General features: G+C 44.5%; 111 protein-coding genes and 1 riboswitch (1 of these 112 only partly in view). Of the genes, 38 read left to right on the top strand and 73 right to left on the bottom strand.

Annotation, left to right across the window (positions count from 1 at the left end):
- From LOR49_RS11580 to LOR49_RS11555, 6 genes are all read left to right on the top strand, one after another.
- Positions 1–397, top strand: partial view of an iron-containing alcohol dehydrogenase gene (locus LOR49_RS11580; RefSeq protein ID WP_240376860.1) — the final stretch only. The gene continues 806 nt to the left of window position 1, outside the view; only the last 397 of its 1,203 coding nucleotides appear in the window; its start codon lies off the left edge, out of view; the stop codon is at positions 395–397.
- An 11-nt stretch (positions 398–408) separates the two neighbouring features.
- The gene (locus LOR49_RS11575) at positions 409–1,746 is read left to right on the top strand and encodes a GntP family permease (RefSeq protein ID WP_240376859.1); all 1,338 of its coding nucleotides are present in this window, start codon (positions 409–411) and stop codon (positions 1,744–1,746) included.
- A 62-nt stretch (positions 1,747–1,808) separates the two neighbouring features.
- Positions 1,809–2,708, top strand: coding sequence for an NAD(P)-dependent oxidoreductase (locus tag LOR49_RS11570; RefSeq protein WP_240376858.1), 900 nt, complete (start codon positions 1,809–1,811; stop codon positions 2,706–2,708).
- Between the two features lie 65 nt (positions 2,709–2,773).
- Positions 2,774–4,255, top strand: a complete 1,482-nt coding sequence (locus LOR49_RS11565) for an aldehyde dehydrogenase family protein (RefSeq protein WP_240376857.1) — start codon at positions 2,774–2,776, stop codon at positions 4,253–4,255.
- Positions 4,256–4,490: 235 nt separating this feature from the next.
- The gene (gene ald, locus LOR49_RS11560) at positions 4,491–5,612 is read left to right on the top strand and encodes an alanine dehydrogenase (RefSeq protein WP_240376856.1); all 1,122 of its coding nucleotides are present in this window, start codon (positions 4,491–4,493) and stop codon (positions 5,610–5,612) included.
- A gap of 82 nt (positions 5,613–5,694) precedes the next feature.
- Positions 5,695–6,483 (top strand): ABC transporter ATP-binding protein, encoded by a 789-nt coding sequence (locus LOR49_RS11555; RefSeq protein ID WP_240376855.1) that lies wholly within the window; start codon positions 5,695–5,697, stop codon positions 6,481–6,483.
- 63 nt (positions 6,484–6,546) lie between these two features.
- Here the strand turns inward: LOR49_RS11555 and LOR49_RS11550 are convergent, their stop codons facing one another.
- From LOR49_RS11550 to LOR49_RS11505, 10 genes are all read right to left on the bottom strand, one after another.
- Complete coding sequence (locus tag LOR49_RS11550; protein ID WP_240376854.1) at positions 6,547–7,125, bottom strand: hypothetical protein; 579 nt, start codon at positions 7,123–7,125, stop codon at positions 6,547–6,549.
- Positions 7,126–7,310: 185 nt separating this feature from the next.
- Positions 7,311–8,366, bottom strand: a complete 1,056-nt coding sequence (locus LOR49_RS11545; RefSeq protein WP_240376853.1) for an Mrp/NBP35 family ATP-binding protein — start codon at positions 8,364–8,366, stop codon at positions 7,311–7,313.
- An 82-nt stretch (positions 8,367–8,448) separates the two neighbouring features.
- Positions 8,449–9,801, bottom strand: a complete 1,353-nt coding sequence (locus LOR49_RS11540; protein ID WP_240376852.1) for an aminotransferase — start codon at positions 9,799–9,801, stop codon at positions 8,449–8,451.
- 35 nt (positions 9,802–9,836) lie between these two features.
- Positions 9,837–11,045: an NADP-dependent malic enzyme gene (gene ystJ / locus LOR49_RS11535; RefSeq protein ID WP_240376851.1), complete on the bottom strand. Its 1,209-nt coding sequence runs from the start codon at positions 11,043–11,045 to the stop codon at positions 9,837–9,839.
- A gap of 34 nt (positions 11,046–11,079) precedes the next feature.
- A complete protein-coding gene (locus LOR49_RS11530) occupies positions 11,080–11,355 on the bottom strand; it encodes a hypothetical protein (protein WP_420830436.1) in 276 nt (91 codons plus the stop codon).
- Entirely contained in the window at positions 11,336–12,808 is a 1,473-nt protein-coding gene (locus LOR49_RS11525; protein WP_240376850.1) for an NCS1 family transporter, read from the bottom strand. Before LOR49_RS11525 ends, LOR49_RS11530 begins: the two co-directional genes overlap by 20 nt.
- A 106-nt stretch (positions 12,809–12,914) precedes the next feature.
- Positions 12,915–14,324, bottom strand: coding sequence for a dihydropyrimidinase (gene hydA / locus LOR49_RS11520; protein WP_240376849.1), 1,410 nt, complete (start codon positions 14,322–14,324; stop codon positions 12,915–12,917).
- A 34-nt stretch (positions 14,325–14,358) separates the two neighbouring features.
- Positions 14,359–15,642 (bottom strand): NAD-dependent dihydropyrimidine dehydrogenase subunit PreA, encoded by a 1,284-nt coding sequence (preA, locus tag LOR49_RS11515; RefSeq protein ID WP_240376848.1) that lies wholly within the window; start codon positions 15,640–15,642, stop codon positions 14,359–14,361.
- Between the two features lie 34 nt (positions 15,643–15,676).
- Complete coding sequence (locus LOR49_RS11510; protein ID WP_240376875.1) at positions 15,677–17,053, bottom strand: NAD(P)-dependent oxidoreductase; 1,377 nt, start codon at positions 17,051–17,053, stop codon at positions 15,677–15,679.
- 19 nt (positions 17,054–17,072) lie between these two features.
- Positions 17,073–18,554, bottom strand: a complete 1,482-nt coding sequence (locus tag LOR49_RS11505) for an aldehyde dehydrogenase family protein (RefSeq protein ID WP_240376847.1) — start codon at positions 18,552–18,554, stop codon at positions 17,073–17,075.
- Positions 18,555–19,039: 485 nt separating this feature from the next.
- Here LOR49_RS11505 and LOR49_RS11500 point away from each other — a divergent pair, with 485 nt between their 5' ends.
- Both LOR49_RS11500 and LOR49_RS11495 read left to right on the top strand, forming a co-directional pair.
- Entirely contained in the window at positions 19,040–19,564 is a 525-nt protein-coding gene (locus tag LOR49_RS11500; RefSeq protein ID WP_240376846.1) for a hypothetical protein, read from the top strand.
- A gap of 12 nt (positions 19,565–19,576) precedes the next feature.
- Entirely contained in the window at positions 19,577–19,969 is a 393-nt protein-coding gene (locus LOR49_RS11495; protein ID WP_240376845.1) for a hypothetical protein, read from the top strand.
- Between the two features lie 196 nt (positions 19,970–20,165).
- Here LOR49_RS11495 and LOR49_RS11490 read toward each other — a convergent pair whose 3' ends face one another.
- From LOR49_RS11490 to LOR49_RS11480, 3 genes are all read right to left on the bottom strand, one after another.
- Complete coding sequence (locus LOR49_RS11490) at positions 20,166–21,347, bottom strand: CaiB/BaiF CoA transferase family protein (protein ID WP_240376844.1); 1,182 nt, start codon at positions 21,345–21,347, stop codon at positions 20,166–20,168.
- A gap of 100 nt (positions 21,348–21,447) precedes the next feature.
- Positions 21,448–22,242: an enoyl-CoA hydratase/isomerase family protein gene (locus LOR49_RS11485; RefSeq protein ID WP_240376843.1), complete on the bottom strand. Its 795-nt coding sequence runs from the start codon at positions 22,240–22,242 to the stop codon at positions 21,448–21,450.
- 25 nt (positions 22,243–22,267) lie between these two features.
- On the bottom strand, positions 22,268–22,930 hold the full coding sequence (locus LOR49_RS11480; RefSeq protein ID WP_240376842.1) for a GntR family transcriptional regulator: 663 nt from the start codon (positions 22,928–22,930) through the stop codon (positions 22,268–22,270).
- Between the two features lie 412 nt (positions 22,931–23,342).
- Here LOR49_RS11480 and dctP point away from each other — a divergent pair, with 412 nt between their 5' ends.
- The 3 genes from dctP (at position 23,343) to LOR49_RS11465 (ending at position 26,577) form a co-directional block, all read left to right on the top strand.
- Positions 23,343–24,425, top strand: coding sequence for a TRAP transporter substrate-binding protein DctP (dctP, locus tag LOR49_RS11475; RefSeq protein WP_240376841.1), 1,083 nt, complete (start codon positions 23,343–23,345; stop codon positions 24,423–24,425).
- A gap of 240 nt (positions 24,426–24,665) precedes the next feature.
- Positions 24,666–25,190: a TRAP transporter small permease gene (locus LOR49_RS11470; RefSeq protein WP_240376840.1), complete on the top strand. Its 525-nt coding sequence runs from the start codon at positions 24,666–24,668 to the stop codon at positions 25,188–25,190.
- A 34-nt stretch (positions 25,191–25,224) separates the two neighbouring features.
- Entirely contained in the window at positions 25,225–26,577 is a 1,353-nt protein-coding gene (locus LOR49_RS11465; RefSeq protein WP_240376839.1) for a TRAP transporter large permease, read from the top strand.
- 427 nt (positions 26,578–27,004) lie between these two features.
- Here LOR49_RS11465 and LOR49_RS11460 read toward each other — a convergent pair whose 3' ends face one another.
- Both LOR49_RS11460 and LOR49_RS11455 read right to left on the bottom strand, forming a co-directional pair.
- Entirely contained in the window at positions 27,005–27,214 is a 210-nt protein-coding gene (locus tag LOR49_RS11460) for a hypothetical protein (protein WP_240376838.1), read from the bottom strand.
- Positions 27,215–27,696: 482 nt separating this feature from the next.
- Positions 27,697–29,877 (bottom strand): malate synthase G, encoded by a 2,181-nt coding sequence (locus tag LOR49_RS11455; protein WP_240376837.1) that lies wholly within the window; start codon positions 29,875–29,877, stop codon positions 27,697–27,699.
- Between the two features lie 204 nt (positions 29,878–30,081).
- Here LOR49_RS11455 and LOR49_RS11450 point away from each other — a divergent pair, with 204 nt between their 5' ends.
- The 3 genes from LOR49_RS11450 to LOR49_RS11440 all read left to right on the top strand — a co-directional run bounded on the left by LOR49_RS11450 (position 30,082) and on the right by LOR49_RS11440 (position 31,822).
- Positions 30,082–30,225, top strand: a complete 144-nt coding sequence (locus tag LOR49_RS11450; protein WP_240376836.1) for a hypothetical protein — start codon at positions 30,082–30,084, stop codon at positions 30,223–30,225.
- 5 nt (positions 30,226–30,230) lie between these two features.
- Positions 30,231–30,536 carry a hypothetical protein gene (locus LOR49_RS11445; RefSeq protein WP_240376835.1) on the top strand — a complete coding sequence of 102 codons (306 nt, stop codon included), beginning with the start codon at positions 30,231–30,233 and terminating at the stop codon, positions 30,534–30,536.
- A gap of 119 nt (positions 30,537–30,655) precedes the next feature.
- Positions 30,656–31,822 (top strand): DUF4317 domain-containing protein, encoded by a 1,167-nt coding sequence (locus LOR49_RS11440; RefSeq protein ID WP_240376834.1) that lies wholly within the window; start codon positions 30,656–30,658, stop codon positions 31,820–31,822.
- A gap of 98 nt (positions 31,823–31,920) precedes the next feature.
- On the opposite strand, the gene LOR49_RS11435 is transcribed toward LOR49_RS11440, so the two are convergent.
- From LOR49_RS11435 to LOR49_RS11410, 6 genes are all read right to left on the bottom strand, one after another.
- Positions 31,921–32,151, bottom strand: coding sequence for a DUF6429 family protein (locus tag LOR49_RS11435; RefSeq protein ID WP_240376833.1), 231 nt, complete (start codon positions 32,149–32,151; stop codon positions 31,921–31,923).
- A 70-nt stretch (positions 32,152–32,221) separates the two neighbouring features.
- The gene (locus LOR49_RS11430; RefSeq protein WP_240376832.1) at positions 32,222–32,971 is read right to left on the bottom strand and encodes a DUF6904 family protein; all 750 of its coding nucleotides are present in this window, start codon (positions 32,969–32,971) and stop codon (positions 32,222–32,224) included.
- A 202-nt stretch (positions 32,972–33,173) separates the two neighbouring features.
- Positions 33,174–34,196 carry an aliphatic sulfonate ABC transporter substrate-binding protein gene (locus LOR49_RS11425; RefSeq protein WP_240376831.1) on the bottom strand — a complete coding sequence of 341 codons (1,023 nt, stop codon included), beginning with the start codon at positions 34,194–34,196 and terminating at the stop codon, positions 33,174–33,176.
- An 18-nt stretch (positions 34,197–34,214) separates the two neighbouring features.
- A complete protein-coding gene (locus tag LOR49_RS11420; protein WP_240376830.1) occupies positions 34,215–34,979 on the bottom strand; it encodes an ABC transporter permease in 765 nt (254 codons plus the stop codon).
- A complete protein-coding gene (locus LOR49_RS11415) occupies positions 34,912–35,757 on the bottom strand; it encodes an ABC transporter ATP-binding protein (RefSeq protein ID WP_240376874.1) in 846 nt (281 codons plus the stop codon). Before LOR49_RS11415 ends, LOR49_RS11420 begins: the two co-directional genes overlap by 68 nt.
- Positions 35,758–35,916: 159 nt before the next feature.
- The gene (locus tag LOR49_RS11410) at positions 35,917–36,684 is read right to left on the bottom strand and encodes an IclR family transcriptional regulator (RefSeq protein WP_240376829.1); all 768 of its coding nucleotides are present in this window, start codon (positions 36,682–36,684) and stop codon (positions 35,917–35,919) included.
- A gap of 257 nt (positions 36,685–36,941) precedes the next feature.
- Between LOR49_RS11410 and trhO the strand changes: the two genes are divergently transcribed.
- Positions 36,942–37,916, top strand: coding sequence for an oxygen-dependent tRNA uridine(34) hydroxylase TrhO (trhO, locus tag LOR49_RS11405; protein ID WP_240376828.1), 975 nt, complete (start codon positions 36,942–36,944; stop codon positions 37,914–37,916).
- A gap of 53 nt (positions 37,917–37,969) precedes the next feature.
- Here trhO and nhaC read toward each other — a convergent pair whose 3' ends face one another.
- Positions 37,970–39,415, bottom strand: coding sequence for a Na+/H+ antiporter NhaC (gene nhaC / locus LOR49_RS11400; protein ID WP_240376827.1), 1,446 nt, complete (start codon positions 39,413–39,415; stop codon positions 37,970–37,972).
- A gap of 244 nt (positions 39,416–39,659) precedes the next feature.
- Here nhaC and hisC point away from each other — a divergent pair, with 244 nt between their 5' ends.
- The 6 genes from hisC to LOR49_RS11370 all read left to right on the top strand — a co-directional run bounded on the left by hisC (position 39,660) and on the right by LOR49_RS11370 (position 46,541).
- The gene (gene hisC, locus LOR49_RS11395; RefSeq protein WP_240376826.1) at positions 39,660–40,775 is read left to right on the top strand and encodes a histidinol-phosphate transaminase; all 1,116 of its coding nucleotides are present in this window, start codon (positions 39,660–39,662) and stop codon (positions 40,773–40,775) included.
- 4 nt (positions 40,776–40,779) lie between these two features.
- Positions 40,780–41,850 carry a pyruvate dehydrogenase (acetyl-transferring) E1 component subunit alpha gene (gene pdhA / locus LOR49_RS11390; RefSeq protein WP_240376825.1) on the top strand — a complete coding sequence of 357 codons (1,071 nt, stop codon included), beginning with the start codon at positions 40,780–40,782 and terminating at the stop codon, positions 41,848–41,850.
- Positions 41,847–42,848 (top strand): alpha-ketoacid dehydrogenase subunit beta, encoded by a 1,002-nt coding sequence (locus LOR49_RS11385; protein ID WP_240376824.1) that lies wholly within the window; start codon positions 41,847–41,849, stop codon positions 42,846–42,848. The genes pdhA and LOR49_RS11385 overlap by 4 nt, the downstream gene beginning before the upstream one ends.
- A 150-nt stretch (positions 42,849–42,998) precedes the next feature.
- Positions 42,999–44,201 carry a biotin/lipoyl-containing protein gene (locus LOR49_RS11380; protein ID WP_240376823.1) on the top strand — a complete coding sequence of 401 codons (1,203 nt, stop codon included), beginning with the start codon at positions 42,999–43,001 and terminating at the stop codon, positions 44,199–44,201.
- Complete coding sequence (locus LOR49_RS11375) at positions 44,202–45,602, top strand: dihydrolipoyl dehydrogenase family protein (RefSeq protein WP_240376822.1); 1,401 nt, start codon at positions 44,202–44,204, stop codon at positions 45,600–45,602.
- 45 nt (positions 45,603–45,647) lie between these two features.
- Positions 45,648–46,541 (top strand): CE1 family esterase, encoded by an 894-nt coding sequence (locus LOR49_RS11370; RefSeq protein WP_240376821.1) that lies wholly within the window; start codon positions 45,648–45,650, stop codon positions 46,539–46,541.
- A 409-nt stretch (positions 46,542–46,950) separates the two neighbouring features.
- On the opposite strand, the gene LOR49_RS11365 is transcribed toward LOR49_RS11370, so the two are convergent.
- From LOR49_RS11365 to hpaI, 4 genes are all read right to left on the bottom strand, one after another.
- Positions 46,951–48,255, bottom strand: coding sequence for a TRAP transporter large permease (locus tag LOR49_RS11365; protein ID WP_240376820.1), 1,305 nt, complete (start codon positions 48,253–48,255; stop codon positions 46,951–46,953).
- Entirely contained in the window at positions 48,252–48,755 is a 504-nt protein-coding gene (locus LOR49_RS11360; protein ID WP_240376819.1) for a TRAP transporter small permease, read from the bottom strand. Before LOR49_RS11360 ends, LOR49_RS11365 begins: the two co-directional genes overlap by 4 nt.
- 16 nt (positions 48,756–48,771) lie before the next feature.
- Complete coding sequence (locus tag LOR49_RS11355; protein WP_240376818.1) at positions 48,772–49,833, bottom strand: TRAP transporter substrate-binding protein; 1,062 nt, start codon at positions 49,831–49,833, stop codon at positions 48,772–48,774.
- A gap of 91 nt (positions 49,834–49,924) precedes the next feature.
- The gene (hpaI, locus tag LOR49_RS11350; protein ID WP_240376817.1) at positions 49,925–50,848 is read right to left on the bottom strand and encodes a 2,4-dihydroxyhept-2-ene-1,7-dioic acid aldolase; all 924 of its coding nucleotides are present in this window, start codon (positions 50,846–50,848) and stop codon (positions 49,925–49,927) included.
- Positions 50,849–51,063: 215 nt separating this feature from the next.
- On the opposite strand from hpaI, the gene LOR49_RS11345 reads away from it, so the two are divergent.
- Together LOR49_RS11345 and LOR49_RS11340 are read left to right on the top strand one after the other, a co-directional pair.
- A complete protein-coding gene (locus LOR49_RS11345) occupies positions 51,064–51,693 on the top strand; it encodes a GntR family transcriptional regulator (protein WP_240376816.1) in 630 nt (209 codons plus the stop codon).
- A gap of 243 nt (positions 51,694–51,936) precedes the next feature.
- A complete protein-coding gene (locus LOR49_RS11340; protein WP_240376815.1) occupies positions 51,937–53,001 on the top strand; it encodes a TRAP transporter substrate-binding protein in 1,065 nt (354 codons plus the stop codon).
- 85 nt (positions 53,002–53,086) lie between these two features.
- Here the strand turns inward: LOR49_RS11340 and LOR49_RS11335 are convergent, their stop codons facing one another.
- The 7 genes from LOR49_RS11335 to hpaE form a co-directional block, all read right to left on the bottom strand.
- Complete coding sequence (locus LOR49_RS11335) at positions 53,087–53,239, bottom strand: hypothetical protein (protein ID WP_240376814.1); 153 nt, start codon at positions 53,237–53,239, stop codon at positions 53,087–53,089.
- Between the two features lie 27 nt (positions 53,240–53,266).
- On the bottom strand, positions 53,267–54,142 hold the full coding sequence (locus LOR49_RS11330) for an FAD synthetase family protein (RefSeq protein ID WP_240376813.1): 876 nt from the start codon (positions 54,140–54,142) through the stop codon (positions 53,267–53,269).
- 26 nt (positions 54,143–54,168) lie between these two features.
- Positions 54,169–54,627, bottom strand: a complete 459-nt coding sequence (locus tag LOR49_RS11325) for a flavin reductase family protein (RefSeq protein ID WP_240376812.1) — start codon at positions 54,625–54,627, stop codon at positions 54,169–54,171.
- A 112-nt stretch (positions 54,628–54,739) separates the two neighbouring features.
- Positions 54,740–56,185, bottom strand: coding sequence for an aldehyde dehydrogenase family protein (locus LOR49_RS11320; protein WP_240376811.1), 1,446 nt, complete (start codon positions 56,183–56,185; stop codon positions 54,740–54,742).
- 28 nt (positions 56,186–56,213) lie between these two features.
- The gene (hpaD, locus tag LOR49_RS11315) at positions 56,214–57,194 is read right to left on the bottom strand and encodes a 3,4-dihydroxyphenylacetate 2,3-dioxygenase (RefSeq protein WP_240376810.1); all 981 of its coding nucleotides are present in this window, start codon (positions 57,192–57,194) and stop codon (positions 56,214–56,216) included.
- 27 nt (positions 57,195–57,221) lie between these two features.
- The gene (hpaB, locus tag LOR49_RS11310; protein WP_240376809.1) at positions 57,222–58,697 is read right to left on the bottom strand and encodes a 4-hydroxyphenylacetate 3-monooxygenase, oxygenase component; all 1,476 of its coding nucleotides are present in this window, start codon (positions 58,695–58,697) and stop codon (positions 57,222–57,224) included.
- 29 nt (positions 58,698–58,726) lie between these two features.
- On the bottom strand, positions 58,727–60,250 hold the full coding sequence (gene hpaE, locus LOR49_RS11305; protein ID WP_240376808.1) for a 5-carboxymethyl-2-hydroxymuconate semialdehyde dehydrogenase: 1,524 nt from the start codon (positions 60,248–60,250) through the stop codon (positions 58,727–58,729).
- Between the two features lie 189 nt (positions 60,251–60,439).
- Between hpaE and LOR49_RS11300 the strand changes: the two genes are divergently transcribed.
- The 8 genes from LOR49_RS11300 (at position 60,440) to LOR49_RS11265 (ending at position 66,776) form a co-directional block, all read left to right on the top strand.
- Entirely contained in the window at positions 60,440–61,339 is a 900-nt protein-coding gene (locus LOR49_RS11300) for a LysR family transcriptional regulator (RefSeq protein ID WP_240376807.1), read from the top strand.
- Positions 61,340–61,384: 45 nt separating this feature from the next.
- A complete protein-coding gene (locus LOR49_RS11295; protein ID WP_240376806.1) occupies positions 61,385–62,032 on the top strand; it encodes a GntR family transcriptional regulator in 648 nt (215 codons plus the stop codon).
- A gap of 152 nt (positions 62,033–62,184) precedes the next feature.
- The gene (locus LOR49_RS11290; RefSeq protein ID WP_240376805.1) at positions 62,185–62,958 is read left to right on the top strand and encodes a fumarylacetoacetate hydrolase family protein; all 774 of its coding nucleotides are present in this window, start codon (positions 62,185–62,187) and stop codon (positions 62,956–62,958) included.
- A 47-nt stretch (positions 62,959–63,005) separates the two neighbouring features.
- Positions 63,006–63,764, top strand: coding sequence for a fumarylacetoacetate hydrolase family protein (locus LOR49_RS11285; RefSeq protein ID WP_240376804.1), 759 nt, complete (start codon positions 63,006–63,008; stop codon positions 63,762–63,764).
- 32 nt (positions 63,765–63,796) lie between these two features.
- Positions 63,797–64,177, top strand: coding sequence for a 5-carboxymethyl-2-hydroxymuconate Delta-isomerase (locus tag LOR49_RS11280; RefSeq protein WP_240376803.1), 381 nt, complete (start codon positions 63,797–63,799; stop codon positions 64,175–64,177).
- A gap of 194 nt (positions 64,178–64,371) precedes the next feature.
- A complete protein-coding gene (locus tag LOR49_RS11275; RefSeq protein ID WP_240376802.1) occupies positions 64,372–65,178 on the top strand; it encodes a sulfite exporter TauE/SafE family protein in 807 nt (268 codons plus the stop codon).
- Between the two features lie 15 nt (positions 65,179–65,193).
- On the top strand, positions 65,194–66,099 hold the full coding sequence (locus LOR49_RS11270) for a LysR family transcriptional regulator (protein WP_240376801.1): 906 nt from the start codon (positions 65,194–65,196) through the stop codon (positions 66,097–66,099).
- 50 nt (positions 66,100–66,149) lie between these two features.
- Positions 66,150–66,776: a LysE family translocator gene (locus LOR49_RS11265; RefSeq protein WP_240376800.1), complete on the top strand. Its 627-nt coding sequence runs from the start codon at positions 66,150–66,152 to the stop codon at positions 66,774–66,776.
- Positions 66,777–66,820: 44 nt separating this feature from the next.
- Here LOR49_RS11265 and LOR49_RS11260 read toward each other — a convergent pair whose 3' ends face one another.
- On the bottom strand, positions 66,821–68,434 hold the full coding sequence (locus LOR49_RS11260; protein ID WP_240376799.1) for a sodium:solute symporter family protein: 1,614 nt from the start codon (positions 68,432–68,434) through the stop codon (positions 66,821–66,823).
- 222 nt (positions 68,435–68,656) lie between these two features.
- A riboswitch (SAM riboswitch) is annotated at positions 68,657–68,765 on the bottom strand.
- An 86-nt stretch (positions 68,766–68,851) separates the two neighbouring features.
- Positions 68,852–69,601 carry an SIMPL domain-containing protein gene (locus LOR49_RS11255; RefSeq protein WP_240376798.1) on the bottom strand — a complete coding sequence of 250 codons (750 nt, stop codon included), beginning with the start codon at positions 69,599–69,601 and terminating at the stop codon, positions 68,852–68,854.
- A 161-nt stretch (positions 69,602–69,762) separates the two neighbouring features.
- On the opposite strand from LOR49_RS11255, the gene LOR49_RS11250 reads away from it, so the two are divergent.
- From LOR49_RS11250 to LOR49_RS11235, 4 genes are all read left to right on the top strand, one after another.
- The gene (locus LOR49_RS11250; RefSeq protein ID WP_240376797.1) at positions 69,763–70,737 is read left to right on the top strand and encodes a cation diffusion facilitator family transporter; all 975 of its coding nucleotides are present in this window, start codon (positions 69,763–69,765) and stop codon (positions 70,735–70,737) included.
- Positions 70,738–70,925: 188 nt separating this feature from the next.
- The gene (locus tag LOR49_RS11245; protein WP_240376796.1) at positions 70,926–71,045 is read left to right on the top strand and encodes a YjcZ family sporulation protein; all 120 of its coding nucleotides are present in this window, start codon (positions 70,926–70,928) and stop codon (positions 71,043–71,045) included.
- A gap of 119 nt (positions 71,046–71,164) precedes the next feature.
- Entirely contained in the window at positions 71,165–72,262 is a 1,098-nt protein-coding gene (locus LOR49_RS11240) for a TDT family transporter (RefSeq protein WP_240376795.1), read from the top strand.
- 156 nt (positions 72,263–72,418) lie between these two features.
- Positions 72,419–72,601, top strand: coding sequence for a YjzC family protein (locus LOR49_RS11235; protein WP_240376794.1), 183 nt, complete (start codon positions 72,419–72,421; stop codon positions 72,599–72,601).
- 128 nt (positions 72,602–72,729) lie between these two features.
- Here LOR49_RS11235 and LOR49_RS11230 read toward each other — a convergent pair whose 3' ends face one another.
- The 13 genes from LOR49_RS11230 to rfbA form a co-directional block, all read right to left on the bottom strand.
- Positions 72,730–73,836 carry a M20 family metallopeptidase gene (locus LOR49_RS11230; RefSeq protein WP_240376793.1) on the bottom strand — a complete coding sequence of 369 codons (1,107 nt, stop codon included), beginning with the start codon at positions 73,834–73,836 and terminating at the stop codon, positions 72,730–72,732.
- A gap of 80 nt (positions 73,837–73,916) precedes the next feature.
- Entirely contained in the window at positions 73,917–74,981 is a 1,065-nt protein-coding gene (locus LOR49_RS11225; RefSeq protein ID WP_240376792.1) for an ATP-grasp domain-containing protein, read from the bottom strand.
- Positions 74,982–75,234: 253 nt separating this feature from the next.
- Positions 75,235–76,083, bottom strand: a complete 849-nt coding sequence (locus tag LOR49_RS11220; RefSeq protein WP_240376791.1) for an aldo/keto reductase — start codon at positions 76,081–76,083, stop codon at positions 75,235–75,237.
- A gap of 187 nt (positions 76,084–76,270) precedes the next feature.
- On the bottom strand, positions 76,271–77,845 hold the full coding sequence (locus tag LOR49_RS11215) for an FAD-dependent oxidoreductase (RefSeq protein WP_240376790.1): 1,575 nt from the start codon (positions 77,843–77,845) through the stop codon (positions 76,271–76,273).
- Between the two features lie 429 nt (positions 77,846–78,274).
- Complete coding sequence (locus LOR49_RS11210; RefSeq protein ID WP_240376789.1) at positions 78,275–81,367, bottom strand: AAA family ATPase; 3,093 nt, start codon at positions 81,365–81,367, stop codon at positions 78,275–78,277.
- A gap of 25 nt (positions 81,368–81,392) precedes the next feature.
- Positions 81,393–82,589, bottom strand: coding sequence for an exonuclease SbcCD subunit D (locus LOR49_RS11205; RefSeq protein WP_240376788.1), 1,197 nt, complete (start codon positions 82,587–82,589; stop codon positions 81,393–81,395).
- Between the two features lie 116 nt (positions 82,590–82,705).
- Positions 82,706–84,418, bottom strand: a complete 1,713-nt coding sequence (locus LOR49_RS11200) for a DUF6044 family protein (RefSeq protein ID WP_240376787.1) — start codon at positions 84,416–84,418, stop codon at positions 82,706–82,708.
- Positions 84,415–85,545 carry a dTDP-4-amino-4,6-dideoxygalactose transaminase gene (gene rffA / locus LOR49_RS11195; RefSeq protein WP_240376786.1) on the bottom strand — a complete coding sequence of 377 codons (1,131 nt, stop codon included), beginning with the start codon at positions 85,543–85,545 and terminating at the stop codon, positions 84,415–84,417. The genes LOR49_RS11200 and rffA overlap by 4 nt, the downstream gene beginning before the upstream one ends.
- 15 nt (positions 85,546–85,560) lie before the next feature.
- Complete coding sequence (locus LOR49_RS11190; protein ID WP_240376785.1) at positions 85,561–85,926, bottom strand: EamA family transporter; 366 nt, start codon at positions 85,924–85,926, stop codon at positions 85,561–85,563.
- A gap of 16 nt (positions 85,927–85,942) precedes the next feature.
- Positions 85,943–86,614, bottom strand: a complete 672-nt coding sequence (locus tag LOR49_RS11185) for a GNAT family N-acetyltransferase (protein WP_240376784.1) — start codon at positions 86,612–86,614, stop codon at positions 85,943–85,945.
- Positions 86,615–86,629: 15 nt separating this feature from the next.
- Complete coding sequence (locus LOR49_RS11180) at positions 86,630–87,613, bottom strand: glycosyltransferase family 2 protein (RefSeq protein WP_240376783.1); 984 nt, start codon at positions 87,611–87,613, stop codon at positions 86,630–86,632.
- On the bottom strand, positions 87,600–88,643 hold the full coding sequence (rfbB, locus tag LOR49_RS11175) for a dTDP-glucose 4,6-dehydratase (RefSeq protein ID WP_240376782.1): 1,044 nt from the start codon (positions 88,641–88,643) through the stop codon (positions 87,600–87,602). The genes LOR49_RS11180 and rfbB overlap by 14 nt, the downstream gene beginning before the upstream one ends.
- Entirely contained in the window at positions 88,640–89,566 is a 927-nt protein-coding gene (gene rfbA / locus LOR49_RS11170) for a glucose-1-phosphate thymidylyltransferase RfbA (protein WP_240376781.1), read from the bottom strand. Before rfbA ends, rfbB begins: the two co-directional genes overlap by 4 nt.
- 454 nt (positions 89,567–90,020) lie before the next feature.
- Here rfbA and LOR49_RS11165 point away from each other — a divergent pair, with 454 nt between their 5' ends.
- The 3 genes from LOR49_RS11165 to LOR49_RS11155 all read left to right on the top strand — a co-directional run bounded on the left by LOR49_RS11165 (position 90,021) and on the right by LOR49_RS11155 (position 92,039).
- Entirely contained in the window at positions 90,021–90,608 is a 588-nt protein-coding gene (locus LOR49_RS11165; protein WP_240376780.1) for an MFS transporter, read from the top strand.
- 187 nt (positions 90,609–90,795) lie between these two features.
- The gene (locus LOR49_RS11160) at positions 90,796–91,599 is read left to right on the top strand and encodes a TIGR00266 family protein (protein WP_240376779.1); all 804 of its coding nucleotides are present in this window, start codon (positions 90,796–90,798) and stop codon (positions 91,597–91,599) included.
- Positions 91,600–91,667: 68 nt separating this feature from the next.
- Positions 91,668–92,039, top strand: coding sequence for a DUF488 domain-containing protein (locus LOR49_RS11155; protein ID WP_240376778.1), 372 nt, complete (start codon positions 91,668–91,670; stop codon positions 92,037–92,039).
- Between the two features lie 37 nt (positions 92,040–92,076).
- Here the strand turns inward: LOR49_RS11155 and LOR49_RS11150 are convergent, their stop codons facing one another.
- The 25 genes from LOR49_RS11150 to LOR49_RS11030 all read right to left on the bottom strand — a co-directional run bounded on the left by LOR49_RS11150 (position 92,077) and on the right by LOR49_RS11030 (position 115,268).
- Positions 92,077–92,799 (bottom strand): YqcI/YcgG family protein, encoded by a 723-nt coding sequence (locus LOR49_RS11150; protein ID WP_240376873.1) that lies wholly within the window; start codon positions 92,797–92,799, stop codon positions 92,077–92,079.
- 170 nt (positions 92,800–92,969) lie between these two features.
- Complete coding sequence (gene mdh / locus LOR49_RS11145; RefSeq protein WP_240376777.1) at positions 92,970–93,908, bottom strand: malate dehydrogenase; 939 nt, start codon at positions 93,906–93,908, stop codon at positions 92,970–92,972.
- A gap of 35 nt (positions 93,909–93,943) precedes the next feature.
- Positions 93,944–94,387 carry a BMC domain-containing protein gene (locus LOR49_RS11140; protein ID WP_240376776.1) on the bottom strand — a complete coding sequence of 148 codons (444 nt, stop codon included), beginning with the start codon at positions 94,385–94,387 and terminating at the stop codon, positions 93,944–93,946.
- Complete coding sequence (locus LOR49_RS11135) at positions 94,380–94,667, bottom strand: EutN/CcmL family microcompartment protein (protein WP_240376775.1); 288 nt, start codon at positions 94,665–94,667, stop codon at positions 94,380–94,382. Before LOR49_RS11135 ends, LOR49_RS11140 begins: the two co-directional genes overlap by 8 nt.
- Positions 94,668–94,680: 13 nt before the next feature.
- Positions 94,681–95,331 (bottom strand): hypothetical protein, encoded by a 651-nt coding sequence (locus LOR49_RS11130; RefSeq protein WP_240376774.1) that lies wholly within the window; start codon positions 95,329–95,331, stop codon positions 94,681–94,683.
- Between the two features lies 1 nt (position 95,332).
- Positions 95,333–95,986, bottom strand: a complete 654-nt coding sequence (locus tag LOR49_RS11125) for a phosphate propanoyltransferase (RefSeq protein ID WP_240376773.1) — start codon at positions 95,984–95,986, stop codon at positions 95,333–95,335.
- A gap of 59 nt (positions 95,987–96,045) precedes the next feature.
- Entirely contained in the window at positions 96,046–96,342 is a 297-nt protein-coding gene (locus LOR49_RS11120; RefSeq protein ID WP_240376772.1) for a BMC domain-containing protein, read from the bottom strand.
- A 17-nt stretch (positions 96,343–96,359) separates the two neighbouring features.
- Positions 96,360–97,895 carry an aldehyde dehydrogenase family protein gene (locus tag LOR49_RS11115; RefSeq protein ID WP_240376771.1) on the bottom strand — a complete coding sequence of 512 codons (1,536 nt, stop codon included), beginning with the start codon at positions 97,893–97,895 and terminating at the stop codon, positions 96,360–96,362.
- A gap of 15 nt (positions 97,896–97,910) precedes the next feature.
- On the bottom strand, positions 97,911–98,564 hold the full coding sequence (eutL, locus tag LOR49_RS11110) for an ethanolamine utilization microcompartment protein EutL (protein WP_240376770.1): 654 nt from the start codon (positions 98,562–98,564) through the stop codon (positions 97,911–97,913).
- A gap of 12 nt (positions 98,565–98,576) precedes the next feature.
- On the bottom strand, positions 98,577–99,578 hold the full coding sequence (gene eutC / locus LOR49_RS11105) for an ethanolamine ammonia-lyase subunit EutC (RefSeq protein WP_240376872.1): 1,002 nt from the start codon (positions 99,576–99,578) through the stop codon (positions 98,577–98,579).
- Between the two features lie 18 nt (positions 99,579–99,596).
- Entirely contained in the window at positions 99,597–100,964 is a 1,368-nt protein-coding gene (locus LOR49_RS11100; RefSeq protein ID WP_240376769.1) for an ethanolamine ammonia-lyase subunit EutB, read from the bottom strand.
- Positions 100,965–100,986: 22 nt separating this feature from the next.
- Positions 100,987–102,429, bottom strand: a complete 1,443-nt coding sequence (locus LOR49_RS11095; RefSeq protein WP_240376768.1) for an ethanolamine ammonia-lyase reactivating factor EutA — start codon at positions 102,427–102,429, stop codon at positions 100,987–100,989.
- A 153-nt stretch (positions 102,430–102,582) separates the two neighbouring features.
- Positions 102,583–103,092, bottom strand: a complete 510-nt coding sequence (locus LOR49_RS11090; RefSeq protein WP_240376767.1) for a EutP/PduV family microcompartment system protein — start codon at positions 103,090–103,092, stop codon at positions 102,583–102,585.
- 21 nt (positions 103,093–103,113) lie between these two features.
- On the bottom strand, positions 103,114–103,455 hold the full coding sequence (gene eutS, locus LOR49_RS11085) for an ethanolamine utilization microcompartment protein EutS (protein ID WP_240376766.1): 342 nt from the start codon (positions 103,453–103,455) through the stop codon (positions 103,114–103,116).
- Between the two features lie 35 nt (positions 103,456–103,490).
- Positions 103,491–104,759 (bottom strand): ethanolamine utilization protein EutH, encoded by a 1,269-nt coding sequence (gene eutH, locus LOR49_RS11080; RefSeq protein ID WP_240376765.1) that lies wholly within the window; start codon positions 104,757–104,759, stop codon positions 103,491–103,493.
- Between the two features lie 161 nt (positions 104,760–104,920).
- Positions 104,921–105,514 (bottom strand): ANTAR domain-containing response regulator, encoded by a 594-nt coding sequence (locus LOR49_RS11075; RefSeq protein ID WP_240376764.1) that lies wholly within the window; start codon positions 105,512–105,514, stop codon positions 104,921–104,923.
- Positions 105,504–106,940 (bottom strand): sensor histidine kinase, encoded by a 1,437-nt coding sequence (locus LOR49_RS11070; protein WP_240376763.1) that lies wholly within the window; start codon positions 106,938–106,940, stop codon positions 105,504–105,506. Before LOR49_RS11070 ends, LOR49_RS11075 begins: the two co-directional genes overlap by 11 nt.
- Before the next feature lie 107 nt (positions 106,941–107,047).
- Positions 107,048–107,905 (bottom strand): ethanolamine ammonia-lyase subunit EutC, encoded by an 858-nt coding sequence (gene eutC, locus LOR49_RS11065; protein ID WP_240376762.1) that lies wholly within the window; start codon positions 107,903–107,905, stop codon positions 107,048–107,050.
- Positions 107,906–107,925: 20 nt separating this feature from the next.
- On the bottom strand, positions 107,926–109,290 hold the full coding sequence (locus LOR49_RS11060; protein ID WP_240376761.1) for an ethanolamine ammonia-lyase subunit EutB: 1,365 nt from the start codon (positions 109,288–109,290) through the stop codon (positions 107,926–107,928).
- 202 nt (positions 109,291–109,492) lie between these two features.
- Positions 109,493–110,314, bottom strand: a complete 822-nt coding sequence (locus LOR49_RS11055; protein WP_240376760.1) for a squalene/phytoene synthase family protein — start codon at positions 110,312–110,314, stop codon at positions 109,493–109,495.
- A 113-nt stretch (positions 110,315–110,427) separates the two neighbouring features.
- Entirely contained in the window at positions 110,428–111,195 is a 768-nt protein-coding gene (locus LOR49_RS11050) for a CheR family methyltransferase (RefSeq protein WP_338021143.1), read from the bottom strand.
- A gap of 58 nt (positions 111,196–111,253) precedes the next feature.
- Positions 111,254–113,290 carry a chemotaxis protein CheA gene (locus LOR49_RS11045; RefSeq protein ID WP_240376758.1) on the bottom strand — a complete coding sequence of 679 codons (2,037 nt, stop codon included), beginning with the start codon at positions 113,288–113,290 and terminating at the stop codon, positions 111,254–111,256.
- Positions 113,291–113,366: 76 nt separating this feature from the next.
- The gene (locus LOR49_RS11040) at positions 113,367–113,825 is read right to left on the bottom strand and encodes a chemotaxis protein CheW (RefSeq protein ID WP_240376757.1); all 459 of its coding nucleotides are present in this window, start codon (positions 113,823–113,825) and stop codon (positions 113,367–113,369) included.
- 127 nt (positions 113,826–113,952) lie between these two features.
- Entirely contained in the window at positions 113,953–114,801 is an 849-nt protein-coding gene (locus tag LOR49_RS11035) for a fructosamine kinase family protein (protein ID WP_240376756.1), read from the bottom strand.
- Complete coding sequence (locus LOR49_RS11030; RefSeq protein ID WP_240376871.1) at positions 114,798–115,268, bottom strand: low molecular weight protein-tyrosine-phosphatase; 471 nt, start codon at positions 115,266–115,268, stop codon at positions 114,798–114,800. The genes LOR49_RS11035 and LOR49_RS11030 overlap by 4 nt, the downstream gene beginning before the upstream one ends.
- Positions 115,269–115,343 lie beyond the last annotated feature (75 nt).

Genomic DNA, 115,343 nt, shown 5'->3' with positions numbered 1-115,343 from the left:
AGGCGCGCTATACCACGTTCCGCACGGAATCTCGAACGCGATGCTACTAACAGCAGTATTGGAATTCAGTCGCCGCGACTGCGAGGAAAGGCTCGCTGATATCGGCCGCGTTGTGCTCAGTGACACAGTTGGCTTATCTACACGTGCCATTTGCGAAGAATTGATCTCATTTATTAAACAATTATGCGTTGATTTGGACATCCCCAACTTGCACACATGGGGAATCGAGGCCGATTCATTTGAACGTTCTTTAGAGAAAATGGCAGATGATGCACTGGCAAGCGGCAGTCCTGCTAATAACCCGCGCGTTCCAACGAAAGAAGAAGTTATCGATTTATATCGCATTTGTTATACGTACGATTTTGCAAAGGAAAACTATCCAGAAACCACTGAATAGGAGGAAATATTATGGTACTTAGTTATATTGGTCTAATCGTCGGGCTAGGTCTGTTAATGTTCTTAACGATGCGAGGAATTAACATTATTATCGCAGCGGTGATCAGTTCCATCATCGTAGCACTTACCGGCGGACTTAATCTTATTGAGGCACTGACCGGTCCGTACATGGAAAGCTTTACAGGATTTTTTGCTTCTTGGTTTTTAGTCTTTCTACTTGGGGCTATTTTCGGAAAAGTCATGGAAGACACCCGGGCAGCTGATTCCATTGCCGAATTTGTTAAAAATAAGTTCGGGGCTCAGCGAGCTGTTTTTGCGGTTGTAGCTGCTTGCGCGATCATGACGTACGGAGGGGTTAGTGTATTTATCGTCGGCTTTTCTGTGTATCCGATTGCAGCTGCCCTCTTTAAAACCGCAAACCTGCCACACCGATTTATTCCGGCGTGTCTAGTATTTGGCTCCATTTCATTTACAATGACAGCACCAGGATCTCCAGAAATCCAAAACTTGATCCCGACAGAGCATTTTGGGACAACCCCGACTGCCGGGGGAATTATCGGCTTTCTCGCCGCCTTTGCGATTATGGTAGTGGGTGGTCTAGCGTTAGGTCGCATGGTTAACAAGGCAAAAGCAAACGGAGAAACTTTTGCTCTCCCTATCGCTGCCGGAGCTGGTGCCGATGAAGCAGCAGGGACAGAAGAAACAAGTACACAAGAAAAAGAGTTGCCGCATGCGATCCTTGCAATTCTTCCTTTAGTAATCGTTGTCGGTGTTCTGAACTTGTTGGCGAATGGCTTCTCGGTTCCAACGGACGATGCCGTCTTATTCGCATTATTTGCTGGGATCATATCCGGATGGCTACTCATGTATAAATTTACACCTCATTATTGGAAAGCGCTTGCGCAAGGAACTGATAATGCCTTGGTTGCAATTACGAACACATGTGGTGTCGTTGGTTTTGGAGGCGTTGCGTCTAATGTACCGTCTTTCCAATCGATCGTCGACACCCTTACCGGCATGCCTGGTCTCGAATATGCAGGGTTAGCCGTTGCAGTCACTGTTATCGCTGGTATTTCCGGTTCTGCTTCTGGAGGGCTTGGTATCGCGCTTCCAATTCTTGCGCCAATTTACCAAACACAAGGTCTCGATCCAGGAGCCATGCACCGTATTTCAGCACTAGCTTCCGGCGGTCTTGATTCCCTTCCACACAATGGTTATGTGGTTACGACCGTACGGGCAATTTCGAATGAGACCCACCAGCGAGCTTACAAGCCAATTGTCGTGATCAGCATTATTATCCCAACAATTGTGTTAATACTCGCAGTCATTGGCTACACAATCTTTTACTAAAAACTATTTTCTAGACATTTATGACGAACATTCCCAAAACCTACACAACAGGAGTGAACAAAATGAACAACAATGCGAAGATCGGTTTTATCGGACTTGGGAACATGGGCTTCCCTATGGCTGAGAATTTAATTAAAAATAACTTCACGGTGTATGGATATGACATCAATGAAACAGCGCGCCAAGCGTTTGCTGAAAAAGGCGGAGAAGCATGTTCCAAGATGAGCAACGCCGTTGAACAGGCGGATGTTCTATTTGTCAGCCTGCCAACCCCTGCTGTTGTTAAGAGTGTATATTTCGACAAAGGAGGAATTATAGACAGCGCACCGGCTAACCTGCTTATTGTTGACACAAGCACGGTCGCGCCAGAACTAAACCGAGAACTAGGGGAAGCGTGCCAAAAACAAGGACTCCGCTATTTAGGTTCCCCGGTTAGCGGTGGTGTTATCGGGTCCGTCAACGCGACATTAACGTTTATGGTTGGTGGTCCTAAAGAATATTTCGATGAAGTTTACCCACTTCTTGATATCTTAGGTGGTAACTTGTTTCACCTCGGAGAAAGCTACGACAACGGTACTGTCATTAAGCTTATCAACAACTTGATGATCGGCTTCTACACCGAAGCAGTCGGAGAAGCATTAACACTCGGAGAAAACATGGGACTTGATCGTGAGAAAATGTATGAGATCCTTAACGCCAGCTACGGACAGAGTAAAATCTATGACCGTAACTATAAAGAGTATATTAAAGAAAATGACATGGAGCCCGGCTTCTCGACAGACCTTCTTTTAAAAGACTTAAAACTTGCAAAAGAGATGGCGGAAGAATCCGGCACCGAGCTTCCCATTGGTGATAAGCTCATCGACTGGTACGAGAGTGTTTCTAAAGCAGGCTACGGGCCAAAGGATATGTCAACCGTCTACTTCCACCTCAAAAAACTAGCAAAACAAGTGGAACTGTAATAGAATAGGACTTGTAAAAAAGTAGGATTTCGACTAAATAATTAAAATTATGGAGGTATATACACATGACACAGACGTCAAGCTTAACCACATATTATAACTATATTGATGGACAAGAAGTGGCATCAAGCTCCAATGAAACATTCAAGGTAGAGAACCCAGCGAACAAGTCCGAAATACTGGGTGAATTTCAAAAATCAACAGAAGCCGAACTGAACCAAGCGGTTGAAGCAGCAAAAGCAGCCCTCCCTTCATGGAAAAAGACTGCTGCGCCAGCACGCGGAGAATATATTCAAAAAGCAGCCCGCTATATTGAAGAGCATGCGGAAGAATACAAGCTCCAACTCGTTCGTGAAGTTGGTAAGTCCTATAAAGATGCGGACGCAGAAGTAATCCGCACCATCCGTGCGATGCGCTATTTAAGCGGAGAATCAGAAAGACTGACAGGGGAGACAATTCCATCCTGGGATTCGCAGGTGCGCGGCTATACGAAGCGTGAACCTATCGGTGTTGTTGGTGTGATCACACCGTGGAACGTGCCATTAGCAATCGCTGCATGGAAAATTGCGACAGCCTTCGCTTGCGGATGCACCGTTGTCTTTAAACCGTCCAGTCAAACACCACTAATCAGCCAGTGGTTAGTCGAAGCGTATAAAGCAGTAGATTTGCCAGCCGGTGTTCTCAATTTCGTTACAGGCTCCGGTTCTGTCATCGGAAACGGTATTGCAAAGCACAAAGATATTAAAGCCGTCTCCTTTACAGGCTCTAATCCAGTCGGAAACACGATTAATAAGCTAATCGCTGAGCGCGGCGCACGTTTCCAAGCCGAAATGGGCGGAAAAAACCCATTTGTTGTCCTCGAGGACGCGGATTTGGAATTAGCGACAAGTAACGTTATCGATGGTGGTTTCGGTGAAAGCGGCCAGCGTTGCACGGCTACTAGTCGGGTGATCTTAATGAAAGACATTGCCGATGAATTTATCGAAAAGCTAATCCCGAAGGTTGAAAAATTAAAAGTCGGTAACCCAATGAACAACGATACCCAAATGGGACCGGTTGTCGATGAGGGCTCTATGAAGTCTATTCTCGAATATATTGAAACTGGTAAAAAAGAAGGCGCTGAACTTCTTGCCGGTGGAAAGCAGCTTACCGACGATGAGTGCAGCAACGGATATTTCGTAGCACCGACTGTCTTCGGCGGTGTGACTCCCGATATGACGATTGCACAGGAAGAAATTTTTGGCCCTGTCATCAGCATCATGGTGGCAGACTCGTATGAACAGGCACTCGATTGGGCCAACGACATTGATTACGGCCTCTCCTCAACTATTTATACGAACAACATGGACAAAGCGATGCACTTCATGGATAACATCGAAGCAGGCTTTACCCACGTCAACATGATGACGATGCACAGCGAGCCTCAATTTCCATTCGGTGGTATTAAAGGAACTGGACTCGGCGGCTTCCGCGAACAAGGCAGCGTCGGCATCGACTTTTATACTGAGTGGAAAACGGGCTACATCAAGACCCACGACAACAACTAAACATTTTCACAAACCCGGCATTCTATTCGATGCCGGGTTCTTCCTATTATGGAGGGATAAGCATAAGACTAGGTACCTTTTCCGGCTACTTGTGAGTAAAATATGGACATTTCACAGAAAACCTATATTTCAATTGTTTTTTTTAAAATAGTATAATACTATGGAAGATAGATGATTCTTGTATTGTATAAGAACCATACATATTAGCTCAGTGGAGTCAGAAGGAGGATTTTTTATGATTATTGGTATTCCTAAGGAAATTAAAAACAACGAAAATCGCGTCTCGTTAACGCCGGCAGGGGTTGTTGCGTTTACAAAAGCCGGCCATGAGGTCATCGTGGAAACAAACGCCGGAACTGGCAGCGGATACACAGACGAAGACTACCGCAATGAAGGCGCTACGATCATTGATAATGCTGCAGATGTTTGGGCAAAAGCAAATATGATCATGAAAGTCAAAGAGCCTCTTGAGTCTGAATTTCAATACTTACGCTCTGATCTAATCGTGTTTACTTATTTACATCTAGCGGCTGAGCCTGCTCTGACGAAAGCACTTGCAGACAGCGGTTGTACAGCGCTTGCATACGAAACTGTCACGGTGAACGGTACGCTTCCTCTCTTAACACCAATGAGTGAAGTAGCTGGTCGGATGGCAGCACAAATCGGTGCACAGTTCCTTGAGAAATCAAAAGGCGGCAAAGGTGTGCTTCTTTCGGGCATCCCAGGCGTGCAGCGCGGAAAAGTTACCGTTGTCGGAGGCGGTATTGTGGGGATGAATGCAGCAAAGATCGCAGTTGGTCTTGGCGCAGACGTAACAATCATTGACTTGAATCCTGAGCGTCTTCGCGAACTGGAAGACATTTTTGGCAAGAGTGTCCAAACACTTATGTCTTCTCCAGTAAACATCGCAGAATCTGTTGCTGAATCTGACCTTGTTATTGGAGCTGTTCTGATCCCAGGATCAAAGGCACCAAAGCTTGTCAGCGAAGACATGGTGAAGAACATGAAAGAAGGCTCTGTCGTAGTAGACGTTGCGATTGACCAAGGCGGTATCTTCGAAACTGCTGACCGCGTGACAACTCACGACAACCCAACTTACACGAAGCATGGTGTTCTCCACTATGCTGTAGCGAATATGCCAGGAGCAGTTCCGCGTACTTCAACACAGGGACTTACAAACGTAACTGTTCCTTACGCACTTCAGATTGCGAACAAAGGTGTCAAGAAAGCAATCCAAGACAACAAAGCACTTGAGCCAGGATTGAACGCAGCCGGCGGAAAGATCACTCACCAAAAAGTAGCAGAAGATCTCGGCTATGAATACACTTCTGTGCAAGAAGCAATTGAATCCTTATAATGTAGAGTAACACTATATGTATTCCCTCAAGATCTTGGTCTTGAGGGAATTTCTGTTATTATTTCGGGAAAGGAGCCAGGATATGAGCATCCTCGAACTTAACCAAGTCGGCTGGAGGCAGCAAGGAAAGCAGATATTGGACAATATTTCGTGGGAAGTAAAGAAAGGGCAACACTGGGCAATCCTTGGGCTAAACGGCTCCGGAAAAACGTCGCTTTTGAAGATAATAACCGGCTATCAATGGCCAAGCTGCGGGGAAGTTGACGTCTTGGGTCAACGCTTTGGTAAGACAAACATCCATGAGTTACGTAAAGCTATCGGCTGGGTCAGTGCATCGATTGAGGAACGGTTCCAAACTCGTCCAAGTGATAGTGCCCTCTCTATCGTGCTAAGCGGAAAACATGCGTCAGTTGGTGTGTATGAAGACATTATTGAACAAGATGTGAGGAAAGCTGAGGAATTACTATGTCGCTTTCATATACATGGATTAGCCGATCAACGCTTTACGTCCCTCTCACAAGGCGAGAAGAAAAAGGTAATACTCGCCCGTGCCTTAATGGCTTCACCTGAACTTCTTATTTTAGACGAGCCTTGTAGCGGCCTTGACATTTATTCACAAGAAGAACTGCTTACTGCTATCGAGGAGATGAATAACGACCCTGAAGGTCCCACTTTACTGTTGGTGACCCATCACATCGAAGAGATCGTTCCGTCTATTACACATACATTACTTATACAATCAGGGACTGTAGTCGCAAGTGGAGAAAAGCAGGTTGTTTTAACAGAATCGCTACTCGAACATACCTTTCGTCTCCCTGTTTCCATACAATGGGAAGATGAACGGCCTTGGGTTCGGGTGAAACGGCTATGATAAAAACAGAGTAGGAAGGCCATTCCTTCTTTTGTCTCGTTGCAAAGGAAGGAATCAGCTTGCTTATTTTGCTTGTTTGTAACTGCGACGTAAGGAGGATGCACTATATTTTTTTAAATCTTCTACTCTAAAAAAGAAGTCAGGCTCAATATTTGTAATCTGCTCGTCTTGGTTATACGCCACGTAATAAATAATTTCATCATTAATATGGTAAATAATTCCATCATAATGATGGGCTAGAAGGTACTCTTTGATGACGCTTCCTACTTGTTTCATCACTTCTACACTATCAACACTGCTGGTCCCCCCCATGAAAGGGCTCTCTTCTTTTCCATACTTCCAGTTCAGTGCTTTTTTTCGCAGTTTTTCTTCCGTATATTTATAGTTGAGAATAAAAGGATTCTGCAAAGTAAGCTCCTGCTTAAGAACCATGGCCAATGGATCCCCTTCCACCTCAGCGTGACAAAAAGCGTAAGAGGCTACCGTTTCAATGTCATTAATCAAATAAATACCGGAACCGAAAACAGAGCGAGCCTTAATGCCATTCTGGAAATCTCTCGGTTCATCGCGCGTATATCGTTGGTCTACAATCACTTCTTGTGCCTCATTAAAGCTGATTCCACGATATGCAAGCCTTTTCATTTTCTTATACCCCCTAAGTGCCTTCTAAAACGAAAAAGGGACGCTACTATTAAATTAGTAATCTTCATTTTACCATAAAACAATGGCTTTTTCTATTCTTTTCATTCTTCTTTATTTTTAGACATGCCAAAAACTGCCTAAATGTAAAGAAGTAGGCAGTTTTTCTCTGTGTCTGTGTCTCACTTCTAATGCGTGTAAACACGTTCCAGTTTATTGATTACTTGACCGGCAATTGTTTTATAGATGCCACCTATCGGATGATCCTCGGTAAAGATCGAAGAAGATCCACTTTCCCCGTTTTCATTCGGCTGGGCAAGAGGTATTCTCCCAAGCAATGGAACAGTGAATTTGTCTGCAATAGCATCACCGCCACCTCGTCCGAAAACATATTCTCGCTTCCCTGTCTCTTTGCTTTCATAATATGCCATATTCTCAATAACACCTATCATTTCATGCTCTGCTTTCTCAGCCATTTTTCCAGCACGCTCTGCAACGTAAGCGGCTGTCGGGTGCGGCGTCGTAACCATGATTTCTTTTGAAGTTGGGAGAAGCCGGTGCACATCAAGTGCAATGTCGCCAGTTCCAGGCGGTAGATCCAGGACTAGATAGTCAAGCTCCCCCCACACTACTTCTGTGAAGAAGTTATTAAGCATCTTTCCAAGCATCGGGCCTCTCCACAGAACTGGAGAATTATCCTCAGAGAAAAAGGCCATGGACATGATCTTTACCCCATTTTTTTCGGGTGGGATAATCTTATCATTTTTCACTTCCGGTCTTCGTTCTAATTCAAAGATTGCCGGTATGCTGAAGCCGTAGATGTCAGCATCAATGAGTCCAACACGCTTCCCTTGTCGGGCGAGAGCGGCGGATAAATTAGCAGAAACCGTTGATTTTCCCACGCCGCCTTTCCCACTCGCGACAGCGATAAAGTGTGTGTCATTTCCCTCAGACAATAGTGGAGGCGTTCCTGGGTTAATCTTTTCTTTATCGGCTGGAGACAATTCATCGTCGGCAAGCTCTTCAAAGCGTAGCCCTACCGAGTCCGCACCTGCCTCTTTTAACTTATTGACCGCTTCTTGTTGCACGTCCATTTGCTCCGCAGAAGCCGTTTTCGCAAGGGCTGCTTTAACACTTATATGTTTATCTGATATTTTCACATCACGAATTACGATACTTCTTTTTAAGAGGGGGTCGTTTACTGACTGTAGTAGTTCCCGCACTTGCTGCTCTGATAAACTCATGACGCTCTTCACTCCCTCATATAATATGTATGTTAAGGAACAAAAACGATAGGGTTTTTGTTCCTGATGTTATTTAGTTCTTCTATTGATTGTCTTCCACAGCCGTCTTAACCGTGTCAAGTAAGAAACGAAGATCTTCATCGGTTGACGTGAGCGGCGGTGCAATAATGAGCACGTTTTGATGACGGGGAACGGTGTCGCCGTTGCGCCCGATAATCAAACCCTTTTCTTTACACGCGGCAATGACCTTAACCGTTAGCTCTTCATTTGGGGTCTTGGATTCTTTGTCAGTAACTAATTCAATACCAAACAAGAAACCAGCGCCTCTTACTTCCCCAACTGTGTCGAACTGTTCTAGTTCACGTAGCTCGCTTAGAATATCCTTTCCTTTGCTGGCTACTCTTGCGGTTACATTCTCTCTTTCTAGAATGTCGATGGACTTAAGCCCGACCGCACATGCTGCCGGATGGCCGCCGAATGTGGAAACATGACGGAAATGCTCACTATCACCTTGTTTTTTAAACTCATCATAAATGGCCGTGGATACAGCTGTTGCACCAAGCGGGAAGTAACCTGCTGTCAGTCCTTTTGCCATTGTTACAATGTCGGGCTGGACACCCTCGGAGTGCATGAAACCAAACATTTCACCAGTGCGGCCAAACCCGGAAACTACTTCGTCAGCGATGAGAAGTACGTCGTATTTCTTACAAATCTCTTGAACTCTTGTTAAGTATCCAGGAGACGGTACTAGGACACCACCGCCTGAGATGAATGGTTCTAAAACGACAGCAGCTACCGTCTCCGGTCCTTCAAAATTAATAACATCTTCTAAATAGTCAGCCGCTGCCAAGTCACTGTCAGCGCCTTCCCCGAAACGGCTGCGGTAGCTGTACGGAGGCGGGACCTGAAGAAACCCAGGGGCACTTGGACCGTATTTCGACTTACGATTCGCTTGGGCAGTCGCACTAAGTGCCCCTAATGTAGAACCATGATAAGCACGGTAGCGGGAAATTATTTTATATTTTTCAGGATGACCGCTTTGTGAGTGATACTGCCGGGCAATTTTAAATGCCACTTCATTTGCTTCCGATCCACTGTTGGAGAAAAATGTCGTATACGATCCTTTTAGAAGTTCACTTAACTTCGCCGACAATTCAATCGCTGGTACATGGCTCATCGTGAGCGGGAAGTAGGAGACATTCACCATTTGCTCATAAGCTGCTTTCGCTATTTCTTCCCGTCCGTAGCCGAGGTTTAAGCACCAGAGGCCGGATACTCCGTCTAAAAATTTATTACCGTCAATATCAGTAAACCAAGAGCCTTCACCTTGTTTGGCTACGGTTGGTACCGCTTTCTCATTGTACTTGGACATGGAGTGCCACAAATGTTCTTTATCTTTTTGAACAAGGTTTTTGGTGTTTACTTCCGTTGTCATGCAAAACCCTCCACTCTGAAGATCACTGATTTAATTTATACATCTGCTGTAATTGTTTGTGCCTTTGGTTTACTCTTTGCCACTCCACTTTTAATGGCGGCGTTTGCGACGGCTTCTGCAACACGAGTGGCTACTTGCTCATTGAATGGTGACGGGATCACGTAATCCTCATGAAGTTCACCGTCTTCAATCAGGTCGGCAATGGCATAAACAGCAGCCACTTTCATGTCTTCATTGATAGCCGAAGCGCGCACGTCAAGCGCTCCACGAAAAATCCCAGGAAATGCCAGAACATTATTAATTTGGTTCGGAAAATCCGATCTCCCCGTTCCGATCACTCTGGCACCAGCAGCTTTAGCGGTTTCCGGTAAAATTTCCGGATCAGGATTCGCCATTGCAAAGATAATCGCATCTTCATTCATCGATTGCACCATTTCAGCAGTCAGCGCTCCGGCCACCGAGACTCCGATGAATACGTCGCTCCCTTTGACTGCCTCTTCCAATGATCCATCCATATTACCCAAATTTGTCTGGCAAGCAATTTCTTCTTTAATTTCATTCATTCCATAAGGACGCCCTGCATAGATAGGTCCTTTTGAATCACACAATACAATATCCCGCACACCCATTGATAACAGTAGTTTCACAACAGCAATTCCAGCAGACCCGGCACCATTGACGACGACCTTAATGTCAGCTAGGCGCTTATCCGTTAATTTCAAAGCGTTTATAAGACCCGCAGCTGTAACAATAGCTGTCCCGTGCTGGTCATCGTGAAATACAGGGATATTCATTTCTTGTTTTAATCGTTCTTCGATAACAAAACAATTTGGAGCAGAAATGTCTTCTAAGTTCACGCCGCCGAATGTTGGTTCTAAGAGCTTAACCGTTTCGACAATTTGGTCCACATCATTAGTATTTAAACAGAGGGGAATGGCATCGATTCCCCCGAATAATTTGAAGAGCGCTCCTTTTCCTTCCATGACAGGCATAGCCGCTCCAGCACCAATGTTACCAAGGCCAAGAACAGCTGAACCGTCTGTCACAACGGCTACACTATTTCCTTTGATTGTGTAGTTATACATCTCGTCTTCATTTTCAGCTATCGCCTTACAAGGTTCAGCTACCCCAGGAGAATAGATTAAACTTAAATCTTCTGCTCCTTCCACTGGAGTTTTTACTTCGACAGATAATTTGCCCTTATATTGTCGGTGAACGGCTAAAGCTTTTTCTTTTAAACTCAAGAAGCGTTCCTCCCTTATTTTCAACAGTATTCGCTTATTGCTGTTTCTGCTGTTTAATTAACAGGTTAGAGAAATAGATTCTAGCATCTGCATTCAAAATATGAAGCTGTTTCTTTTCTACTTGTTTTTTCTCATTCGGCTTTTCAAAATCGACAAATGCACCACTTAAATTTTCCTCAACTTTCGCAATACGGAAACCGTTTTCAACTAATTTATCAATTTTTTCCTTTTCTTCTAAAAATTCTTTGTGTGATGACATTGTTTCATCTCCCTTTTCTATTCCATAATATTCAGTCTCTTGTTGCAGCAACGTAATCTCGCGATGATTCATTCTCGTTGCTTTCAATCTCCCAGTCTCTGCCGACTGTAATGCCTAAATATTGCTCATCATCCGGTTCATCGAGTTCAGCTTGCGGGTACTTCTTAAACCACCAATATTTAGCAAGTACGTAGTAAACAACTGCCCCAAAGACGAACCCTACGAAAAAGGAATAAGTTGAAAATACAGTAGCAAAAACCCCGCTGACAGCCCAAGCAATGATCCCAGCCCAGTTAAATCCGTAATGGAACTGGAACTGTCCGTGCTTTTCATACAGATCGGGCACGTTCACTCGCCTTTTGCGGATTAAGTAGTAGTCCGCAAATAAGACCCCGATAATACCTGCGAGGATTCCGGCGGCGACAGTGAGAAACGGCATGAGTACATCAAATAAATTCCATGGCTGAGTCACCATACCGATAATGCCTGCGAGGATAACCCCGGAGTAAAATGGCACTCTAGGTCCGCCAATGTTTGAAAATATTGTGGCTGCCGGTACTAGATTCGCGGTCGTGTTTGTTGACCACTGTGCCAGTACGATCATAAGTAAAAGAATCGCCAACACAATCCCCGTAGAAGACTCCTGTAGCGCTACAATCGGGTCGTAGTTTCCAACGGCAATATACGCAACGCCCCCGATCGCTACGACAAATGTCTGTGTAAGCGGGAGAGCCACAAGTGTTCCAACCCATACACTTTTGTTACGTTTAAACCAGTTTCTTTCATTTTGAGGCGCTTTAATAAAACGGGATAAGGAAGAAATGTCAGCAGCTAATGTAGCCCAATATCCCATATTACCAATAATGACCATCATAACGGCACTAAACAAGAGTCCGCCTGAAACAGGGCTTTCAACCCAGCTCCATACATCACGATCAATTGCAGCTGCTTGACTGCTAAGACTGCTATACATCCAGATGGAAATAATAATTATTGTCGGTGCAGCCAAATTTGCAAATTTTTCAATCGCTTTAATGCCGATTGATGTATTAATAACCTGTGCTACAACAAACAAAACAAAGCAGACAAACCAGTTATCAAACCCAAAAGCAATATTAAGAATGCCATTTATTGCTGCTGCTCCAAAGTACGTGTTAATACCAAACCAAATTGATGCAGCAAGACCACGTAACCCCGCAGGAAGATGCGTTCCCACCACTCCGAACGGAGCTCGTAAGTAGACCGGAAAAGATATGCCGTGTTCAACCCCTATGTCTGCAATTAAACAAATGAATCCCCCAATAATAAGACAACCTGCAAACGATGCAACTAACACCCAAATAAGGGGCATTTCTTGAACGCCTGCACCACCAACAGCAAAAGCTGCTAATACAACAGCCATTCCAATCCACAATATAAAGAAACCAAGCGTATTAATTTCTCTCTTGTTGTGAGGAATAGGAAGCAGGTCAGGGGACTTTAGATAGCTATTATCGGATTTCATAAACTGTACTCCTTCCGTGTTTGCCCCATGAAGTTTTAGGATAAAGAGGAGGCCCTCCTCTTTATCCCGCTCAGTTCGCTTTCTGCCTTCCTACCAGCAGATCAATTTATTTCGCAGTAGCTGTTTCAATTACTGCATCTTCATTAAAACGTTTACGTTTCATAAATTGACCGCGTCCTGGCTTACCGACAAATTCTTTTTCACGGATGACAAACTCGCCTCTGGATAGTACAGAAATCGGTTCACCTGTTACCTTCATGCCCTCGAATGGATTATAGTCTACGTTCATGTGATGTGTTTCCGCGGAAATCGTTCTTTCTGCGTTCGGGTCAAAAATAACAATATCAGCGTCACTGCCCACAGCAATTGTTCCTTTTTTCGGGAACATACCGAACAGTTTGGCAGTACGTGTCGAAACTAGATCGACAAATTGGTTGATTGAGATGCGGCCTTTTCTCACACCTTCTGAGAACATAATGCTGAAACGATCCTCAATAAGTGGGCCTCCGTTTGGAATCTTCGTGAAGTCGTCAATACCAAGGTCTTTCTGGCCTTTGAAATTAAATGAGCACTGGTCAGACCCTATCGTTTGCAAGGTGCCGTTTTGAATTGCTTTCCAAATCAGCTCGTGGTTTTTCTTATCACGTAATGGTGGTGACCAAACGTACTTTGCCCCTTCAAAGTTCGGCTGATCTAAATGTGAGACGTCTAGCGTTACATATTGATGACAAGTCTCACCATATACACGGAAACCTTTCTCTCTTGCTTCCGCGATTTTTTCAATCGCTTCCTGGCAGCTGACGTGAACGACATACAGCTGGGAATCAGCAAGCCCTGTAAGCTGGGCGGCTCTTCCTGTTGCTTCTCCCTCTACTTCCGGCGGTCTTGTCAGCGCATGATAAATTGGATCTGTATTGCCGTTTGCTAATGCTTCTTTTACCAAGTGATCGATGACGTCACCATTCTCCGCATGGACCATGACGAGTGCGCCTTCTTCTTTTGCCGTAAGAAGTGCTTTGTAAAGTGTTTCATCGTCTGCCTGGAAGACATTTTTATAAGCCATAAATACTTTAAAAGAAGTAATCCCGTCTTTTACGATAGCTGGAAGTTCCTTTAAGGTATTTTCCGTTGCTTCTAAAAGCTGCAAGTGGAATCCATAATCGATAACTGCTTTCCCGTTAGCCTTTTCATGCCACTTGTCAATTGATTTTTGCAGTGGCTGTCCTTTTTCTGTTAAACAGAAGTCAACAATGGAAGTAGTACCACCGTGTGCTGCCGCAATCGTGCCTGTTTCATAATCATCAGCTGTCATCGTGCCCCCGAAAGGCATATCCAAATGTGTGTGTGGGTCGATACCGCCTGGGAAAATATACGCTCCTTGGGCATCTATAACTTCGTCGGCCTGCTCATTCAAATTAACACCAATTGCTGCTACTTTCTCATCTTCGATTAGAATATCAGCTTCGTATTGGTCAGTTGCAGTGACAATTGTGCCGTTTTTAATTAACTTCTTCATGCGTATCAGCCCCTATCTGTTGATTTAGAAAAGATTAGATTAACTCTTTTGCACTAGTTGCAGATTGCTTAATTGCCGCTTGACGCTCGTTCCAAGTCATTGGTTCTTTACTAGGAATATCAATCATGTCAATAGCTCCGTCAACCGGGCAGACAATAGAACACAAGTTACAGCCAACACAGTCTTCTTCACGTACTTCCAAATACTCTGTACCGTCGTTTGCAGTCAGCATATCGATACACTGGTGAGAAGTGTCCTCACAAGCGATGTGACACTTGTTACAGTTAATACATACATCGTTATTGATGCGTGCTACGGTTTTAAAGTTCAAGTCCAAGTTACCCCAGTCGGAATACTTAGGAACAGACTTTCCTACAATGTCATCAAGAGATTGGAGACCTTTTTCTTCCATATAGTTAGACAACCCGTCAACCATATCTTCGACGATACTGAAACCGTGGTGCATTGCTGCTGTACAAACTTGTACGCTTCCTGCTCCCATCAGCATGTACTCAACTGCATCCTGCCAAGTAGAGATACCGCCCATTCCGGAGATTGGGATGTTGTTTAATTCTGGATCACGCGCACATTCAGCTACCATGTTCAACGCGATTGGCTTAACAGCAGGTCCACAGTAACCACCGTGTGCACCTTTGCCCGCTACGTTCGGAATCGTATTCCAGCTGTCTAAGTCTACTCCGGCGAGACTGTTAATCGTGTTGATCATGCTGATCGCGTCTGCCCCGCCCTGAACTGCTGCATAAGCAGTCGCTGTAATATCTGTGATGTTCGGAGTAAGTTTAACAATAACCGGCACTTCTGCCGCTTCTTTCGCCCACGTAGTTTGCTTTTGTACAAGCTCCGGCACCTGCCCGGAAGCAGCACCCATTCCACGTTCTGCCATACCATGCGGACAGCCAAAGTTAAGTTCAAAGCCGTCAACACCGACTGCTTGTGTTTTCTTTACGATTTCATGCCACTTTTCTTGTGTCGGTTCTACCATTAGAGACGCGATTACGGCATGGTTCGGGTACTTCTTTTTTGTTTCATAGATTTCTTGTAGGTTCACTTCAAGTGGACGGTCTGAAATTAATTCAATGTTGTTAAAGCCTGCAACTTGCTGACCGTTAAAGCTTGTTCCGGCAAAGCGGGAAGATACGTTCAAGATCGGATCCCCTAATGTTTTCCAAACAGCTCCGCCCCATCCTGCTTCAAAAGCTCTTTGCACTTGATACCCTGTATTTGTCGGCGGCGCCGAAGCCAGCCAAAATGGGTTAGGTGCTTTAATACCAGCAAAATTTGTACGCAAGTCTACCATATATAAATACCTCCTGACTTTATAGTAAATTCATTTAAACAGCTGCAGTCTCGGTTTCACCAATCAATTCTTTATGAATCGCATAAGCTGCCTGTTTACCCTGTTCCGCTGCCGTAACAACCATTGCTTCCCCTTGTCCGTCACCGAAGATCACGTCACCTGCTGAGTAAACCTTTGGATTCGAAGTCTGGAAGGTATCTTGGTTAATCTGTACAATGCCCCACTTATGTTCTAGACCGAACTCTTCGATCAGATCCACATAACGGGATTGGCCAATCGCTTTAATGACGGCATCCACTTCCATTACAAACTCGGAACCTTCTACCGGTTTCGGACGACGGCGGCCATCTGCTTCTGGTTCACCAAGCTCCATCTTCACACATTTAAGGCCGTTAACTTCGCCTTTTTCGTTTGTTAAGATTCCCACCGGCTGTGTCAACCACTTGAAACCAATGCGGTCTTGTTTGGCGAATTCATACTCAAATTCATATGCTGTCATTTCTGCTTCCGTACGGCGGTACACCATATTTACTTCTTCAGCACCGAGTCGTACAGAACAAGTAGCTGCGTCAATTGCTGTGTTTCCAGCCCCGATAACCGCAACTTTCTTGCCAACAATGTCTTTGCTAAATGGAGGTGTTTTCGTGCTTTCTACATATTCAATTGCATCGTAAACGCCTTTCGCATCTTCTCCGTCAATGCCAAGCATTGGTACTTTAGACATTCCGACAGCAAGCACAACTGCATCGTAACCGTTTACAATGTCATCCACTGAGATGTCACGGCCTACCATCGTATTGGTACGGATCTCTACACCAAGTTTTTCTACTTGTTCTACTTCCCAGAGAGAAACCTCCTGCGGGAGACGGAAAGAAACGATTCCGTAAGTGTCGAGTCCGCCGGCTTTTTCTTTTGCTTCAAAAATAGTCACTTTGAAACCGAGTCGAGCAAGTTCACGTGCTGAAGCAAGTCCAGCTGGTCCTCCACCAACAATAGCAACGCTCTTGCCATTGTCTTCGCCAGCCTCAAACAAAGTAGCGTTATTTTTGATTGCCCAGTTCGTTGCATGACGCTGCAAGTTACCGATCATGATCGGCATGGAGGCATCATTCAGTACGCAGGCGCCTTCGCACAATTCCTCAACTGGACATACGCGGGAACAGCTCGCACCTACTGGGTTAGCTTCCATGATAACGCGAGCAGAACCCTTCAGGTTTCCAGAAGCAATCTTCTTAATAAAGGATGGAATATCAATACCAGTTGGACAGGCCTTTATACATGGTGCGTCATAACAGTACAGACAGCGGTTAGATTCGTCAATCGTCTCGTTCGGAGCGAGATCTGGTTCTATCTCTTGAAAGTTACTCTCTAAATCTACCAGGGAAATCGACTTTTCTTTAAAACGATTCATATTCATACGGACACCCTCCTTACTTATTTCCGTGTGGTTTGATATAGACTGTTTTGTATTCTGTGTAGAAATCAATTGCCGTGCTGCCCACTTCTCTAAAGCCGCCAACTCCAGTATCTTTAATGCCCCCAAATGGGTACTGAGGCTCACTGTAAGTGGATGGCATATTCACGTGGGTAAAGCCTGCTTCAATACTGTTGACAAACTTCATGGCACGTTCCAGGTCGTTCGTATAAATGGTAGATGATAAGCCGTATTCTACTTGGTTTGCCCATTCTAATGCTTGATCGAAATCGTCTGCCTCCATGATACTGATGACAGGACCGAAAATTTCTTCCTGGGCAATGGTTTTGTCTGGAGTGATATTGCGGAATAGTGTAGGTTCTACAAAATAGCCGTGCGCATGATCGCCCTCTGTCAACTGACTGCCTCCGGCAAGCAATTCTCCGCCTTCTTCTTTCGCAATTTCGATATAGCGTAGAATATCTTCCATGGATCCTTTGTCTATTACCGGCCCCATGTCTGAATCAGAGTTTAATGGATTTCCTATGTTAAGCTTTTTAACTTTTTTAACAAGAATGTCGATGAATTTATCTGCAATCGCTTTCACAACAATCACGCGGCTTGTAGCGGTACACCGTTGTCCACTCTCACCAAACCCTCCTGCAATAACATGATTGGCGGCAAGTTCTAGATCTGCATCTTCGAGAACAACAAAAGGGTTTTTACCACCCATTTCTGCTTGAAAACGCGCACCCCGCTTTGCAATCAGTTCATTGATCGCAAGTCCAACCCCGTTTGATCCTGTAAAGCTAAGGGCTTTAATTTCTGGATGGTTTGCAAGCGCGTTACCAACTTTTGACCCTGGACCTGTCACAAAGTTCAGTACCCCGCCAGGAAGTCCAACTGCTTGATATGCTTCCACCAGCCAGTAGCTGACAACAGGAGTTTGACTAGACGGTTTAAAGACAACGGTACATCCGCAGGTAAGTGCTGTTGCAATTTTCCACGCGGCAATCGCAAGCGGTACGTTCCATGGAGTAATCACACCAACAACACCGATCGCTTCACGCTTCGTGTAGCCGATTACTTCCTTGTCCCAAGACGGAACCGTTTCGCCTTTTAAACGTTCCGCTTCACCGGCAAGATATCGCATGCAGCGGACTGTGCGCACTACCTCAGCTTTTGCATCTTTATAAGATTTCCCTACTTCTTTAATTAGCTGTTCAATGTATTCTTCGGAACGTTCTTCAATATAAGCTGCAGCTCGTAAAATATAAGTTCCTCGTTCCGGTGCTGCTTCTTCTCGCCAAGTCGGCAGCGCTTCTTTTGCAGCGGCCACTGCTGCATGTACATCTTCTTCATTGGACTGCTGACAGATACCCAGTTCAATTCGTGTGTCCGACGGGTTCGTGACGGTAAACGTCTTTCCCGTAGAGGCCGGGACAGAATTTTCACCTATTACATTATGGTAAACTCGTGTTTTTTCTGTAACTGCCACTGTTACATCCCTCCATATGTTTAGCGTGACTCCTATCCAAACTCAGGCTTTTCTGTTATTCACCCCCTTTGAAATTTTCTTAATCTTCTTGAGTGTAATATTATAATATCAATATCGTATTGTCAATAACATTAATTGCATTTAATATATTGCTGTTTTTGAACAAATAATCACGACCCTTGTCGAATAGCGGTAATCCAAGGAAATAACAGATTTTAACTTAAAATATTTTTTTAAAAATCTATTGATATTTTTCTAAATATTAGTATATTAATGATAATCATTATCATTTCTTTTGGGATAAATGGTATGTTTACAGCCTTTTTATTGATATACTTATATATATTAATAAACATCTAAATATATTATTAAATTTACTTTCATTGCATATTAACTATATATAGACTCGAACCATTAGGATTTAAGCTTGCTGAAAACAATAACGGGCCCATGAACGAGACATAGAAAGAGGAAGAGTGAAGGCGATGAAACGAAAAGAACTCGAGGGATTAATAAGAGCAACCGAAGACAAGATTAAAGAATATGAACAAGAATTACAGAATATGCGAAAGCAACTTACGGTAGTTATTGAACAAGAGAAAGAACGCAAACACTACATTTCTTCTAAGGAAATCATTGATTTAATATATAAAAACACTGGTAAAAAAATAAATATGTCTACAGTGAAACGATGGGCCGATGAAGGATATCTAGGAGAAGTCATTGATGAAAAGGACAAGTTCTGGGCACTTCGAACGAAGCAAGGGAAAAAACGTTTTCTGTATCCTAAAGTTGACACGCACAGTTTTTTACACGAGAAGGGGTATCTTCACCCTGAATTTGACATATTGGACCTGGTTGAAATAAATCAGCCTGATAACGAAATTATCACCGGAACCGTAGTTGATTCCGTTTTAGAGCTAGATCAGTTTCATTACACAATCCAAGCAGAAGACACATTTGAAGTAATTAAGAATGTAAAAGAAGAATTCCTTACAAAAAAAGAATAGAGGGTGAATGCCATGAAAGCAAAAATTAAAATGAAAAATACCCTTGATAATCAAAAAAAGGCCCGTGAGATTAGAGACGCTAATCGGGACAACACGAAATTAGCTGAAATCACCTTCAGCGATGATTTAAAAGAGATCTATTTTGAAGGAGAGGGAATTTGGATACCGGATAAAACGTGGTACTCCAAGGATATGTTGGTTGAGGGGCAGGCAAAAGAAAAGAATGGTGGGATCGAGATACAGCCTGTCGATAAAGGTAAAACAGTGAACATCCATCTCGACGCTGACCTCGTTGCGGAATTGAATGAAATCAGAGACCATGTGATGAGCAAGTCGCAGCATGATATCGTGCTGGAACTCTTTAAAAAGGGTATCGATCAATACAATAAAGAAAACAATGACTGATCTGCGAGTCTCAGGGGACCACCCGGGGTTCGCTTTTTTTCGGGTTTTATTGAAAACGCGTCGCTATATGGTAAAAAAGTGTTTGCGACTATTTCATGAGGCGTGTATGACGATAGTGAATGTATGATAAGGAACAGTATTAATCAAAAATAGGCTTCCTGGCATGTAAACCAGGAAGCTAATTTCTATCCAATACTTAATTAGTAATTCCATTTTTGCTAAAAGATTCAATTTCTTCATCTGTGTAGCCGAGCCTTTTTAACACTTCTTCTGAATGCTCTCCAAGTCCAGGCGGTATGCTTTCAATCTGCCCTGGTGTTCTTGACAGTTTTACAGGAATACCAAGCATTTGGAAAGTGCCTAACTTTGGATGTTCTTTTTCAACGACCATCTCTCGCTCTTTGACATGTGGATCATTCAAGACATCGGAGAATTTATTAACAGGTCCACATGGCACACCTGCTTTTTCAATAATTTCTACCCACTCGTCCTTCGTCTTAGACTGGAAGGTGTCGTTCAGCATTGCTACTAACTCATCACGGTGCTCCACTCTCTGTGGGTTCGTAGCGAAACGCTCATCACGGAACTTATCTTCACCGAGAACATCGAGGAACCGCTGCCAGAGGCTGTCATTTCCTACTGCCAGGATGAAATACCCGTCGGACGCTTTAAATACCTCGTAAGGAACGATATTCGGGTGTGCGCCTCCTAAAGGTTTTGGATTTTCTTTCGTCGCAAAATAGTTTCCAGCCAAATACGTCTGCCAAGAGACCATCGTGTCGAGCAAGGAAGAATCAACCCACTGGCCTTCCCCTGAAATTTCGCGCTCACGCAAAGCCGCTAGAATACCAATGATTGCCCACATGCCGGATCCAATGTCGGCAAGCGAATATCCACCTTTTACAGGGGTTCCGCCCGGCTCACCTGTTACAGACATCAAACCGCCCATACCTTGTGCAAGTACATCGTAACCTGGTTTTTTCGAATACGGACCTGATTGGCCAAACCCAGAAATGGATCCTAAAATAATGCGAGGGTTATGTTTTTTCAGAGATTCATAGCCAATACCGAGCCGATCAAGCGTTCCCGGTCGGAAGTTCTCCACGACAATATCTGACTCTTCTACGAGCTTGTAAAAAATCTCTTTTCCTTTTTCTTCTTTCAAATTCAAGACAACACTCTTTTTGTTTCGGTTGATGCTTAAGAAATAAGCGCTCTCATCCCCGATAAAAGGTGGTCCCCATTGTCTCGTATCATCACCGTTTGGGCTTTCAATTTTGGTCACTTCCGCACCTAAATCAGCGAGCGTCATCGTACAGAACGGTCCGCTTAGAATACGTGTAAGATCCAGTACTTTAATTCCTTCTAATGGCATCATCTTCTAAAATTCCTCCTGTATTTTTCCAAAGTTTTTCTACACAGTGTGTTTCTACTCCGGCAACCGGTCGCTATTCCTTCGACGACCCGTGTCATACTTGTTAACGTGATTGAAAATTCGGTTTCCGTTTTTCAACAAAAGCCCGGACTCCTTCCGGAAAATCAACGGGATGAGCACTTTTCTCAAACGTACTTTTCAAAGGAATATCGAGTCGTGAGTTGGCAAATGCCGCGCTTTCCTTGGCTGCACGCAATGACGCTGGCGATTGTTCTTTAATAATATTCGCAAGCGAAATGGCATAATTGTCCGCGTTCGTATCCTCGTCAAGCAGATAATTAACCAGTCCCCAATCCCTACATTCCACTGGATTCAGGAGTCTGCCAGTGTAAACGAGATCCTTCATTTTACTTGGCCCAATTAAATCGACAATTCGTTTCACAAATGATTTACTTAGAGTAATTCCAAGGCGGCCAATCGGCATACCCATTTTCGTCCGCGGCGTTCCAATACGAAGGTCACAGGCAAGCGCCAGTTCAAAACCTGCTCCCATCGCCGGTCCGCTAATGACGCCGACGGTCGGAAGCTCAATTTCTTCAAAAGTAGAAATTGCCTCTTCCATATAACCAAATGACTCATTTGCTTCATCAATCGACATTCGATTAAATTCCTTAATGTCCGAACCAGCTGTAAAAAGTCCTTCTGCCCCACGCAAAATAACGACTCGCGTCTTTTCGTTTTTCGGAATTCTTTTTCCGAGGGCAGCTAATTCCTTCCACATGTTCGCTGTCATTGCGTTTTTTGCAGCCGGGCGATGGATCGTTACGATCGCAATGCCACCACTTTCTTGGAGGGTAATCTTACCATTTTTTTCAACTCTGCTGATTGATACTCGCATGGGAATGTGGGTCCCCTTTCTCCATTTATTCTTTTTTTGAAAGCTTACTTTTCACACGTTCAATGACATCGGCATTATGCTTCTGAAGGACATCTTTTGCTTCCGCTACGTTGTGCTCTCGTAGCAGTTTATTAATTAGGCGATGTTCACGGACCGATTTGTGAGTATTTTTTTCTTCCAAAAAAGTCATTCGCTGTAAAGAGAGCAGCGGCAAACCAAGACGACTGTACATGCCTTTAATAATTTCACTTTTCGTCATTTCGATAAGAGCAAGATGGTACTCCTGGTTAAGCTTGGCATATTCAATATTGTCCTGCTCTGCTTTTTCCATTTCAGGAATTAGTTTCTCCATTTTATCTACACATATTTCCTCTGCCGGCATCACGGCAATCCGCTCCATCGCAAGCGCTTCGAGCATCATTCTAATTTCTAATAGATCATAAATCTCGGCCTCCGTGTACCCTTTTACTGTCGCTCCTTTTCGTGGAGTACGCTCAATCAATCCCTCAATCGTAAGCAAATACAACGCTTCTCGGATAGGAGCTCGGCTCGTCCCAAACTCGTCAGCATACACGGTCTCCACTACTTTTTCGCCGGGTTTTAGTTCCCCCGTCATAATCTGCTCGGTAATTTTTTCTGCGATGATGTGAGACAAAGAATTATTATCGATCGTCCGTTGTTCCTTCACGGCGGCGCCCCCTATCCTGTACAGCTATAGACGTCGATACCTTGTAAGTCATTTAGTGGACTGTCGACAGTCGATGATTTAATACCTACACTATAAACCCAACTTTTAAAATAATCAACAAAAAAATCATTCATTATAAAATTTTTTTATTAATTGCAAAAAGTTGATAAATACGTTAATTCAGTGCGCTATCTGACTACCCAAATGTATATATGATTAGATATGTTAGATTTTTATCCCTTGCTATGTTTCTTTTAAAAACTTGTTGCAATTTTTTATTTTTTTATTATAATTTTAATACAAGCTTTTCTCAGTCGACAGTTGACGCATCTTGTGTGGTAAGCGTTTACAACTTCAGGAGGTGTGAGGGAACGTTTTTCTAGAAAGACAATTTATTTTAGGGGGTTTTTTTATGAAGAAATTTAAAAAAAGTTTGTTTACAACTGTGCCAATTGCGTTGTTAATGAGTGTCATGGTAGGCTGCGGTCTAAGTGAAGGTTCAGACAATGGTTCCGGTGACAATGCGGAAGGTGGAGATGAAGGCGGCAGTTCGGTAGAGCTGAAACTTTCCCACCAATGGCCAAAAGCAACACCGGAAGAAGGTGACTTTCGCTCACAATTGGCAGAAAAGTTTGTACAACAAGTGGAGGAAAAGTCGGATGGTGAAGTCACCTTTTCCACTTATCCATCTTCTTCATTAGTCGGTGCAAAAGAACAATATGACGCAATGTTAAACGGCTCTCTTGACATGTCGGTTTTCCCATTAGATTATGCGGGTGGTAAAGTACCGGAATTCGGGATTACTTTAATGCCTGCCATGGTGCGGAATCATGAACAGGCTAAAGCGTGGGAGACTTCCGAGATCGGAGAAAGAATTGAAGAAATCGCCGAAGAAAACGGAATGAAAATCCTCGTTTGGGTTTGGAATGCTGGTGCAATCGGCAACACCGGAGATCCGATCGTTACACCGGATGATGTCGGTAATGTAACGATGCGCGCAGCCGGTGCCCGAGTGGAAGAAATGCTTAAAAATGCTGGAGCAAGCATCACAAGCATGGCATCCTCTGAAATGTATTCAGCTTTCCAAACAGGAGTTTTAGATGCTGGCATTACTTCTAACTCCTCTTTTGCTTCTTATAACTTGCAGGAACAAATTAAGTCTTTCACTACGTCTTCTGAAAATACATTCTGGTTCATGGCAGAGCCGTTAGTCATAAGCATGGACAGCTGGGAAAAGTTACCGCCAGAACAACAGCAGCTCTTTGAGGAAGTAGCTGCAGATTTGCAGCCATGGGCGTACGAAGCATCTGAAGAAGATGATAAACGGGTTACTGAACTTTTCAAAGAAGAAGGCTTAAATGTGGTAGACATGCCGGATGAAGCTTTTGATGAGTGGCTTGAATTAGCTGAGCCTGTTTGGGAAAAATGGGCTGAAAACGTTGAAAACGGTGAAGAATTACTAGAGTTAGCTAAAAAAGTCCAAAATGAAGAGTAATGTTGCAGTAAGTAAAAAGGTATTGTTGCTCTCCTCATAGCAATACCCCCAGCGCCCAGCTGTTCTAGTTGTTGTCCCAGCCTTTTCGTTTATCAACCTGAAAGGTGCGAGAGGATAAAACTATGATAATCTGCTTGGGCGCTTGTTTTTTTCAATGTTTTGTCAGAATCGATGTTGTCAAAGTGACAAGGAAAACGACATGCTACACAACCACTCTTTTAAAAGGAGGTATATCGTCATATGAACACCGAACCGAAAAAGAAACCCGCTTGGGTGAAATTCATTAATTGGATTAGTGAAATTAGCGGCTACCTTGGTGGTATCTCCATCTTTTTAGCCACTCTCATTATCGTCTATCAAGTTTTTGTTCGCTTCGTCCTCGGTAAACCGACGATTTGGCAGACTGAATTAAGCGTGTACCTGCTCATGTTTGCTACTTTTATTGGAGCTTCCTATGGCCTGAAACACGGCTCCCATGTTGGGGTTGACGTTATTGTGGAAAAACTTTCTCCGCGTGGGAAAAGTGCCATCCGGATTGTGACTTCTTTCTTGAGTATCTTATTAACGATCGTTCTTTCCTGGAAAGCATGGGCGTTATGGTGGCATGTCACTGAACAAGGATGGACATCTTCTTCGTTATGGGCTCCGCCGCTAACATTTCCTTATTTCATCCTTCCACTCGGCATGACCCTGTTAAGCTTACAATTTTTGGCCATTCTCTATGAGGAAGCAAGCCACTTTAAAAATAACGGTGCGTCATCCTAATTCAACCATTACAGACGAAAAGGAGTGAATACTATTGTCTTCCTTAACGATAGGAATCATCATGGGAGTGGCCACGTTAGCTCTAATGTTAACGGGGATCCCCATTGCTTTTGCTTTAGGAATCATAGCAGTAGGGTCAATTCTGCTCTTTTTAGATATTAATGTTTTTAATCAAGTGGGAGATTTTCTTTACGGATCTTTAGATAACTTTGCGCTATTGGCGATCCCTTTATTTATTTTGATGGGCGGGATCTTTTCCGGTTCCCGGGCGAGTACCGATTTATTTAACACCGCTCAAGTTTGGACTGGGAGAATTTCCGGAGGGTTGGCAATCAGCAGTGTCGTATCTTCCGCCCTATTTGCCGCTCTTTCGGGGTCAAGCCCGGCAACTGCTGCGGCCATTGGAAAAGTTGCCATCCCGCAAATGAAAAAATGGGGCTATTCGAATCAAATTGCAACAGGAGCTGTTGTTGCAGGCGGTACTCTTGGTATTTTGATTCCACCGAGTGTTACGCTCATTTTATACGGAATTGCTGTGGAAGAATCGATTGGACAGTTATTCGTCGCTGGAGTTATCCCAGGAATCTTAGTCGTTATTATCTTCTGTATTTGGATTTTTATAGCAACCCGTTTTGAAAAAAAACAACCACAACAAGTAGAATTGTCTGCTGCAGCAGAGCCTGCAGACGAGGTACCAGAAGCACCATCTGTCGATTTCTCATGGAAAAATCGGTTTGCTTCGCTCGTCCACGTTCTTCCATTTCTGTTGTTGATTGTCGGTGTCCTGGTCGCTCTTTATATGGGTATTGCTACACCAAGTGAAGCTGCTGCTTTCGGTGCTGTTCTTGCTCTCATTATGGTTATTGTTGTTTATCGCTCCATGACATGGAAGAAACTAATGAGTCTCTTGCTTGATTCAACGAAGGAAAGCACGATGGTATTAATGATCATTGCCTTCTCCGCGTTAATTGGGACGACCATGAGTTATCTCCATATTCCGCAAGACTTGGCAAACTATATTACCAGCCTCGACATGTCCAAATGGATGATTTTAATTTTCATCAACCTGTTTCTGCTTGTGTTAGGGTTTTTCTTGCCCCCGGCAGCGATTATTTTAATGACAACTCCTATCCTGTTCCCGATCATTACCGGTCTTGGTTTTGATCCTATCTGGTTCGGGATTGTCATGACGTTAAATATGGAAATGGGCTTGATTACACCTCCTGTTGGGCTTAACATCTTCGTCGTGAAAGGTATTGCCCCAGATATACCAACCAATGACATTATCAAAGGATCGATCCCCTACGTATTCCTGCTTGGACTCGGGATTGTAATATTAACCCTCTTCCCATCCCTCGTTACCTGGTTGCCGAACCTGTTGTTTTAAACTGGAAAAGAAAAAAGAGAGCGGGCACCCATTACCATTTCCCGTCTCTCTTTTTTTGTTTACATATGAATATCGTTTTTGATGTTACGATAGTTTCGTTGCGCCATACACTCCTTGATGTCGCTATTCTAACGAAGCTGCAGTTATGAAGCATCCTCTAATCCCATTAAAGTTGTCATTTCAGAAATTTTTGGGTTTCATGACATCATTCGTGCTCTATGAGGTCATTATTTTAACAAATTCGAAATTTCATGACCTCATTCACTGCCTATAACGTTGTTATTACAGTAAACCCTCCATTTCGCAACGCCATTCGCTCCCTATGGAGTCATTATTTTTGTGAATCCACATTTCACAACGTTATTCCTTTTCTGCAGACCAGCTTTGTTCTTTCTAGACGGCATATTTGCAGCGTAAGTTGGCGGATTTAGGAATTTCGAAAGGTTTGTTGGGTTTCTTTTTCAGCAAGATCTGCATTTGCCTTTTGTAGCGCTTGGATACTGCTATCAGTTTCTCCATTATATCGTGCTTCTGTTTGAAACGGGTGATCTGCTTGCAGTCCGTTTTTCACCGCTTCTTCTATCGCTGAATCAGCCTTTGCAGTTAGCTTTTTCTTCTTTTTATCTTTAGGATCCATTTTTCTCACCTCTCCCCTAGCTTGTGTGGAATGAAAAATTTCATACGAAAAAGGAACTCCAAGTATGTGAATCTGTATTTTGGACCGGCTTCGGCGAAAATTGACGCTGCGAAAGAATAGGGCATGATGACTTTTACAACATCATTGGTCTACGATGACATCACTATTTTAGATGGTCATTCTTTTCAACACACCATGGGAAGCCTGTGACGTCGTTATTTTTAGAGTTCATGCTTTTTACGACTCCGTTGAAACGCTATGATGCATCTGTTTTTGAAGTTTGCTCTTTTCATGACCCCATTGGCTCGCTTTGACGTTGCTATTTCTGAAGTTCGCTCTTTTTACGACTACATTGGCACACTTTGACGCTGCTGTTTTCTAGGTTCGTACTTTTCACGACGTCATGGTCCACCCTAGACTTACAAAGTTAAAACGAATATAACTAAAAAAGCTGCCTCCCGCGTTGGAGAGACAGCTTTTTATCATTTTTGAGCAAGCGCTTGTTCTTTTACCTCAAGACGGCGAGCATGTAGGATCGGCTCTGTGTATCCATTTGGCTGCTCATATCCTTTAAAGACAAGATCACATGCTGCTTGGAAGGCGATCGAACGCTCAAAGTCAGCGGACATCGGCTGGTATTCCGGGTCACCCGCATTTTGTTCGTCGACCACTTTGGCCATCCGCTTCATCGTTTCCATGGCCTGCTCTTCTGTACAAATGCCGTGATGCAGCCAGTTCGCCATATGTTGGCTCGAAATCCGAAGTGTTGCACGGTCTTCCATTAATCCGATATTATTAATATCTGGTACTTTGGAGCAACCTACACCCATGTCAATCCAGCGGACAACATAACCGAGGATTCCTTGCGCGTTATTATCAAGCTCCTGCTGAATTTCTTCCGGACTCCAGTTCGGGTTGTCAGCGACTGGGATTTGTAACATATCATCTTCTACATGTTCCAAGTGCTTTTTCAGCTCATTTTGGACGGCTTTCACGTCCACTTGATGGTAGTGAAGCGCATGAAGTGTAGCAGCGGTTGGTGACGGTACCCACGCTGTATTAGCGCCAGCCTTCACCTGACCGATTTTCTGCTCCAACATGGCAGCCATCATATCCGGCATCGCCCACATACCTTTCCCAATTTGGGCATGGCCTTGGAGACCCGTCTCTAAACCGCGGTACACGTTCGATTTTTCATACGCATCTAGCCAGACAGTCTTTTTCATGTCTGCCTTGCGTATCATTGGACCCGCTTCCATCGATGTGTGAATCTCATCTCCTGTTCGATCCAAGAAACCTGTGTTAATAAACGCCACGCGCTCTTTCGCTTCACGGATACATGCTTTTAGATTCAATGAGGTGCGGCGCTCTTCATCCATGACCCCCATTTTCAGCGTATAGCGCTCCAGACCGAGCAAGTCTTCAATCTTTGAAAATAACTTCGCTGCAAATGCAACTTCTTCGGAGCCGTGCATTTTCGGCTTTACGATATAAATGGAACCCTTTTCCGAATTACGGTAAACACCGTTCCCTAATAAATCATGTTTGGCGATTAAACTCGTTACAACCCCGTCAAGAATCCCTTCTGGAATTTCGTCGCCGTTCTTATCTAAAATTGCTTGGATCGTAGTCAAGTGGCCAACATTGCGGACAAACATTTTCGAGCGGCCGTTCCGTGTAATCTCTTCACCGGCTGGATTCTTATAGACGCGGTCCGGATTCATTGCACGTGTCACCGTTGAGCTACCTTTTTTAAACGTTGTTGTTAGATTTCCCTTTGTAAGGCCAAGCCAGTTACGATACACCAGCACCTTATCCTCCGCATCCACGGTAGAAACGGAATCCTCGCAGTCCATTAACGTTGATAATGCTGATTCCATTAAGATGTCTTTTACCCCTGCTTTGTCCGTCTTGCCGATCGGATGGCTGCGGTCGATTTGAATCTCAAAATGAATGCCGTTGTTTTCAATCAATATTGCAGACGGTGTACTTGCTTCCCCTTGATATCCGGCAAATTTGGCTTCCTCGCGCAAGCCCGTCTCTGTGCCGTTTTCAAGTGTCACGCGGACGTTGCCTTCAGCAATCACATAGGACGCTGCATCCCCATGAGACCCTTCCGCAAGCGGTGCTGTCTCATCAAGAAAACGCTTCGCATACTCAATGACTCTTTCCCCGCGAACTGGATTATACGAATTCGTACGCTCTGCCCCGTTTTCTTCTGGGATCGCATCAGTTCCGTAAAGCGCATCATACAAGCTTCCCCAGCGGGCATTCGCTGCATTCAAAGCATAACGGGCGTTACTCATCGGCACCACAAGCTGCGAACCGGCCTGTACCGCAATCTCATCATCCACGTTTTCCGTTGTTACTTCAAAATTTTCCACTTCCGGCTCTAAATACCCAATATCTTGTAAAAATGTCTTGTACGCCTTGAAGTCGAATGACCTTTTATTATCTTTGTGCCATGTATTTATTTTTTCTTGTAAGTCTATCCGTTTTTCTAAAAGTGCTTTGTTCTCAGGTGACAATTCGTGAATCAGCCCGGCAAAACCTTGCCAGAATTCATCCGTACCTAGTCCCGTTCCCGGTATGGCTTCCTCATTAATAAAAGCATATAACTCTTTGGCCACCTTTAGATCAGCAATCTGGATATAACTAGACATCGTACGCCTCTCCCCTCTCTCTACCTTGTTGCTTATTACGAAACCCTGTTTCTTATAATTAAAATGATACCATGACTTTTTTTCCTTTTCAATTGTTCTGATAACTTTTTTCTATTATTTTTTCAAAACTTGATACGAATCAAATAAACGATCCAGGAGCTCTTTTATAATGAAGATACAAAGAAAGCAAACGAGGCGGCACACATGCAACGGGAGAACAGAGTAACTTGCAGCTGTTACGAAGGAATTGATCGGATGATTAATGAAGGCGGACAAGTTATGTGGCAGACAGAATTACAAGTAGTACAGGAAAAGAAGTATAAGAACTTAAAAAGAAAGGCAGGTTGATTAGAATGGAAATGTTCAACATTAATTTTGGAGGCTTCGTGTTAATTACCGCTATTATTACCCTTGCTATGACTTTAATTATACGTGATATTAAAACTTTCATTCCTGAAGTCTTATGGTTCGCAGTCTTACTCCTCATCAATACTAATTCACCACCACTTCTATACGTCCTATTTGCCGTTCAGGCTGCCCTAACCGTTTGGATTATCGTACGCTACATTAAAGCAGCCCGGAAAAATTATCTATTAATCTTAGAAAAGACTCACCACATCCCACCTCACTTTACAAAAGGAGGAAGCGCCGGTATCTAAAAGAGCCGGCGTTGTTTTTTGCGCATTTTTAATGCGTATTTCCTCCCATTTGGAAAGAATTCTTGTGGTAAGATGGACATTCATAGAATGAAATTAAGTAGCGCAGGAGTGAACGATAGATGGATAAAAAGGACATAGCGGGTATCCGGCGACAATTGAAAATGGATAATGACTTACTGAAAATCTCTAACATTTTCAACGTATACATCATGAAGGAATCAACCGAAATTTATCATCACCAAATGCAACCGTTTGCCCTACTCGACCGAGATCAGCAAGAGCTGTTCATGAATAATTTCAAGAAAGTACTGACAGGTCAACTAGATGAAAAATTATTCGAACTAAAATTTAAGCGTGATGCAGAGAATTCCAGCCAACTCATTTTGCATAAAGGCTTACTAAGCACTGGGGAAGAAGATTGGAAGGAACAGATGCTCCTCATGACACAAAAGATGATAGAAGACCAGCCGCATGAACGGGATATTGTTATCACTTTCATTCGCGCCGAATACTTGAAACCAACGAAAAAACGGAATGAAGAAGCGGAGGAAAGTGAAAGAGATGCTGTTTATTCCAACCCCTTTATTCTTTGTAGTATCAACAAAACAGAGGAGCCAAAAAAAGAAATCCAGTTTGACTATATCGAAAAGGAATTCAAATACAAGATTGAGGCAGATCCGGTTATTGATCTCAAAAATCCGCTGTCAGGATTTCTTTTCCCCGCTATTACAGACGGGGCCTCTGATGTAAACCACATTTTATACGCAGCAGGTAAAGCGAACGAGCCTGACTACCGATTTATAGAGGATGTATTAAACGGAGAAGACATCATGACAGCGCAAGAAGACAAAGCATTGTTCGAGGAAGTTATCAGAGACGTTATAGGAGACCAGCTTAACCCCGCTACGCTTGCCAATATGTACGGGGAAATCAACCGTGTCGTTGAAGAAAGTGAGGAAGATTCTCCTCCGACCCTCGACTACAAAGACGTAGAACGAGTTTTGAATCAAAGCGGCGAACAAGTCAATTCGGAAAAAGTAAAAACAGCCTTTCAGCGAATCACGGATGAAGAAGACTACGAGATTAAAGCAAGCAATATCGTTCCCAAATATAAATCAAAATCGATTAAAATTAATACAAAAATAGCTAACATCTCCATTAGCCCGCAGGACCTAGAGTACGTTAGGCAAGTCAACTACAAAGGGAAACGCTGTATTATGATTGAAGTGGAAGAGGATGCGGAGATTGACGGCTTCAAGATGCTTCCGGAAGCTTTTGGTGAGTAGCTTGAAGTAATATAGAACAAGTAAGCACCTGCAAGGATCCTTACTTGTTCTAAAGTCACTCTGTCAAGATTATATTCATATAGCGCTTCTAACCCCTATTATTTCAGATATTTATCGACTAGAACCTGCGCCTCTTTGATTCCTGCTTCAGTTAAGGAAACTGATTTAGAGCGCTTGCTCCCTCGAATTAAATCCTTATCCGTTAATTCATTTAAAATATCAAAGGGATAGCCCTTCCAGCTTCTTCTTGACTCGACGGGAAGCTCATCTTCTTCCCACGATGTTAGGTATAATAATAGCAAGGAAAGCTCTTTAACCTTATCCTCCATTTCAAAACAAAATCCTTTCTTTATCTTATAGTCATCCACTCAGAAAGAAGAGCACAATTCGGGATCTGAATTACCACTCAATGACTTCTGGATATTCAACGACGGATTCAAGATCTGTCGGATGACACTTATATCTTATTGCAGCCTCCATTACAGCATATTCTACCTCCTGATACTCCCGTCCTTTTTCCGCGATACGCTTCGCCATAATCGTTATGTTCTTTAAACGTTTCTCGCTATCCATATCAATGAATCTACAGTTCAACTCATCCAGGTACTGAGTGACATAGTTATCGGACCACGTGTAATCACGGTTCATCAATCTTAAGACCCTGTTAATGGAGGTTGAAGGTATCGTTTCTTTGATGCACGTTCCAATGGCAGCCTGAAAGTTGCGAACACGCGCAATGGGTGCATCCCAAATATTACGATAGTCTAGGATCGTGCGGTAATCATGATTAACTTGCTTATATGCATAAAGACTTACAAAATCATTTAACGTCATCGTTACGAAAAGAATTTCAGGCCACAGTACATTGAATGATAAATAAACATTTTTCTCATTTGCAATGGTCGACTGGTATCGCATCTTGTCCTTATCCAATCCATTGTCAACAAACGTTATGTCACGGTCGCCCATGAGTGAATGACGGATATCATAACAAACCGCCAGCACTCTCAGCCGCGCGCCTTCATATCTCTCCCATTCATCTTCATTTCCAACAATCGTATGTAACGATTCGTAAAGAGTTTCAAAATCTAAATAATCCCCATAGACAGTTACCCCAGTATTATTAGGTGTATTTTTTACATAGATCATGATTTCCCTCTCTTAATATGTATAAATTATTCTGACTGTTAATTATTCTATCCTATATTACCACAAATAGTAACAAAGTTTGACAAAGCATTATATTAATAAAAACATACTGCTCTTAATCAATATTACAATAAAACATGCCTATTTCCGGTTTGGAAGTAGGCATGTCATAGAAATTGTTTTCAGGGTTTCGGAGTTGTTGTTATTGTGACTTTTCTTCCGAAAGACTTTCAATCAGGGAAGTGTCAACGAGTCCTTCTAGATTTGGCTTCTCATCAAGGAAGTCTAGTTCATAGGAGGCATCGGCCCAACTTTGCAGGGCTTCGCCAGACACATCGGAGGTAATGTTCATGCGCCCCCATGCTTTCGTCAACACGTCATCGGAGAACTTTGTCTGCGAAAGCTCATAGATTAAGTCATTAACCGCGGTTAAGGTCTCTTTTTCATTTTCTTTTGCAAAGTCAACCGCTTTTTGGTGAGCAGCAAGGACCGCTTTCACTTGCTCAGGGTGGGAGTTCATAAATTCCTCTGATGTCACGAGGACAACACTTGGAAGTGTCTCTCCTAGAAAGACTTGGTTCCATTCGGTTACGACGTTCGCGTTCAGCTCTTCTACGAGATACGTCCCCCACGGCTCCGGTGCAGCGGCCGCATCCACTTCTCCCTGCTCAAAGCGAACCATCATGGAAGCTGGATCGACGCGTGATTGATGCTCAACGGTCCCGCCAACCCGGTTCGATTCCAATCCCAGCTCTTTCAACATAATTTCCAATTGCACGTTGTGTGTACATCCGTTTCCAGGGGTACAGAAAGACTTTCCGTCGAAATCATCCAAGCTTTTAATGCCAGAGTCTTCACTTGAAACGATTAAGGTAGCCCCATTTGCGGCTCCGCTTAATATGTTAACGTCGCCGCCAGATAAAAAGTAGTTAATGACCGGACCTGGGCCGACATACCCTATGTCAAGTGATCCAGAGTCAAGTGCTTCAATGAAATCATTTCCGTTTGGAAAGTTCTTGAACGTTACGTTGTCTCCTCCTAATTCCTCTTCAAAGTACCCTTCTTGGATTCCAATAATTCCAGCAGCATGATCCAAGTTTGGAAAATAGCCAATTTCAATCGGCTCTGCATCTCCGCCGCTCCCTGTGGCAGAGTCATCCTGGCCACATGCCGTAGCAATCGTAGCAAACACCGAGACAACAAACACGACGAGTCCTTTTTTCATGAAACTCTCCCCCTTATTTTATGCTAAGCCCCAACGAGCAAACACTTTCTTTTCGATGCGGTCGAAAATCACGTACTCCATGATAATCCCGATCACTGCGATGATGATCATAATCGCGATGACAAGATTCATATTGTAAAAGTCACGGGCGTCCATTAATGTTCTTCCTAATCCGCCCGAGCCAATTAATTCAGCGGCCATCAAGGCACGCCAGCCAAATGCCCATGCGAGGCGTGTCCCCGAGAGAAAAGATGGAACAGAAGCCGGGATCATCACCCGCCAGACGAGTTCTGCCCCTTTGTACCCCATTGTACGCGCGGCTCTTATCAAAATCGGCTGTACCGATTTAATGCCTAATCTCATGTTCGAGGTCATCACCCACGTGCCGCCTAAAGCGACAATAATAATAATCGACGAGTTCCCACCGCCAAATAGCATTAACATAATTGGCAGCCACACAATACTCGGAATCGACTGGAGAGCGATTACGAGAGAGCCAAGCGTTTCATCTGCAAATTTTGAACGCGCTAGTACGAGACCTAATAGCGAGCCAACGATAATCGCAATAACAAAACCAACAATCAACCGTTGAAAACTCGTCACGAGTGCTTCAGTCAAAATTCCTGTCTCAAAAAAACCAAGATACAGTTCCCGAACAGATTGGAGCGGGGAAGGAAAGGCAGTAACAGAAAAGAATTCAAACGAAAGATTCAGCCTATATATGATTTCCCATATCACGATCAGTGTGATAAAGAAGAGCACTCTTCTTACTGTTGTAATCATCCCCTAACTCCTCCTTCATCACTTTTTCAATTTCAACGGCAAGCTTCTGCTGAATTTGTTCCTCCAGTTTGCCAAACGCTGCACTCGACGTTTTCCGCGGTCGCTCGAGTGGTACATCAAATGTTTCTACGATGCGGCCGGGCCTTGTTCCCATCAGCACGATCCGATCCGACAACAAGATGGACTCCCGAATGTTGTGTGTTACGAAAATAACTGTTTTCTTCGTTTTCTCCCAGATGTACATCACTTCTTTGTGCAACATCGATCTCGTTTGCTCATCCAAAGCTCCGAACGGTTCATCCATCAATAAAATGTCCGGATCAAAAGCGAGCGTCCGTGCAATGGAAACGCGCTGTTTCATACCACCCGACAGTTCGTGCGGGTACGCATGAATAAACTTACTTAAATGTACCAGTTTCAAAAAATATTCTGCTCTTTCTTTTGCTTCTTCCTTCTTCATCCGTTTTCGCAGGCCGAACATGACGTTATCCAACACTGACAGCCATGGCATGAGGGCCGATTCTTGAAAGACAACCCCGCGGTCCGGCCCCGGTCCGGTCACCTCTGCGCCACCAGCTGTAATCTTGCCTTTAGTCGGGCTTTCCAGACCGGCGATGATATTTAAAAGCGTCGATTTCCCGCAGCCTGAGGGTCCCAGCAAGGAAACAAATTCACCAGACTTAATCTCTGCGTCAATATGTTGAAAAACCGTAAACGATGTGTCTTTCGTTTTATCAAAAAACGTCTTTTCCACTTGTTCGATGACGACATCCGTCATAACGATACTCACCAACTTTAATTAATCCCTATATGTTTTATAGGTTTTATGGTAATAGTATATGTTCTACAAGAGGAAGTGTCAATAACTAAAAAAACAGCGACCACTTGGACCGCTGCTTCCTAAAGAGCTACTATTTACTATCAACAAGACACCTGTTTATTCTATATTATTGTTATCCCTGTATCCCAACCTTTTCGACACCTTTCTTCCGGCTTCCATCAGAGGATTTTTCAGCTCTTGGATTCGTTCCTCCCCCATGCGAATGGTCGGACCGGAAATGCTGATAGAACCTGTGATATCTCCGTGGAAATTAAAAATAGGGGCAGCAATGCAAGTGATACCGACTTCGTTTTCTTCGACTTCCTGGCCGTAGCCACGTTCGCGGATTTCTTTTAAGTTTTCAAGCAGAAGATCCGGATCGGTGATGGTGTTCTCTGTATGAACCGGCAGTCCGCGTTGTTTTAAGATATCGCGTGCTTCTCTTTCTGGCAGATAGGAAAGAATTGTTTTGCCCGCGCTTGTGCAATGCATAGGGGCACGCTTGCCGACTTGGGAGTGCATGCGAAGTGTTTCATTTCCTTCGAGCTTTTCTATGTAGACCGCTTCTTTCTGAGAATAAATAACAAGGTGTACGACTTCGTTCGTCAGCGCTTCCAGTTCCTTCAAATAGGGTGTGGCCTCTTTCCTAATATCCATCGAATCGAGGAGCTTCGCACTCAACTCCAGGTATTGATAGCCGAGCCGATAACGTTTCGTCTCATCGTCCTGCTCGATAAAACCATGTTCAATAAGGGTGGCGAGCAGCCGGAACACGGAACTTTTATTCAGTTCCAGCTTTTCTGCTAGTTCCGTGACACTATAACCGTCTTTTTTTGTGCTTACCATCTTAACAATCCTCAAGGCCCGGTCCACTGATTTAACCATGCTCATCCCCCCAAATATTCTTTTTACTACGGTCGCTTTTCTTCTATTGTATCATTAATAGGGTTTTTTGAGAGTGTCGCTGATCGTCTCGATTAATATCACTGATAACCTTATTCATATTCCCACTGTCGCTTTCATAACACTGCATAAAATTGGAGTTGCAAACTATGGTCATTTCTTTATACAATAGTGTATTGTAAGAGACATCGTATACACCTATACGAGATTATATCTTGCAAATATAACACAGATAGGTGATGGAAATGGAAAAATTGAATTACCGTGTACTTCTTTATTACTATTACACCCCCATTGAAGATCCGGAAGCTTTTGCAGCAGAGCACCTTGCTTATTGCAAAGACCTCGAACTAAAAGGCCGTATTCTCGTGGCTAAAGAAGGAATTAACGGTACCGTATCCGGCACGGTAGAACAGACAACGAAATACATGGATGACCTAAAAAATGATCCGCGTTTCGCGGGTATTGTTTTCAAAATAGACGAAGCAGAGGGACATGCTTTCAAAAAAATGCACGTGCGTCCTCGGCCGGAACTCGTCACCCTTCGTCTGGAAGATGACGTGAACCCGAAAGAGGTAACGGGCGAGTATCTGAGTCCGAAAGAATTTCGCGATGCCCTTTTGGAAGAAGACACCGTCGTTCTCGACGCGCGCAATGACTATGAATATGATCTCGGTCATTTCCGCGGCGCTATCCGCCCGGATATCAGCACTTTCCGTGAATTACCAGAATGGGTGGAAGAAAACAAGAATAAACTTGAAGGCAAGAAAATCTTAACGTACTGCACAGGTGGCATTCGTTGTGAGAAATTTTCTGGCTGGCTGAAAAAGCAAGGATTTGAAGATGTGGCTCAGTTGCATGGCGGTATTGTCACCTACGCAAAAGATGAAGAAGTAAAAGGCGACCTTTGGGACGGTAAATGCTATGTATTCGACGAGCGGATCAGCGTACCGATCAACCAGATTGAACACAACATTGTCGGCCGCGACTATTTCGACGGTACTCCGTGTGAGCGCTACATTAACTGTGCCGAACCTGACTGTAACAAGCAAATCATCTGTTCCGAAGAGAACGAGCATAAATACCTTGGCGGCTGTACGCACGAATGCCGGGTTTCCCCGCGCAACCGTTACGTTATTGAAAATAAACTCTCTCCTGAAGAAGTGGAAGAACGCCTGCAAAAAATTGAAAAAGAGGACATGCAGCGCGCATAAACCTACAAATGGGCCGTCTCTAGGTGTCAACCATAGAGACGGCCTTTATGATTCTATGATTTATAGAATCTTTTCTCTTCTTCCTCCTCAGTTCCGCTTGCATCCTGGTAACTATATCCCCCGGTTGAAGCTAGTGGCTTCAGCGAAAAGCCAGTATACCCGTAAATAATTGCTATAAGCGGTGTGATAAAGCTGATAAACGTATACGGAACATATTCAACTCCGATGTTTAATGTCGTCATGATAAAGGCACCGATAACACCCCACGGGATAATCGGGTGAATGATTGTACCGGCATCCTCGAGTGTTCGTGATAAGTTTACGGGATGCATATTCGCCCTTTTGTAACTGTCTTCCAACATCTGCCCCGGCAAAATAATCGATAAATACTGTTCTCCAACCGTTACGTTAATTCCTAAACAAGAGAATACAGTTAACATGATGACGTTGCCACGTGTTTGTAAAAAGCTTTTAAAACCATCAATAATCGCATGGGTAAGACCGATTTCACTGACCATACCTCCAAGCGACAGAGATATCAGGATGAGCGACACACCGAATAACATGCTTTCCAATCCGCCCAAGGACAGAAGATTATCAATTGCTTCATTGCCCGTCTCGGCTGTATAGCCAACATGCGCTGCATTCATAATATCGCCGAATGTCACACCTGGTACCGTATAAAAGGCTGTCAGAACAGCAACTACAAGTCCGATGATAAGAGCTGGAATAGGATTTATACGCCGCATGGCTAAAATCACGATTAATAATGGTGACAACAATGTCACAAGGCTGATAGTAAACTCGTTATTCAAAATCTGAACCATTTCTTCTACTTGGCTGATATCGGCTGCATCTTTGCTTGTGGACAGTCCGATAACCGTAAAGATGAGCATCGTAATCACAAGACTCGGGATGGTCGTCCACATCATATGCTTTATATGCTGAAAAATATCCACTTTTGCTGTAGCTGCTGCCAAATTGGTAGTATCTGAGAGCGGTGACATTTTATCCCCAAAAATGGCACCGCTTACAATTGCTCCCGCTGTCATTGCCGGTGAGATACCCATTCCGTAAGCCACTCCCATTAAAGCAATCCCGATCGTACTAATGGCACTCAACGAACTTCCGGCAGCAATCGCGACAACCGCGGTAATTGCCACTGCAGACACAAGGAAAAAGGTAGGTGACAGAATTTGAAGTCCGTAATAGGTAATGGTTTGAACCGTGCCATTCAGCACCCACACCCCTACTAACGTTCCAATTAGCAATAAAATAATAATTGCCGGTGTTCCGTGATAAATGCCGGTAGAAAGTGCCTTCTCCAAGTCCTTCCATTTATAACCAAGCACTAATCCATAAATCCCCACTATTACCGCTGCTATTAAAATTGGTATGTGCGGTGCAACACCGTATCCGAGGATGGTAACACCGAGAACAGCTACGATTAACACAACAATAAGACTAGCTGCCAAGAATGACGGCTTCTGTGGCGCCATAACAAAAATGCCTCCTTTAAAAAACAAAGAATATTTGAATACTTAAGAAATGTTGTAGAAATAACTTTATTCGTGTTAATTCTCTTTTGCAAGCATGTCATTTAAAGCTTTAATGCTTTTGCGCAATAAAATTATTTTAACACATAAAAGCTTAAAAGCTTTAATTTACGTTCTTGCATGAAGATTGAGATAACTATATTGTAACGGTAAGAGGCTAATTGAACTTTTTAGGGAGGCCACATAAATGAGCACAGTCAAACCGAGGAAACAAATGGAACAAATCGCGATGTACGCACCAGGCAAACCGGTTGAAGAACTGCAACGAGAGCTCGGCATTACCCACGTTATCAAAATGGCATCAAATGAGAATCCGTACGGTTCCTCACCACTTGCACAGCAAGCGGTCCAAAATGAAATAAAGAATACACATTATTATCCTGAAATAACAGCGCCGGTACTCGCAGAAAAACTTGCCGCACATCTGAATATTGATAAGAACCGCCTCATTTTCGGGAATGGATCGGACGAGATCATTCGACTTCTCACCCGTACCTATATAGAAGAAAACGATGAAGTCATTATGGCCAGTGTGACATTCCCACGTTATAAGACGAATGTCATCATTGATGGCGGTGTCCCGGTAGAAGTGGAAATGAAAGAAGGAACCCATGACCTGCAAGCGATGCGTGCGGCTATTACCGATAAAACGAAAATGATATTCGTCTGCAATCCAAACAATCCAACCGGAACGATTGTTGGTGCAAAAGAGCTGCTGGAGTTTATTGAAAGCGTTCCCGCGCATATAGTCGTCGTGGTAGACGAAGCCTATTATGAGTATGTACACACGGACGACTATCTCGAAACGCTCGATTACATGGAACAATACCCAAACCTTATTTCTTTGCGTACTTTTTCCAAAATCTACGGCCTAGCGTCACTGCGTGTCGGCTACGGAATTATGCACCCCGATATCGCAGGAGAACTACTGAAAAACAAAGATCCGTTCAATGTGAATCGTTTTGCTCAAGTTGCAGCGCTTGCCTCTCTGGATGATGAGGAGTTCATGAATAATACGAAAACGTGGAACGACGCGGGAAGACGTTATCTAGAAGATGAATGTCAAAAACGGGAACTCCCCTCCTTTCCGTCCCACACGAATTTTATTATGGTCGACACGAAGCGTCCGGCGGAAAAGGTCTACAATGAATTATTAAAAAGAGGCGTTATTATCCGGCCGGGTCACATGATGGGATATCCAACCATGATTCGCGTGACAATCGGGACAGAAGATGAGAATCACTTGTTTATCAAAGCACTCGATGAAGTGCTTCAATTACAGGAAGTAACAGAAAGGGGTTAATAGAATGATTGACCAATTTCCGATGCAGCAAGTCATTAATGGCGATGGTGCGCTTGTTGATGAGACATATAAAAGCGAAATTACGATTGAGAAAGCGAAGGAGTTATATGAATATATGCTGCGGGCACGCATGCTCGACAAAAAATGTGTCAATTTGCAACGTCAAGGAAGAATCGGCACCTACGTGCAATATGAGGGCCAAGAAGCAGCTCAGATCGGAAGCGCTGTCGCTCTTGAACAAGGGGACTGGATGTTTCCCACTTACCGTGACCATGCCGCTACGTTAACATTTGGCCATTCCATGCGAAATTTACTGTTGAATTGGCTCGGACGTTATGAAGGCAACGTACCGCCAGAAGGAGTCAATATCTTCCCTCCTGGCATTCCAATTGCTTCACAGCTACTACACGCTACCGGCGCCGCGTGGGCAGAGAAAAAACGTGGAACAGACCGCGTTTCCATCGTATATTTTGGCGACGGTGCCACATCTGAGGGCGACTTCCATGAAGCCCTCAACTTCGGAAGTGTTTTTAATACACCAACTGTCTTCTTCAATCAAAACAATGGCTACGCTATTAGTGTACCAATGGAAAAACAGATGAAATCCAAAACGATCGCGCAAAAAGGATTAGGTTACAATATCCCTTCTGTCCGTATTGACGGAAATGATGTGTTCGCTGTGTATTTCACAACAAAAAAAGCAGTGGAACGCGCCCGTGCCGGCGAGGGTCCGACTTTAATTGAAGCAGTGACGTGGCGGTACGGCGCTCATACCACGGCAGACGATGCATCGAAATACCGGGACCAATCGGAAAGTGAGAAACGCCGTAAGACAGCCGATCCACTTCTTCGGATTGAACGATACTTGAAATCACAATCCGCTTGGGAACAGAGTTGGTTGAAAGAGCGGGAAGAAGCAATTACAGAGGAAATAGAGTCTACCATCAAAGAGATGGAAGCTTATCCTGATCCTGAATTTGCTCATATGTTTGATCACGTGTTTGATACGCCTACTTGGACGATTCAAGAACAAGTGAATGATCATCTTGCTATTAAAAGGAGGCAGTCACAATGAATGCGACTGACGTAAAAGTAAAAAAGATGACAATGATTGAAGGTGTCCGGGATGCCATGCGCCTCATGCTAAAAGAAAACGATGACGTTCTGATCCTCGGGGAAGATGTCGGTATTAACGGTGGTGTTTTCCGCGCCACCGAGGGGTTATATGAAGAATTCGGCGAAGACCGCGTTATCGACACGCCGCTTGCAGAGTCCGGTATTATCGGGAATTCCATCGGCCTTGCTGTTAATGGTTTCCGGCCTATTGCAGAGATCCAATTTCTTGGATTTATTTATCCTGCTTTTAACCAACTGATGACGCATGCTACGAGACTACGCCAGCGTTCGATGGGGCGCTATACCGTACCTCTTGTTGTCCGCGCTCCGTATGGTGCAGGTGTCCGTGCACCAGAGATTCATTCGGATAGTGTGGAAGGGCTGTTTACGCAAATGCCAGGAATCAAAGTTGTTGTACCTTCGAACGCTTACGATGCAAAAGGACTTTTGATCGCAAGTCTAGAAGACCCTGATCCGGTTATCTTTTTAGAACCGCTCCGCTGCTACCGGTCAAGCCGGACTGAAGTGCCAGATGAAAAATACTATGTTGATATCGGTAAAGCATCTGTATTGAAAGAAGGCGAAGACATTTCTGTCTTCACGTGGGGCGCAATGGTGATGGATACCATGAAAGCGGTCAAGGAATTAGAAGAAAAACGTAACATCTCGTGTGAAGTGATCGATCTACGAACTCTTTACCCACTAGATAAAGAAGCGATTGCTTCATCCGTTCAAAAGACAGGGCGTGCAGCCATTGTTCATGAAGCACCTGCAACCGGCGGGGTCAGCAACGACGTTCTTTCAGTCATTAATGATACATCGTTCCTTTATCTGCGATCACCAATCGAACGCGTCACTGGCTTTGATACACCAGTACCTGTTTATTCACTTGAACAAGAATACTTGCCAAGCAGCGCCAAAATCCAAGCTGCCATCGAAAAAGCTATCGACTTCTAGGGTCTGAACGGTTTCCTTGTTAGTACCCAGGGAAGTAACTGCTATACAATCTGGTCATTAATAGAAATAATTAATGACCAGATTTATGAGTTTTAGTATAAAGAAGAAAACTCTCAAATGTGTATTTTTTGAAAGGAGCGTCACAAAACGATGGTAGATGTTAAACTCCATGATATTGGAGAGGGTATGCACGAAGCGGAAATTCTGCAGTTTCTCGTCAAAAAGGGAGACACAGTTGAAAATGATGCCCCTCTCGTTGAAATTCAAACCGATAAAATGACAGCTGAGCTCACTGCCCCTTCGGCAGGGACAATCACCGCAATTGAAGTCCAGGTTGGGGATGTCGTTGAAGTGGGGGATACGATTCTTAAAATTGGTGGCGCCAATGAGACGGACCCGAACTCAAGTACAGACGAGCCAGATGCGATTGCACCGAGCCTAGAACCACAGTCGGACCAAAAACAGCCCGTGCCAGGCACTGTCTCAGATGAAACGGATGTTCATGTGCCACAGCCATCAAAACCAGCCGCAAGACGTCGTGTGCTTGCAGCTCCGTATACACGGAAAATTGCCCGTGACCATCAGATTGATATTGAACAAGTTTCAGGCACCGGACCGGCTGGCCGTGTTACGGATGAAGACGTGTATGCTTTCATTAAAAACGGCGACACCTCCGACACCCCGGAAGTTGAACACCAGGAAGCAGCAGGTACTCACGCTGCCGAAACGAACACACCGGGAACGTCAGCTGTGCAGGCACCGCCTTCCCAAAAAATTCAGAATGAAAGGGCATTTCTCTCAGCACCGAGCGGTACAACAAGTGTTGAAATCGATGTAACGGCTCTTGCTGATCTGAGTAACCAGCTTGACGTCTCCCGTACCTCCTTTTTCGTAAAAACCATGCAGGTTGCGCTGAAGGATTACCCATCTCTAAATGCGCATGTTGATGAAACAGCACAAAAAGTGAGCTTTTTAGCAGACTATCACGTTGACGTTTTCTCGAACGGAAAAAACTGGATACTGGAAAACGTCGGGCATCAGACTCTGCGTGCTATTGATGATAACTTAACAGACAACCCCAACAGCAGCTCGCACAAGACATTTTCTATTCATTTTGCGGAAAACAATCAACCAGCACCTTCTCTTTCTAATGGCCAGGCAGCTAGCGCTGTCTTATTCCCTGCAACGGAAAAACCGGCTGTTCAGAACGGTGAGATCGTTATTCGCGATACAGCAAGTATTGCGCTTTTTTATGATACCCGCGCGGCCAGTGCTTTTGAAGCAACCGCTTTTCTTAGCCGCGTTAAACAATTGGCAGAAAATCCAAATCTCTTGTTAATGGAGTTGGTATAAGTGGTCGTTGGAGATTTTGCACATGAAAAAGATGTTATCGTTATCGGCGGCGGTCCCGGCGGCTATCATGCTGCGATCCGCGCAGCCCAGCTTGGCAAAGAAGTCGCTGTCATTGAAAAAGAAGCCATTGGCGGCATTTGCTTAAATAACGGCTGTATTTCCTCCAAACTTTTCGCGGAAGCAGCTAAGCGTATGCGTGATACCGCGGATGCTCAAAAATTTGGAATCCAGCAAGAGCCCGTTACGTTTGACCTCCCTGCCTTACAAGAACAAAAAGCGAGCGTCATTGCTAATTTAACAACGGGGGTCAAAACTCTCTTAAAAAAGCATAATATCGAAGTCATCCAAGGAGAAGCAACTTTTCTTGCTAATAACCAAATCGGTGTCGAACACGGAGAAGCGTTTGACAAATATCAATTTGAACAAGCGGTGATCGCGACAGGGGCTAGGTACAGACGCCCGACTGGATTTGAGACGGAAAGCGAACGTATTCTGGACCCTTCCACCATTTATGAAACGACAGAACTACCGGATGAGTTATTCGTTTACGGCTCTGATTATCAAGCGGTGGAGGTAGCTTCAACCTTTTCAGCGTTCGGTTCAAAAGTCACATGGGCCTTTTCCGAAATACTCCCTTATGATCCTGCCATCACGAAAGAACTTATACGCCTGATGAAAAAACACAAAATCAAAGTGTTGAAAAATACAGAGCTCCGTGACATTACCCCACAGGATAATCATCTGGAGATCATAGTGAATGCTGGCGAGGAAGAACAGGTTCGAACAGCCTCTCACGTCTTTTTATCATGTAAGCAGCAAGCTAACACGGAAGCGATCCGTGTTGAAGCTGCCGGGATAGAAGTAAGTGACGACGGCTTTATTCCGATCACGGAAACCGCGCAAACAAATCAGCCTCACATTTATGCAGTTGGTGACGTCACAACGCACTCCTTCTATGCCGTTGAAGCAATTAAGCAAGGAAAGACAGCCGGCGAACGGATAGCTGGGGAAAACAGCGAATGGGATCCCTACGCGCTTCCGAACATCACACACAGCATTAGACCGATTGCTTTTGTTGGTCTCACGGAAGAAGAAGCGAAACAAGAAGGCTTTGACGTCTTAGTCGGTGATCTTCCATTAGCTGGTAACGGCTATGCCACGTTAATGAATAAAAAAGAAGGAATTATAAAGGTGATCAGCGAAAAAGAATCCGACCTTATATTAGGAGTCCATGCGATTGGCGAAGGGTCCATCGAAATGATCAGCCAAGCGGTGCTAGCTCTTGAAATGGGAGCGCGTGATGAAGACCTCACGTATCCTTATTACCCCCATCCAAGCCTGAATGAAGCGTGGCTGGAAGCCGCTGAAGCGTTAAAAGACAAAGCAATTCATCGAGCTTAGCCTCCTGATTATCTATTTTTATGCCAACGAGGTGAGACACAGCATATGCAGAAAGGTAAATTGACAAAAGACACGATAGTGGTTGCCGGACAAGAGCGCTCCTATGTCTACTATATTCCGTCCGATTACGATGAAAAAACGCCGCTCCCCCTCTTGTTCAGCTTTCATGGAGCGACGAGTAACGCAGAACATCACAGTCGCTTAACCCAGTTTCACAAACTTGCGGAGACAGAGAAGTTTTTCGTCCTTTATCCGGAATCCACTCATGTTGACCCTGCTAACCCAGCAGCCAAGCAATGGAATGAAGGAGTCGACGGAAATCCAGCAAAAGCGGCCAACGTAGATGATGTTGGTTTCATCGCCGAGCTGCTGGAACAATGGAAACAAAAGTACCACGTCAACAAAAACAAAATTTTCACGACCGGTTTTTCAAACGGCTCTGGTTTCAGCCTGCGACTTGCTATCGACCTTCCGAATACATTTACCGGCGTGGGAGGTGTCGCGGGCCCTCTCCCGATCGTATTCAGCAACAAGGTCGAGAATATGCCGCCACTCGTATTTATTATGGGGGATGCGGATCCGGTCATCCCCTTCACCGCCGCCGATGCCGCCGGTGAGAAAAAGTATTTCATCTATGATCTGCTTGGGGCCCGTAAAACGGCAGAAGCCTTTGCTTATGGTTCCTTCGATGTTACCGATATTCAAACAGAACGCCTGCCAACCGTTTTGCTCGAGGATCCGACACGCGTTGACAGGACCAAATTTCTAGATAAGCAAGAACGTGCGCGCGTTACTTTTTACACGGTGAAAGGCGGCGGGCACACGTGGCCGGGAGGTCCTAAACTTCAGCCTCCAGCTGCAAATGGTGCTGTCAGCCAGCAGCTCGATGCCACTCGTGTGATCTGGGACACGTTGAGTAATCTCACTTCCCCCAAATAAATGCATGCCTCGCACCCTTTTTAGGCTCAGTGCCATAAGGGTGCTCTTTTTTACAAAAGGAATATTACGCCTTCTATGGGGTAGCTATTTTGGGCGGCGTGTTGTTTCGAGTCGTCATACACGCTCGTTGGGGGCGTTATTTCGGTTGCTGCGCTGATTCATGGCTTCATACGTGCTCTTTGATGTCGCTATTTTGATGGCTGCGTTGTTTCGAGTCGTCATACACGCTCGTTGGGGTCGCTATTTTGGGTGGCGTGTTGCTTCGAGTCATCATACACGCTCGTTGGGGGCGTTATTTCGGTTGCTACATTGTTTCACGGATTCATACGCGCTCTACCGCTATTTCGGCGGTCGTACTTTCAAAAAAAAAGCTGTCAACCACAGTGGTTCTGCGTTTGACAGCTTTTCATCAGCCCCTCATTAAAGCTGGTAGATAGGTAATCAGGTCAGGGAATATTAAAAATAAGATAATCGCCGCTATCATCGCAAGCAGCATCGGGGTAACGCCTTTGAATATACGTTCAATTGGTACGTCTTTCATCACCCCGTTAATGATATACACACTGATCCCGAGCGGTGGTGTGATTAAGCCCATGTTCATCACCATGACCATCATGACACCGAACCAGACACCGTCAAATCCTAACTGTGTAATAAGCGGATAAATGACCGGAAGTGTTAGAACAAAGATAGCAATTCCTTCGAGAAATAATCCTAGTATAAAATAGACAGCGAGGATTGCAATCATAATCATCATCGGTGACCAATCAAGGCCATTTACAAACATCGTAATTTTAGCCGGTATACGACTGATCGATAAAAATTGACTAAAAATGTCGGCCCCGATTAAAATGAGGAAAATCATCGCTGACAATCTCGTTGTCTCTCCTAATGACTGGATGAATTTTTTCGCGTTCAACCTACGAGTGGCGAGCGCAAGGATCAAAGCTCCGAATGAGCCGACCGCCCCTGCTTCCGTCGGTGTAAAAACGCCGAAATAGATTCCGCCGATCGTTAGAATAAACAGCACGAAGAACGGCCAAACTTTAGATAATGATCGAAAACGGGCGCCCCAGCCTGATTTTTCTGTTGCCGGTCCTGCTTCTGGATCTTTGCGTACCCACAAGAACACGACGATCATAAAGAGAAGCATCTGTAAAATCCCTGGAATTAAACCGGCAATTAACAGCTCGCCAATTGGCTCCATTGTTAAAATGCCATAAAGGATTAAGATAACACTCGGCGGAATCAAAATACCCAGTGTCCCGCCTGCGGCTACACAAGCGCTGGATAAAGACGGGCTATAATTATACTTTTTCATCTCTGGGATCGTTATTCTCGCCATTGTAGCTGTCGTAGCATTAACCGACCCTGAGATAGAAGAAAAAAGAGCACTTGTTCCAATTGTCGTCAACGCCATACCGCCTCGAATGTGACCAATCCAAGAATCGACAGCCTTAAACAAATCTCGCCCAAATTCGCTATAAGAAAGTATCATTCCCATTAATATGAATAGCGGAATGACACTTAAGGAATATGAGCTTGCTGTTCCAAAAGGGGTCTTACCTAACTGAACGAGTCCGGTATCAAAACCACGCACCATCCCAAACCCGATCGTGCCTACAACAATCAAGGCAATACTCACCGGAACTTTCAATATAAACAATAGAAGCAGCACAATAATACCAATAATACCTATCATTTCTGGACTCATGATCTTACCACCGCCCTAACAAAGTGCTGGAGCCCATTGGTAAGAGCTACTAAAGCAAAGACAAACGCACCGATAGAGGCAATCATAATAAACGGATATACGGGCAGGCCGAGGTCTGTTGTCGTCAAATTTCGCCCCATTGCGCGTAAAGCATCCTGGAAAATCTGCCATCCCATGACAAAAATCACAACACAGATCAGTAATTCAATCAAACCCTCTACGACATGATGCACTCTTTCCGGGAGCTTATCAACGAGAAATCCAACGGCAATGTGTTCTTTATATTTATGTGTGATCGCAAAGGTGAAGAAAACCAAAATTGCCGACCCTAATTCCGTCAATTCAAAACTTCCCGTTATCGGCCGGTGGAAAAAATACCGGCCAATAACATCAAAGGTAATGAGAAAGGTGACGAAACAAAGAACAGCATTAGAAATGTGATGCAATACTAAACTTAAGACATTTAACACTGCTTCTAATCCATTCGCTAATCGTCCCATAATTAAAAAACTCCCATTATTTTGAGCTTAATTCAACAGCTCTATCATATACTTCTTGTCCAGGAAGGCCTTTTTCTTCTTTATCTTTAATCCATTCATCAATGGCTGGCTGCATGTATTCTTTCCATTCTTCAATTTCGCCTTCGTCCAGCTCGTAAAATTCAGCCCCCGCATCTTTCGCGGCTTGAATAGCTTCTTCTGCACGGCCATCTAACGTTTCACCAACTAGTTTAGACATGTATTCGCCTTTTACTTCTGCCATCTCATTCTGTGTTTCTTCATCAATCGAGTCCCAGCTATCCTGGTTCATCACAGCATAAAATGTCGTCATATAGAAGTCCCCAACTGTAACATAGTCAATAACATCTTGAAGGCTGTAATCTAAGAGTGTATGGTACGGACCAACTGTTCCGTCTACAACACCTTTCTGCAGTGCCTCATACGTTTCATTCATTGACATGGAAACCGGTGTAGCCCCCATTGCTTCCAGCCACTTATTCACTTCTGGGGATGGGGAGCGGATGCGCATTCCCTTCAGATCTTCTACGCTTTTAACTTGCTTTCCGACGGTGAAAATTTGACCAGGTTCAGAGGTTGCGATCCACAGTGGTTCCGTATCTGCATACTCTTCCTGCATTTCTGGAAATTCTTGATTTAACTGCCACAAGATTTCTGATCCTTCTGTACCGGTTTCACTCAAGAAAGGTAATTCCATCACGGAAGTAAGCGGAAATTGTCCCGGTGTGTAGCTGTGAACACTAAAGCCCATATCAGCGATACCCGTTGCAGCTGCTTCATATTGAGCGTCCGGTTCTGCCAGCTGCGCTCCCGGGTAAGAAGTGATCTCTACTTGATCCTCCGTTAATTCAGCTGTTTTATCGATAAAAGGCTGAACGACGTCCGTCTCCATGATATGATTGGATGGGAACATATGGGAAAAATCAAATGTATAGGTTTCTTCGGAAGCCCCTTCTTCTCCTCCGCCATCTGATTCAGAGGAACAGGCACCGAGCACAAGCATACTGGCAGCCGCAACAGCGGTGAGTGACTTCCAGTGTCTCATTCGTCTATTTTTCATTAAAAACACCCCTCCTGTATTTTTTATAAAGCGTTTTCAACTAAACCAAGAAAAGGAAGATTGGCTTGACTCTTCCTTTCCTTCTCATTAATTACATCTGATTTGGTGCGTCGATGTCATATTCTTTCAACGTTTCACGGATTTCCGCCTGTAGTTCTTTTGATGGCAGACCCATTGGCATACGAAGAACTGGCTCGATTTTACCCATCATACCGAGGGCTGCTTTTACAGGTGCCGGATTCGTGTCTTTAAAGAGGACGTCATTTAGGTTCATCAATTCATAGTGGAGGTCTTGTGCTTTTTTCACGTCGCCAGCTTCCCAAGCGTCGTGCATCTCAGCAACTCTCTTAGGCTCGACATTCGCAGTAGCACTGATAGAGCCAGCGCCGCCGATAGCAAGCATCGGGTAACATAAGAGTTCAATCCCGGAATAAAGGAGGAAATCTCTGCCACAGTTGAGCATAACCCGATTTACATGTTCGAAATCTTTGTTAGACTCTTTTGCACCGACAATATTCGGGCAATCTTTTACTAGGCGAGCCATTGTCGAAACTTCCATGTTTTGTGCAGTACGTCCTGGGATATTGTAGATGATAATTGGAATATCAACTGAATCCGCTACGGTTTTAAAATGATTGTAAAGCGCTTCCTGGTTTGGCTTGTTGTAGTAAGGGACGATCACCATCGCAGCGTCAACGCCCATTTCTTCTGCTTTCTTCGTTAAGTACATGGTCTCATCATGATTGACAGAGCCTGTACCAGGAGCAAACGGAACACGGCCGTCAATTGCTTTCATCGCGTTTTCCATTACTTGAACACGTTCTTCGGTTGTCAAAGAACTAGGCTCTCCGGAAGTTCCCGTTACCGAAATAGCATGCGTCCCATTTTCTAACTGCCAGTTGATGAGTTCTGCTTGTTTTTCAAAATCAACCTCACCATTCGCTTTAAATGGTGTGATTACCGGGCAAATAGACCCTCTTAACTTTTGCTTGATTTCATCGTAATTTTTACTCAATTCTATTTCCTCCCTTTTGTTTGATTATGAGAAAGGTTGTGTCTATAAAGATAACTTCTATTACCATTGTATATAGTTTCATATATGATTTCAAGAAATTTTTATTTATCTATCCTCTTTCTCTGTATTATCCAAACCTTTGCAGAAAAGTTTACTTTTTGAAAATGAATGTATAAAATAGTAAAAAAATACAGATTTTTGGGAGGTAGTCGAAGTTGACCCACATTGTGAAAGCAGATCCCCTTCATCTGCAGGCATATCAATTAATTAAACAGTTAATTTTAGAGAAGGAATTTGAGCCTGGCGAGCGCGTTGTCGAACTTCGGTTAGCGAAAAAACTAGGCATCAGCCGTGGCCCCGTTCGTGAAGCTTTGCGCATGCTGATTCAAGATGGACTGCTTGAATCGGATAATACAGTTTATAAGCCATCACGAACGGATATTATCGATGTCTTTAAATGTCGGGAAATTCTGGAAATACTAGGGGTTGAATTAGCGATACAGGTGATGTCCGATGAGCAAATTGCCGTAACGACTGATATAATCAAAGAAACTTTTAAGCAGGGGAATGTCTACAAATTAGCACAGTTAGACCAAAATTTTCATGATTCAATTATTGAATGTACGAAAAATAAACAGCTTATTCAGTTAATGGGACTTATCAAAACAAAAGTGATGTATATGCGCAGTGCCATTAGCCATGAAGCAGTCTACCCTCCCTTTATGGAACAACATGTACATATAGTAAACGCACTGCAGGCCCGTGAGGTAGAAAAGGCATGTGAGGAAATGCGAAACCATATCCAATGCGGACTGTATCACATTCTTGATAATGTTGGAGAATAACATCGTGCTATTAATATAAAAAAACTATTTTAGTGTTAACAGCAAACAGTTGACATGAAAGAATAAATAATGTAAATTTTTGGAGAATTATTGATATTTCTAGGTATTTACTATTTCCCCTTCCAGGGATCGAAGATTTCAAAAACAAGTTGATTTTTTAAAATAATCTTATAAATGTGTTGCCAGTCACTATGATCACGTGTATATTAAATGGTAATTGATATGGGGGAGGAGATTAGAACCATGAGAAAACTGCTATTATCCTGTTTGTTTTTGTTAATGCTTGCTTTGATTGCAGCGTGTGGGAATGGAAACGAAGATACGAGTGCCGATGAAAACTCCGAAGACAGTTCCGCTGGCACCGACAGTAAGGAAGACGCCCAGGCATCCGATGAAGAAGTCATTAAAATCAAAGTCGGACACATTGCGGGTCCCGATGAGTCTTATTCCATTGGGATGGAACAATATGCAGAAGCTGTTGAAGAAGCTACTGACGGCCGGGTTGAGTTTGAAATTTTCGGTAACGGACAGCTTGGCGGCGAGCGGGATGTCACGGAGCAGGTCCAGCTCGGCAGTCTCGATATGAGCCTTGTAACCACTGGGGTGGTCGGGAACTTTTATGAGGATGTCACCGTTTTTGAACTGCCATTTTTATTCCGAGATCTAGACCACGCATACAACGTACTGGACGGCGACATCGGCCAGGGCGTGCTGGACGGCATGAGCGATGTCGGCTTAAAAGGAATTGCCTTCTGGGAAAACGGGAACCGTCATTTTACAAATAACGTTCGTCCGATTCATTCTCCTGAAGATATGGATGGATTGAAGATGCGTACAGTAGAAAACGAGATGTTCCTTGATGCTTACAAACTATTAGGCGCTGATCCAGTACCGATGGCCTTCCCAGAGGTATACTCGTCCCTACAGCAAGGTGTCATTGATGGAAACGATAACCCTTATCCGATCTTGTGGGGGAAAAAGCTCTATGAAGTGCAGGACCATTTATCTGAGGTTGGCTTCTACTATGCATCTGCGACTCTTCTGATGAATAATGACTTTTATGAGTCCTTGCCGGAAGATATCCAGAAAACAATCGTTGATCTAGGTAAAGAATACGCTCAAAAAGAGCGTGAGATTAACAAAGAAATTGGGGAAAAAGCGAAAGAAGAAGTGATTGCCGATGGTATGGAAATTGTAGAGGCGGATGATGTTGATATCGAAGCATTCCGCAAAGCAATTGAACCACTCCACGACAAGTACAGTGACAAGTTCGGAGATACCATTGATCAGATCAAAGAAATGGAATAAAGATTAACACGAAAAGCGAAGGCATTCCTCAATGAGTGCCTTCGCCTTTTTGTTGCGTTGTTTTTTATTTTGCCTGTTGAGGTATTCATTCAATCGTTTGCAGATCCTGTCCGATGATCACTTCTCCGTCAAACACAGCTGCCGCTTCTTGGTAAGCACGTTTTTCATCAATGTTTGGCTGTTCATCGCATGCAAAAAAGCCCTCACTACCTTGATATAAGGAAGTAAGAGCAAGCATTGCAAGGCTCTAGGAGGGGGTGCTGCATTACATACTTAATTCGATTTCATCAAAGCGTGCTTGGGCGTGAAAGGCATCCATCTGATAATCGGCAATGAAATTCTCCCAATGTAAGCGAACTTTGGTTCGATCAGCAAAGGGGTCCCCATGAAACATTTCTATTTGTAGTTCCCCTTGACGGTCATCTGCTCTAACGTCACAGACTCCTTTGGCTGCAACGATTCCATTCAACAAAGTTACTTCATAACTTCCTGAACAAGGTAGAAAATAGTCAGGATCGATACGTAACGTGTAGCCTGTCCCTTTCTTCTCGAGTACACCTTCCATTTCGTAGCGGCTGCCCAAGTATGCGGGAATCTCCTCCACGCGCCCTGAAGAGATAAGCTCGCGAAGCAAGGTAGAACTCACTTTATGGTGACGTTTTTCCAGCTTTTCGACTGTCGTGACGCCAAAGCGTCCGGCGGCGTCAATATTAAGCTGCGCCATATTGCCTTTTCCCTTGAAGCCGTACGAATAGTCAAAGCCGGCGACAGCATGCTTGCACTGTAAGCCAATCAAGTAGTCCTCCACAAATTGTTCGTGGGGAATCTTTGCGACTTCAGGCGTAAAATCTACCACATACAACAGATCTGCCCCGAGTCTCTTGAATACTTTTTCTTTAACGGAAAGCGGTGTCATATACTTCGTAACTTGCTTTCCTTTTTTAATAACGGCGCTAGGGTGTGGGGAAAATGTCATTACTGCAAGCTTCACATCACGTTGATTAGCAATCGCTTTAGCCGTTTTGATAATTTCCTGGTGCCCTAAATGGACTCCGTCAAAAAAGCCTAGCGCCATCACACACGGTTCACTATTCTGCTGTACGAAATCAGACATTGGATAACTTACACGGATGCTTTTCATCGCTGCCCCTCCTAAAATACAAAAGCCTATTTCAATTCTTTATATTTTCCTTCAAAGATAGCAAGTGGATTGCTGTCTTGCAGTTTCAGATTCAATACTTCACCCACAAATAAAGTGTGGTCTCCTGCTACGTGGGAGTCGTAAACTTTACAAGATAAATTCACGAGTGAATCTTTTATGATTGGCAACCCTTCGAAAGTTTCGAATTCTACGTTTCTTTCTTCTTTTATCTGCCCGGCAAACAGCATGGACATCTCTTGCTGGTGTTCAGACAAAATATTAACAGCATACTTACCAGATTGTTTGATTAGCTCAAGCATTTTAGCTTTCTCCGCTATAGAAATCAGAACAAGCTTTGGATCAAGTGAAACGGACATGAAGGCATTTGCAGTCATACCGTGCACTTCTCCGTCTACTTCGGTTGTAATTACCGTGACACCGGTTGCAAATTTCCCCATCGCGGTTCGAAACATACGATCATCCATTAGTTCTCACCTTTTCTGCTATATTTTATCCCATTCAGGTAATGGGTTTCAAGCATCATCCTAAGAAGAGGGTGAAACAAAAGGGGGAATGCTCCCCCCCTTTTAGTTCCTATTAGATGTTATGGTTAACTACTACAAGCTTAAGTTCTGTCATTTCTTCTACCGCATATTTAATACCTTCCCGACCAGTTCCACTTTCTTTGACACCGCCGTATGGCATATGGTCGACACGGAATGTCGGAATGTCATTAATCATGACGCCGCCTACCTCGAGTTCATCCGAGGCGTTCATGGCTTTATGAATATTATTCGTATAAATACCTGCCTGCAGGCCGTAACGAGAATTGTTTACTTCCGCGATCGCATCGTCAACTGATTTGACAGAATTAATCATAACAGTCGGCCCGAAAACTTCCTGGCAAGATACTTTTGCATCAGCCGGAACGTTTGTAAGTACTGTTGGCAGCACCACGTTACCGTCTCGTTTGCCGCCGGTTTTCACTTCTGCACCGTTTTCTTCTGCTTCCTTCACCCAAGCAAGTACACGGTCAACATCACCTTCTGAGATCAAAGCAGATACGTCTGTTTTCTCGTCCAGAGGATCACCTGTCACGAGTTCTTTTGTTTTTGCAACAAACTTTTCAACAAAAGCATCGTACAGTTTTTCATGAACGTATACACGTTGCAGGGAAATACATACTTGCCCCTGGAAACCGAAGGCTCCTTGCACACAACGGCCGATAATGCGATCAAGGTCAACGTCTTCATCGACAATGACAGCTGCATTCGAACCTAGTTCAAGAGTCGTGCGTTTCAAGCCGGCTTTACTACGGATTTCTTTCCCAACTTCCGGGCTTCCGGTGAACGTAATCATGCTTACACGATCGTCTGTCACGATTCGGTCGCCGACAACACGGCCGCTTCCCGTAATTACATTCAAGGCGCCTGCTGGAAGACCTGCTTTTTCGAGAAGCTCTGCTAGAAAGTATGAAGAAAGTGGTGTTTGCGAAGCAGGCTTTAACACGATCGTATTCCCGGTCGCAATCGCCGGTCCTACCTTATGAGCTACTAGATTCATAGGGAAATTAAACGGCGTAATAGCACCTATTACACCAAGAGGCTCATGCTTCGTATAAGCGAGTCTTTTTTCTCCGCCCGGCGCTGCATCTAAAGGAAGCGTTTCACCATAGATATGGTTCGCTTCTTGTGCCGCAAACTTGTAAGTCTGAATGGTCCGTGCTACCTCGCCGCGAGCAGTAGTTAGCGGCTTAGCTGCTTCTTTTGCAATAATCTCAGCTGCTTTCTCTGCATTTTCTTCCAGTAGCTGCACGAGATTAGAAAGAATCTCGCTCCGTTCATGGGCAGCCAACTTCTTCATCGCTGTTTGTGCAGCAACTGCTGCATCGATTGCTTCATCTGCCTCTTGAATGGACGCTTTCGGAATCTCAGCTAATATTTCCCCATTATACGGAGAATAGAGGGGAGTATATTCCTCCGCCTCTTTCCACTCTCCATTAATGAAGAGATTCTGTCTTTTAGTAACTCGTGTTTGTGTCATGGAATCTCATCACTCCGCCTTTAGTAAATTAAATTACAAAATTTGGTTTACGCTTAGCCAGGGTAGGTTCGGAGAGTTTAACTTTCTCGCCTGTTTTAACGTCGAGAACTTCAGAAGCTTCTTCAAACCAGCTATCCGGTGCTTCATGCCCCCAAAAAGTCTGGCGCATTGGATCATCGAGATCCCAACGAATTGGGTTGAAGTCTGGGTCGCTTGTCAAGTAGTCCCCATTATAAAGCTCGATACGGTGACCATCCGGATCTCTCAAGTAAAGGAAAAATGCATTTGAAAGTCCGTGACGGCCAGGTCCACGTTCAATTGACTTGCCGAGTCCCATTGAAGCCAATACATCACAAGCATCAATCAAGGAAAGCGGATCTTTCAACCAGAAGCCAATATGGTGAAGACGCGGTCCTTTGCTGTTCATAAAGGCAACGTCGTGAACGCTCGGTTTACGATGCAGCCAAGCAGCCCAAATACGATCTTCTTCATTTGCTGTATACTCAGAGCAGGCAAATCCTAGTTCTTTCGTATAGTAATCGTATGCTTTCTCTACATCTGGCACCGCACAGTTAAAGTGGTCAATACGCTGAACCTTTGCCCCTTTATGAAGATGGAACTTCTGAAGCATACGCTCCGCCTGATCCATTTCTGCGTAAAACTCTACAGGCAATCCGGAAAGGTCTTGAACACGCAATGTCCGTCCAATCGCTTTTTGGGTGCCCTTCTCCATCCATTTTACTTCATTTCCTTCATTTTTGAAATGAGTTTCTAGCTCATCAAGGTCTTTTTCAGACGCAACCTTATAGCTGATCGCCTCCACAGCGGCTTCTGGCTTTTTCTTCAGCCATAAGCAGTGATGGTTATGATCCTCAATGCTGCGATAGAAAATGTTTTCGCTGTCGGATTCTGTTTCGATAAAACCAAGGGCATCATAAAATTCCCGGGACTTTTCTAAATCAGTCACGTGTAATACGGCACGTCCTGTACGAATGATATCAAAATTCATGTGTTACCCTCCTTGTTATTTACAGTTTTATAGTTTGGAATAGTCTGGTTTGTTTGATTTAACTTGGTTTAAGAAATCTTTGACATAATTTTTATATGGTTCTTTATCAAAACCTTCAAAGTACGTCATGCCCATTTTGATTGGATCGCCAAAGAAGTAGTATTCATAATGCATTTGACGACTTCCGAATGCGCTCATCGTTACGTCCCAAGCAAGACGGAATAGCTGTACTCTTTCGTAACCCTCAAGGTTCTTCGCTTGCAATGCTCTATTCACAATAGGGCCAAGCTCTTCGTTTGTGAAGTCTGCTTCTGTTGGTATTCCCATCAAGCCGGATGCACCGAGAATTCTTAAGATCTCCACAATGCGCGGATAGATTCTTGGGTACCAGTTTCTCGCTGCATTCAGCGCTTCAAAATCAGGTGTCATTGTGCCCCACTTATCGAGCTTCGCGTTCTGTTCAGCGCGGAACAAGTGAGATTTCATTGTTTCCAATATAAGCATAACTTCCGTACCTTTATCTTGGACATGCTGAAACTTATCAATGCCTATTGCATCCATTATGCTTAAGATAATCCCAAGCATAAATTCAGTTTTTACAACGTTTTTTGAGATCACTTGATGTGACATGTGTACAACGGCGTTTGTATCGCGGAACGTACGGTTACAGATAGAGGAGTTCCCGCATACAAATACTTTCTCCCAAGGAACAAACACATTGTCAAAGTATACAATGGCGTCTCCCTCTTCAAAGCGGCTACTCATTGGGTGATCCCATTCGTTTTTACCATAATCAAAGGACTCACGGCTGATATATTTCAAGCCTGGTGTGTTGTTTGGTAATACGAAGGCAAGTGAATACGGGTCATCAAGTTCTCCGGCTTGTTTTACTGTCGATGGGAATACAAGAATTTCGTCCGTAATACCACCTTGTGTCGCTAACAGTCGAGCGCCGTCTACAATAATCCCGTCTGATTTCTTCTCAACGAGGTGAAGCGCAACGTTAGCGTCTTTCTGTTCATGCTGAGCCTTCTGGCGGTTCACCTGCGGGTGAATAAGAGTGTGTGTTAAGCTGATATCATTCTCACGTGCATATTCATAGTAGTTTTTCGCGTTTTCCGCAAACATTGGATCATCTTCAGCAAACAGGTCATTTGCCACTCCCATTGCCATCACTTCTGCGTTCAAGTAGTCTGGGGAGCGTCCCATCATACCTCCGGAAGTGCGTGCCCAAGCTTGAATTGCTTCTCTTCTCTTCACTAAATCATCAATGGATTCCGGGCGAAGGAATGTCATCCCTACTTTGTCGCCACTGGTTGGTGACGTGTATAGCATTTTTTCTGGTTGTTCATATTGAAGGTCATAAAGGTTAGCCATTGAGTTGATTACATTTTTAAAGCCAGGATGCGTCGTTGGATCTTCGACGCGCTCCCCGTGAATATAAACGTTATTTTTCGCATTACGAATTCTCTCTTTGTATTCAGCTCCAGTTTTAGCTGGCATGTAAATCTCCTCCTCGTTTAATTAAAAATTTATTTCTTTCCAAACTGCGGGATGTGATGATCGCCGATAGCTACGTGGATAATCTTTGTCTCGGTATAAAATTCAAACGCGTAATGTCCGCCTTCCCGTCCGATTCCACTGTGCTTGGAACCGCCAAACGGTGTGCGAAGGTCGCGTACGTTCTGTGCATTTACCCATAGCATTCCAGACTCAACCGCCTGCGCTACCCGATGACCGCGTTTAATGTCATTTGTCCAAACATAACCAGCAAGGCCATAACGAACATCATTTGCTTTTTCAATCACTTCTTCTTCGTCTTTAAAGGTCATTACAGCAATAACCGGGCCGAAAATTTCCTCCTGGACGACACGCATTTTGTTGTCCGCATTCAATAACATAGTCGGTGCTACATAGTTGCCACGGCTTAGCTCTTCTGGAATATGGCCGCTTACAACTTCACAGCCTTCTTCTCTTGCGATTTCAAGATAGCTCTTCACATTCTCAAAATGATTGCGGTGAATGAGCGGGCCGACTTGAGTTTCATTTTTCATTGGATCACCGACGACGATATTCTCGACTCGATCTTTCAGCTTTTCAATGAAAGAATCAGCAATGCTTTCATGAAGGTACAATCTAGAGTTAGCCGTACAGCGTTCTCCGTTGAAGGAGAAAATACCCCATGTTGCTGCGTCAAGTGCACGGTCTAAATCCGCATCTTCAAACACGATGATCGGTGACTTTCCGCCCAACTCCATCGAGAAGCGTTTTAAGGAATCTGCACCGTTTTTCATAATTTCCGAACCAGTTGTTGTCTCTCCTGTAAAGGAAATTAACTCTACATCCGGGTTCGCAACGAGTGACGCTCCAGCGGTTTCACCATAACCGTGAACAACGTTGAAGACACCGTCTGGTAGTCCTGCTTTGTCGATGATCTCAGCAAGACGGTTTGCTGTCAGCGGTGACCATTCAGCCGGCTTGAGAACAACCGTGTTCCCTGTCGCGAGAGCCGGTGCGATCTTCCATGTTTCAAGCATAAATGGCGCGTTCCAAGGTGTAATGAGTCCTGCAATCCCTACCGGTGACTGCACGGTGTAGTTTAAGAACTCATCATCTACCTGGTACACTTCGCCAACAAGGCGGGCAGAAACCATTTCAGCGTAAAAGCGGAAGTTATTAGCTGCGCGCGCTACCATTTTTCTCGTTTGGCTGATTGGAAGCCCGGTGTCATAAGACTCGAGCGGCGCAATTTCTTCAATGTGCTCATCAATTAGATCAGCAATCTTGTAGATATAAGCAAGGCGGTCTTTCAGCTTCAAGCTTCCCCATTCCCCTTTGAATGCTTTTCTTGCTGCCTTGACGGCTTTGTCAACATCCGCTTTGTCACCAGAGGCAACGGAATTGATTTTTTCATTCGTATAGGGGCTGATATTATCAAATTGTTCTTTACTTTCTGCATCCACAAAAGCACCATCAATGTAAAGTTTAATGTCTGAGATGGAAGAAATTACCTTTTTTCCTGCTTCACTAACGTCTGTAAGTCGATCGGTACTCATGTATACATTCCTCCTACTTTTGTTAACGCTTACTTTGTGATTTAAAAAATATATGATTTTATATATTCAATTGTCTAAAAACTTTCTATACCCAATATATCACGTTTAAATTCATATGAAAAATATAAAAATAATTGATTAATTATACTTTTTTCGTATATTATAAAAGGGGAAAGGAGTTAACAGTCAATGGATATTAAACAGTTGCGTTATTTCTGTGTTGTTGCTGAGGAAGGACAAGTGACAAAAGCAGCAAAAAAACTGCATATGGCTCAACCTCCTCTCAGCCAGCAAATTAAAAATATCGAAAAAGAATTGGGAAGTGAGCTTTTTGAAAGGGAGGGTCGCTCCCTTGTGCTTACTGAGCCGGGGCGTGTCTTATATAAGAAAGCAAAAAAAATTTTGCAGGAGCTGGAAGACACAGTCTTGGAAGTACAGGAGACAAAGCAAGGAATACGTGGTACCCTGTCCATCGGCTCCAATAAATCTTGTTTTTCTTATCTCCCCGAACAACTGAAAAGGCTGCGCAGCCTGCACCCGCAAATTGCGTATCAACTCCGTGAAGGAGATACTTCTTTTTTAGCTGAAAGAGTGATAAACCGGGATATTGAATTGGCGCTTGTCCGACTGCCGGTTGACTTGGAGAAGTTCTCGATTCTACGCCTCCCCTCGGAACCATATGTGCTTGTTACACCGGTTGAGTGGCCAACTTTCGCTCCTGATATTCAACGAATATCGATGAAAGAGCTTAAGGAACTGCCACTCATGCTCCTTCATCGGATCAGCGGAACGGGCCAATTTGAATTGATTGTCAGTGAATGCCGCAACCACGGTTTTGAACCGCAAGTCATTTGTGAATGCCCTGATGCGTCCATGCTGATCTCTTTGGCAGCAGCTGGGGTGGGAGCTACGATCGTGCCTAAATCTACTTTATACGGATTCCCAAATGAGCAAATTCGTGTCCTCGAGTTGGAGGATGCCAACATTGCCGCTGAATTAGGGATTATCTGGAATAAGGATCACTATTTGACTAAGTCCGCACAACGGCTGCTCGAATTATTTAAAGGGGCCTATCCACATACTATGTAAGGGAGGAAGTTGTAATTATATATGAAATCATATATAATGTGAGTTATGACACAGAAAAAATTAAACAAAAGCAAACACGCCTATAATGTTATCCGTGCTCGTATTTTAGACGGCACTTATGCACCTGGTCAACGGATTATTTTGGACCAAATTGCAAAGGAGGTGGGATCCAGCCACATTCCTGTGAGAGAGGCCATTCGCCGCCTTGAAGCAGACCAACTGATTGAGTATAAGCCAAATGCCGGTGCTGTCGTCCTTTCATTCGATGAAAAAGTGTATAAAGAGACACTTGAGCTGTTAGGGGTTCTCGAAGGCTATGCCACCAACCTCAGCGTTCCTCATATGAAGGAAGCGGATATTGAAGTGCTCGAGACGATTAACAATGAGATGAATGAAGCGTTAATGAAATATGATCTAAATACGTTTAGTGACCTAAATAAAAAGTTCCATTTCGCAATTTATTCCCGCTGCCCGAATAAATTACTTATTCAAAACATCGAACAATCGTGGGGACGGCTCGATACGGTAAGAAAATCAGGTTTCTCGTTTTTCCCGATGCGTGCCCCAGAATCGGTAAAGGAACATGCTCAACTCATCGAGCTTATTAAAGATAAAGCTTCCGCAGAGAAAATTGAGTCGTTTACTCGCCAACATAAACTCAATACACTGACGGCTTACCAAAACCGGGTATAATAGTAACCGGAACCTGTGCTTCCTTGTTAAGTACGGGTTTTTTTGTTTGGAACCAATATGCCTTTATTGAAACAACTATGTAAATCATATACAATAACATATATAAAATGTTCCATCCATCCAACCAACCGCAAAGGAGTTGTACGAAAAATATGGTTAAAGCAAAAGCACTGTTTAACGATTTGTACCAGCCGGCTGCCATAGAAGTGAATGCTGCCGCCAATGAGGTAACAGTAAAAAATAACACACATCAAGCTGATGAGCTGCACTGGCGTGTCCCAGTTTCCGGCACTGTTTACGGCGCGGCGTTGAATTATAAAGGTGAATTAGACAAGCTCGGTGATCAGCTCCACGAGGACCCTTATAAAGAGCCGCCCAAAGCACCCGTCTTATACATTAAACCGATTAATACCCTCTCCCCGCATCAATCCGTCATTCCTTTGCCTGCAGAGGAAAAAGAATTACAAGCAGGAGCTGCACTGGCTGTCGTTTTCGGAAAAACAGCAACCCAGGTGAACGCCGAGTCAGCGCTCGATTATGTGGAAGGCTATACGGTAGTGAATGACATCAGTATCCCGCATGAAAGCGTGCATCGCCCAGCCATTAAACAAAAAGCCCGCGACGGTTTTTGCCCGATCGGACCTTGGGTTGTACAAAAAGACCAAGTATCCAACCCTGATGATCTCGAGCTTCGCGTATACGTTAATAATGAGCTGAAGCAGACGGCATCTACCAAAAACCTAGTCCGGGATGTAAAGCAGCTGATTGCAGACGTTACGGAGTTTATGACTTTCTATCCAGGAGACGTTCTCTTGGTCGGCACTCCAGAAAACCCACCGCTCGTGAAAGACGGCGACAAAGTTAAAGTGGAAATCGATGAAATTGGCGCTCTCGAGAACAAAGTACTCTCCGACAAGCAGGGATAAGATAGATAAGATCGTACAACAACACACAGATACGAGGAGGAAATGCAATGAAACGAGCACGTGTAGCTGTGGGCGGTGCTGTCCACGACGCATTTGAATACAATGGAAAAGTGAAATTAACAGACGGACGCGTATTTTCCGAACAAGAGGTGGAATGGCTGCCGCCTGTTCAGCCTCAGACTGTATTTGCTTTAGGATTAAATTATGCAGACCACGCGAAGGAGCTTTCCTTCAGTGCTCCGAAAGAGCCGCTTGCCTTTTTGAAGGGGCCAAATACATTTATCGGCCATAACGCTTCTACCAAGCGCCCTGATGAAGTAACCTTTATGCACTATGAATGTGAGTTAGGTGTCGTCATCGGGAAAACAGCAAAAAATGTTAAAAAAGAAGACGCCTATAAGTATGTCAAAGGGTATACCATTTCGAACGACTATGCGATCCGGGACTACTTGGAAAACTATTACCGACCTAATCTTCGTGTAAAAAACCGCGACACTTGCACACCGATCGGACCGTGGCTCGTGGACCGCGACGATATTGAAGATCCGATGAATCTCTCTCTCCGTACGATTGTTAATGGGGAAGTCACGCAAGAAGGCAGCACGAAAGACATGATTTTTACCGTACCAGGCTTAATTGAGTACTTGAGCGGATTCATGACATTAAATGAGAACGATATCATCCTGACTGGCACTCCGAAAGGGACTACTGGCGTAAACGCTGGGGACGAAGTCATTACGGAAATTGAGGGGCTCGGCTCCCTGAAGAATCATATTGTCAGTGACGGAGTTTTCCAAAAGTCTTAATAAATATGCTTGATTGATAAGGAGGAATTCATATGCCTCATGTAACGATAGAGTATACCGATAACCTAAAAGAGGAAGGAGACATCTCCTCTCTCTTAAAAAAGATTAATGACGCGATTATTGCACAAGGTGGTACATTCCCAGTTGGTGGTATTCGTTCGCGGGCAATCGAGCTTCATGATTATGTAACAGCTGACGGGTCAGAAGATGATGCCTTTGTTCATGGCCAGCTGAAGATTGGTGGCGGCCGCAGCGAAGCGGATAAGAAAAAAGTGTGCGACGCCATTTTCGAAGTTATGACGGACCACTTTGCCGCTCTTTTTGAAAAGCGCTACCTCGCTCTCTCCTTTGAGCTGCACGAATTCCAGAGTGCCACTTACAAAAAGAATAATATTCACCAGAGATATAAATAAGCCAAAATTAAATACCCCCTTTACTCACCAATCTCAGAAGACAACCTTCTGAGATTTTCCTTTTCCTGTTTATTCCTTGCTTGAAGCGCAAAGCTTGTCTGATAACAATCTGTTATATGCTATTCTAAATGGCTGCTTTCCCTTCTGATCCGTGTTTTTCATGATATAAATGAGGATAAGAGGAGGTATTTTACATGCTTTTTTTGGCTCTTATTTTATTAGGCTTTGTGGCCAGCGCCTACGGGACAATTATTGGAGCGGGAGGCGGCTTTTTATTCGTACCGGCGCTTTTAACCTTTTATCAAATTAGCCCGGAAGCAGCGGCGGCGACCGGGCTTGCCGTTGTCTTCATTAATGCCGTATCGGGGATGCCAATGCTTATGAAACAGCGCCGCGTGTTAATCCGGACGGGTCTGTTGCTGTCCCTCGGAGCAGCGCCGGCTACTTTTCTAGGAAAATGGCTCGTTACGTACAGTCCGGAAGCTGTCTTTTATGCACTGTTCGCTTGTCTTCTAATCGGTCTTGGTTTATTCTTAACTCTAAAGAAACCAAAACAAAAACAAGCGAATACACAGGCTGAAACAGCTGCCACGGCAGAAGCAGCTGGGGAAATGACCCTGATGCCAGAGTTAGACGAGGAAACGGTAAAAACATGGAAACTCATCGCGGTCGGCGGCTTACTTGGAGTTGTCTCGTCTTTTTTCGGGATTGGCGGCGGCTGGCTGCTCGTACCGATTTTAGTGTATGGTTTCAGCCTGCCGATTAAATCAGCCACTGCTACTTCGATGTTCTCACTCGCTTTATACTCACTTATCGGCCTTATTCCATCCATTGTTGATGGCGCAGTTGATTGGCAGGTTGTTGCCATGAGCGGAATTGGTGTCCTGATTGGTGCACAAGTCGGGGCTATACTCTCGAAAAAGATGAAAGGTGCGACTATCACACGGTTGTTAGCAGTAGTTGTCATCGTGATGGGAATCAATATGTTTTTCCAAATGTAGATGAGGACGGATCCAATGAATATCCAAACGTTTCAGCTATTTTGTTACGCAGTTGAAGAAAAAAGCATAAGCGGCGCGGCCAAACGAGCATTTCTTTCGCAGCCGGCCGCTACCAAGAAAATGAAGCAGCTAGAGGATCATTATTCCACCCTGCTTTTTGAGCGTCACCATACTCCTCTCCTACTCACTCCTGCCGGAAAAAAGCTATACTACTATGCCAGCACCATCGTTCAAGAATACGAAGAATCGAAGGAAGTCTTGGAACAGGAGCGCAATCCAGGGTCACAAACGTTAAAAATCGGCTCCTCTTATACGCTTGGTGAATATGTATTGTCAGAGATAATCAGTGCCTTTCAGCATGATCATCCTGCTCAGCGGATCCAATTATCGATCAGCAATACGCCGAGTGTCCTTTCTGCCCTCGAGGAACGAGCCATTGATCTTGCCTTTGTCGAAGGAGATATCACAACCCTTGACCTAGATAAAAAAATTATTACATATGACAATATTGTGTTGATTACAGCACCTGGCCATAAATGGGCATCTCAACAGCGTATCGTTCCGAAAGACCTCCTTGAAGAACGACTGATTCGCCGCGAAGAAAACTCCGCAACCCGCCGTATTATTGAAAATCATATAAGGGAGAAAGTACCGCTAGAAAAAGTGACAGACGTTCTTGAGTTAAGCACGACGCAGGCGATCAAAAGCGCTGTCCTGTCCGGTCTCGGCTACGGGTTTGTGTCACGGCTCGCGGTCCGCCAGGAATTGCAGGCAGGATTACTTGCCGAAGTGAAAGTGAGCGGCATTCACATTCAGCGTCCTCTCTGGGCAGCCCGCCGTGTACAGCGCTTCCCAAAAGAGTCTGTTGAGCAGTTCAGTACCTTCGTACAGCAGTTTCTTCAGAAAGATGCCCCCGTTTAAAGAAGCCTTTTCAATTAAAACCAAACTTGCACAGAAAAGAGGGGAATCGTGTGGATCTAGTCATTATTTTTGCATTTTTAGGCACAGCCATCGCTCTGACACTTGCGCCCGGCCCTGACATTTTATTTGTAATTGCCCAAAGTATTTCTCAAGATAAAAAAGCGGGTATCGTTACGGCACTCGGTCTCTGTTCCGGACTGCTTGTCCATATCAGTGCTGCCGCGTTAGGGATTTCGGCACTAATTTATCAGTCAACACTTGCTTTTACTATCGTCAAATACGCCGGCGCCGCCTACTTACTGTATCTCGCCTGGCAAGCATTCCGTACCCGGAATCAAGCGGCGGCCACCATCGAATCACGTCCAACCATGCAATATAGCGCGCTTTATAAAAAAGGAATCGTGATGAATTTGCTCAACCCTAAAGTGTCCTTATTCTTTTTGGCACTTTTACCACAGTTCACAAATGAAGCCGGCATGCCAATTGCCTTGCAAATGATTCTATTAGGACTGCTCTTTTTGTTGCAAGCTCTCTTCATCTTCTCCACCATTAGCGTCATTGCGAATAAGGCGGGACGGCTCTTCATGAACAACCCTAAAATAGCGAAACGTATGAATGTTATCGAAGGAACCTTGTTCACCATTATTGGCGTGCAAATCTTATTCAGTCAAAAATAAAACCAAGTGCACTCTCTGCGGGTGCCTTGGTTTTTTTTGAGAAACTATGCGCTTCTTGCTGTTTCTAAAGATGAGGTATTTTTCTCTTTCACAAACAGGAGGGTAGTGATGAAAAATGCGATAATCGCCGCAAACGCAAACAGTCCGAACAACCCTTGTCTGTGAAGGATATCAAAATAGGCGATACTGGTATAAGTTAGAATGACCCCCGCTCCTAAAAAGCTGTATCCTTTAACGGCCGCCTGTTTCGTTTGAATGCTCCATGTCCCAAAAGTCGTCAGTACCGTCACCGACACAATAGTCACGATATTGACAGACATTCCAACCCACACCGGATGGATGTTTAAGTAGAAGTGGTCAGGCGCCCACCCACCCAGGTGATACCAAAGTAATCCTGAGAAAAAACCGGTCCCCAGAGAAGCGACGACAGCACTTCGAGTCACGAGCGGCCAGAACAGCGCTGCGACGACCGGAGCAAAGGTAGCCGAGTTGCGGATGGTCCAGGCAAGCACGTTCCACCATGCCGATTGTTCCGTGCGCAGCGTCCCGAACACAATCATCAATCCCGTCAATAATAAGAGCGAGACTTTTGTGTATGTGACTAACCGTTCTGGGTCTGCCAGCGGAAACAAAGCACTCCCGACGTCTTTACCTAAGCTCGTCGCGCCGGAAAACTGACACGGTGCGCCCCATCCTAACGCGCAGGCCCAAATACCAAGGAAGAACAATCCAACAAGCGGTGCCGGCAGCACAGTCATTAAATATTCAGGAAGTGCTACTAAACCAAGACCTGCGTCAGGCACCACGACAGCTGCTGACAAGCCAAAGATTACTCCGAAAAAAATGAAAGGCAGACCCATGATTTCTGCGACCAACAGCCCTTTTTGGCCTTCTTCCGGCGTCCGTGCTGACAACGCCATCTGAAACGCGGCTTGGGCTAAAATAACGTTGACCAGGAAAGTGCCGAACCATGCGAGTATCACTTGCAGTCCTGCCCCACCCCATTCAAACATTTCAGGACGTTCGACAGCCAGTTCTTGAAGACCGGAGATGCCTGGGTTAATGAAAAAGGCAATAGCTCCTACTATAAACATAAGTGCGAATACGACGGAATTCATCGTTTGCGTAAAAGCAACCGACCACATTCCACCGGCTTGCAGATATAAAAATAATAAAAGCGCAGTAAACGCGACTGAAATGGACAGCGACACTCCGGTAAATACGTGAAAAGCGGAGGCAAAAGCGATGGCTGTCGCCACTGACCACATTGGAAATGCAAATGCCGTAATGGCACCCGCCAACGCTTTTGCGCTGCGTCCGTAACGGTCACCAATTAATCCAGATACTGTCGTTAACATTCTTCTTCGAAATGGTTTTATAATGAGAAGCGCAATAATTAAAACTTGAAGTGTTTCTGCGACCCCGTACCAGACCGCCGAAATTCCGGTCAAGTAAGATAACTCAACGATTGATATGTACGTAGACCCAGAAAACAAACCAGTAATACAAAAGGCTACCGTCCACCAGCGGAAATTCCTCCCTCCGACAAAATAACCATCCCCACGAGTTGCTTTTCGTTTCGCAACGTTCCCCGCTATGATCAAAGCAAGTGTATAGATTAAAGCAAAACTAATCGTCCATATTCCGTAAGAACTCATCCATCTCCAACTCCCTATATTTATATAAATTTGATAAGTTTAGTGTGTTTTCATTGTAAATTTTTTTTGAAAAACCAGTCTTTCCGACTCGCTACACGTATTACTGTTTTTAGCTTTTCCCCTGCACATGTCTGATGGCATTCTTATGACCTCCTTAGTTCCTACCAATTAATAAAACCCCTTTTCCTGAAAAGAAAAAGGGGTTAACGTATAAGTTTCCACCTTTTATCTTTCAGACATAAGTCTGCTGGAATGGGCACCTTTTTTATAAACATATAAATGGTTGCCGCGGGCTCATAGGACCAGGTTCCTCCACCGCTCTTGATAAAAGTGTATGCAATTTTCTATAGTGTAATAAATAATATCCTAGTTGTCAACTGAGTTTTTGGTTTTTTTCTACCAGCTCTCTTTTTACGACTACTTTAGTTCATAAACAACGTCGACTTGCTGTCTTATTTTGATTTCTCCTGGTGATACGCTTGTACCATTGCTAGAATCCTGTGTTGCCAATTCTTCTCTTTGATAAGACTGCATGGGAATCCCGGCTTGTGTGCCTCTTTCTGAAATCTGAATGATCTCCCCTACAGATCTACCGGCACTTTTAGCCATCGCAGCTGCTTTCGACTTTGTACTTTTAATTGCTTGCTGAAGCGCCTGCTCTTCTGCTGTCGAAGCATCTCGCAACGTAAAACTTACCTGCTCAATGCGGTTGGCTCCGGCAGCAGCAGCGTCATCTAACAATTCCCCGACTTTTTCCATATCTTCAAATTGAATCTCTAGAATGTGTTGGGCACGAAATTTTTCCTTGTCTTCTTGATTACTTTGGTACGGATGTACACCGATACGAACCGTTTTGATGTTCTCTTCTTTGATTCCATAATCGTGTAGGAGCTTTTGAACTCCTTTCATTTTTTTACTGACGGCCTGCTGCGCTTTTTCAGCAGATTGATCCTGTGCTTCTGCACCTAAGCGAATGATTGCCAAGTCGGGGGGTACATCAAGCTTCCCCTCTCCTCCGACAAGTAATGTGCCGCTCTGTACGGCAGCCGGTGCACTAGCTTGTATCGCTTCTGGAGAAGACTGATTGCTTAAAAAAATATAAGCAAAAGCTGCCACTACTAATCCTGTCGCTATAACGCTAATAGCATAAATACTTTTTCTTTCCAATGCAAAAACCTCCTTTCAAAACTGATTTTCCTTACTATTATGGACGTTAAATGAAAATTTAAGTTTCAAGTTACTGAAAAATTCTCATAAAGAACGCTATTTAGGGGCAAGTTAACAGTATCTTCGTTGTTCGAAAAAAAGCCAAAGGGTGACAAAAAATCATGGGCATAATTCAATTTCTTAAACAAGGAAATAAATCCTCCGGCACTGCTGCATTAGGTAATTTACTGCTCGCTGTTGTAAAAGGTGTAGCTGCCGCTTTAAGCGGAAGCGGTACAATGTTTGCGACCACTTTGCACTCAGCCGCAGACACGACGAACCAAGGTTTAGTCTTCTTTGGAAGCGCAATTGCCGAAAAAGAACCTACTAAACGTTTCCCCGCCGGCTTCGGAAGGGTCGTAAATTTATTTGTACTCGTAGCCGTCATGGTCGTCGCGATTATGGCTTATGAATCGATTTTAAAAGGATGGGAATTACTTTGGAACCCACAGCCTTCTACTAATTTTTGGCTCAATGTGACTATTTTATCCATTGCTGTTCTCACAGATGGTTTCGTTTTAATAAAAGTGATTAAAGAAATTGTCAAGGAATCCCGCTCGGAGGCAAAAGGGTGGCAGATGATCCCGGCAGCGATAAAAAATGTTCGCTACGCCGCACCGCCGACACGTCTTGTTTTTTATGAGGATATTATTGCCACATTCGGGACGCTGCTTGCCTTAATCTTTGTTCTCTTGGCGCACTTTACAGGCATGCTGTTTCTTGACGGAGCAGGTACACTTTTAATCGGCTTGCTTTTAATCGGAATCGCCCTTAAAGTCGGCTATGAAAACACAATTGGCTTAATCGGTGTAGCAGCCCCGAAAAAAATAGAGAACCGAGTCGCCGACGTGATTTTAAGTGATCAAGACGTAGAAGATATTAAAAAAATGCGCATCCTTCAAGAAGGGAGACAGTATCATGTGGAATGTTACGTTGAGCTGAAAAAAGGCTTAACCTTAGATGAAGCGGATGATATCAAAGACCGAGTCGTGAACAAAGTGTTAGAAGATCCTGACATTGACGACGTCACTCTGGGCATTTATGAAACTGATCAAAAACAGACCTGGAAATTAGAGACAATTCAGGACAATCCCTAAGGTGCTTTTTCTAATATCTAAAAGCGGATTTTATAGCTCAAAAAGTGTGATTGGCCGGCCCTCAGAAATGAGCGGCCTCCAAACATAAAAAAATAGGCGCTCTTCCTTTCCCATTCTGCTGACAACGACATATAGATATATTGTCAGTGGACATCACTGAAAACTAATTCAAAAGGAGAGATGCTATAATGAGTTACGCAGGCGGATACGGCGGAGGCTTTGCCTTGATCGTTGTGTTGTTTATCCTCTTGATCATCGTTGGTGCTGCTTGGGGCGGCGGATACGGAGCAGGTTACGGCGGCTACTAAACCTTCCCTTAGTATTAAACGTCCACCCTTAGGGGCTTCGTTCCCTAAGGGTGGTTTCTTTTTATTGAAAAAAGGTAGTACAATAATAGTATACCCCTGCCGCCTTGGAGGTCTCCTTAATGATTAACTTGTTATGGTTTGGGCTTACGTTTATTATTTGTGGCTTGTTTCGCTTCTTTTTTTTAAAAAAAGAGCCGGCTGCCACGCCTGCCGGTGCGATCATCATGGCAATCGGTATTTTCTTGTACAGTGCGATGCAGCAGTTCCCTTTGCTTTTTGCTTACGGGAAACCCTTTACCTTTATCTTAGCAGCTGTCTGGTTGTTCATCGTCTTCTCCGTTGCCGCAACGCTAGTAGACCGTACGTTTCAAAAAAGGCATCTGCCAAACGAAATTCATCTTTTTGCGATCGGCACTTGGGTTGCAGGTACTTCCGTGTTAGGCAATGTGATACACACGTTTTCCTTACATTTGGGATTTTTCCCTTATGTAATGGGAACACTGAATGTTCTTCTTTACGTTTGGTACATAGCACTCGTTTTACGTGCCTACCCCGTAATCTTTCGAACGAAAGCAAAAAATAATGTACACGGCGTTCTGCTTCTCGCGACGGTTAGTACACAATCCATTGTACTGCTGCTATTTAATATTTTTAACCGTATTCTCCCTTCATGGGGAAATGCTGTGCTGATCAGCTTTGGACTTATATTGTATATCATTGGCTTTTATCTCATTGTCAGAAGGTACTTCATCGTACGGCACTGGGAATCTATGGATGACTGGAAAAACACAAATTGTATTTTGCACGGTGCTATTTCAATCACTGGACTTGCAACTGCTACGACCGGAGCGTTTCCTTATACGGTAATGTTAATGTTGTGGGTGTGGGTAATCGCCTGGTTTCTAATCGTAGAGGCTATAGAGGCCGCACGGGCTGTCTTTCGCATTAATAGGTTCGGTTTCAAGCAAGCACTCGCCGTATATGACGTTTCCCAGTGGTCCCGGAACTTTACATTCGGTATGCTCTATGCGTTCACCGCACGCTTTACTATTAATGACGGTGCCCTTTTGATTACTGTCCGTAATTTCGTGTTGGCAGTCGGACCGTGGATTGTCCTACTCTTTTTGTTATACGAAATCGTGCTATTTCTCAAGGCTAAACTGCAATGGCAGCGTCCGCAATTACGCAAAAAAGAAAAAGCACTCCTTCCTCATTAAAAAAGCATGTCTTGGGCCTCCTCAAGCCAACAGGATGTTGGTCACAGAACACTTCATTATTAATTTTATTATCGATGAAATTCTTTTAATATTGTTTAGACGTCCTTTACGGTGGGAATATCATCTGTGAACCAACAATAAAGGAGGTATATCACTATGGCAAAAGAACATTTTAAAACTGGAGAAAAAGCACCGGAAAGCGGCACGTATAAAGTGGACAAACTTGTAAATGGCGGTTCTGCCAGCCAGGATAATACCGAAATTGAAATTAATGAAGGGGATCAGTTTCCACCAACTCCTTCCGAAAATGAAGCAGCTTACTGGGTCAAAGCATCATAAAGTGCCTTCTATCAAACACGCGTACCTCAAAGACCAGGCTCTCTCTGTAACCGAGAGCCTGGTCTTTTAGCTTGTCAACTCCAACATGAGAGCCGGAAACCTCTGGCGGCTTCCGGCTCTTGGTGTCTCTATATATTTTCTGCTAGCTTGTCTTGGACATGAGCGAAATCGAGGACGAAATCAGCGATAACCTCATAGTAGGACTTGACGGTATTTATATAGACTAGTTCATTGTCACCGTGCCAATTGGCTCCAAATGGTCCAAATTCAACAGCAGGCTTCCCGTACTTTGTGAAATATTGACCGTCCGATGAACCATGCTGGCCGAAAATATTAACTCTTTCCAGTTGGGTATTCTTCGTAATAGCATCTGCTAATGCTTCCACGTAAGGGTTATCTGCTTTTGTTTTTACCGGGTTGTGGCACGTATGAAGGTGTACATCCCCGTCTCCGTCCGTTAATTCTTTGATTTGTTTTTGGATCTTCTCTGGTGACTGCTCCGGCAGGTACCGGATATCGATCGACATTTTACAACTTTCTGGTACTTTATTGTAAACCGTCCCGCCTGTAAGTGTTGCTAAGTTAATAGAAGGCTTGTCAAACATAGGACGGTCTGTTTCCTGCGCAAAAGGAAGTTCCAATATTTCTTCATAGAGCTCATATGCTTTTTTGATCGCATTTTGTCCTTCCCACGGACGGCTGCCGTGCGCGGCTTTTCCGCGAATATCAAAATCGAGCTGCAGTACGCCCTTCGACTGAATGCCAATGCCCATGTCTGTAGGTTCACCGCAAATCACAAAATCGCCCAAGTACCCTTGCTCTGCTAGATACCTTGTCCCGTTGACGCCTCCTGTTTCTTCATCGGGCACAATCTGCAGCTGAATACGGTTGTGCATATCCTGATCCTTTACTTGATTCATCGTTTCCATCATTGCAGCCACTCCTGCTTTCATATCGGCAGAGCCGCGCCCATAAAGCTTACCCTCTTTTTCATAAGGGTGGAACTGTTCTTCTTTTCCATCGACGACATCAACATGGCCGTTTAAGACGATCGTCTTGTCGCCTTCCCCCATCTCAGAAACCAGCATATCATACCCATTATTGTGTAGTTTCTTTACAGGGACGTTATGCTTCTTTAACCATTTTTCGCAAAACGCTACGGCCTTATTTGCTCCTTCTTTTGTTGAACTGTCTATTTCAATTAAATCTTTTAAAAGTGGGATTGGATCACCCATTGTTTCCCCTCCTACTTTTAATATCCTGTCAAAACTTTTTCCTGTCGGCCGCTGAAAGTAAACATCTATTTATAAAAAGATTAAGAGTGTCGAGCCGGGGACAAGAGAGCGTCCTTAACCTTCTCTTTATGAATGCTAACGACCGTATCATGACGTGCCAATTCGATATCGGGCTCGTCCGTCAGCCACTCTGCTTTTAGTGCTTCTCCGGCAGTCATCGCGATATATGCAGCTGGAATATTAGCCCCTGCAGCATGGGAAAAGGCGTAGCTCCCGCCAAATCGGGGATTAATATCAATGACATAGTAGTCGGTCCCGTCGTAAAATACATCTGCGTTCATATAACCAACATGCTTGAGTCCTTCACCCATTTTCCTTCCCATGTCTAATAACTCAGGTATTCGTACGGATATACACTTATCTACATCACCGCCCCTCATTTCTAGTTGTTTCAAAGTGAGAGACGTAACAAAGCGTCCGTTCAAATCGTTAAACATATCGAGACTGTATTTTTCACCTTCTATCACTTCCTGGATAATGACGTTCTCTTCCGCCTCCTTGGACGTCGCATCGTCAAGCGGTGTTTCTTTAATCGTTTTGATCGCATGCTTATAGGCAAAAGCCATGTCCTCTACACTATCGACGATTTCAATACCGACGGATGCCGAGCCATTACGCGGTTTGACGATTAATGGAAAACGAACTTCTTCTTTTTTTAACGCCTCTTCTGCTGATTCTACCGTAAAATAAGAAAGAGGTGCTTTAATGCCCATGCTTCCTAGAAGCTCTCTGTACTTTCCTTTATCACGGACTTTTTGAACGATGTTAGGATCTGGTGCAAACACCGCTACACCTTGTTTTTCTAATTCTCGTTTATGCGCGGCAATTTTAGGTACTTCCCAGTCGTTTAATGGAACAAGGCAATCGATCTCCTGTTCTCTGCAAAGGTTGTCAACTGCTTCGATATAACGAGAATCGGTTTGGTGAGGAATAACATAGCCTTCATCTGCCGCTTGAAGGGAAGGGGCATTTGGATCTGGGTCTGCAACGATCACTTTCCCTTTTTTACCGGCTTTTGTTAGTTCATCTCGGAAAAAATTTACAAAATCTATTCGTCTGGCGCCTGATGTTAATAAGATATTCATCGATGCTCAACCTCGCTTTTTTATTTAATGGAATCGTGTATTGTATATACCCAGAACACCAATACTTAACCTTCGATTTATTGTTACTGGTTGAAAACACTCTTTTTTACCTACAAAAAAGAACCCGACCATTTGGTTGGATTCTCATATATCTTATTCGCTGGAGGCAAACGTTTGCTGCCTTTTAATGTAGCGACGTCATTACGACCAGGTACGACGTCGCTAATATCTATCTTGTTATGTGCCTTGCTTTTCACACAATATCAAGTGGCAGTTTGCGCTGTGGCGGCGGAAAGGCTCTGTCTAGTTTACTAAGTTCATCTTTCGTAAGTGTAATTGCTGCTGCTTCTGCATTATCTATCACGTGTTGTTCTTGAACCGCTTTCGGTATCGAGATGACGTTGTGTTGACGCATTGTCCAAGCAAGTGCGATTTGTAATGATGTCGCCTGATGTTCTTCCGCTATTTCGGCAATGGTCGGATCGTTTATTAATTGACTGCGCAGTTTGCCTCCTTGGGCGAGCGGGCAGTAAGCCATAATCGGTATACTATGTTCTTCCTGCCACGGCAGCAAGTCATACTCAATACCACGGGAGCCTAAGTGGTAAAGTACTTGGTTCACCGCACATCCTTCACTTCCCGATGCTTTCCATAGCTCTTCCATATCGTCCCTATCTAAATTGGATACACCCCAACGTTTAATTTTCCCAGCTGCTTGTAGTTTTTCCATGCCCTCAATCGTTTCAGAGAGCGGTACACCACCCCGCCAATGCAGTAAATAAAGGTCTAAATAATCGGTTTGCAGGCGTTTCAGGCTGTTTTCGCATGCTTGTTCAATAGTCGAAAGTCCGGCATTAAATGGATATACTTTCGAAACGAGAAAAATATCATCTCTTCGCCCTTGTATGGCTTCACCTGTTACACGCTCCGCTTCACCATCCGCGTACATCTCTGCCGTGTCAATCAGTGTCATTCCTCGTTCGATGCCGAGCTGGAGTGCTTTCACTTCCTGCGTTCTAGTGTGCGGGTTCTCTCCCATATGCCATGTCCCTTGGCCAAGCTGCGGAACGTGTTTGCCATCGGGCAGTCTCACTGTTTTCATCGTCTCATCCCCTTTGTTTACGAAAAACGTTTCTACGATGAGCATACCAAATGGGCTGCTATACGTTAAACAAAAAGAGCACGAGAGGGGAGTGACTTCTCCGTCTATGCGAGGAAATGCCCTTTCTTTTTAGCAAAAGTGTACCGCCTTCCTTCTTTCAATCAAACGTTTGTTTAACTAAAAGATTTTAGTACCCAGAGTCTTCCGAAGTAAAGTTGTCAAATATCGTGTGGTCATGCTGCTGAAGTGGTTTCTCAGCCGGTCCCTCAATCACGTCTCCTTTATAAGAGAAACGGGAACCGTGACAAGGACAATCCCACGTACAGTCGCCACTGTTCCACTCCACTTCGCAGCCGACATGAGTGCAAGTAGTGTCCACAACAAATAATTCACCGTTTTCATCGCGGTAAGCGCCTTTACGGTGACCTTTTATAGAGACAATTTTTCCTTCTCCCTTCGCCACGTCTTCGGGACGACGGTCCGGCACATCAAGTTTTCCTTTCATTAAATGCTTGGCGACATCCCCGTTTTCTACGAGAAAGTTCTTCAAACTTGGATGCACGTTGAATCGCGAAGGTGAAAACACTTCTACATACGGACTTTTCTTTCCAAGCACTAAGTCTCGAAACATAAGTGCTGCCGCGGTTCCGTTTGTCATTCCCCATTTTCGAAAGCCGGTTGCGATAAGGACACGGTCTTCACCCGGTGATAATTCTCCAATATACGGAAGCTTATCTAACGTTGTCAGATCCTGCGCAGACCAACGATACGCAATGTCCTTCATTTCAAAAACGTCTTGTCCAAATTTTTCCAATGCCTGATAATGTTTCATCGTGTCTTTTCCTTGACCGGTTTTATGACTTTCGCCGCCGATTAACACGATTTCTTCTCCGTGCAGCTGAGCAGAACGGAGAGAGCGATTGGGCTGATCCACACTCAGGTACATGCCGCCTGGATAGGGGTGTTTCGTTTTGACACCTAGAATGTACGAACGATCGGCATACATCCTGGCCGAGTAAAACGCGCTTCCTTCATAAAACGGGAAGTGAGAGCAAACAAGCACAAAGTCTGCAGTCACTCGCTTTTCATTCCTGGTGTGAACGATCCGCTTTCCGTCTTGTTTGTCAATGTTCACCGCGGTTGTCTGCTCATACATGTTCCCGCCATTCTTCTTCACCTGCTCGGCCAGCTGGGAAAGATAACGTAATGGATGAAACTGGGCTTGGCTTTTCATCCTAAGTGTTCGTGATACCTGAATGGAGAAGGGTAACTGATCCCCAAGATCCCCACCGATACGCAGCTTCTGATATGCTTCATATTCCTTTTCTATTTTACTGGCAGATCGTTCTGTTGTGGCGTAGAGATACGCATCCTGTTCCTTGAAATCGCATTCAATCTTGTCTTCATTGACCGTTTCCTTAATAAAATCGAGAGCTTCTTTATTTGCTTCATAGTACAAACGTGCCTGACTCTGCCCCACATTTTGAATCAGTTCGTCATAAATAAGCCCATGCTGGGCGGTGATCTTTGCCGTCGTATGACCGGTTGTGCCATTCAATATCCTGCCCGCTTCCAAAACAGTCACGTTCAGGCCTTCTTTCGCTAGTAAATAAGCGGACGTAAGTCCAGTAATCCCTGCCCCAACAACGACAACATCTGTTTCAATATGCTCCTCAAGAGGCGTGTACTCTGGTATATCCATATCTTCTCTCCAGAGTGGCTCTGGATTCTTCGGCAACCGGCCGTTCGTTTGCTCCGTCATACTAATTCCCTCCGCTTCCACATTCTCAAGAATTAGCATTTCCTGTTTACGGACGGCTATACGCTTGGTGAACAAGACTATCAGTGAAAGACGGATTTTGTGTGGATATATTGTAAATGGTAAGGTGTCACGAAACAAGCCACGTCTGATAATAACAACACCATAGCAAACGTTAATACCTTGAAATAAGGACTCTTCCATAATAACGACGTCATAACGATTGTATGAGGCTACGAAAAACGGCTGTACTGAAAATAGAGGGGTCATAGCGGCTGAATGATGACATGATTTTTAGCTTCCAAGAAAATAACGACGTCATACTAAGAATATGACGTCGTGAAAATGCAGTTCTTTGAAAAATAGGGCATCATAAGGGTTGGTGACGTCAATAAGCGGGAATGTTCCACCCTTTTCCCGTGTGAAAGTTAGTTATTTAATAACAAACTGTGTTTCGCTGTACCCTGCCTTTGTTTTCTTCACTTCGAGTGTTGCTGGGAATATCGCTTTTAGGTCTTGCACGTGTGAAATAACTCCAATCATTCGGCCCGATTTTTGTAAATCAATTAGTGTGTCAATTGCCTTATGCAGCGATTCTTCATCTAAAGAACCAAATCCCTCATCAATAAACATGGTATTAATGGAGATATTTCCTTGGACACTTTGAATGACATCGGACATACCTAAGGCGAGGCAGAGCGAGGCATTAAACTTTTCCCCGCCTGAAAGTGTCTTCACGTCACGTGTTTGTCCGGTATAAGAGTCATAAACATCAAAGGCCAGACCGCTTTGTCGTCCGTGTGATTCCTGGCGGTCGCTGCGGCTTAATAAAAATTGTCCGTTTGATAACCGATTCAGCCTTAGGTTAGCCGCCTCTATGATCTGTTCCAAGTATTCAATTTGCAAGTAGCGCTCGAATGAGATCTTACGTTCATTTTGCCCGCGGAGGACGTCATATAAATCAGCGGTTACGCTAAGCTCTTTCTCCCACTTTTTGACGCGCTTACCTGTCTCTGTAATTTGTGTGATCAAGGTGAATGCTGCTTCCCGATATTTTTTTGTTTCGACAACACGGTTATACGCTTGTTCATATGCTTCTTTAAGTTGAGAGACTTCTTCCGCAAGCTTCGTTAAATCTACCCTTTCTTTATCCGCTAATGCCTCTTTTCGTTCCTTAACATGCTTGCGAAGGACCGCTAACTGTTCGTTAAACTGTGAGAGATCTTCTTTCCATTGAGTACGAGTATCTTCCGGAAGCTTGGCTTCATGGTAGCCGACCTCCTCCGTAAACCCTGCCTCTTTCAGTGCATCTTGAAATTGGCTTTCTGCCCCTGCCTTCTTTTGTTTCGTTTCTTCAAGTTGCTCTCTTGCAGCGGTTACCTGTGATGTTACTTGTGTGTCTATTTCCCGAGCCTGCTGTCTACCTTGCTGTGCCTCTTCCCAGGCTTTTTCCCGTTCTTTCTTAAGGTGTGTCATTTCCGCTATTGTCTTTTCTAAGTCAGACATTGTTTGGACTGCCTCTGGAATGTTCTGGAGACGATCCTTGTAGACGGCAAGAGCGGCTTGATAATTCGCCTGGTGTTTTTGGAAAACCGCATCTTGTTTTCTCTCGCGCTCCTCTACTTGCTTGTACGTCTCCTTTTCTCGTTCTGCTTTTACACGAAGCTCGTCCAGTTGCTTTTTTGTCTCTTTCAGCTCATCTACCTCTTTTTTTAGCCGGGTACCCGTTGTTACTAACTGTTCATAGACACCCGTTGCCTCATCGACTGCGACGTCGTGAGAAAGGACCATTTTTTCTGTTTCTTGCAGTTGGTGAGCGGCAGAGTCGAGATTCGCCTGTGCCTGTCGGAAATTCGTTTCCACCTCTGTTAACGCCCTTTTAGCAGTTTCCACCTCTGTTTTCGTCACGCCCCCTGCGCTTCCTGTCGCTTTTTGGGGGTGTTCGTGACTTCCACAGACAGGACAGGCTTCCCCTTCAACCAAGTGACTAGCCAAAAAGCTGGCTTGGTTGCTCAGCCAAATGCTTTCGATTTTCTCATACTCCGCTTTCTTTTTCTCATACAGTCGTTCTTTGTTCGCTGCTTCCTGTTGATGCTTCTCATGCTTCACAACCCAGTCGTTATAGGTCTTCAAGGTCTGCGCCTGTTCACGCATGTCAAGTAAGGACTGGTGCTTCTCGGGAAGCTGGCTGACGGCGTGATCCATTTCACGAATTTGTTCGTTCATATGTTCCAGACGTTGTTTTCTCTCTTGCCGTTCCTCACGAGTCTTTTCGAGATGTCCTTCCGATTGCTGCGCGGACCGCTTATGTTCTTCCGCTTCCCGTTTCTTATTGTCTAATTCTTTCACGGCGGGAACCATTTCCTCATAACGTTGAAGCTGACTGCGTATCGCGTCCCGCTCGTCCTGCCTTCCTTCTTCTTGTTGATAGACAGCTTCTGCCTTTCGCAGCATTTCTACTGTTTTGGCTTTCTTTTTCTCTACTTGATCCAGTAATTCTCTTTTCCTACGTTCCTCCTCCCGCCACGACTCTGCCTGTTTTTCATAGGGCTCGATGTGGCTCGCACGTTCTGCATCTTTCAGCTGTTTCTCTCTTTCCACAAAAAAACTTGTCCGCTCATTCAATACTTGCAGCTCACGTTCTTTTCGTCCCAGTTCATCAAACTGCTTGTTCCACTCTTCGGCACGGCTCCATTCTTTTTGCTTTTTATCATGAAGTTGATAGGCTTTTTCAGACGCGCTTTGCTCATCTCGGAGCCTGGCGTCGTAAAACGCTGTTTCTTCCTCTAGCCCGACAATGATCTGCTGTTCATTGTAATAATCTGCGTCCAGTGTACGAAAAAGGAGAGACTCTTCGCGCATCGGTAACGTTGTCTGAATGCTGTCGACATATGTATTACTCGTATGCTTCTCTTGGTTGTAGCGTTCCTCTGTCGCTTTTTTCTTTCGCCGCAAACGCTCAATCATTTGTTTGTAAGGTTCCGTTTTAAAAAGACGCCGCAAAATGTCTTCTTTATTTTCTGTTTGCGACGTTAACAGCTTGCGAAACTCTCCCTGGGGCAGCATAACAATCTGCTTGAACTGGTCCTGGGTGAGGCCAAGAAGTGCCTCCACCTTTTTATCAATTTCCGAAACAATTTGCCGGTCAACACACGGATATTCCTCTCCGTCTCTGCGTTCAAAAAACTCATAGCGCTCTCCCGTTTTTGTCTTATTTCCTTTTTTCACGTGTCCGAGCTGGCGAAGAATTCGGTAAGTACGCCCATTTAATGAAAATTCCAGCTCCGCGGCTGTATGCGTACGATCATCAGCAAAATCACTGCGCAGCATCAGGTGGTTTTCCCGATCCTGTCCGCTTGCCGACCCGTATAAAGCAAAACAAATCCCGTCAAAAATCGTCGTCTTGCCTGCGCCGGTGTTCCCCGAGATTACAAATAAACTGTTGCCGTCTAACTCCGCAAAATCAATCGCTTCCGTATCCTTATAAGGACCGAACGCGGTCAATGTCAACTTTAATGGTTGCATGCACGTTTCCCCTCCTTTCCAGTAGTCATCCTTTGATCATCTCCGTTTCAGAAACTCTCTGCCCTTCTGCTTCTTGTTCCACGTGTAACAGTTCCTCCAAGACTTCTTTAAAAATAGCTTCTGTTTCGGAATCAGGCTTCATTCCTTTTACTTCCCTATAAAAAGCTTGAAACAATTCTACATCACTCATCTTATGACGTTCGGGGGACAATTCCGTTCTATTCTCGCCGGGGGTGAGCATGAAATGTTTTCGCTCAACATGCATCGCATTCGGATAAATAGAGCGGATTTTTTCCATTGGTGACAGTACCGGTGCTTTATCCTCGAGACGCACAAATACATAATCCTCGTTAATAGATTGTTCCAACAGCTCCGCAAGCGTTCCGGTGACTGTACGCATATCCCGCCTCGGCATAAGGGCACGCTTCTCGGTAGTGATGGTGCCGTCTTTATGCAGTTCAACAATCGTAAAACCTTTGTTATGATGTTCTTCGGATATCGAGTATTTCAAAATGGAGCCAGCATAGCGGATCGTCTCTTTTCCTACATAATGGGACTGGTGCAAATGGCCAAGAGCCGTGTAATGAAAGCAATCAAAAAGACGACAATCAATATGCTCGGTACCACCAATCGCAAGCGGCCGCTCCGAATCACTCGTATTTGCCTCTTCTTCACCGTATGGTGTCACAAACGCATGCCCGACAAACACATGACGGGCATGCGGATCCATCTTCTCATGAATGCGTTCTGTAATCTTTTCAGCTGCATCGTGGTGAGAGCGTATATCCTCCTCTTGAAAGACACTCCGCACAACACTCGGATCACAATAGGGGATGAGATGAAAGTGAACCTCCCCGTACTCATCACTAAGTACAATTGGCTCTAAATCACCAGTAAAACGACCGGCAATGTGAAGGCCCCTCTCCTTCATAACTTCACTTCCAAAATGAAGCCTGCTTGGACTATCATGGTTGCCCGCTATCGCAAGAACAGGAGTCTTTAAATCAATGACAATCTCCTCAAGTGTTTTATCTAGTAATTGAACTGCTTCCGTAGGCGGGACGGCACGGTCGTACAAATCACCGGCTATAATGACAGCATCCGGCTTCTCCTCTTTCACCGCGCGTTTAAACTGCTGCAGAATATATGCTTGATCCTCCGTCATGTATACTCCCTGTACGAGCTTGCCCAGATGCCAATCCGCCGTATGAAAAAACTTCATCGTACCCCTCTCCCCCTGCTATAGATTTCCTTTCTATTAATATAGCAGATGGGTGAAACGCTTAATAGAGAAGAAGAAAAATAACCATTTTCTACATAACAATAGCCGAGTGTTTTTCACTCGGCTTCATAAAGATAAATACGCCAGGCGGAATTGTCATTTTCAAACACCTGCAACAGTTTTAAATTATTGTCAGCGGCGTTTTTTATCTCAACGGCTGACAGTACATAATCCCCTCCCATTTTTTTAAACGCTTCAGTTCCAAAGTCTAAGTCCTCCACAGAAGCGTGTTTATCTTTCGTATAGAGATACTCTTTTCCGAGCTCATCCGTAAACACATACACACGGCTTCCCCACGTATCGTAATAGTTTTCCATTTTTTCGTTTTTCGCGAGCTCCCCTTCTATTATTTCTCGGAATTGATGTTTGTAGGAGAGCGGATACATCGTGACATACATATCAAGTGAGTAAAAACCATTAAAATGAGCGACGGCCGGGTACATACCGATACTGACAATCCGGTAATCTTCCGGCGGCCTGCCGATATAATCTCTAATTTCAGCAAACTGTTCTTCCGCATAGAACTCCCCATACGTTGGCATGCCCGCCCGCGCATACTTCCACTCAAAGTTTTCATAGGAAACGACGAATAATTGCCCGGCGATAAGGAGAGCGATGAGCCAAATCGAGCGTTTGACTGTACGATTGATCACCGTCAGGGCAAGCGCAAACAAGATGTACCATATCACCGCATTTAATAGATGAAACCGCCCGAAGTTAAACGTATTCGTAATCTCAATCGTATTTTTTAAAACACGGAATCCTTCCCAATACCAAAGCGCATACCAAAAGGAAAACAGAGCGGCTAAGAGAAGCAACAACGGCAGAGCCTTTTCTTGCTTTGAATATGCGAGCGCTTCACCGGTAAAGATTTTCCGTGTGAGCTTGCCTACTACTAAGAGGAGAAGCGCAACCAAGACGACATAGATGATAATCGTGTCATGCAAGGAATACGAGTGAGTGTGGGCCGTTAAAAAATTCTCTTGAAAGAGCCCAAGCGTTCGCGAAAACGTATTATACCCGCGGGAGAATTCTACGCGGTGATCGGTAAAGCCTTGTTCGAGCAGCACACCCGTTACAAGTCGGTATTGTTTTACCAGAAAGAGTGCTGACATCCATGCTATGCTAAAAAAGAAACACCAGTTTGCCCGTTTGCTTCGTATCCAGTCTACGAGCCAGAGCACGCCCATCAGTCCGAGAAAAAAAATAAACGACAAGACGAAACTGGAGTAGAATGGCAAGAGGCTGATGATGAGCCAATCTTTCCAGGAAGACTTCCGACCGCGAATGTTTAAAAAAGCATATAACGCTAGTGGAATACCGGCAATACTAGCTCCTCCAAACGGCCAAAATGGCAGCAGTGAAAATGCCAAGGCACTGCCGGCAGCAATTACGATTGAGCTCGTGGTTTCTTTTTTCAACACATAAGAAGTTAAGAAAACATACATACCAAAAAAAGCGATAAAACGCATGAACAGCTCATTAATGGTGAGCACAGTAAGCGGCTTAAATAGATAAAATAATAAGACATACAGGCTGAACTGAGTGTCAAGGGAACCGCGCGGCAGCCCGTTCATCATCACGGCAATCTCTGCACTGCTCGGCGCAAACGTTTTGCCGCTCTCTATTAATGTTTTATACCAGATAACATTGGAATCAAGATGGTCATGAATGCGAACATGAACGTCTTCGCCGAGAAAGAAAAACGGTGAGACATATGCCAAAATAGCCAGAACAGAGATCCCTAAAAGCAGCCGCTCTTTATTCATGCATAGAATCTCCTGACGGCATCTGTAATCGCCTTAATGTCTTCTTCGCGAAGACCGTCATACATCGGAAGCCGCAGCAGCCGTTCGCTTTCTTTCGTAGTATACTCATCCTCACCGTGAAAGCGGCCAAACGTCTGTCCCGCTCGCGATGTATGAAGCGGCACGTAATGAAAGGCACTCTGAATGTTACGGTGCTTCAACCATTCCATCAAGGCTGATCGTTCTTCCACATCTTTTGTTTTAATGTAGAACATATGCGCGTTATGGCAGCACTCTTCCGGTATGTACGGAAGCTCAATTTTCCCCGATTCCGCCTCAGGCTGGAGCTGTTTATAGTAATTCTCCCACGACGCAATACGTCTGGTATTGATCGCTTCTGCTTCTTCTAGTTGTGCATACAAATAAGCCGCATTTAACTCACTCGGCAAATAGGATGAGCCGATATCCATCCATGTATATTTATCAACTTGACCGCGAAAGAACTGGGAGCGGTTCGTTCCTTTTTCGCGGATTATCTCAGCACGCTCCTGCCATGCCGGCGTACTAACCAGAAGGGCTCCCCCTTCTCCGCCACTTGTATAATTTTTCGTCTGGTGGAAGCTGTAGGCTCCTGCATCACCGATCGTGCCGAGCACCTTGTCCTTATATGTACTCATTACCCCTTGGGCAGCATCCTCGATCACAACCAGGTTATATTTTTTGGCAATTGACATAATGGTGTCCATTTCACAAGCCACCCCGGCATAATGAACAGGCACAATCGCTTTTGTACGGGGGGTGATCGCATCTTCAATCAAACGTTCGTTTACATTCATCGTATCTGGTCGTATGTCAACAAATACGATCTTTGCCCCTCTTAAGACGAAGGCATTCGCCGTTGACACAAAGGTATAAGATGGCATAATTACTTCATCTCCCGGCTCTATTTCAGCAAGAAGCGCTGCCATCTCCAAAGCATGAGTGCACGACGGCGTAAGAAGCACACTTTCGCAGCCGGAATAGCTCTCTAGCCACTTCCGGCAAGCTTTCGTAAAAGCCCCGTCACCTGCAAGGTGCTGACTGCCTAGTACTTGATCGATGTATGGACGCTCCCTCCCTGTATAAGGCGGTATGTTAAAAGAAATCATGGCTCTCCTCCTCTCTTAAACAGATTGACTCGTTACAAAGATGCCCGCAACGATAAGCCCAAGCCCAACAACTTTATGAGTCGTAACCGGCTCTTGAAATAGAAAAATAGACAAGAAAAAAACTAGCATAAAGGATAGGCTCATAAATGGGTATGCATAGCTGATATCAAATTTTGTCATTGCTGCCATCCAGAATAGGGAGGCGACAAAAGCAGAAAGAAAACCCGACAAGATCAGCGGGTCCAGTAAAAGCCGAAAAAGGTAACTAATTTTATCAAGTGTCTCTTCCGGCAGGCTTCCATATTTGGAGATACGCCACTTTAACATGATTTGTCCATAAACCGTAAAAAATATCGTTCCGAATATATACACATAACCCACTTCGTAAAATCCTCTCTTAACGGTTGATTTTGTGGTAAATATCTACCGCTTTCGTAAATTTAAAACCTAGTGACGCAACGAGATTCATCATTGCCAGATTAGCGGCTGAAATAGACGTTGCCACTTCCTCCGCACCTTCGTCGAATAACGTCCGCACGGCACGCGTCCAAAAGTATTTGGCCAGTCCGCGCCCTTGATATTCTTTTTTAAATGCTTGCAGAAGTACTTGATTGCCGGAATAAGCAAAAAAACCGGCAAGTTCTCCTTCGTAAAGGAGCCCCCAAACTGTGCCTACGTCATAAAGCTGTCCGAGCCAGTTATCGTAACGCTGATCGGCAAGACAGCGGTCTAATTGGAAATCACGGTGAAAACGGCCATGCTCATAAATGCCTTCGGAAATAGCAATTACCTCTTCTCGTGCCACGTCCCTTGTAATCGTTATTTTGTCATCATCAAACGATACAAACTGCTCTCGCTTCAAAACAGGGGTTAAAAGCGTGTCTGTATAATAAAACCCGTACTGATGAAGCAGCTCCTTGGATACTAACGGGTCGACTTTAATCGTAAAGTGACCTTGCTTTTCAAAGCTCTTTGCCAACGCTTCTTCTGAGTATTCGAGCAGCTCATACGTATCAATTCCAAGTGCACGCTTATCCCAGGGCGTACTACGTAACAAAGCACTTGTCATAACCACCTCTCCTTTCTATTCTCCGCCCTCCGCCGCTGGATAGCCAGAGAGCCTGCCTTCTTCTGACAAACCGGTAGTCTCTTCAATGATATAAAGCGGTCGATTTTTCACTTCATCAAATACTTTCCCCATGTATAACCCTAAGATGCCGAGATTAGCGAATAGCAGGCCGCCGACAAAGTAAATAGATACCATAATGCTCGTCCATCCCGGTACCGGTTCAAACATAAAAAAGTACTGATACATCAAATAAAGACCATAAAGCACAGCACCAAAAGCCAACAAAAACCCAAATTTAATGGAGAGACGAAGCGGCTTATTCGACTGCGACACAATACCATCAATCGCTAGATTCACAAGCTTCCCAAGCTTATAAGACGACTTCCCGTGAATACGCTCATGGTGTTCCACGTTAACGTATGCACAATGAAAACCCATCCATTTTAAAAACAATGGAAAGTTGCGATTTTGTTCGCGAAGCCGTCGAAAATTTTCTACGACCTTGTGCGATGAAATGCTGAAGTTCGCAATCGTTGGATCGGTTTTCCCGTCCGTAAAATAATCATAAATTTTATAGAACAGCCGTGATCCTGAGCGCTTCAACCATGTATCCTGGCGCTCGTAACGTCTTGCAAACACGACATCATAGCCTTCTTGAGCCTTTTTGTACAGCTTGCTGATTTCTTCAGGCTGGTCTTGCAGGTCACAGTCCATCACGACTACCCAATCACCCGAAGCCTGATCAAGACCGGCGGTAATCGCGGCGTGCTGGCCAAAGTTGCGCGAAAAGCGAATGCCCTTCACCCTGTTGTCTTTGTTAACTAGCTGCTGAATTACATTCCATGACTGATCCGGGCTGCAATCCTCGACCATAATGATTTCAAAATGACGAGTGATAGGCTGCAATGTTTCTTTCAAGCGGTTATATAACTGAATTAAACATTCTCCGCATCCGTATACGGGAGTGACCACGGAGAGATGCGGTTTAGTTGTTTTCATGACGGATATACCACTCCACTGTCTTTTTTATTCCAGTTTCAAAGTTTTCTTGCGGCTGCCAGCCAAGTTCCCGGCGTATTTTGCTTGCATCTACTGCATACCTGCGGTCATGACCGGGACGGTCGTCCACAAAGGTAATAAGACTTGTATAGCTGTCCATCCCTGCACTCCCCAGCTGTTCCGGCAAGAGCTCGTCCAACAACTTGCAGATCGTCTCTGCGATATATAGGTTCGTCCGTTCATTATTCCCGCCGATGTTATAGCTTTCGCCGGCATGTCCCTTCTCGTATGCAAGCATGATCCCTTGGCAGTGGTCCTTTACATAAAGCCAGTCGCGGATGTTCTGGCCGTCCCCGTAAATGGGGATCGGCTCTAAAGCACGCGCTTTCCGGATAATGGTCGGGATTAATTTTTCACTATGCTGGTTCGGGCCGTAATTATTGGAACAATGGGTCATCACGGTGTTCATGCCGTAAGTGTGGTAATAACTCCGCACCAGCATATCCGCGCTGGCTTTACTGGCGCTGTAAGGACTGTTCGGTGCATAAGGCGAGGTTTCAGAAAACAACCCTGTCTTCCCCAAAGTTCCGTACACTTCATCCGTTGAAACATGAAGAAAGCGCGCCTCTTCATATCCGGGATACCACTTACCCGGTGCCGGCATCCAGTAACGCATTGCTGTTTCTAACAGTGTAAATGTCCCGTTGATGTTTGTCTCGATAAATAAACCCGGCCCGGTAATCGACCTGTCCACGTGAGACTCCGCAGCAAAATGAAAGACACCGCGGATGTCTTCATCCTTAAATAGTTTCTCAACGAGCGCACGGTCTCTGATATCCCCTTCGATCAAACGATAGTTGCCAAAGCGCCGAAGCTTTCTCTCGGCCGCACGATCTGCTGCGTATGTCATTTTATCAAGATTAATCACGTTCATTTCCGGGTACGTCTCCATTAAATGCTGAATAAAATGAAGACCGATGAAACCTGCCCCTCCTGTTACTAACACTGTCTGGCCTGGTTCATTTCTCATTGCATTAATTCCATTCTGCGGCCGTGATTGCTTTCGAGCCAATACGGAAGATTATCTGTGCGTTCCACAATCCGGAGCAAGTATTTTTTGTAATCACTGTTTTTCATCTCCGCAACCTTCTTCAGCAGTTCGTCCCGGGTTATATAATCCATGTAATACGCGATCTCCTCAAGGCAGGCCACTTTGAAGCCTTGACGCTTTTCTACCGTTTCAATAAACTGTGAGGCATCAAATAATGAAGCTGGAGTCCCGGTGTCCAGCCATGCAAAGCCGCGCCCGAGCAACTCTACTTGTAAGGTATCCTTTTGCAAGTATGCCTTATTCACATCCGTAATCTCCAACTCGCCCCGATGCGACGGCCGGATACTTTTGGCAATATCCACCACCTCATTATCATAAAAATAGAGACCTGTCACCGCAAAATCGGATTTTGGTTTTTTTGGCTTTTCTTCAAGCGATTTCACCCGCTGCCGTTCATCAAATTCGACCACGCCGAACCGTTCCGGGCTGCTGACTCGGTATCCGAAAACGGTCGCTCCTGTTTTCTTTTGCGCTGCTTTTTGCAGAAGCGGTGTAAATCCTTGTCCGTAAAAAATATTATCACCTAAAATAAGCGCTACCCGGTCACGCCCAATGAAGGACTCACCGATAAGAAACGCCTGGGCAAGGCCATCCGGTGATTCCTGCTTCGCATAGGATAGCGAAATACCAAATTGGCTGCCATCCCCAAGCAGTTCTTCAAAACGAGGCGTATCTTCCGGCGTCGAAATGATTAAAATATCTTTAATCCCTGCGAGCATTAACACAGATAGCGGATAAAAAATCATTGGCTTATCATACACAGGGAGCAATTGCTTCGAAATTGATTTAGTCATTGGATACAGTCTCGTACCGCTGCCACCCGCTAATATAATTCCTTTCATAAAAAGTGCCTCCTTATATAGACATACACCAAACTATTCTTATCTTTCCTTTTTAAAATGAAAACAAACCCAAAAACGTTAACCTTTCATTTACAAATTGGTTACACAATTATGGTTAATATTGTAATCATTTAAAAAATATTGAGTATTACATATTTACACACAGTAAAAAGCATTTTACATGCACCGGACTAACTTTGTCCTCTATATTATTAGATGATACTTGCTTTTCTAGTGAGAGTAGATTCAGATACAGTTATGGGTGGTATCTGAAAAGTTTGTCTATTGAATAGAAGGTTGATTTCCACTGCAGGCGGACGCTCTCCACGCGCACGGCCTCGGACCAACAGGATGTTGGTCACAAAGGCGTTGCCACAGGACGTTTGCGCTCTTAGTAGAAGTTCCCTTCCCGACGTGCACGTCCGCGATCGTTGGTGGATTCACACTTGCGGTCATGTCGATCGGATGGCCGATCTGTTCGACTATTGCAGGGAGAATTCTTATAAAAATCGGTTTTATGAAAACAGCACTCATTGGTGCAAGCTGTCTGATGATCGGTTCACTCCTTCTATTAATTTCACAGCCGGAATATGGTCCGGTTCCTACTGGGTTCGGATCGTTTTTTGTCGGGGCGGGGATGGGATTTTGTACGACGACGTATATCGTATCGATTCAAAGTAATGTCGAGTGGAGCATCCGCGGGGTAGCAACAGCTTCCAATATGTTTATGCGGATACTAGGAAACACAATGGGCGTATCGTTAATGGGAGCTCTTTTAAACACTCGCCTCCTTGTGTATTTAGAGGAACACGTCCCATCATCGGAAGAGTCACTTGGACTTGGGTTAGCCGATGCACTTCTTGATCCGGTACAAAGAGAACAACTTCCCAACGATGTCCTCGGGGTTCTTCAAGAAGGACTCGCTATTTCGATTCAAAGCATTTTTTGGTTTATTGCCATTCTTGCTGTTATCACGTTGATTCTGAACGTCTTTCTTCCTAATGCCGTTACAAAAGTAAATGATGATTTCACAAAAAACTAATAATTCACTATTGTCAAATCAAGCTATTCCGTGTACCATTATCCTAACTTATTCATTAAGTGAAGAAATTCAAGAATGTGCGAGAACACGTGCTATTAAAGGTAAAGGCATAGACACCGAGGGCAAACTTTCCACTCAACCTGAAAGTTTGTCCTTTTTCTTGCAGACGAAAATGAGGAGGAAATCAATGAATAACCATGAGATTGATTATAAGCTGTACGGTGATGACATGCAGTTTGTAGAGGTAGAGCTGGATCCGGAAGAAACCGTCATTGCTGAAGCAGGCGGGCTGATGATGATGGATGACGGCATCCGAATGGAAACTATTTTTGGCGACGGTTCCAGCAGTTCCGGGGGCGGAGGCATTATGGGCAAATTGCTCGGTGCCGGCAAACGCGTGATTACCGGAGAAAGTTTATTTATGACTACTTTCACGAACGAAGGGATGGAAAAAAAGCATGTCTCCTTCGCCTCCCCCTACCCGGGAAAAATTATTCCAATCGATTTAAGTGAACAAAATGGAAAAGTAATCTGCCAAAAAGATGCATTTCTGGCAGCCGCTAAAGGCGTGTCCATCGGTGTCGAATTTCAACGTAAACTTGGAACAGGCTTTTTCGGTGGGGAAGGATTTATTATGCAGAAGTTGGAAGGTGACGGAATGGCTTTTATTCATGCCGGGGGCACGATCCATGAACGGACACTCACAGCCGGCGAAACACTGCGAGTCGATACAGGTTGCCTGACAGCCATGACGGGGGATGTCGATTACAACATTGAATTTGTCGGCGGCGTAAAGACTGCCCTGTTTGGCGGAGAAGGTGTCTTTTTTGCTACACTCCGCGGACCGGGCACCGTATGGATACAGTCTTTGCCGTTTAGCAGACTGGCAAGCCGGGTATTTGCCGCGATGCCTCAGGAAGGCGGTTCGAAGGGTGAAGGCAGCCTCGCAGGCGGCTTGTTCGATAACTTCTTTGGCGGTGACAGACGATAGCCCCACCTCCACTCTATGTTTTCTCTTTGGTCTGAAAGGGGAAACATAATAAAAAGGAGGTTATGCACATGGCGGTTTCGATAAAGCGGGTTTATGAAGAACCAGACAAGAATGACGGCGTTCGTGTTCTCGTGGACGGTATCTGGCCGCGAGGAATGAAAAAAGAAGAGGCAGAGGTAGATCACTGGATGAAAGAGGTTGCTCCCTCCAAAGAGTTACGGCAATGGTTTAATCATGATGCTGACAAGTTCCAGGAATTTAAGGAAAAATATAAGGAAGAATTAAAACAACATCAGGAAAAACAAGCAACGCTTAATAAACTGAAACAAGTTGTCAGAGACAATAACAAACAGGTAACGCTTCTGTTTGCCGCCAAAGACGAAAAGCACAACCAAGCACAGGTATTAAAAGAGATTCTGGATCATCAGCCCGGGCATTAGTCGTGAATAGTAATGCCCGGTTTTTTCATGTGTTTTGTTATTTTGGATGGAATGGACACTTACCTTCGATTGGCTCCGTGTCATCGCCGATAAAATATTGCTTCCATTCTCTGTGTTCTGTGTCTCCGTAATGGCTGATATTCGGGTGTTTCGGAATCTTGTCCCACTTTTCAACCCGCTCTCTTACTTTCTCACGGGACATCGCGCCGCCTTTTGAGGTCCCCTCAAGTCCCTCAAAGATGCGTCGCGGTTGAAAGCCGATGACTAAACTGTTGCCTAAATCTCTCGTTTTTCTTTGCTTATAGGCTGGTGCATTCCCAAAAGCAAAGAATGGCTCCCCTGCAAATGAAAACGCCCATAAGTGGTGGTCAGGATCGCGTGGATAACCTTCTGCCCACGGTTTTGTGTCGTGGTCATGTAAATACTGAAGGATATTCCAAAAATACTGTCGATAATAAGGGATCGATTTTTCTTCTTCTTCGGGTTCTACAAACAAAAAGAACCCGTGTCGTATAAGTGGTTGGTCTTCTCCAAATAGAGAATTAAAATCCTCTAAAGTATGAGGTAAATGAGACCAGTCTTCATGGGAAATGTAAGAATAACGCAATTCTCCTTTTTTCTCTGCTGCCATGCCGAAGAAGCATGGAAATGTCTCGTTGGTGACGACATCGTGAAACGTGCTGTATTCTTTTACAACCCAGTCCGGGACGACCCGTGGGTCGCGCATGTCTTCCTTCTTTAACAAATTACTCTTTACCATATTCATGAACTCACCTCGGTAACCAATGATAAATTCCTTGTACCCGTCACACATAGAAGTAAAACAGCTATCGCCTTCTACTTGTTCGCTTCAGAAAGCAGTGTTTCTATAAACAGAAACAAAAAAATCCCATGGAATAAATGCTCCACGAGATTTTCTTTAAGCTAAAGTTATAAAATACTTAATACTTTTTTCACGTCTTCTGCCGAAGCGTCCAGTGCTGTCTTTTCTTCATGCGTCAATGGCAGCTCGATTACACTCTCGATACCATTTCCGCCGAGAATAGTCGGGACACCGAGATAAATATCATGATAGCCATATTCCCCTTCCAAATAGGCGATTGCCGGCAAAATTCGTTTTTTATCCTTTACAATCGCTTCAGCCATTTGCACGATGGAAGCAGCTGGCGCATAGTAGGCACTGCCTTTACCGAGCAGGTTCACAATTTCACCGCCGCCCTTACGAGTTCGCTCTACAATCGCGTCAATCTGCTGCTTCGAGAGAATTTTATCAAGAGGAATCCCACCGGCGTTGGAATAGCGAATGAGCGGCACCATGCTGTCGCCGTGCCCGCCTAATACGAAACCTGACACATCTTCAACGGATACGTTCAATTCTTGGGCGACGAACGTGTTAAAGCGGGCAGTATCCAGCACACCTGACTGTCCGATCACTCGATTCTTAGGAAAACCGGTCGTTTGAAAGCACGTGAACGTCATCGCATCAACCGGATTGCTCAACACTAACACATAGCTCTCCGGTGCGTAGCGTGCAACTTGCTCCGATACCCCTTTCATGATGTCTGCATTGGTCGCCACTAAATCATCCCGGCTCATCCCCGGTTTGCGTGCAATTCCAGCCGTAATAATGACCATATCGGCATCAGTGATATCTGCATAATCGGAAGTCCCGATAATATCAGCATCAAACCGCTCTACCGGTCCTGCTTCAAGCATGTCGAGTGCTTTTCCTTTTGTCGGATTTTTCATCTCTGGAATATCTACGAGTACAACGTCGCCAAGCTCTTTTTGGGCAAGCAAAAGAGCGGCTGTTGTTCCAGTGAAACCTGCCCCAATGACAGCGAATTTTCTACGTTTAAATGATGACATAGTCTGCCCTCCAACTTATTCCTATTGGTCACGTGCTATGACTTATCGGATTTCGTATTGGTTGTTTTCTTCTTTTTGGGTGCCGAGGTTTTAGCCGTTTCTTTCTTTTCCTGTTTCGTTTCCTCACTCACAGTAGACTGTTCTTCCTCATCAACTTGCTTTTGACTGGCAGGGGCTTCTTTAGCCTCCGCTACGGCTGCCTTTTCTTCTTTTTTCTTAATAAGATCCCGTGTACCGCTATCTGGATGAGGGATCACATACGCGGATATAAGCGTACCTACTCGTTCCGCAGCCACTTTTCCGGCTTCTACTGCAGCCTGCACGGCACTAACGTCCCCTTCTACTAAAATCGTAACGAGGGCAGCATCAACTTTCTCTTGATTGACGAGGCTTACATCGGCTGCTTTTACCATCGCATCTGCAGCCTCAATAGAAGCAATCAACCCCCGTGTCTCAATCATTCCTAACGCTTTAGACACGACCATCCCCTCTTTCTACTTCGATCGAATCGACAATTCCGATTACCGCGGCATCAATAGGCAATTTAAACTCCGTGCTAATAAACGAAGCAGAAGTACCTTTTGTCACCATCACTTGATCTCCTACTCCGGCACCGATCCGGTCCACAGCAATAAAGCGAGAACGGCTGGATGCTTCTGCGTAGGTAGGCTCGGGCTCAATGACTAAAAACTTGAGGCCGGTTAAATCATCTTCTTTTCGAGTAGCCCAGATATTCCCAACTACTGTACCAACTACCATGTCATCCTCCCCCTCATGACTCCAAAATGCTGATTGTTATCCCCATTTCTCTTGCCGTATCTCGTGCCAAAGGGGTGATGATCGTGTCAGCTGAAACGATAATCTGTTTCCCTGTCCACGTCTCTACCTTTTGATGTGTCAGCAGTTTATCCGGATACCTATTTGCATGTTCGGAGTGAGCACTTGGTTGCATATTATTTGCCGGTCTTAACGTTTCTATAGTTGTAAACTGCACACCAAATTCCTCAAGTTGTTTTTTATACTGCAGAAGGTGTAATCGATATGCATTATGCTGATATCCCACAACAGCGTTTTCCATCCACTGCAGTGCCTTTGACAGGACCATGTGCACGGAACATCCCGCGGTCATCAGCTCGGCAAACAATACACTCTGAGGACTGTCCGCAAGGCCGAGAGCTCCCTTCACTAACAGATCTTGGTCTACCTCTAAAAACACGGCCCTCTCTACTAGAGCAGAATGTGCAGCATAATCAGCAGGGTTAACCAAGGTGACGTTCCAATATCTGTTTAAGAAAGCAAGTTGTGCCTCCATGTCAGCGGACGCAGGATGAATGGCAAGTAGAGGGGGTTTTTTCGGTTTTTCCCGCTTCTCCATTTTCTCAAGGACTTGCGTGACAATGTCTTCAATCAATCGCCGGTCCATATTAAGATTCTCCTGTCTTGAACAGTGTTCCCGTGTCCCCGGTTTCAATTAATCCTGCGTTTGCCTCATCCGTGTCAATATGCATTTCCAGTTTGTACTTTGGAGATGTACGGATAAGGACATTCTCAAAGCGAATGGAACGATGGGCATTTTTACATGCCACACTTACAAGATCACCATTATCTACACGAAATCGATCTGCATCTTTCGGTGTCATATGAATATGCGTTTGTGCGATAATCAAGCCTTCTTGCAAGTACACACTACCCTTTGGACCTACTAATGTGACAGGAGAAGAGCCGGATATATTACCTGACTCACGGACAGGTGGTTTTAAACCGAGCGTAAATGTATCAGTCTTACTGATTTCAACTTGTGAAGCCTTCCGTAAAGGTCCGAGAATGCGAACTTTTGAAATGCTTCCTTTCGGGCCCGCAATCGTTACCGTTTCATTAGCGGCAAACTGGCCAGGTTGGGATAAATCGACTTTTTTAGTTAATTCATAACCTGGACCAAACAACGTATCCAAGTCTTTTCGCGTTAAATGACAGTGCCGCGCAGAGACCCCAATAGGGATCTCTGACGCGGTGCTGTTACTTTCCATTAGTTGTTTCACTACTTCTTCTACAATTTGGCGAGTGTCACGTTCCATCATAGGCTGGTCCTTCCTTTCTCTGCACTGATTGCACTTTTAGTCAGTAGCGGAAAGAGGGATTATGCGTCCGTTCCGATCTTTGGAAGGATACCATCCAGTTCATTGTGAGGACGAGGAATTACGTGTACAGACAGAAGCTCACCGACACGCTGTGCTGCTGCACTACCTGCATCTGTTGCTGCTTTCACAGCGCCTACATCCCCGCTTACTAATACTGTGACAATACCGCCGCCTACGTGTACTTTTCCAATCAAGTTCACGTTTGCTGCCTTTACCATAGCGTCTGCTGCTTCTACAGATGCTACCAAACCTTTTGTCTCGATCATTCCAAGTGCTCCATTAATTTCTCTTGCCATTTATAATTCCTCCCTGGTTATTGGTTTTGATATTTTTTTAAAACGTCTTGCACGAGTGCAGACACCATATTTGGATCCACCGCATTGTCAGTGGTGTTCACATTTTTCATGACTTCGCTGACGATCTCTTCTACATTATCTTGTTTCGCTGCAGAAGATGACGATTCCTGCCCTGAGTTTCCTTTTGGCTGAGGGATGTTGACATCCTTAATCCCATAAGCGAGCCGTTTGATGTTAATCAAATGGCGGGCACTAATATTATCACCTGTAATGTTGCCGCCGTATGAGCCGCATCCAAGAGTCATGGATGCTTCGAGTCCTGTCGTACCACCTACTGCTCCGACAGAAGCTAATGTATTGACCATTACACGGGAAACAGGCATTTCTTCTCCATACATATCAGCGACTTTGTCGTCATTCGTATGAATGGAAAAGCTGTGACCTCTGCCGCCCAGATCCAAAAGCTTTATGCAAAGCTCTTTTGCTTCATCTGCATCACGAGCTGTATACAGCGCAAAAATAGGTGCAAGTTTCTCGATGGAAAATGGTACATCCTTCGCAATCTTGTCTTCTTCCGCGATCAGTAAACGCGTGTCTTCTGGCACTTCAATGCCAGCCATGCTCGCGATCACTTTCGCCGGCTTGCCGACTATATCAGGATTTAGCTTTCCTCGGATAGGCGAGATGATATCTTCAAGTTTTGCTTTTTCAGAAGCATTCACGAAGTAGGCGCCGTTGTTTTTCAGCTCCCGGACGGACATCTCTTTTACATTTTGATCGACAACGATTGATTGTTCGGTTGCGCAAATCGTTCCGTTATCAAAGGTCTTGCTGTCGACAATCATTTTGGCTGCCTGCTTCACGTTTGCAGTTTTCTCAATGTAGACCGGCACATTCCCCGGGCCTACCCCGTAAGCTGGTTTCCCTGAGCTATATGCAGCTTTCACCAAACCCCCGCCTCCTGTGGCGAGTATCAGGTTGATATCATTATGATGCATAAGCTCATTCGTAGCTCCCATCGTCGGTTTTGAGATCCAGCCGACAAGGCCATCCGGGGCCCCTGCTTCCACCGCAGCCTGGCTGCAAATTTTCAAGGCTTCTATTGTACATTTCACCGCACGCGGGTGAGGACTGACTACAATAGCATTCCGTGTTTTCAAGGAAATTAATGTTTTGAAAATAGCCGTTGAAGTCGGATTTGTTGTCGGTATAATACCGGCAATGACACCAAACGGATAAGCAATCTCCTTGACTTTGTTAGCCCGATCTTCACGGATAACCCCTACCGTTTTTTCATCTTTAATCGTTTCATATACATCCCATGAGCCTACTTCATTTTTAATCTTCTTATGTTCTACGACGCCCATGCCGGTTTCTTCAACAGCTAACTGAGCTAGAGAACCTGCTTCTTTATAGGCAACATTCGCTACATGTTTTACGATTTTATCGACCTGTTCCTGTGTGTAACGGCTGTACGTCTTTTGTGCTGTCTTTGCTCTTTGCACAGCCGTTCTCATCTCTTGGATCGATTGCAAATCACGATCAAAATCCACTTCCAACACTCCTTCCTAATAACGTTTGGGATCCTGTGCCGTATCCATCACAGAGTCTCGAAAAGCATCCGCCGCTGCTTTACAAGCGGATTGCGTTCCTGTCAGAAGCCCGCCGCCAAAGTTCGTTTCGGTCGGTGGCCCGTAAAACGTTACGAGCTGAACGTCGGCAGCTTTTAAAGCAGCATCCAATCCGTACATCGCTTCAAGAGGAGGTGCGATTAAATAGGCGAGGGGTTCCCCTTGCTCAATCCCTGCTTCTTTCGATAAAAAGGACCCTGTCCTCGCGACAACGTGAGCGAAAAGGCAGTGTGTCTTTTCATCGTTAAGAGCTTCAAAGTAGGCATCATATTCTACCGTTTGAATGGCTGCATCTAATCCACTTTTCACTTCATCCGGGTTCGGACCTGATAAGATGCCGATGAATTCACCGGATAAAGGACCGGACGCGTGATCGGCCCCGGCGTAAAAAGATCTGGCATATGCAACTTCCACATCTGCCCGTTTCGTCGCTTCATCCAAGGCTGTAACCCCTACGTCGTCAAGTGTGACTGTGAACATAGCAAGGCTGCGGTGGTTTGGATTAAGATCCAATTGGGAAGCAAGAGCTCCGTCTACATTAGGGATGACCCGGGCAGCTAGCAGGTCAGCATGAATTGGTGGCAGCTTCATTCTGTCATCCTCCTATTGTTCCTTTTGGACAAGCGAAACACCGCTCGCTTCATATTTCATTATTTTCTCGACGACGCTTCCAAGATAAGCTCCCGCTTCTACGGGCGGGATACCGCCGCTGTGAATGTTGGAGACGACCATTCGATCTGCCTCGATCGTCCCGTGCCTCGGCTCGTAACACATATAAGCACTGAGAGATTCAGCACTGACAAGTCCCGGCCGTTCACCTATTAATAAAATGACTACTCTCGGTTGCAGCAATTCCCCAACGTCATCCATAACAGCAACTCTTCCTTTTTCAATGTAAAATGGGGTGCCGACGTCAAACCCTAAACTATTAAGGGATTGTTCGAGAGACAGGTAAACGTCTTCTACATTTTCTTCAACCGCTTTTGAACTCAGACCGTCAGAGACAATAATTTGTACTTCGGGCTGAAATTTACACGTTTCTTTGATCAGCTTTTTCGCTTCATCGGAGAGACGTCTTCCGTAGTCAGGGCGGCGGATATAGATGTCGTTATCCGTCACCTTCGTCTGCACGGTAAAAAGCTTCAATGAGTCTAAAATAGACCCAGTGACTTCTCCAGACACCGCATCAACTGCTGCAGCATGATCATAGCGGAACTTCAGCCACGTATTCGTCTTTGGTCGCGGTCCGACTCTCCCGACTCCAATACGGGCAGGTGTCTTACTCATTAGCTCTTTTAACTCATCACTTGGAGCCTCTTCCTGCTTAACGTTGTGCTTCTTATGTGGATGACCATGATCAGATGATTCCGCAGGCTCTTTTACCCGCTTAACCGTCCGGCCTTCGGTAGGGAACGGTGAAAATGCGACATTTCCATCCACGTTTTCTTCCTTGGCAGAAGAAGAAATTGTCGTTGCTTCCGGAGAAGCCGTTTGATGATTCCATATTTTAACTTCTTGTTCTTCGGTAGATGGTTCATTGGACGTTGGTTCTTCTAACTTCGATAGTACTAACTTGGTCACCTTTTCTACTAGAGTTGGATCCAGATCCATTACTTGCACCTCCTACTTGGAAAAGATGGTAGCATCACCGGCACGCTTACTTAGGGTGCCATCTGCTTCTATAATTTCCATCTTGTGAAGCCATTCTTCAAATTGCGGAGCAGGACGCTTATTCAATGTCTGCCTGATCGTCGCCACGTCATGGAAGCTCATAGACTGATAATTTAACATACAGTCATCGCCCATCGGTGTTGCGATGATGAAGTTCACTCCTGCTGCCGTAAGCAGTATACCTAAATCCTCAATGTCATTTTGGTCAACTTTCGCGTGATTTGTATAACAAATGTCAACCCCCATTGGAATAAGGTGCATTTTACCCATGAAATGATCTTCTAAACCGGCACGAATAACTTGTTTATTATTATACAAATACTCAGGACCGATAAAGCCTACGACAGTATTTACAATGTACGGATCATAACATCTGGCAAACCCGTAATTGCGTGATTCAAGAGTCATCTGATCGACACCGTGATGAGCCTCTGCTGAAAGTTCAGACCCCTGTCCGGTTTCAAAGTAAAGCCGTTGAGGTCCCGTGCCTGTCCCTTGCAGACGGGCAAGTTCATTTGCTTCCTCTAAAAGAGAAGCAGTAATCCCGAATGAACGATTCGCCTTTTCGGTACCGGCAATACTTTGGAAAATCATATCGGCAGGGGCCCCTTGTTCAATGGCCCGCATTTGTGCGGTAACATGGGCCAACACACAGTTTTGCGTCGGTATTTCCCATTCCTCAATGAAATCATGGGTAGCATGGAGTAAACGTTTGACGCTCTCAACGGAATCATCAACCGGATTGATACCAATAACGGCGTCTCCGATCCCATATGAAAGTCCCTCTTTTAACGAAGCCATCATGCCTTCAACATTATCAGTCGGGTGGTTCGGCTGAAGCCGTGATGTAAGTGTCCCTTTGTGGCCAATCGTAATGTTGCATTTCGTAAGAATTTCAAGTTTATTTGCCGCATGAACTAAGTCTAAGTTTGACATTAACTTGGCAGAAGCTGCGATCATTTCGCTCGTTAAGCCTCGGCTGATCCTTTTCAGCTGTTCGCTCCCTGTTTCAGTTGCCAGTATATATTCTCTCAACTCTGCGACAGACCAATTCTTTATGGTACTGTAGATTTTCTCATTGACCTGCCCATCAATTAAACGGGAAACTTCATCTTCCTCGGGAGGCACGAGCGGGTTATTACGGATATCAGCAAGCGTCAATTCACTAAGTACTTCTTTAGCAGCAATTCTTTCCTGCACAGTTTCCGCCGCTATTCCCGCCAGCCTGTCTCCTGATTTCTCTTCGTTTGCTTTTGCGAACAGATCCTTTAAAGTTGAAAATTGATATGTTTTGCCTAAGTGTGTGGCACTAAGTTTCAACGCAAAGCCCCCCTTTCAAACATTAGTGAAACGCCAATGTCTTCACTACTACCGGCACGACCCCTGATTGCAGTAGTCTGCCGATATCCAGGTAATCTCCGTGTTCGACTCGGATCTGATCAACACAGACCGCACTTTGCTCTTTATACTGTGTATTAATCGTCTGCCCTAATGCCTTTGCGAGATCACGTTCCAGGACGATGACTAGCGGCTGCCTCGGTACTGGCTTCTTCTGAGCAGCCTCCACTATCGTCCGGGCTAATCTTTGAATATCCCGGAAACCAATAAGTGGAACATCCGATAAGTATAAAGCAAAATTCTGCCCTTCTCGATTCGGGTCGAATATTTGTACCCCTTCTTCGATCAAAGCAGGCAATTTCTGCATACCGTGCTCAAAATCGTTAGTAAAATCAATATTATAGACCGGTAAATTCTTTAGCGGCAGTACGTCTGTGTCGACTTGAATGGTCACACCGCTGATTTCAGTTGTCTGTGTTCCCGCCCCTAAAACGGTAGCACGGACCGTTTCATTCGGAGCAAGCCACTGCCATTCCGACAAATCTGTGCTCCCTGTCAGCGAAGAAGCCAGCAGCATACCGATATCTCCGTACATGGCACGTGCTTCCTCATCATTTTTCTCGAGCTTGTATATACATTCGGAGACGCCTCCTGAGAACATGATCGTGTCAATATTCCCTTCCCAGCTCGGTTCGTGCCCCAGCAACAGATCCTTATCAGCATCGGTCAATTCTTTTCGAAGCATACGCGCAATAACAGAAGCCATATAATCCGTAATCTTCTTACTATCTAATTCTGCATAAAGGCTGCCGATCTCAAGGGAGACTCCCAGACGGCTGCACACATTTTCGAGAGCAGGAGAAATATATTGAATCCTATCGTCTCTCATCTCTATCAACTTTCCGCCTATATGGAGAGTGCACGTACCAAGCAGTTCACCATTACGATAAACGGCCGTATTGGCAGTGCCGCCGCCAATATCAATATTGGCAATCGTTTTGTTGAACTCCTCCGAATATGCGTGTGCGCCTGATCCTTTAGCTGCGATAATCCCTTCCAAGTCCGGGCCGGCAGTTGCCACTAAAAATTCACCGGCGTGATCGGAAAGATGATGAATCATCTCCTGGGCGTTACTCTTCGTCGCAGTCTCCCCCGTAATAATAACGGCGCCTGTCTTAATTTCCTCTGCTGAAATACCTGCTTTTTCGTATTGAGATACGACTAACTTTTCCACTTCATTCATATCAATTTCAGTCGCAGAAAGAAGGGGTGTGCGGAAAATCGGACTTTCGTAAATGACTTCTTTGTCAATAATTTCAATGCGCGGAACATGTGAGGTACCTGCCATGTTCATAAGGGAAAATCTGCTGATAACAAGCTTTGTAGTACTTGTCCCAATATCTATACCGACACTTATGATTTCTTCTGCTGCTTTGGAATTTCTCATAAACCGTACACCACCTCCGCAAGCATTAAACCCACTCTTGTAAAAAAAGCGCCTCATACAGGCGGCCATGTGACCGCTGTACAAGGCGCCTTTGCCTTCATTCTATTCACTTTTGTTCCAACTCATCTACTTAAAATAGTAGGACAAAAATGATCATTTGTAAAGGGTTTCATGGTAGACAACGTTGTTATCATTTACCTCTTCTACATAGTGTTTCATATCATGAAGCGAGTTGAGCTGAACAAGGTTTCGTATTTCCTCAATACCTTGTCCTGTATAAGCAGAGGTGGTAACAATCGGACCTTTAGGCATTACTTTTTTTAATTGGGAGACTGCCCTTACAATATCCGCCTCCTCGGCGTCTGCTTTCGTCACGACACCAATTGGCAGTTTATTAATACCGGTACTGAACCCAGGCGGAAAAATAGACTTTTTTTTCGTTGCATCTTGAATGTAAAGAACGTGTGTGACTTCTAAGGCTGTCGCCATAATGTTCTTATAAAAGAGCGGATTTTCAGTGTATTCACCCGGTGTGTCCACTATCCAGTCGTAATAATGAAGAGTCTGTGTTTTTTTTGCCTTGACTTCGCGGCCGAGAAGGGCCTTTGTAAGGGTAGACTTTCCAGCTTCAATGGCCCCTATAATCATCGCTCTGTTTTTCATCACGGATAGCTCCTTTCCCTACTATGATTTAGTGATAGTAGCAGGAGTATAGGCAAGCGATTCTTTAAGGAAACGATTAACCTCTTGCATCGCCATTTCCACTTCGGAAACACTGCCAACAATCACCAAACTACCCGTAAAGCGATCAAGAAAGCCAATTTTCACATGGGCTGCTTTTGTTGCATAATCGCCCGCGATGATAACTGTTTCACTAGGGGTCAAGGTCATGATACCAAGTGCGCCAGCCTGATCTACACCTAATTTTTCAAACATATCGGGCTCCGGGTTCGCAATCAAATGGCTAAGAGTAATCTGCTTTCCTGGCACAAACTCTTGTATAAATCGTTGCTTTTCTTCATCCATAAAACAACCCTCACTTTAAAATGCTGCGAAATGTGTTAATTTGCTTTCGCTTCACTTACATCACCGTGTAACTCTTTATCTCTATATTCATCTTCGCCAATGATTCCCATTTCCCTGTCTTTCTTCTCTAAATCTCGCGCTTTTGGTACTGAAATCCAATAGGCAATACCAATTGCGATAAGGCCTGCAGATAATTTACCAATTACAATTGGCAAGATCAACGTCGGCTGGAAGTTTGCAGTAAAAGATAAGTGGTCACCAAGTAGGAAAGCCGCACAAACGCCAAATGCGATGTTTAGTACTTTGTCTTTTGGCGGCATGGAACGAACCAACTTGAACATCGCTAAAATGTTCGCGATCGTTGCCACAAGACCGGCACTTCCCTCTTTGCTTAAACCAAGCATACGCCCAATAGATTGTAATGGCGCGGATGCATATTTTTGTAATAAATACACCATCGGGAATGCCCCGGCCAACATAATACCGATATAACCGGCAGTTTCTAAGGCACGGAATTGGTCTTCGGTATCCGCCATAATCGGATCAAAGCCCCAACCCATTGTCGAAGAGAACAAACCAGTGAAAACTTCCACAATTGAGAAAACAAGTACAAGCTTAATACCTGCATCCATAATACGCCCGAACCACATAAAACCTCGAACCATAAGGTCTGGCAAGAAATATAAACCGAGTGCAATAATGATAACAAATATAAACAATGGTGTAACATTCAGCAGTACTTTTCCATATCCCCAGGCAAATTCGTATGCTGAATCTGAAGTTGTGGAGATAACGTCCCGCACTTTAGAATTAGTCAGAACAATGATCGAGGAAGCAATAAACACACCAATAGGGATTGTCAAAACACCGGACATAACCCCAAGTGCCATGTATTTGTGATCACGTTTATCAAGAAGTGCCAGCCCCATCGGAATAGAGAACACAATGGTTGCCCCGGCCATAAAACCGGTAATCAACGCCATGATCAAACCTTCCTGAGACTGCTTTAACACATCAGCGAGCGGATAACCTCCCATGTCGGAAGCGAGAATCGTTGTGGCAGCAATAGCCGGGTCAGCCCCGATCATTCCGAAAAACGGACCTGCCACTTTATCTATGAATAAAGATAAATAAGGAATAGACGCCATAATCCCCGCAGCCGGTACAAAAATGTGCCCAACTTGGTGAATCCCTTCCATGAACTGGCCGCCTAAGCCGTGATCACTGTCCCGGATTGCAGCAATCGCACCCGCAACAGCACAAGCCATAATAATATAAATAACAATATTACCAACCATCACCATAAAGCATTACCTTCCTTTCTTTCTTAAACATATTAGGATATTGTTAAAAATTTATCAGTACAAAGAATCTGACTCGCAACGAGAACCACTTAAAAAAAGCAAAAAGGTACCATGCGAAATGCTCCGCATTTCGCCTAGCACCTTTGCTAGCAAGGATTTATTCACTTGTCGACTTTGGAAGGATCTGAGGAATATTTTTTCAGCACTTGCCTGGCGACTTTTTCTAAAGAAACTTGCCGGTCCATGCTGAGTTTACGCATTTTTTTAAAGGCGGTCTCTTCCGTATAAGAAAACCTCTTCATGAGAAGTCCTTTTGCCTTTTCAACTAACTTGCGCTCTTCCAATTTGTAAGAAGCTTCTTCTAGTTTCTTTCGATGTTCAGCAGCCACTTTCCCCTGATGGAGGGCAATTTCGACTGCCGGGATGAGCCGGTCTTCAGAAACCGGTTTAATAATATAGCCGACGATATTGGCTTCCTTCGCTTTTTCAATAAAATCCCGCTGACTGTATGCTGTTAGCAACAATATCGGTATATCAAACCGTTTATTAATGATCCTGCTGGCTTTTAATCCGTCAAGCTTCGGCATTTTAATATCCATAATTAACAGATCAGGCTGTGTGTGATGTACAAACTCCACCGCCTCTTCTCCGTCACCGGCTTCACCAATTACTTCGTACCCTGCATCTTTAAGCATCATCGAGACATCCAGCCGTACAATGGACTCATCTTCTACTACTAATATTCTACTTTTCATCCAACCCCTGCTTTCTAAACGGGAACACCACTCTCGCAATTGTCCCATCTTCCACCCGCTTCATTTCAAACCTCCCGGACAGGTCATGCTTGCTTACCATTTTCACGATGTCCAGTCCTAAAGAAGATTCACCTGACGGAACATATCCTACGCCATTATCGCGTACTTCGACCGTAATCGTCTCTTCACTTTTCATGAAATATACTTTGATTACACCGGATTGTCTGTCTTTGAAGGCATGCTTCAAGCAGTTCTGAATTAATTCGTTAATAACAAGTGCGATAGAAACAGCTCGTTCAGACTCAATGGTCAGTTCCTCTCCCACATAGTGGATGAGAATTTGTCCTTCTGGATTGGTACCATCATGCACGAGCATGTTGCCAATTTTTTGCGATAACGTAAAGATGTCCACTTCATCAATACTACTGTTAGCAAGGATCACTTCGTAAACGGAAGCGATACTCGAAATCCGGTTTAAACTGTCCAAAAAATGAACCTTGCTCTCTTCCGGCAATCCCCTTCTCATTTGCAACCGCAATAGACTCGCAACTGTCTGGAGGTTATTTTTTACTCGATGATGAATTTCTTGAATCGCTACGGATTTCATGATGAGCTGCTTTTCTTTTTCACGTAGCTCTGTAATATCCTGCAGTATGAGAAACAACCCCACGTATTTCTCATTATAAGGGAGAGAGATTCGTTTCACTTGAAAAGTTTTACCGGAGATCTGCATTTCTTTAACTGCAAGTTCCTCGGAATAATGGAGCATCTCGTTCAATTCAGGAAGATACTTGACAACTTGAACACCGTGATGGAGCTTCTTACCGCTAAGATCACTTACTAGGTTAATAGCTGGAGGGTTGAAATATAAAAGACTGCCATCGGTTTTCACGAAAAATAACGCTTCTTCGATAATCTCCGGAATGATCGGACGGTTCTCAGTCATCCCGATCAACACATTACTTAGTGATTCTGCCGTGCGTGACAACGCTTTCAACTCCGCTTGACCCTTGAGGCGTTCGCTAATATCTTTTTCCATAATAAGGGCACCGATTACTCTTCCATTTCCTCCCTTTATTGGCACTACATTTTGTTCAACTGGGATTCCTTCTTGGTTAAGCGCACGGTTCGCAAACATTGCCTTGCCGGCATGCAATGTTTGGAAAACAGCAGGTTCAAAAGCTTCGTATACCTTCCGACCTACGACAGGTTCGACATATATAGACTCTGTCGTAGCCGGACTGGCCTCGGCAACCACCATTGCGTGCTTACCTTCATCGATTAAGCAGTCGATAAAAACATTTGCTTTATATAAATCAGCAGTCAGCTGCAAAGTTTCATTTACTTTTTCAATTTCTTTAATATCTTGTGGAGATAAGGTAGTATACGCCTGGCATAAGCTCGCGACAGAATGAGTTTGAAGCATGCCGTTCCCCTCCTATTTTTAGGACTTATCTCCTCCATCGGATAGTTGAAATTGTAATCTGCTTTGCGATTTTTGTCAATATAGGCGACTATTATTGCGCATCTTATTTACTCTTTTTTACGACTTGCAAACCTCACGCCACTCGCTTTGTGCCTCAGCATTTCAGAAATCACATCGGCTAGATAAGCACCTGCTTCGACGGGAGGAACGCCCCCTTCATGAATATTTGAAAAAACAGTTCGATCCGCTTCTACGGTTTTCTCATTGGGACGGTAGACAAGATAGGCACTTACACTTTTCGAAGTGGCAAGACCCGGGCGTTCCCCGATTAAAGAAATAACAACATCACAGTTCGTAAGAGTTGCGACTTCGTCTTGAACCCAGACGCGGCTTTTTTTAATAAAAACAGGTTGACCGAATGTTATTCCTTTCACCTGAAGCCCTTGAATAAGCGCCGGAAGTAAGTCAGGGATTGTTTCTTCTACACCGGTAGAACTTAATCCATCTGAGACGACAATTTGTACTTGCTTGTCCTTTTCACTATGTGTTGTTAGCCACTCCGCAGAAGCTTTATCCAATTTTCTCCCTGCATCCAAGTTCATGAGATACTCTTCCTGGTCTTTGGCCCGGGATCGCAATTCCGGAAGATTCAACTCTTTTAGAACGGAGTCGTCCACATCCTTAAAAACAGCATCCTGAGCGGCAGCATGGTCAATCCGAAAATCAAGATAGTGTTTCGTTTTCATTCTCGTTCCAGTACGCCCAATACCGATTCTGGCGGGGGTCAGGCTCCGTGCATGTTCAATCGTCTGTAAGTTTTTCGGATTATCTACAGATACTATTTTTCGTTCATCGTGCGTAAACGTTCTCGCATCTGGGCTGTGCTCATCTATATCATTTCCTTTCTGTGACGTATTTTTTTTCAATTCTTCCAGTACCTCTTTTATAATTTTTTCTACGTCCACATCTTTTGCCCCCTTCACTGTTATTCATCAAAGATAGACAAGTCACCGGCATGTTTGGTAAGGCGGCCGTTTTCCATAATTCCCATTTTTTCAAGCCACTTTTCAAATTCCGCTAATGGCCGCAGCCCAAGCATTTCCCGTAAGGAAGCATCATCATGGTAACTCGTATCTTGATAACTGAGCATCACGTCGTCACCCCCAGGAACTCCCATGTAAAAGTTCGCACCCCCGACTGTCGTTAACATCCCGGCGATTTCTTGATCATTTTGGTCCGCATTCATATGGTTCGTGTACGTAGGAGCAATCCCCATTGGCAAATTGTGAAGCTTACCCATAAATAAATCTTCCAGATCAGCCCGGATTACTTGGCGGCCGTCATAAAGTGTCTCTGGCCCGATAAAGCCGGATACATTATTTACCATGAATGGCTTCCAATGTTTTGCGTAGCCATATGTACGCGCTTCCAACGTCTGCATATCAACGTCAGCATGCGCACCCAGTGACACTTCGGACCCTTGTCCTGTTTCAAAGTAGAAGAAATTCGGCCCTGCGGAAGTTCCTTTTGTCTTCATTAAGTCATGGGCTTCATCTAAAATTGCTTTTGAAACGCCAAAATCTTCATTAGCCACCTGGCTGCCAGCTAAGCTTTGAAACATCAATGCAATTGGCGCCCCCGTGCGCAGCGCTTCCATCTGCGTTGTAATGTGGGCAAGGGTACAGTTCTGGGTGGGTATTTCCCATTTCTCGATAAACTCATGTGTTGCTGTTAAAATACGGGACACCGATTCGACACTTTCATTGTTTGGATTAATGCCAATCACAGCATCACCTGACCCATAAGAAAGTCCTTCTTTTACGGAGGCAATAATTCCATCAATGTTGTCTATCGGGTGATTCGCCTGGCAACGGAACGCCAGCCGCCCCGGCTCTCCTATCGTAGTATTGCAATGAGCCTGGTGCTTCATTTTCTGCGAAGCTAACACAAGATCCAGACTAGACATCAGCTTAGCTGCTGCTGAGATCATTTCGCTAGTCAGTCCTCTGCTGAGTTTCTTCAGGTCAGAAGCATTTGTATCATGCGACAAAATGTAATTTCGCAGCTCTCCAACCGTCCACGAGGCTATGCTTTGGTAAATCAACTTGTTCATATCATCATAAATAATTTGAGTCGTTTCGTCCGTTTCATATGGAATGACCGGGTTTTCATAAATATCTGTCAACTGCAATTCACTAAGGACAAGTTTTGCTGCCATTCTTTCGAGAGAGGAGGCAGCACCAATTTTCGCCATCGTATCCCCGGATTTCTCTTCACTTGCCTTGGCCAGCACTTCTCTTACAGAATGAAATTGAAAATGACTATTTTTTAATTCACATGTAAGTCTCATTCCTTCACCTTCCTACTGTCTCTAAAATAAAAAAAGCCCCCATAATGCAGACAGACCTTTAGTCATTCTCTGCAATTCAGGCGCCTTTACCTACGTGTATTTACTTTGCACCTATTATAACAAACATTTATCAGAAAATGTAGAATGTTTTTTGCCAATTTTACTCCCAATAAAAACCACCCCTTTTGGAGTGGTTGCTTATTTATTCATTCTTTAACTGCTCGACGACTTCTTCTACTTCCTGCCGTGACATTTTTTCATCGCCTCTTTGAAGGGCCTTTAAAGTTCTTTTTGCAAGGGAGAGCGGAATTTTACAAAATAAGCGGATGTTGCGCGTATGAAGGCTCTTCATATATTCATCGGCAAGGCTTATATTGCGCCTTGCATAGCAGAACATATCCTCCCGCTGCCAGCCGTCAGGAAAAAATTCGACCCCGCGTTCATGGTCTTCCTCCTGATTACGCAGTATATTCACAGACTGTAGCCCCCGGCCAAACGCAATAGCAAGGTCGCGATCAGTCCTCGTGCCGTCGTACCATTCCCAAATGTCCGACAGCATAACCCCAACAAGTCCAGCGACGTAGTACGTGTAATCATCCAAATCCTCTTCGGTACCGATTCGCCAGTCTTTCGCTGTCCATTCAGCCATCCCAGCTGCCATCTCACTTGTTGAGCCCTTTACTTTGTCTCTAATTTCTGTTGGACAAAAGGAAATCCAATCACCAAGGCGCAGTGTTACCTCTGGGAGCTGGGCTTGATATGGTGCCAAAAGGGCCGTATAAGCACACTCATCAAATTCCCTTTCCAGAAGCATTTTACTGACAGCGGAGAGCAAATGCTGCTTCGTTTCCGGGGACAGCCCTTCATGATCTTCTATTTCATCAATCGCTCTCATACACAAATATGCCGACCCTACTGTTTTCTTTAATGTCGGCACTAACAAGCTGATCGGTATGTAAAATGTTCTGCTCGTTTCTTTCAATACGCGCATCGCGTCTTTTTGAACTCCGGATCTGTTACTCAACGATGTCTCCTCCTTCAACTTTCATGAGGTAAAGTTGAGTATACCAAAAATCACGTTTTTTTTATATAACTCTTCCCTATCTCAAGGGTCACTTAGACAAGTTGGACCTTCTATTATTCCTTCGTATAGAAAAAAGATCGTTTTAGTTGCAGTCCAAACTCTTTCGGTTGAAAAATTTGCTCTGTATTCCCGACGAAAAGGAGACCGCCAGGGCGCAGTGCGTCAGCAAAGCGTTGATAGATCTCCTTCTTCGTTTCCTCCGTAAAATAAATCATGACATTTCGACAAATAATCAGATCAACGTCTCGTTCATAAGGATCACTCAATAAGTTGTGGCGTTTAAACGTAACATTGTTTTTCACTTCCTGCGCAAGCTTGTAATGAGTGCTTTCTTTATGAAAATATTTCGTTTTGTAAGAGGCGGGGAGCTCTTTCATCGATTCCACGGTGTAAGACGCTTCCCGTGCTTTTCGCAATGCATTTTCATCCAGGTCGGTAGCCACTATGTCGATCCCTTGAAGGGAAGGCATATTCATCAATAGCATCGCCAATGAATACGGTTCTTCCCCAGTAGAACAAGCGGCTGACCAAGCTTTTATCCGTGTTTTCCCTGCAAGCAGCTTCGGCAGTTCTTTTTCCAAAATTGACCACTGTGGCATGTTGCGAAAAAACTGTGTCACGTTAATGGTCATTCGCTCCAAAAATTCATCAAACAATGCCTGATCTTTTTCCATAGAGGCAAAATAGGATTCAAAACACGTAAATCCCCGGCGATCCCGTAATGAGGTCAACCTTCTTTTCATTTGGTTTTCTTTATACTGCGATAAGTCGATACCTGACTTATTCTTCACCTTTACCATAAATTGCTGAAAATCATCCACTTTCATTGTTCGGCTCCTCTATCATAGTCAAAAACGAAATGTTACCTTCCGTACTGTTTTAGGAGACTAACGCATTACTGTCAATGATCAACGCTACCTTGCCGTCCCCTAATATCGTTGCTCCGGAGATGGCAAATACATTCGTCAAAAATTCTCCCAGTGATTTGATAACGATCTCTTCCTGGCCAATTAATGAATCGACAAGCAATGCTGCCTGCTTGTCACCCTTCTGCACGATAACAGCCGGGCACTCCTCTTGCTCTTCTTCCGGAAAACCAAACGTCTCCCGAAGCGAAATAATCGGAATCACGGAATCTCTGAAATTAACCACTTTCTGTTCATGTACTTTCCTGATGGAAGATTTCGGTATAATCGTCGTCTCTTTTATCGAAGACAACGAAATGGCGTATGTTTCCTCTTCTACTTTTACTAACAAAGCAAGAATGATCGACAACGTAAGTGGAAGCTCAATCGTAAATAAACTGCCTTCCCCGGGAGTAGAGGTTACCGTAATTGCGCCACCGAGTGATTCGATTGTCGTTTTCACAACGTCAAGACCCACTCCCCGGCCTGATACGTTGGATATTTGGTCTGCCGTACTAAGGCCTGAAGAAAACAGAAGATCATAGACTTCACTGTTTGGTAGCTGCTCTCCTTCTTCTTTTGAAATGAGTCCTGAAGAGACTGCCTTCTGTACAACTTTGTCACGGTCGATGCCAGCTCCGTCATCTTCAATTTCAATCATGACATGATTGCCGCTATGATACGCTCGTAACTGAATGACGCCTGTCGCCGGCTTATTTCGCTCTAAACGAACGTCAGGTAATTCCAGACCGTGATCGACCGAGTTGCGAATTAAGTGTACCAAAGGGTCTCCGATTTGATCCACTACCGTGCGGTCCAGTTCTGTATCGGCCCCGGTTATTTTCAAGTTAATATGCTTACCCATTTCCTGCGCCAGACTTCGTACCATACGTGGAAAACGATTAAAAACTCGTTCAACCGGGACCATTCGCATGCTCAGAATCAGGTTTTGCAAGTCGTTAGAGACACGTGTCATTTTCTCCAGCGTTTCAATGTTTTCTTTATTATCGCTTTCTTTGGCCAGCTGTTCTAACCGTCCACGATAGATTAATAGTTCTTCAAAAGACCTCATTAACTGGTCAATTCGGTCAATATTAACACGGATTGATTTGGAGGCGATATTCGAGCTTTTGGAACCCTTCGATTCTTCTTTTGTAGGCCGCTCTACTTTTTCTTCCGTACCAGCATCGGCATCCACAGCGGGAGACGGAGATGGCTGACCCGGTTCCTCAGATGGAGCTAGATCTGCTTCCAGCAAGCTCTGGATCGTAACCTTTTCCACTTCTGAAATACGGCCGATAGTCTCCTCTAACTCTTCCGTGCTTTCTTTAGAAGTGAGCGTCATGGTAAAGTCAAAATCGAACTTTTCTTCTTCTAAGTCTTCTACCGAAGGAAGAGCATGTATGATCTCTGCCTTTCCTTCCAGCGCTTCTAATATCATGAAAATCCGTGCTCTTTTCAGCACACAATCCTCACGAAGAGTTATACTTGCTTGGTACACAAAGTAACCTTCTTCAAAAGCCTGGATGAGGACATTCTGCACATAATCGTCGTACACAACATCTTTGTTGAGAGGTGAAGCGGTTGTTTCCTCTTGGAGAGAATTAGCGGGCGCTGCTAGTTCGTCTGCCACTCCGTTCTCTACCTTCTCAAGTTCGGAAACGATGGCAATGATATCCTCTTTCCCATCCCCACCTTGAGAAATGTCGATGATCATTTTCTCTAAGAATTCCACTGCGTCGAAAACGACATTTAAAATATCGGTGGTGACCTTGAGCTGTTCATTGCGTATCGCATCTAAAACATTTTCCATTTGGTGGGTCAACTTCGTTAGATCCTCAAAACCCATCGTCGCCGCCATGCCTTTTAACGTATGGGCCGACCTAAAGATTTCGTTAACGATTGGCAGATTTTCAGGATCTTTTTCTAAGGCTAGTAGATTGGTGTTAACAGCTTGCAGGTGCTCTTCACTTTCCTCGATAAAGAGATCCATATATTGGTTCGTACTCATCGGTTATCTCCTCACTCTTTTCAGAAAAAAGCAGGCACCGATTCTTGCCTGCGTCTTTCATCTATGTTCCGGTGCCTTATACCATGGTTTTCAGCTTGCCTAAAGTCTCCGCATCCATTTCATTTAACATATAATCGATATCCAGCAAAATGATAAGACGGTTCTCCATTTTCGCCACTTGTATCGAACGTTCATTTTCATTTCCTTCGACGGTTACCGACTCTAGCAGATCTTCTGGGATGTCCAAGACTTCATTTGCTTTGTCTACGATCAAACCTATTTTGATCTCCCCTACTTGCGCAAGCAAAATTTTGTAGTCTTCGTCGAGTGTCGCTTCTCTTTTTAATAGGTAAGAGCGCAAATCTAATAGCGGGGTAACTTCGCCGCGGATATTTGTTACTCCTTTAATATGTTCAGCCGTATTCGGGACCTTCGTGATTGGCTGCGGCTTCTCAATTCCTGTTATATGTTCTACCGGGAAGGCAAATTCCTCTTCACCAATTTGACAGACCACTTTCCTCGCTTGGGTTTCCATGTTCTTCCTCCTTATACATTGTACGTGCGCATATCTATCTATTTTATCGGCACATCTATTCTGTTTTTTAGGCAAAAAGTTTGACGACATTCTTTTTCCTCTTGCATTCTTTTAAAAAAACAACTAGCTACACGTACATGGAAAGTATTCGATCTACTGCGCTTCCGTACATCTCACCAAATGCAGTTAGATGAACAAGCAAATAATACAGCTGGTAAAGGGGCTTTCGTTCCTCATAAAGGCTGGAAAGCGGAAGTATTTCTTGATAAGCATAATAAAAATGTTCCGAGAAACCACCAAACAACTCTGTAAAAGCGATCTCAAGTTCACTGTCACCGTAAAAGACTGCCGGATCAATTAGATACGGCTCGCCGTCGGGGCCGGCCAGCCAATTTCCTCCCCATAAATCACCGTGGAGAAGTGCCGGCTTAGGGTTCCGCGGGATCCATTTCTCGAGGTTATCTAAGAGACGAATCATCTTCTGTCGTCTCGTCCCCAGGATATGACCCTGTTCCTCCGCTAACCGAAATTGAAAACCGAGACGCTTCTCCCTGAAAAAAGTAATCCAATCTTTCTCCCATTCATTTGGCTGTGGAAGGGTACCGATGTAATTATCCACATCAAGACCAAACCGGTCTCCGCTGTATTGGTGCAAGCGTGCCAGCCCTCTCCCTAAAGCTTCATCTGTATGTTCAGCTTGTCTTCCTTCCAGCCATTCCATCACGATATAACCGCTGCCTTTGCCAAGCACCTCCGGAACGCGTATTGTCCCTGTCTCTCTCAGCAAGGAAAGATTGTACGCTTCTTTTTCAAATAAATCTTCTGGATCCGCTTGGTTATACTTAACAAAAAAACTGTCTGTACCCGTCACTATTTTCCATGCTTCACTACTATCTCCACCGCTAACAGGTGTCACTTCCTGTATATCAGAATGAGTGCCAATTTCGTTCAGTATAAAGACCGCCTGATGTTTCACTGGGCAGTTTCTTCCTTGATCTGCTCAAGAATCCGCGCACAGCCCTTTTGAACCATCTCATACACTTCGTCAAAATTACCCGTAAAATAAGGATCCGGCACATTTTCTAGCGGGCTGTCCGGAACGAAATCAAGCAGTTTCATCAGTTTAGGCTTTTTTTCATCATCTGCAAGTTTTTGTAAGTATGCCAGGTTATCCATGTCCATGGCGATTATATAGTCGAATTGTTCCAGATCTTTTTTCGTTACTTGCCGTGCCTGAATATCCGAATAATCAATTTGTTTTTCTTGGAGCAGCTGGCATGTTCCTTCATGCGGTGCTTCACCAATGTGCCAGTCGCCAGTACCAGCAGAATCAACAGTAATTTTTTCTTCCAGGCCTTGTTTTTTCACTTGGTGGCGAAACACCGCTTCTGCCATTGGCGAACGGCAAATATTCCCTAAACAAACAAATAGAACGTTAATCATCATTACCTCCAAAGAAACATTTTGCTCTCATTGTATCACCTTAAGTGCTAGAAAAGAATAACAGGAGATCCTATA

It is taken from the genome of Bacillus piscicola, from assembly GCF_022458745.1.
Lineage (GTDB): Bacteria > Bacillota > Bacilli > Bacillales > Marinococcaceae > Alteribacillus_A > Alteribacillus_A piscicola.
Note: the sequence above shows the minus strand (reverse complement) of the source record. Positions and strands in the feature narration are given on the sequence as shown.

Coding starts and splice junctions, on each gene's coding strand:
- LOR49_RS11340 (WP_240376815.1), top strand. CDS start 51,937: ATGAGAAAACTGCTATTATCCTGTTTGTTTTTGTTAATGCTTGCTTTG.
- hydA (WP_240376849.1), bottom strand. CDS start 14,324: ATGAAGAAGTTAATTAAAAACGGCACAATTGTCACTGCAACTGACCAA.
- LOR49_RS11430 (WP_240376832.1), bottom strand. CDS start 32,971: ATGATCTATGTAAAAAATACACCTAATAATACTGGGGTAACTGTCTAT.
- nhaC (WP_240376827.1), bottom strand. CDS start 39,415: ATGGCGCCACAGAAGCCGTCATTCTTGGCAGCTAGTCTTATTGTTGTG.
- eutS (WP_240376766.1), bottom strand. CDS start 103,455: ATGGATGAAGAAAAGCAACGATTTATACAAGAGTTTGTGCCAGGAAAG.
- LOR49_RS11150 (WP_240376873.1), bottom strand. CDS start 92,799: ATGGTAAAGAGTAATTTGTTAAAGAAGGAAGACATGCGCGACCCACGG.
- rfbB (WP_240376782.1), bottom strand. CDS start 88,643: ATGAGAAATGAACCAGGCCAGACAGTGTTAGTAACAGGAGGGGCAGGT.
- eutL (WP_240376770.1), bottom strand. CDS start 98,564: ATGAAGCTGCCACCAATTCATGCTGACCTGCTAGCTGCCCGGGTCATC.
- LOR49_RS11325 (WP_240376812.1), bottom strand. CDS start 54,627: ATGGATGATCGTATGTTTCGAACCGCGATGGGGAAATTTGCAACCGGT.
- LOR49_RS11570 (WP_240376858.1), top strand. CDS start 1,809: ATGAACAACAATGCGAAGATCGGTTTTATCGGACTTGGGAACATGGGC.
- LOR49_RS11510 (WP_240376875.1), bottom strand. CDS start 17,053: ATGAATCGTTTTAAAGAAAAGTCGATTTCCCTGGTAGATTTAGAGAGT.
- pdhA (WP_240376825.1), top strand. CDS start 40,780: ATGATTGACCAATTTCCGATGCAGCAAGTCATTAATGGCGATGGTGCG.
- LOR49_RS11565 (WP_240376857.1), top strand. CDS start 2,774: ATGACACAGACGTCAAGCTTAACCACATATTATAACTATATTGATGGA.
- LOR49_RS11420 (WP_240376830.1), bottom strand. CDS start 34,979: ATGATTACAACAGTAAGAAGAGTGCTCTTCTTTATCACACTGATCGTG.
- LOR49_RS11410 (WP_240376829.1), bottom strand. CDS start 36,684: ATGGTTAAATCAGTGGACCGGGCCTTGAGGATTGTTAAGATGGTAAGC.
- LOR49_RS11455 (WP_240376837.1), bottom strand. CDS start 29,877: ATGTCTAGTTATATCCAGATTGCTGATCTAAAGGTGGCCAAAGAGTTA.
- LOR49_RS11160 (WP_240376779.1), top strand. CDS start 90,796: ATGAATAACCATGAGATTGATTATAAGCTGTACGGTGATGACATGCAG.
- LOR49_RS11445 (WP_240376835.1), top strand. CDS start 30,231: ATGGAAATGTTCAACATTAATTTTGGAGGCTTCGTGTTAATTACCGCT.
- hisC (WP_240376826.1), top strand. CDS start 39,660: ATGAGCACAGTCAAACCGAGGAAACAAATGGAACAAATCGCGATGTAC.
- LOR49_RS11125 (WP_240376773.1), bottom strand. CDS start 95,986: ATGATGGAACGTGACACTCGCCAAATTGTAGAAGAAGTAGTGAAACAA.
- LOR49_RS11180 (WP_240376783.1), bottom strand. CDS start 87,613: ATGAAAACAACTAAACCGCATCTCTCCGTGGTCACTCCCGTATACGGA.
- ald (WP_240376856.1), top strand. CDS start 4,491: ATGATTATTGGTATTCCTAAGGAAATTAAAAACAACGAAAATCGCGTC.
- LOR49_RS11155 (WP_240376778.1), top strand. CDS start 91,668: ATGGCGGTTTCGATAAAGCGGGTTTATGAAGAACCAGACAAGAATGAC.
- LOR49_RS11070 (WP_240376763.1), bottom strand. CDS start 106,940: ATGCTTCAAACTCATTCTGTCGCGAGCTTATGCCAGGCGTATACTACC.
- LOR49_RS11165 (WP_240376780.1), top strand. CDS start 90,021: ATGTCGATCGGATGGCCGATCTGTTCGACTATTGCAGGGAGAATTCTT.
- LOR49_RS11075 (WP_240376764.1), bottom strand. CDS start 105,514: ATGAAAAGTAGAATATTAGTAGTAGAAGATGAGTCCATTGTACGGCTG.
- LOR49_RS11460 (WP_240376838.1), bottom strand. CDS start 27,214: ATGGATCCTAAAGATAAAAAGAAGAAAAAGCTAACTGCAAAGGCTGAT.
- LOR49_RS11440 (WP_240376834.1), top strand. CDS start 30,656: ATGGATAAAAAGGACATAGCGGGTATCCGGCGACAATTGAAAATGGAT.
- LOR49_RS11335 (WP_240376814.1), bottom strand. CDS start 53,239: ATGCTTGCTCTTACTTCCTTATATCAAGGTAGTGAGGGCTTTTTTGCA.
- LOR49_RS11260 (WP_240376799.1), bottom strand. CDS start 68,434: ATGAGTTCTTACGGAATATGGACGATTAGTTTTGCTTTAATCTATACA.
- LOR49_RS11130 (WP_240376774.1), bottom strand. CDS start 95,331: ATGGACCGGCGATTGATTGAAGACATTGTCACGCAAGTCCTTGAGAAA.
- LOR49_RS11385 (WP_240376824.1), top strand. CDS start 41,847: ATGAATGCGACTGACGTAAAAGTAAAAAAGATGACAATGATTGAAGGT.
- LOR49_RS11095 (WP_240376768.1), bottom strand. CDS start 102,429: ATGAGAAATTCCAAAGCAGCAGAAGAAATCATAAGTGTCGGTATAGAT.
- LOR49_RS11525 (WP_240376850.1), bottom strand. CDS start 12,808: ATGAAATCCGATAATAGCTATCTAAAGTCCCCTGACCTGCTTCCTATT.
- LOR49_RS11275 (WP_240376802.1), top strand. CDS start 64,372: ATGCTTTTTTTGGCTCTTATTTTATTAGGCTTTGTGGCCAGCGCCTAC.
- LOR49_RS11045 (WP_240376758.1), bottom strand. CDS start 113,290: ATGAGTACGAACCAATATATGGATCTCTTTATCGAGGAAAGTGAAGAG.
- rfbA (WP_240376781.1), bottom strand. CDS start 89,566: ATGAAAGGAATTATATTAGCGGGTGGCAGCGGTACGAGACTGTATCCA.
- LOR49_RS11575 (WP_240376859.1), top strand. CDS start 409: ATGGTACTTAGTTATATTGGTCTAATCGTCGGGCTAGGTCTGTTAATG.
- LOR49_RS11415 (WP_240376874.1), bottom strand. CDS start 35,757: ATGACGGATGTCGTCATCGAACAAGTGGAAAAGACGTTTTTTGATAAA.
- LOR49_RS11370 (WP_240376821.1), top strand. CDS start 45,648: ATGCAGAAAGGTAAATTGACAAAAGACACGATAGTGGTTGCCGGACAA.
- LOR49_RS11360 (WP_240376819.1), bottom strand. CDS start 48,755: ATGGGACGATTAGCGAATGGATTAGAAGCAGTGTTAAATGTCTTAAGT.
- LOR49_RS11355 (WP_240376818.1), bottom strand. CDS start 49,833: ATGAAAAATAGACGAATGAGACACTGGAAGTCACTCACCGCTGTTGCG.
- LOR49_RS11220 (WP_240376791.1), bottom strand. CDS start 76,083: ATGAAAACAGTGAGACTGCCCGATGGCAAACACGTTCCGCAGCTTGGC.
- LOR49_RS11540 (WP_240376852.1), bottom strand. CDS start 9,801: ATGACAACGGAAGTAAACACCAAAAACCTTGTTCAAAAAGATAAAGAA.
- LOR49_RS11495 (WP_240376845.1), top strand. CDS start 19,577: ATGAAAGCAAAAATTAAAATGAAAAATACCCTTGATAATCAAAAAAAG.
- hpaE (WP_240376808.1), bottom strand. CDS start 60,250: ATGAGTACCGATCGACTTACAGACGTTAGTGAAGCAGGAAAAAAGGTA.
- LOR49_RS11205 (WP_240376788.1), bottom strand. CDS start 82,589: ATGAAGTTTTTTCATACGGCGGATTGGCATCTGGGCAAGCTCGTACAG.
- LOR49_RS11060 (WP_240376761.1), bottom strand. CDS start 109,290: ATGAGACTTACATGTGAATTAAAAAATAGTCATTTTCAATTTCATTCT.
- LOR49_RS11470 (WP_240376840.1), top strand. CDS start 24,666: ATGAACACCGAACCGAAAAAGAAACCCGCTTGGGTGAAATTCATTAAT.
- LOR49_RS11450 (WP_240376836.1), top strand. CDS start 30,082: ATGCAACGGGAGAACAGAGTAACTTGCAGCTGTTACGAAGGAATTGAT.
- eutH (WP_240376765.1), bottom strand. CDS start 104,759: ATGGTGATGGTTGGTAATATTGTTATTTATATTATTATGGCTTGTGCT.
- LOR49_RS11235 (WP_240376794.1), top strand. CDS start 72,419: ATGGCAAAAGAACATTTTAAAACTGGAGAAAAAGCACCGGAAAGCGGC.
- LOR49_RS11485 (WP_240376843.1), bottom strand. CDS start 22,242: ATGCGAGTATCAATCAGCAGAGTTGAAAAAAATGGTAAGATTACCCTC.
- LOR49_RS11245 (WP_240376796.1), top strand. CDS start 70,926: ATGAGTTACGCAGGCGGATACGGCGGAGGCTTTGCCTTGATCGTTGTG.
- LOR49_RS11320 (WP_240376811.1), bottom strand. CDS start 56,185: ATGACACAAACACGAGTTACTAAAAGACAGAATCTCTTCATTAATGGA.
- LOR49_RS11330 (WP_240376813.1), bottom strand. CDS start 54,142: ATGAAAAGCATCCGTGTAAGTTATCCAATGTCTGATTTCGTACAGCAG.
- LOR49_RS11555 (WP_240376855.1), top strand. CDS start 5,695: ATGAGCATCCTCGAACTTAACCAAGTCGGCTGGAGGCAGCAAGGAAAG.
- LOR49_RS11090 (WP_240376767.1), bottom strand. CDS start 103,092: ATGAAAAACAGAGCGATGATTATAGGGGCCATTGAAGCTGGAAAGTCT.
- LOR49_RS11270 (WP_240376801.1), top strand. CDS start 65,194: ATGAATATCCAAACGTTTCAGCTATTTTGTTACGCAGTTGAAGAAAAA.
- LOR49_RS11425 (WP_240376831.1), bottom strand. CDS start 34,196: ATGAAAAAAGGACTCGTCGTGTTTGTTGTCTCGGTGTTTGCTACGATT.
- LOR49_RS11435 (WP_240376833.1), bottom strand. CDS start 32,151: ATGGAGGATAAGGTTAAAGAGCTTTCCTTGCTATTATTATACCTAACA.
- LOR49_RS11030 (WP_240376871.1), bottom strand. CDS start 115,268: ATGATTAACGTTCTATTTGTTTGTTTAGGGAATATTTGCCGTTCGCCA.
- LOR49_RS11225 (WP_240376792.1), bottom strand. CDS start 74,981: ATGAATATCTTATTAACATCAGGCGCCAGACGAATAGATTTTGTAAAT.
- LOR49_RS11300 (WP_240376807.1), top strand. CDS start 60,440: ATGGATATTAAACAGTTGCGTTATTTCTGTGTTGTTGCTGAGGAAGGA.
- LOR49_RS11215 (WP_240376790.1), bottom strand. CDS start 77,845: ATGACGGAGCAAACGAACGGCCGGTTGCCGAAGAATCCAGAGCCACTC.
- LOR49_RS11250 (WP_240376797.1), top strand. CDS start 69,763: ATGGGCATAATTCAATTTCTTAAACAAGGAAATAAATCCTCCGGCACT.
- LOR49_RS11490 (WP_240376844.1), bottom strand. CDS start 21,347: ATGATGCCATTAGAAGGAATTAAAGTACTGGATCTTACACGTATTCTA.
- LOR49_RS11295 (WP_240376806.1), top strand. CDS start 61,385: ATGACACAGAAAAAATTAAACAAAAGCAAACACGCCTATAATGTTATC.
- LOR49_RS11500 (WP_240376846.1), top strand. CDS start 19,040: ATGAAACGAAAAGAACTCGAGGGATTAATAAGAGCAACCGAAGACAAG.
- LOR49_RS11120 (WP_240376772.1), bottom strand. CDS start 96,342: ATGGCAAGAGAAATTAATGGAGCACTTGGAATGATCGAGACAAAAGGT.
- LOR49_RS11550 (WP_240376854.1), bottom strand. CDS start 7,125: ATGAAAAGGCTTGCATATCGTGGAATCAGCTTTAATGAGGCACAAGAA.
- LOR49_RS11380 (WP_240376823.1), top strand. CDS start 42,999: ATGGTAGATGTTAAACTCCATGATATTGGAGAGGGTATGCACGAAGCG.
- LOR49_RS11230 (WP_240376793.1), bottom strand. CDS start 73,836: ATGGGTGATCCAATCCCACTTTTAAAAGATTTAATTGAAATAGACAGT.
- preA (WP_240376848.1), bottom strand. CDS start 15,642: ATGGTAGACTTGCGTACAAATTTTGCTGGTATTAAAGCACCTAACCCA.
- rffA (WP_240376786.1), bottom strand. CDS start 85,545: ATGATTTCTTTTAACATACCGCCTTATACAGGGAGGGAGCGTCCATAC.
- LOR49_RS11240 (WP_240376795.1), top strand. CDS start 71,165: ATGATTAACTTGTTATGGTTTGGGCTTACGTTTATTATTTGTGGCTTG.
- LOR49_RS11280 (WP_240376803.1), top strand. CDS start 63,797: ATGCCTCATGTAACGATAGAGTATACCGATAACCTAAAAGAGGAAGGA.
- LOR49_RS11185 (WP_240376784.1), bottom strand. CDS start 86,614: ATGACAAGTGCTTTGTTACGTAGTACGCCCTGGGATAAGCGTGCACTT.
- hpaD (WP_240376810.1), bottom strand. CDS start 57,194: ATGAATTTTGATATCATTCGTACAGGACGTGCCGTATTACACGTGACT.
- LOR49_RS11290 (WP_240376805.1), top strand. CDS start 62,185: ATGGTTAAAGCAAAAGCACTGTTTAACGATTTGTACCAGCCGGCTGCC.
- LOR49_RS11365 (WP_240376820.1), bottom strand. CDS start 48,255: ATGAGTCCAGAAATGATAGGTATTATTGGTATTATTGTGCTGCTTCTA.
- LOR49_RS11210 (WP_240376789.1), bottom strand. CDS start 81,367: ATGCAACCATTAAAGTTGACATTGACCGCGTTCGGTCCTTATAAGGAT.
- LOR49_RS11200 (WP_240376787.1), bottom strand. CDS start 84,418: ATGAATAAAGAGCGGCTGCTTTTAGGGATCTCTGTTCTGGCTATTTTG.
- LOR49_RS11545 (WP_240376853.1), bottom strand. CDS start 8,366: ATGAGTTTATCAGAGCAGCAAGTGCGGGAACTACTACAGTCAGTAAAC.
- mdh (WP_240376777.1), bottom strand. CDS start 93,908: ATGTCATCATTTAAACGTAGAAAATTCGCTGTCATTGGGGCAGGTTTC.
- trhO (WP_240376828.1), top strand. CDS start 36,942: ATGGAAATGGAAAAATTGAATTACCGTGTACTTCTTTATTACTATTAC.
- LOR49_RS11135 (WP_240376775.1), bottom strand. CDS start 94,667: ATGGTAGTTGGTACAGTAGTTGGGAATATCTGGGCTACTCGAAAAGAA.
- LOR49_RS11285 (WP_240376804.1), top strand. CDS start 63,006: ATGAAACGAGCACGTGTAGCTGTGGGCGGTGCTGTCCACGACGCATTT.
- LOR49_RS11040 (WP_240376757.1), bottom strand. CDS start 113,825: ATGGAAACCCAAGCGAGGAAAGTGGTCTGTCAAATTGGTGAAGAGGAA.
- dctP (WP_240376841.1), top strand. CDS start 23,343: ATGAAGAAATTTAAAAAAAGTTTGTTTACAACTGTGCCAATTGCGTTG.
- hpaB (WP_240376809.1), bottom strand. CDS start 58,697: ATGCCAGCTAAAACTGGAGCTGAATACAAAGAGAGAATTCGTAATGCG.